We start from the raw sequence: 83,933 nt of genomic DNA on the forward strand, positions 1-83,933 counted from the left end.
CTGCCCCGGGACAGAAAAGGACAGGCCGGCCATCCACCGGGCCCCACTCCGCCCACGCCGATCGCCGACCATCCCGCAACACCGTCTCCCCCACCCGTGCGGGATCTTCCACAGTCGGCATTTCCATGCCCGCAATGATCACCCCGGCCCCGGCGAGCCGCGCAAGCTGTTTTCCGTCCTGCTGCCGTGCACCCCGCTCGCGACCGGGGAGACAGCCCGTTCGGGACGTGCCCACGCGTCCGGCCGGCCTACTACCGGCTACTTCTCCTGACGCCGCACCATTTCGGCGATCCAGACGGGCGCGAACGGGGAGGTGCAGCCCGGCGAAGTCGGGTAGTCCTCGAGCACCTGCAACCGTTGACCGATCTCGATCGCCCGAGCACGGTACTCGGGATACGTGATGCCGATCTGCGCCAAGCAGGTGTTCATCGCCCATTGCAGCCTGTCCGGGGCGTCCTTCATCTCCGACTCGACAGTGTCGAGCAGGCCGGTGAGGTCCAGGCCCCCGGACTGCTTCGTCACCCGTTCAGCGGTCAACTCCCATCCCGCGCTCGCCACCACGGGATCCGGATCGGCGAACCAGGCCGCGCGCAGTTCCTCGGCGTGCGGGTTCTTCCGCACCACATTGTTCAAGAGCCAGTCGTGCACCTTGGGCGTCCGGGCATCACGGAGCATGGCGTCCAACTCGTCATATGCGAACGCTTTCGGGCGGCAGACCAGCAGCGCCAGCAGTCGCGCCGCCGTATCGCCGGTCTCCCACAACCCGAGCGCGAGATCCTGCTGTGTCTTCAGCCGTTTCGCGACCGCGCGCAGTTTCGTGAGGTTCACGGCGTGGTCGTCGCCGCGTCGCTCGTTCACCGCACGGATCTTCGGATCCGCGAGGTCGGCCAGTTCGGCCATCACCTCGGCCACGGTCGTCGTATCGGTCACTTCGACCTCCTACCTGTTCGGGTCCGGAACTCCGGTCAGCGGACTACATTCTTGCGCAGACGCGGTGCGGGAAACCACACTCCGGCAATCGGCCCGGCGCGGCGACGGCGATCCCCCGGGGAAATTCCGGATTCCCGCGATCTCGACCGCGCGGCGACCGCAGAGCCGATATACGAAGTGCCGGTCGACCGAAAAATCTGTGGTCCGGGAGTTGATCGCTGCGGCACGCTCTCGGGGTGGCCGTATCGGAGAAGGTCGTCCGGACCTCGAACCGGGCCCGGGCGACCGGGCTGAGTCTGGGCTCGTGGGTGTTGTTCGCGAGTTCGGGCTCGCTGGCCACGGCGGTGATGGCGGCGGGCTGGTCACCGACCGCGGTGACCTCGGCGCGGATCGCACTGGCCGCGCTCCTGCTGGTGCCGGTAGTCGCGGTGCTGCGGCCGCGAGCACTGCGGTTCGGACGTTCCGATCTCGGGTTGCTGCTCGGCTACGGCCTGCTCGGGGTCGGCGGAGTGCAGTTGTTGTTCTTCGTGGCCGTGGCCCGGATCCCGGTCGGAGTGGCGATGGTGCTGGTCAATGTGGCTCCCGTGGTGGTCGCGCTGTGGGTTCGAGTGGTGCGGGGTGCCCGGCTGCCCGGGCTGGTGTGGGTGGGTATCGGGCTGGCCCTGACGGGACTGCTTCTGGTCGCGGAGATCTGGCGGGGTGGCGGACCGGACCTGTTCGGTGTCGCCGCCGGGCTGGGCGCGGCGATCTGCTCGGCCGGGTATTTCCTGCTCGGAGAGCACGGGGCGAACAGGCACGATTCGTTCGGGCTGACCGCCGTCGGACTGGCGATCGGCGCGGTACTGGTATCGGTGCTCGCCCCACCCTGGTCACTGCCTGCGGACCTGCTCACTACTGCTGCGGACTTGGGAGGGCTGCGAGTTCCGGTGTGGCTGGTGCTGCTGATGCTGGCCGTGGCCGGTACCGTACTGCCCTACCTGGCGGGACTACATGCGTTGCGCGACCTGTCAGCGGCTCCGGCCAGTGTGCTGGCTCTGGTGGAACCGGTGGCCGCCGCCCTGCTGGCCTGGCTGTTGCTCGGCCAGTCGCTCGGGCCGATACAACTGGCCGGAGCGGCGATACTGCTCGGCGGTGCGCTGCTCGTGCAGCAGGCCGGACCCGAAACCTTTGCGGCACGGACCAGACACTCGCTCGTCGCCCGAGCGAGGCGCACGCGATAAACGAGCAGCGCATATCAGCAGGCGCAGGATCTCGACGTAGAGCCGGACCAGGTGACCGTGAGGCCCAGGGCCACACCCCAAGCCGCCTTCGGCGGGGCCCGAGCGCGGATGAGCTGGTCGGCGGCGTCGAAGTCCAGCAGGAAGCTGAACGCGGCGATGGCGATGACCACCAGGCTGAAGATGATCGCGATCGGGCCGCCGTCGCGCAGGCCGAAGCCGCCGTCGTGCCACCGGGTTGCCCCCGCTGCTCAAGGCGGCACCAGGTCAGCGCAATAGGACCGCAAGGACTTCGAGCGCGGCGAAGCGGCGCCCGTAGGAACTCTCCCCCCGCTGGTGCAGGATGCCGATATCGGCGAGTTGCCCGACGATCTTGTTTGCTCCGTTGTAGGTCACACCCAAGTGCCGCTGCACATTACGGACAGTGAAAATCGGCTGTTCGAGTGCATAGTCGATCAGCCGCGAGGCGTTCGCCGCCCGGAGACCGGCCGCACGCACCCGATTCTTCAACTCATACTGCACACGGATCAGATCAGTGAGCTGGGCAGCCGTGGTGGCCGCGGCCGCAGCGACCCCTTCGGCGAAAAAACGGATCCATCCGTCCCAGTCGCCCGCCGCACTGACCGCGAGAAGTGCGTCGTAGTACTCCGCCCGTCTGGCTTCGAACCACGGCGACACCGTCAGCGTCGGCTCCGAGAGAATGCCGGACCGGTGCAGTTGAAGCACGATGAGCAGACGGCCGATTCGGCCATTACCGTCGTTGAACGGGTGCAGCGTTTCGAACTGATAGTGCGCCATGCCGGCCATGACGAGCGGATCGATGTCGTCGTTGGGGCGCATGATCCAATCGGTCAGATCGCGGACCTGCGCTTCGAGATCGATTCCGGGCGGCGGCGGAATGAAGCGCGCATCGGGCACCCGGGCACCACGGTGGCTACCGATGACCACCTGAGCGGTCCGGATCCGACCGGCCTGATCGGTATCGGCGGATGTACCACCGACCAAGATCCCCTGCAGAGATTCGAGCATCCCCACTGTCAGTGCCCGGCCGTCCGCTACCCACTGAAAGGCATGGTCGGCGGCGACGACATAGTTGAATACTTCGCGCATGGTCTCGTTCACGGGCTGCTCATCGGCGTCTACTCCGAGAACATCTTCCAGCGGCGCGTAGGTGCCTTCCAGCGCGGAGGTGCTCTGCGCCTCTTGGCGCAGTGTCGGCTGTCGCAGGAGAGCCGGATTCGGGAGTTGGCGCGCCGATGCGTCGAGCGCGGCGAGCGCGGCCCGGGCCTTGGCGACCATATTGAATGTCCGGACGCCGAGCGGGGGCGTTTCATCCGGAAGCGGGTTCGGCACGTAGGCAACATGGGACCACTCACCCCATCGCCGGTCTGTGCCACCGATAGGAACAAGCACACCAGTTGGGCTGTTCGAGAACATTTCGATGCGCACAATCTAACTGTATAGGCACTTCAGTTGGATTGTTTCCGGATTTCGGCGTCGAAATACAACTGATCGGCACCGCACGCGAAAGGCGGCCCCCACCGAAGTGAGGGCCGCCTTCATGCAGTCGCGGTCGCTACTAGTCGCTCTGGAAGTAGCTCAGCAGGCGGAGGATCTCCACGTAGAGCCAGACCAGGGTGACCGTGAGACCCAGGGCCACACCCCAGGCCGCCTTCGGCGGAGCCTGAGCGCGGATGAGCTGGTCGGCGGCGTCGAAGTCCAGCAGGAAGCTGAACGCGGCGATGGCGATGACCACCAGGCTGAAGATGATCGCGATCGGGCCGCCGTCGCGCAGGCCGAAGCCGCCGTCGGTGAAGAAGCTCGCGACCAGGTTGCCCACGATCAGGACCATGATACCGATCATGGCGCCGATGAGCATACGGGTGAACCGCGGCGTGACCCGGATGGCGCCGGTCTTGTAGACGACCAGCATGCCGGCGAACACACCGAAGGTGCCCAGGACGGCCTGGCCGATCATGCCCGCGCCGCCCGCGCCACCGAAACTGATATCGGTGAACATGAACGACAGGGCACCGACGAAGACACCCTCGGCGACCGCGTAGGAGAGCACGAGGGCCGGGTTGTCGGCCTTGTTTCCGAAGGTGGCGACCAGTACGAGAACCAGTCCGATGAGGCCACCGCCGATGACGAACAGCGGCGCCAGACCGTTGTTCGCGCTGGTCAGAATGTAGGTGACCAGCGCGGACAGCGCGAGGACACCCAGGGTGATACCGGTCTTGGTGACCACATCGTCGATGGTCAGCGACCGGGTCGGCGCTTGTGTATAGGGCTGCTGATATTGCTGCGGGTACTGCTGCTGGTTGCCGTACTGGTAGCCCAGCTGACCCGCGCCGGCGGCGGCCGAGCCGAAGCTCGCGTAGCCGGTTTCCTGCTTCGGCAGATTCTTGAATACCGGATTGCTTGTGGCGCGCACCGCAAATCCCTTTCTCGGAGTTCGTTGGCCATACCGGGGCACGACCGTCGGCTCGAGCTGTTACTCGATATCCAACTGTCCGTCCAACGATCACGGACCCCGGGGAAGTTCCCGGGCGAGACGACAAGACAGACAAACCGGACCTTACCGCCGGTCGGGCCGGTATGTGCCACGGACCGGCAGATATGCCACGCACGACCTCGCCGGATACGGATATCACCTGCTCCCGGGGTGTCCTATCCAATTACGCAAGTAGCTTGCCTATAATCGGCGTGCCGCATCGGCGGCGGTCATTTCCGGACACCGGCCGAACACGAAACGAGGGCGATATGACCCCGGCGACTCGCGGGTATCGACACCGCACCCTGGCCCTGGCCGTCGCGGCCGGTTGCGCCGCGGCGTTCCCGGCACTGACCACACCGGTCCCCGCCACCGCGGCACCACCGGAGATCACCTGCGGATGGAGCCCGCGGATCGGGGCGAGCACATTCAACGTCGCCTTCCCCGACACCTTCGCCGACTACTGGATGACCCTGGTACCCGCCGCCCCGGGAACGGACGTGACCCTGCGCGGGCAGTTCCCGCACGCGCGATATATGTCTTTCGTCTCGTATTCGTCCGGGGTGGCCACCGGCGTACTGACCGATACGGCGATCGTTCCGGACGCCGGCTCGGGGAACCCCTTCCCCGCGGGCGCCGAGCGGCAGAACGAGAACCGGTCCTATACCGTCCGGGTGGTCGCCGGCGACCGGCCGGCGGACCCCGAACCCAATACGCTCTACGCCCGGGCGGTAGACGGTGTGATCCCGGTGATCTACCGGGTCTATCGTCCCGATGCCGGACGCGATGCGATGGGCGGTACCGGTCTGCCGCGAACCACGGTGCGCACCCCGGGTGGCGCTGTCGAACTCGCCGACTGCGGCAGCAGCACCAGCGATTCCGACCCGCACGGCGTGTTCCCGGAGAGCCGCGTCCGGCCGGGTGGGCGAGCCACTCCGCCGCCGCGCGCACCACAGTGGGCCGGAAGCGAAGGCGGCGGCCTGTTCCCCAACCCGGACAACAAGTACCTGGCCACCCTGGTGGATTCCGGCCGCACGGCGATCGTCCGCGGTCGCCTCCCCGAAACTCCGGATACCTTTCCCGGCACCCCGCGGATGGCGCCCGCGCAGCTGCGGTACTGGTCGATGTGCAGCGGTGACGGGCCCTCCACCAGCACCCTGGGCTGTCTGGTCGACGACCAGATCCCGGTGGACGAGGACGGTGAATTCACGATCGTGATCTCCGCGCCGGAGCACCGGCCGGACCCGCGCTGCGGTGCCGCCTGGCTACCCGCGAATTCCGGCGAAACCCTGCTGATCATGCGAAATATGCTGCCTGCCGACGACTTTCCCGATTCTGTGCAGAACGCCGATCCGGAGAACCCGGCACCGGTACTGGGCTCCTATTACCCGGAGGTCACCTATCCGGGTGGTACGGCCGGACTCTGCTGACCACCCGCCCCACGCCGTCGCCACCGGGGACACCGGCGCGCGGCGGGCTCGGCGAGAATCGGTCGTCATGAGCGAATCCACCGCGGCGGGCTCGTCACCGGCCGTACTGCTGTACCGGCTGACCCGCGCGACCAGTGTCCGGCTGGCCGAAGCGTTCGCCGCGGCGGGGATGCCCGACCTCCATCCACGCCATGCCCTGCAACTCTTTCCGCCGTTGCTCGCGGGCGGGCAGCGGATCTCGGAGCTGGCACCGCTGACCGGGGTGACCCGGCAGGCCACCGCGCAGGTGGTGGGCACGCTGGAACGCGGCGGCTATCTCGTCCGCGCCGCCGACCCCACCGACCGGCGGGCCAAACTGGTCTGCCTCACCGACCGCGGCCGCGCGGCGGTCGGTGTACTACGCGACAGCATGATCGCGGTGGAACAGGACTGGGCGCGCATCCTGGGCGCCGGGCACGCTACCGAATTCCGGGAGATGCTGGCACTACTACTCGACGAATCCGGTAGCGGCGGACCGCTACCGGGCTGATTCCGGCGCCGCGCTACATCACCATGACGAGGATCACGATGATGATGAGCAGCCCGATCAGCAGGCCGACGGTGACGGCGACGGTCGGACTGAGCTGGTTCGAACCGTTGCGCGCGGCGGGAACCGCGACCGCGGCGGGCCGGGGCGGCTGCGGCTGCGCACGCCGGGGCAACGGCCCGGAACGGGGGCTGCGCAGTCCGGCGGCGGAGTTGCGGGCGGCCCAGGCGGGGATCGTGCCGTCCTCGGTACGCACCGGCGCGCCGAGAATATTGCCGGCGGCGCCCGGGCCGAAAGCACTGGCCAGGATCTCGTCCCGCGCCTCGGCCATCGTCGGGCGACGCTGCGGGGCCGGTTCCATCATGTGCAGCAGCGCCCGGGTGAGCACCCCGCTGCGGGCGGGCGGAATGATCTGCGCCATGGCGGCACGCTCCACGATGGCGCCGGTATCGTCGTCCATTCCGAACGGCGGCTGACCCTCGATGGCGGTGTAGAGGGTGGCGCCGAGCGAGAACACATCACTGGCCGCGGTCGGCTGGGCGCCACGCGCGACCTCCGGTGGCAGATAGGCGGGCGTACCGGTGATCATCCCGTCCGGTTCGTCGGCGGCCTCGGCGATATTGCGGGAGATACCGAAATCGCTCAGTTTCGCCATCCCGACCCCGGGGCCACGGTCGGCGACGAGGATATTGCCCGGTTTGATATCGCGGTGCACGATTCCGACATGATGCGCGGCGGCCAGCGCGTCGGCGACCTGGGCGCCGATCTGGGCCACCTCGATCACCGAGAGGGTGTTCACCAGTGAGAGCGCGCGGGCCACACTGCGTGAGGGCAGATGCTCCATCACCAGCCAGGGCTCGCCGGCCTCGAGGACCACGTCGTAGACCGCGATGGCGTGTTCGTGGGACAGTTTCGCCGCGACCCGGCCCTCGTGCACGATCTGGTCGCGGACCCGCCGGGCCTGGGCCTCGTCCATACCGGCGGTGGACAACACCTGTTTGATGGCGACCTCGCGGTCGAGCAGCCGATCCTTGGCCTCCCAGACCGCTCCCATACCGCCACCACCCAGCTTCGACTGCAGGCGGTATCGGCCGGCGACCAGATAGTCCGGGCCGACGATGGGGCGGGGGCGATCGATCATGGGAGTGAGACTAGCCGAATTCGATGGTAGCTGGCCGGATTCGGAGCTGGACCACACAACACGTGACTGCGTTCACTACAGCGGGTCGTAGCTATGCCGGGCGGTGCTTCCGGAGGCGGGTTCCAGCCGATAGGCTGTCGAATGTATGTTCGAATCAGGAGGTAGCTGGGGCGGTGCCGGCCACTTCGGTGCGACCGGCCGGCTGTCCGGCATCCGTCGCGGAAGTGGGTGAGAGTATGACGGCACGACCCCCGAAAGCCAGCGGCGCGCAATTGCGCGAACTGGCGCAGTTGCGGCGGGCACGGGCGGCGAGCGGCGGATGCGTACCCGGTCCCACCGCGGCGCCGCGCGGCGAGAACGGCCTGTCCGCGCCGGTGGTCCCGGCGGCGGTGCTGCGCCGGGAGATCCTGCCCGTCCCCTCGGCCCTGGCTCCCCTGCTACCCGAAGGCGGCCTGGTCAAAGGCACAGTGGTGGGCTATACCGGCGCCGGGTCGTTACTGGCCGGGCTCCTCGCCGCGGTCACCGGACCGGGTGGGCACGCGGCCGCGGTGGGGCTGCCCGGGCTGGGCCTGCTCGCGGCCGCGGAGATGGGCGCCCGGCTGGACCGGCTCGCCGTGGTCGCCGACGCCGGCCGGGATCCGGTGGAGGTGGCCGCGGTGTTGCTCGACGGTATGGAGCTGGTGGTACTCGGCCTCGACGGCGCCACGGTGGCCCCCGCGCGCGCCCGGGTGCTCGCGGCGAAGGCCCGCGGAAAAGGCGCCACACTGATCGTCACCGACGGTATCTGGCCGGCCCCGGATCTGCGGCTGGAAGCGAAGGTATCCGGCTACACCGGGCTCGGCACGGGCAGCGGCCGTATCCGTTCGATCGGCCTCGATGTCGAGGTCCGCGCGGAAACCGGTGTGCCGCGGCGCGGCCGGCTGGTCGCCCGGCCGCTGGCCGGCCGGGTGGAATGGACGGCACCGGACAGCGCGACCGCCGACGGCGGGCTCACCCCGGAACGGCGGGAGCGTTCAGTTGCCTCCTGACCCCTCCGCGCCCACAGCGCGCGGCGGCCCCCGGGTGCTGGCGGTGTGGTGCCCGGACTGGCCCGCGGTCGCGGCGGCGGCGAGTGCGGGTCTACCGCCGGAACAACCGCTTGCGGTCCTGCACGCGAACCGGGTCGTCACCTGTTCGGCCGCCGCCCGCGAAGCGGGGGTGCGCCGCGGAATGCGTAAACGCGAAGCCCAGGGCCGCTGCCCGGAACTGGTTGTGGCACAACAGGACCCAGACCGCGACGCCCGGCTGTTCGAACCGGTCGCCGCGACCGTCGATACGCTCGCCTCCGGCGTGGAAGTTCTGCGGCCCGGCCTGCTGGCACTGTCCGCGCGCGGCGTCATCCGCTATTTCGGTTCCGCCGAGGCCGCGGCCCGCCGTTTGCTCGCCGCGCTGGCCACCGCCGGAGTGGAGGCCCGGGTGGGTATCGCCGACGAACTGTCCACCGCGATCATCGCCGCCCGGCACGGGACCCTGGTGGCGCCGGGACAGGACGCACAGTTCCTGGCACCGCTGCCGATCGGGGAACTGGCGGCCGAACCCGGCCCGGCCGCCGCGGAACGAGCCGCACTCCTGGACCTGCTGCACCGGCTGGGCCTGCGCCGTATCGCCGATTTCGCCGAACTGACCCCCACCCAGGTCACCTCCCGGTTCGGCACGGACGCGATCCACGCGCACCGGGTGGCCCGCGCACTACCGGAACGCCCGCCGGCACCCCGCCGGCCGGCACCGGAGCTGGAGATCCGGCTGCCCTGCGATCCGCCGATCGACCGGGTAGACCGGGCCGCGTTCGCCGGTCGGCTACTGGCCACCCGGTTGACCGCGACCCTGGCCGCGGCCACCCTGGCCTGCACCCGGCTGGAAATCCGCGCCGAAACCGAAACGGGCGAGCACCTGTCACGGGTCTGGCGCTGCGCCGAACCGCTGACCGCCGACGGTGTCGCCGACCGGGTGCGCTGGCAACTCGACGGCTGGCTGACCCGCCCCCCGGCCGGCCGGCCCACCGGCCCGATCATCCTGCTGCACCTGATACCGGTGGAGCTGGTCCCGGCCGCCGCCCTGCAACTGGGTCTGTGGGGTGATACCGGGTCGGGTGACGAACGCGCGTTGCGCGCGCTGATCCGGGTCCAGGGCCTGCTCGGCGGAGACGCGGTGCAGGTGGGGGTGCTCAGTGGCGGGCGCGGACCGGCCGAACGGGTCACCATGGTCACGTTCGGCGACGAACCGGCCCCGCATACCGATCCGGTACCGCCCTGGCCGGGCCGGATCCCCGAACCCGCGCCCGCCGTGATCATGCTCCGCCGCCCACCGGTCACCCTGGAATCCGCCGACGGCACACCCGTGCGGATCACCGAGCGCGGCCGCTTCAGCGGGCCTCCGGCCCGGTTGCGCTGGGGACGATCCAGCTGGCGGCTCACCGCATGGGCCGGCCCCTGGCTGCTGGACGAACTGTGGTGGTCGTCCGGCGCCGCGCCCGCCGCCCGCGCGCAGGTGGAACTACCCGGCCCGCACAGCCTGCTGCTGCTCGTCCAGGACGACCGGTGGTGCGTGGAAGGGCTCTACGAATGAGCGGCGGGCTCAGTACCCGTCGCAGGAGTCGAACGCGGCGTCCTTGTCCTTGTTGAAGGTATCGATCTGACCGTTCACCTCTTCGACCGAGGCATTACGTTCCAGCAGGTCGGCCAGTGATTTCAGGTTTTCCCGGTAGGTGCGCATCGGGGTGGAGACATCGTTGGGCACATCCGGGTTCAGGTTCTCGTCGATCTTGCCTGCGGTATTGCGCAGCGCGGTGATCGCGGCCTGCTTCTTCGGCTCGAGATCGGGGGCTTTGGCGTCACTGGCGTCGATATAGGCGTTGAAAGCGTCCACCGCGGGGTTGTTGTTGTCGCGCAGTGCGTCGCACACCTCGGTGGCGGCGGAGGCCGCCGCGGCGGCCCGGGAGGAGGAGGCCGCGGCCGACGACGATTTCACCTCGGAGGTGTACAGCTGCAACTCGGACTGGTTCACCTGGGCGGTACCGGTCACGGTGTTCGAGCAGGCAACGAGGAAACTGCCCGCGACCAGCGCGGTCACGGCAGCGGCGAGGCCGGCTCGTTCGAATCGTCGCATAGGTGTTGCACTCCCCTCGGATGCCCACGACCCCGTATTTTCGCACCGGCGCGCCGGACATCTGAGCCGCCGGTGCTGTCAACCGTACTGTGTCGGGTCGTATTTCGACTGCCCAGCCTGTCCATTGATGATCAACCGATACCGGTGGGCGCCCGCGCTAGCCCGTCGCGATATCGATGACCAGGCGATTCGGCATCGAGGCGGCCCATACCGTGAACCCGGGCTCCTCGGCGGCGACTCCGATGAACGACTGCGTGACCCCTTCGAAAACGGTGGTCCGATACACCCCGGCGATCCCGGGTACCGCCGGATCGGTGGCGGGATCCGGGCCGGCGTAGGGAGCCACCTGGCTGTCGAAGGGATAGGCCGATCCGGTGATCCGCACCTCGAGCACCGAATCGCCCGCCACCTCGAGTTCCCGTCCGCTGCCGTCCTGCAGAGCCCGCCCCGTGTACCACACGCTCCAGCCCGGAGTACCTTCCCCGCCGAGCTCGTACTCCACGCGGTCGAACCCGGGATGCCGGCTCAGCCGGATATCGGTCACGGTCAGCAACGCGCCCGGGGAGGCCCCGGCCTGTTTGGGCACCGTATCGTCCGGCGCCGGGGCCACCTCGCCCGGAATCGGAATCGGAATCGGCGGCACCGGCAACGCCGGGGTGTCCACCTCCGATGTCGGCACCGCCGGCACCAGCTCCGGGGAGCTGACCGGTGGTGTGGACCCGGAGTCGGCACATCCCGCCAGGCAACCCAGCATCGCCGCCACTACCAGAACCCGCCCGGTACGCATGGGGCCGATGCTAACCGCCGTGGCCGCTGTCCTGCGGGAACATGCTCGCACCGGTGTGCCATCGGCGGTACGCGCCCTGGTCCCGGGGTGGTCACGGACCCGGCGACCGTGCGATCGGACGACTGGCCGGGGCCGCGGCGGGTCCGGCGTACCGGGGCCGCCACCCGGTCTCCGCCGATCAGGCGGGGCGGCCGACGGGCCGCGGCAACGATCTAGCACACTTGTTACGTGCGAGATGTGGAGGACCTACTGGGAAGGTTGCGCCGCTATCCGGATGTGGAGGCCGCCAACCTGTACGCCGTCGATGCCGCCGACCGCCTGATTCTCGACGTAGCGGCGGAAGCACTCACCGAGGCCGCCGCCGCCCGGGAAACGGTCGCCGTGATCGGCGACGGCTACGGAGCTCTCACCCTCGGTGCCGCGGCCGCCCACGATCTGCACGGGATACGGGTCCATCAGGACCTGCTCACCGGTGAACTGGCCCTGGCCGCCAACGCCCGCGGCCTCGGGCTGGCCGACCGCTACACCCCGCACGCACTGGACGAGAATCTGCTCGGCGGCGCGACCGTCGTGCTGCTGCGCCTGCCGCGCGTGCTGGCCGGGCTGGCCGAAATCGCCGAAGCTGTCGCCCGTTACGCCCATCCCGCGGTCCAGGTCTTCGCCGGTGGCCGCGACAAATACCTCACCAAGGCCATGAACGATGTCCTGGCCGAATCGTTCGCCGAGGTGCGGGCCAGCCGCGGTCGGCAGAAATCACGCACCCTGCTGGTCCGCGGCCCGAAACCGGTGGGCGTTCCCCGGTTTCCGTTACACGAGCACATCGGCGAATTCGATCTCGATGTGATCGCCCACGGCGCCGCGTTCTCCGGGACCCGCGTCGATATCGGCACCCGGTTCCTGCTGGAACATCTGCGCGCCATGAAACCCGACGCCCGCGACGCCGTCGACCTGGGCTGCGGCACCGGGATACTGGCCGTGGCCCTCGCCCGGTCCCGGCCCGGCCTCACCGTGGTCGGCACCGATCAATCCGCTGCCGCCGTAGCCTCGGCCACCGCCACCGCGGCCGCCAACCAGGTGACCGACCGTGTCCGGGTGGTCCGCGACGATGCCATGTCCGGGGCTCCCGACAACAGCGCCGACCTGGTCGTATGCAATCCACCGTTCCATATCGGCGCCGCTGTGCACACCGGATCGGCCATCAAGATGTTCGCCCAGACGGGCCGGGTCCTACGTCCCGGCGGCGAGCTGTGGACCGTGTACAACAATCATCTCAACCATCGCACCGTGGTCGAGCGGATGGTCGGTCGCACCGAGGTGATGGGCCGCAACCGGAAATTCACCGTCACGCGATCGGTGCGCGGATTGCACGATCCCGTCCGCACCTGATACCCGGCGGCCTCAGTCGATCCGCCGCCGATGTGCCCAGCGGGTGAGCGCGTTCCGGTTGGACTGCTGGGTCTTGCGCAGCACATTCGACGCGTGCGTCTCCACCGTCTTCACCGAGATGAACAGTTTCTCGGCGATCTCGCGATAGGTGTAACCGCGGGCCAGCAACCGCAACACCTCCAGCTCGCGCGGTGTCAACGAATCCAGTTCCGGGTCCAGCGGCGGTTCGGGAACCGGCGAGCGCCCGGTGAACGAATCCAGCACGAAACCGGCGAGCCGCGGACTGAACACCGCGTCACCACCGGCCACCCGGCGGATCCCGTCGGCCAGTTCGGCGCCGGAGATGGTCTTGGTGACATAGCCGCGGGCTCCGGCACGGATCACCGCGATCACATCCTCGGCGGCATCGGACACGCTCAGCGCCAGACATACCGGCCCACTGTCGATACCGTGCAACACGGCCACTCCGCCACCGTCGGGCATATGCACATCGAGCAGCACCACATCGGGTTTCGCACTGTTGATCCCCGCCACGGCCTCGGCCACACCACCGGCCTCGCCGACCACCTCCATATCCGTCTCCCGGCTCAGCTCGGCCCGTACCCCGGACCGGAAGACGGCGTGATCGTCGACCAGAAAAACCCGCACACCCAACCTCGCTGTGTTCATGGCGCGCCGCCGCGTGGGGTCGAGGCCCCCGACGTCCCGCCACCGCTCCTCGGCACTCGTACCCGGCCCGGGAAGGCTCGCCGCGGCCGGAAGTGCTCAATGGTCGCATACTCCGAACGGCCGACCACTTTTCGCTTCCGCCACGCCGACCGAACAGCGCGACGGCACCCGGTCTCGGTGCGCTGCGCCGGACGAGCGGCCGCGATCATCGTGCACCCCACGGCCCCGGATGTGGTGTGACGGAGAACCGGACGCACGGTGGGCGATCGGCGCCACCTGCCGCTCGTCGGCGCGGCGGCCACCACGGAGGGCGTCCTACGAGGTGATCGAAATCGGCTGGGCCCCAGCGGATCCATCAGCGGTGGCCGTTCGGGTGCACCGGGTCCGCGGCGGACCGATGCGTCCCGGCGAGACCGGCCGTGACGCTCCGGCCGGAACCGGTGCGTTCGCGGGCAGGTCCGGAAGCCGCCGCGGGATCCGGGGCGGCGGAACTCGCGGTTCCGTCCTCGGCGGCATTCGCCGAATCCGCTGTTCCGGAAGTTCCGGAATCCTCGCGCGGCATGATGATGCGCACCTCGGTGCCGCGCCCCGGCTCGGAGAGGATCTCCACCGTCCCGCCGCGCCGTTCCACCCGGGCGCGAATGGAACGCGCCAATCCGTGCCGGTCCTCCGGGACCGAATCGGGATCGAACCCGGTGCCGCGGTCGCGGACGAACACGCTGACCTGATGCGGTTCGGCTTCGGCGAACAGATCGATATCGGAGACTCCGGCGTGTTTGGCGGCATTCACCAACGCTTCCCGCGTGGCGCCCAGGACCGCGGTGAAATGTTCCTTCGGCAGGCCGGCACCGCGATCGGCTCCGTCCATCGCCACATCGCCCACCGTCACCGGGGTGACCTTCACCCCGTGCTGGTCCTCGACTTCACCGGCGATGGTGCGCAGCGCGGCGGCCAGACTGGATTCGGCCGGACCCGAATCGGCGAACAGCCAGCGGCGCAGTTCGCGTTCCTGACTACGCGCCAGCCGCAGCACCTCCTGCGGGTCACCGGCCTGGCGCTGGATGAGCGCCAGCGTTTGCAGTACCGAATCGTGCAGGTGGGAAGCTATCTCCTCGCGTTCCTCGTTACGGATCCGGGCGGCCCGTTCGGCATTGAGCGAATGCATCAACCGCAGGCCCAGCGGAACGGTCAGCAGACCCACCCCGATCAGCGTGGCGGCCACCGCCAGCAGCGCCGAGCCCAGTGAACCCCAGTCCACCTGCGAGAGCACCACCACCGCCAGACCGGTGACCACCAGCGTCACCCCGGCGATGATCCGCGACCAGGTCACCACCGACGGTTTCGCCGGCATCCCCACCAGCGACCGCGGGCCGTCGGCATCGTATTCCCGCCACACCAGCGCCGCGCCCACCGCGATCACCACGATCGGTGCGATCACCCGGGCCGCCGCGCCACTGAACGCCCACGACACCGCAACCGACAGCCCCAGACCGAGCAGGGCCAGGCCGATCGCCTGCCGGCGCTCGGTACCCGACGGACGACCCGAATCCGCCCCGTCGGGGGTGAAGATCCAGAGCAGGCCGTAGGCGACTATCCCGGCCCCGGCCAAGGCGGACAGCAGCACGAAGACCATCCGCACCTTGAGCACGTCGATACCGAGATGGTCGGCGATACCGCCGGCGACCCCGCCCACGATCCGGCCGCCGGAACGGCGCACCAGCTGAGGGCTGTCGCTACCGGGAACCGCCCCGGACCCGGCAGCGGCCCCCCGCGTGTAGAAGGCAGGTCCGAACGGGCACATACCCTCGATACTGGCACGGGAGCGTCCCCGGCAGCCATGGGGAAACACCCTGATATCCGCATCGGCCGCCCCCATCGCCGGTGCTCAGGAGGTTTTCCGGAGCAACTTCAGGGTTCCCCCCGATGTGCGCTCGGGCATCCCGGGCGGACCATGGGGTCCATGACGAAAACGAGCTTCGGCGATCAGCTCCAGCAGATGTGGCAGACACGGCCGGTTCGGCTGCCCCGGCGGGGCCCGATCGCCGGAGTCGCGGCCGGGTTCGGCCACCGCTACGGGATCGATCCGGTGCTGGTACGGGTGGCATTCGTGGTATCGACCATTTTCGGTGGCGCCGGAATCGTGCTCTACCTCGCCGGATGGCTGCTGTTCCCGGAGCCCGGGAGCCGTGGATCGATGGCCGAATCGCTCACCCGCAAAGATCAGCCATCGCAGAATCAGACCAAGACCATCGTGCTGATCGTGGCCCTCGCGATCGCGGTGAGCACGATGGGCCCGGTGGGTATCGGACTCGGCGGATCCGGTGTCATCGCGCTCGCGCTCATGCTCGCCGCCTGGTGGATGTTGCATATGCGGTCTCCCGAACCCCCACCGCTGCCGCCCGGCACCAGCGAACCGGAACCACTGGGCACCCCGGGGACCACCGGATATCCGGGCGCCATGTTCCCGCAGGGCGGAGTCGACCCCTACGCTTCGGCTTCCGATGTCTACACGCCGTACACGAAGCTGCCGGACCGCTATATCCCGGACCCGCCCGCCGCCGAGTCGCAGCCCCCCGAGCACTCCGCCGACAGTCCTGTGGATTCCGCCGGTGCGCGTCCGCAGCACACTCCCCCGCAGCCGACCGGTACCGCGGCCCCCGGACACTCTCCGGACGCCGGGCCCGCGCTGCGCGCCGGCGACACCACCCCTCCCGCGAGCCGTCCCGAGAACTCTCCCGGCGCACCCACCGGCCCGCATACCGCCGTTTCTCCCGGAGACCGGCCCACCGGCGGTACCGGCCCCGACGCGCCCCGTGCCGCCACCACCAGGATCGATATGAACAAACCCGGTACCGGCCGATTCGAACAACGCACCCCACCGTCGTGGGATCCGCTGGGCGTCGCTCCGCTGGCCTGGGATCTCCCCGAACCCGGCCCCGGCCGCACGATGGTCGCACCGGCGGACGAGCCGCGCGCACGTTCCCGATTCACCCCGGTAGTCCTCGGACTCGCGGTCCTCGCCGCCGCGGGCGCCGGCGCGGCCGCCGTGGCCGGGGCCGAATGGATGACCCCGGGCCGGATCGGCGCGATCGCGCTGGCGGTGGTCGGACTGGGCCTGGTACTCGGTTCGTTCCGGCGCCGTGGACACGGCCTGCTGCTGGTGACCGCACCCCTGGCGGCCTTCGTGCTGCTGGCCGCGGTGATCGGACCGGTGGACCTGAGCAATTCGACCATGGGTGACCGCACCTGGGCACCGGCCTCGGCCACCGAGATGCGACCGGAGTACAAGGTCACCATGGGGTCGGGCACACTCGACCTGCGCGGTCTCGACCTGACTGCGGACAGAACCGTCGACGTGGATGTACGGATGGGTCAGGCGATGGTCCTGCTGCCCGAGAACATGAACGTACGCACCGACTGCAGCGTCCGGATGGGTGAGGCGAACTGCCCCGACGGGCTGACCGGTCCGGGCGGTGACGCCCCGGTCCTGAACCTGAATGTGAATGTACGAATGGGCGATGCGGAGGTGCGCCGTGGCTGATCAGCAGCAGCAGACGACCGAACGATCCGGACGGCGCGGAACGTGCGGCCGCGTCCGGCGCGGCGGTTTCTCTCCCGGACTGTTCTTCGCCGGAGTACTCGCGATCGTGCTCAGCGCCTGGGCGCTGGCCGGCCCGGGCCGATGGGATCCCACCACGATGATTCCGATCGGGTGGATCATCGTCGCGGTCGCGATCGTGGTCGGCCTGGTACTGGTCGTCTCCCCCCGGAGACGCCGCTAGCGACCGGCTCGACGACCCCACGAGAGAACCGGCCGGACCTGCAGTGGTCCGGCCGGTTCCCTCGTCACTCCCATTCGATGGTGCCCGGCGGTTTGCTCGTCACGTCCAGCACCACTCGATTGACCTCGGCGACCTCGTTGGTGATCCGGGTGGAGATCCGCTCGAGCACCTCGTAGGGCAACCGGGTCCAGTCCGCGGTCATCGCGTCCTCGCTGGATACCGGCCGCAGGACGATCGGATGCCCGTAGGTGCGGCCGTCACCCTGGACCCCGACACTGCGCACATCCGCGAGCAGGACCACCGGGCACTGCCAGATCTGCGCGTCCAGTCCGGCCGCGGTCAGTTCCTCACGCGCGATGGCATCGGCCTGTCGCAGCGTACGCAACCGGTCCTCGGTGACCTCGCCGATGATCCGGATCGCCAGCCCGGGACCGGGGAAGGGCTGGCGGGCCACGATCTCCTCCGGCAGTCCGAGCTCCCGGCCGACCGCCCGGACCTCGTCCTTGAACAGCAGCCGTAGTGGTTCGACGAGTTCGAACTCCAGATCTTCGGGCAGCCCACCCACATTGTGATGCGATTTGATGTTCGCGGTACCGGTACCGCCGCCGGACTCCACCACATCCGGGTACAGCGTCCCCTGGACGAGGAACTCGACCGTCGGCGCGGATTCGGCCGCCGCCTGCTCACCGACGACCTCGCCCACCGCGTCCTCGAAGGACCGGATGAACTCACGCCCGATGATCTTGCGCTTCTCCTCCGGGTCGGTGACACCCTTCAGTTCGCCCAGGAACTTGTCCACCGCGTCCACCGTGACCAGCCGGGCACCCGTGGCGGCCACGAAATCCCGCTGCACCTGCTCCCGCTCTCCCGCACGCAACAGCCCGTGGTCGACGAAAACACAGGTCAGCTTGTCGCCGATGGCACGCTGCACCAGAGCGCCCGCCACCGCGCTGTCCACCCCACCGGACAGAGCGCAGATCGCGTGCTTGTCACCGATCTGCGCGCGTACCTGTTCGACCATGACCTCGGCGATATTGGCCGCGGTCCAGGTCGGCGCGATTCCGGCCATATCGTGCAGGAACCGGCTCAGCACCTGCTGCCCGTGCGGCGAATGCAGCACCTCCGGGTGGTACTGCACCCCAGCCAGCTTCCGCGCACGATTCTCGAACGCCGCGACCGGCGCGCCCACCGTGGTACCGGTGACCGCGAACCCCTCCGGCGCGTCGGTGACCGCGTCCCCGTGGCTCATCCACACCGGCTGCACCCCGGGCAGCCCCTCGTGCAGCAGACCTCCGTCGATATCGAGTTCGGTACGCCCGTATTCGCGAGTCCCGGTATTGGTGACCGTCCCGCCCAACGCCTGCGCCATGGCCTGGAACCCGTAACAGATCCCGAACACCGGCACATCCAGGTCGAACAGGCGCGGATCGAGCGAAGGCGCCCCCTCGGCGTACACACTGGCCGGACCACCCGACAGGATCACCGCGAGCGGCTGCTTCTCCGCGATCTCGGCGACGGTGGCGGTATGCGGCACCACCTCGGAATAGACCTTCGCCTCCCGGACCCGGCGGGCGATCAACTGCGCGTACTGCGCACCGAAGTCGACAACAAGAACGGGTCTCTGGGAATGCGTCACCCGCATGATTCTAGTGATGCCCGGGAGGCCCTCACGTCGAGGTGCTCGATGCCCCGCGACCCCCTGAGTCGAGTCGTACGAGACATCCCGAAGGGTGGAGGCCCGGCCTCGCCTGCACGAGCAAGCCCCCACCTCACCTCAGCCGGCAACCGAAAGCCGACTACCGCACGCTCAAGCCGACCTTCTGGAACTCCTTGAGGTCGGAGTACCCGGCCTTGGCCATCGAACGGCGGAGGCCCCCGACCAGATTCAGCGATCCGAACGGATCGTCGGAGGGCCCGGTGAGGACCTGCTCGAGACTCGGTCGCACCGTCGCCGGCCGGGCGGCGTGGCCCGAGAGGAGTTCGTCCGCGAAATCCCAGGGTTCGTCGAGCGAGAGCAGCGAGCCGCGCGGTACCGAGGGATGAGCGGCCGCCGAAGGCCAGTACCAGCCGCGGCCCGGGGATTCGGCGGCCAGCGCAAGTGGCGCGCCGAGCATGGCGGCGTCCGCTCCGCAGGCGATGGCTTTGGCCAGCTGGCCGGAGGTGTTGATATCGCCGTCGGCGATGACGTGCACGTAACGGCCGCCGGTTTCGTCGAGGTAGTCGCGGCGGGCGGCGGCCGCGTCGGCGATGGCGGTGGCCATCGGTACCCCGATACCGAGGACCTCGCCCGTCGTCGTGGCGCCCTCCTGCGATCCGTAGCCGACGATCACACCCGCGGCGCCGGTCCGCATGAGGTGCAGCGCGGTCCGGTGATCACTCACCCCGCCGGCGACCACCGGGACATCGAGTTCGGCGATGAAGGTCTTCAAGTTCAGCGGTTCACCCGCGCCGACGTGTTCGGCCGAGATGATGGTGCCCTGGACCACCAGCAGATCGATACCCGCCTGGAGGAGGCCCGGGGTGAGATTACGGGCGTTCTGCGGGCTCACCCGCACCGCGACGGTGCCCCCGGCCGCGCGGACCTGCGCGACGGCCGCGGCGAGCAGCTCGGGTTGCATCGGGGCCGCGTGCAGTTCCTGGAGGAAGGCGACCGCCCGCTGATAGCTGCCCTTGTCGGCGAGTTCGACGAGCTGTTCGATCTTGTCGGCGACATCGGCGTGCCGCGCCCACAGACCTTCACCGTTGATAACACCCAATCCGCCGCGGCGGCCCATCTCGATGGCGAATTCCGGGGAGACCAGAGCGTCGGTGGGATGGGTGAGGAACGGAATATCGAATCGGTAGGCGTCGAGCTGCCAGGCCAGCGACACCTGGCTCGCCGAGCGGGTCCGGCGCGACGGAACGATATCGACATCGTCCAGTCCATAGGTTCGGCGAGCCGTCCGGCCCATTCCGATCTCGACCATATCGCGCACGAAATAACTCCTGTGTTGGTGGCGCGCTACCGCGCGCGAGTCCGGGCCCCCTCGGCCCCACGTTCTCCGTCCGCGATACCGCGCATACGTTTCGAGGACAGAACCGCAGAACTGGCCGCGATCCCTTTCCGGCTCGCGGAACGAGGCACCGATGTCATCGGTTTCACCAGGTGAACCGCGTAATTACACGTAAACCTTACACAGCGTTTCGGGCGCGTCGCCGCCCGCGGGTCGCGGCCTCCGGGGTTTCGCTGTTCAACCCTCGGGACCCGCGCCCGCGGCAGATCCGCTTCGCGGGCCGAACATCGCGACGGACCTCGGACTTTCCGCAGACCTCGTCGCATCCGGCACAGTGCCGTACGGCGGCCCGCAGAAATCGTCCGGTTCCGGCGTGGCGCCTCGGGGACCGGGCGCGGCCGCACGGCCTCCGTGCTCCCCACCCCGCGAGCGATACGGCCGAGCGGCAGCGCCGCCCGGCCGCCTACCTTCCGGTGTAGTTGGGGGCCTCGACGGTCATGGTGATGTCGTGCGGATGGCTCTCTTTCAGCCCCGCCGCGGTGATCTGGACGAACTGCGCTTCCTGCAGGCCGGGGATCGACTGGGCGCCGGTGTAACCCATGGCCGCGCGCAGTCCGCCGACCAACTGGTGGATCACCTGGTTGACCGGCCCACGGAACGGCACCCGGCCCTCGATACCCTCCGGTACGAGCTTGTCCTCGGCCAGCACATCGTCCTGGAAGTAGCGATCCTTGGAGAAGGATTTCGCCTGACCACGACCCTGCATGGCGCCCAGCGATCCCATCCCGCGGTAACTCTTGAACTGCTTACCGCCGACGAGGATCAGTTCACCCGGGGATTCGGCCGTGCCCGCGAGCAGCGAGCCGAGCATCACGGTGGAGGCACCCGCGGCGATGGCCTTGGCGATATCGCCGGAGAACTGGATACCGCCGTCGGCGATGACCGGGACTCCGGCCGGCTTACAGGCCGATACCGCTTCCAGGATGGCGGTGATCTGCGGAGCGCCGACACCGGCGACCACGCGGGTGGTGCAGATGGAGCCGGGTCCCACGCCGACCTTCACCGCGTCCGCGCCCGCTTCGACGAGCGCGGCGGCACCGGCGCGGGTGGCGATATTGCCGCCGATGACCTGGATCCGGTCGCCGACCTCGGCCTTGACCTTGCTGACCATGCTGAGTACCTGGCGCTGGTGTCCGTGCGCGGTATCGACCACGAGGATATCGGCGCCGGCGTCGGCCAGGGTCATGGCGCGCGACCACGCGTCGTCACCGACACCGACCGCGGCGCCCACCAGCAACCGGCCGTCCCGGTCCTTCGTGGCGTCGGGGAACTGATCGGTCTTGACGAAGTCCTTGACGGTGATGAGCCCGCGCAGCCGGCCCTCGCCGTCGACGATCGGTAGTTTCTCCACCTTGTGCCGGCGCAACAGTCCGAGCGCGGCCTCGGCGGTGACGCCCTCCTGGGCGGTGATGAGCGGCACCTTGGTCATCACATCGGCGACGCGCCGGTTCTGATCGACCTCGAAGCGCATATCGCGGTTGGTGATGATGCCGACCAGCGCGCCGGTCTCGTCGACCACCGGCAGCCCCGAGATCCGGAAGCGGGCGCACATGGCGTCCACTTCGGCGAGGGTGTCGGTGGGACGGCAGGTCACCGGATCGGTGACCATTCCGGCTTCGGACCGCTTGACGGTCTCCACCTGGCTCGCCTGATCGGCTACCGACAGGTTGCGGTGCAGCACACCCATACCGCCGGCCCGGGCCATGGCGATCGCCATCCGGGCTTCGGTGACGGTATCCATGGCGGAACTGACGAGCGGGGTCCGCAACGAGACCTCACGGGTCAGCTGACTCGATGTCTCGACCGAACTGGGGATCAGGTCCGAGGCGGCGGGGAGCAGCAGCACATCGTCGAAGGTGAGGCCGAGCATGGCGATCTTGTTCGGATCGTCACCACCCGTATGAGGGCGGACTACGGTGCGCTCGCCCGGTACGGGATTACTCATTCGGATCGACCCCTCCTGGACGTCGGCAGCACTACCGGGGTACGGCGACCCGATAGCGAACTGTTACTGGGATTGGACTACGGCACCGGTTCTGTTCTCCACCGGTGGTGGCCGGGTGATCGGTACTCGTCGGCGCCGTGACACCATGGTATCGGTCCGCTCGGACCGTGGATCAACTGAGGGCTGTACCCATCGATCGACGGGCGACGCCGAAACTGACGGCGCGGACGGCTGGCGCAGACCACCCTGTTCTGCGTACCGTGGGGATGTGCGTGACCATCTACCACCTGGCTTGCCGCCGGATCCGTTCGCCGGAGACCCCGCCGACCCGTCCGCCGCGCTCGATGCCATCGAGCCGGGGGAACCGCTGGATCCTCACGAGCGCCTTGCGGTCGAGGAGGATCTCGCCGATCTCGCAGTCTACGAGGCACTACTGGCCCACCGCGGAATCCGCGGGCTCGTGGTGAGCTGCGAGGATTGTCGGCAGGATCACTATCACGACTGGGATATGCTGCGCGCCAATCTATTACAGCTCCTCGTCGACGGCACGGTCCGCCCGCACGAGCCCGCCTACGACCCGACTCCGGAAGCCTACGTCACCTGGGATTACTGTCGCGGATACGCCGATGCCTCGATGAACGAGGCGTTCCACGGCGACGGGTTCGACGCCTTCGACAGCTGAGTCCCGGGGGCCGGCCCGTCCGGCGTGATCGGCTCGCACGACGAGGCCGATCGATCTTTCACGGCTACGACCGGTTCCACCGGCACACACACCGACTGTGGCCGAACACACGAATGGCCATCCATACGCGTATGGATGGCCATTCGTGTGTCACCGTTCAGTTGGTGGCGCCTCCCGGCGGGGTGGTCGGGATCTGCTGCGGGATCGACGGCTGCGGGGCAGTGGTCGTCGGCGGTACCTGCGGTACGGACGGCTGGGACGACCCGGGCGAACTGATCGTGGACTGGGTCGGCGGCTCCACCGAATCCGCTCCCGGCCCGCCGGGGGTGGACGGGCTCGGAAGCTGCGTGATCGTAGTCACCGGCGGCGGTACCACCGGAGCATTGGTGTCCGGCGCATTCGTATCCGGCGTATGACTGTCCGGGGCGTGCGTATCACCGGGACCCGGCCGATCGGGCGACGGGACCTCCGGCGCGATCGGCTTGTCCCCGCTACCGGGAACACCGGGGCGCTCGGGCTGGTTTCCCGGTCCCGGAGTCGTCGACACGGTGCTGCTGGGACGTTCGGTACTCCCACCGGGCGTCGACGGCGGCACCGGAGCGCCCGGATCAGGCGACGGAGCGGATTGCTCCAGCTGGGCGGCGATTTCCGGCGGGATCACCTTACGAACTTCTTGGAACAGCTGATTCCAGCGCTCGACCAGTTCGTTGCGTTTGGCCGGATCGTTCACCTGGGTGGTATTGGTCGAAGCCTGCTCCAACCGCTCCCGGGCTTCATCCGGCTTGCCCTGTTCGAGAAGAGTCTGCGCGGCGGCCAGATCGTCGCCCGCGTACTGCACGACCGTGCTCTGGGCCTGTTCGCTGAATACGACCTCTTTGACCCGCCAGAGCGCATCGCCGGGTTCGGCCTGATACGAGAACGCGGAGAGCCCGCCGAACACCAGCGCCAGCGCGGCGGCGGTCGTCGCGATCGGCCGCAGCAGCCGCAGGCGACCGCCCGATTGCGCGCTTATCCGCGCCTGCCGGGCACCGATCTCCTGGTTGACCGACGCGACCACCGTATCGAGATCGGGCGCGTCCGGTAGCGGCGGCGCCACGATCTCGGCCCGCCAATCCGCCAGCAGTGTCGCCAGCTGGAGTTCCTCGGTGCTCTCGGTAGGAATGGGTCCGCCACGGGCGATAGCGTCGATCAGTTCGTCGTCATGACGAACCGCGACGATATCCACCGGTTCGGATCCGGTACCGGAGCCCTCGGCGTAGGGATCGGTGTTCCGCGATGCACGCCGCGCCCATTTGTCGCCCCGACCGCGCCCGCCATCCCTAGCCATACATTTCACCTGCCCTCGCCACTTGTGCCTTCAATTTTGCGAGCGCCCGGTGCTGGGCCACTCGTATCGCGCCCGCCGTACTGCCCACGGCGGTTGCGGTTTCTTCTGCTGACAGACCCATGACCAGGCGCAGGATCAAGATCTCTCGATGTTTCTCCGGAAGCGTGGCCAGCAGGGTGTTCATCTGCCGGCTGGTTTCCGATTCGAGAGCTCGTTGCTCCGGGCCGTGGTCGGTGGATATGACATCTGGTACTTCGGCCATCGCCTCCGCCTTGTTACGGGAGGCGTTGCGATGGGCGTCGGCAACCTTGTGCGAAGCGATTCCATACACGAAGGCCATGAACGGCCTACCCTGGTCCTGATACCTGGGTAGCGCGGTCATGACCGCTAGACAGACCTCCTGCGCGACATCGTCCGCGGAGAGTTGTCCACGCTCCGCGGCACCGATCCGCGCGCGGCAATAACGCATCACCAGCGGGCGGACCATTTCCAGTACCTGAGCTAGAGCAGACCGATCGCCTTGCGCAGCAGCGGCGACGGCGCGGTCCAACTCTTCGCCCGTATGCGTCATCGTCAGCGGAATTCCTGGCGTTACAAAGTGGCACGGTCTGTGCTGACCGGTGCTTCCGCCGGTCCAGCGGAACGGGTCCACAATAGGACACCGGCGGCGGTACGGGTCGAGACGGTAGAACTCGGGTTACCAACCGGCATCGCGAAATAGCCCGCCACGCCGGGAGATGACCGCGCGACACGCGGCCGCGTCGCCGGTCGCCGTGTCGCGCTCATCCGATCCGGCGGCCAGACCGCCACGCAACATGGCGCAGGCCCAGCGCAACGGAACGAGCCCGGCGGCCCGGCATTCCTCGTCGATACGCTGTGCCAGTGCGCGCGCCCGGTCCGGCTGTCCGGCGGCGCTCGACGCGGCGGCCACCAGTAGCCGCGATTTGATGTGATGCCGGACCGAGGGTCCCCGTTCGGCCAGCGTCAGCGCGGCTTCGGCGTCGATCAGCGCCGGCTCCCCGCGACCGTCGGCCAGCGCGGTTTCGGCACGCACCCAGTGCCACCGCACCCGGGCCCGCGGCCGCTCGGGTCCACCGGAACCGGATCCGGCGGGTACCGGGCGGTCCAGCAGGGCGGTACAGCGGTCGAGCAGCCGGGTGGACAGGGCGGTCCGGCCCACGCCCAGCGCGTCCGCCGCCAAGCCGATCAGCGCGTCCGCCGCGGCATCGACCGCATCGGGCCGGCGGGCGTACCCACCGGAATCGGCGGCCGCCGTCTCCAGCGCCGGGGAGCCGGGCCGCAGCGACCCGGCTCGGGCGGCCGATACCGCCGGGAGTACGAGCGCGGCGGCCCGCCCGTCCCAGCCCGCGGCCCGTTCGTGCCAGCCCAGCTGACGCAGTAGTGACCCCTGTGCCGACGCGGCGAGTGAGAGCAGCACCGGATCGGTGGTCGCCCCGGACAGGCGGCGCAGCGCGGAGCGCGCGGCAGCGTAGTGACCCGCGCCACCCAGGGCGACCGCTCGCCACCACATTTCGAGGGGCTCGGACGGCTCCGGCAACCCGGCAGCGGTTCGATCCGGTCGCGGGCCGAACGCGGCGTCGGCGAACAGTGGGAAAACGGATTCGGGGCGGGTGCCGGGGGCGATCACCGGTGCACTGTACCGATCACCGAATCCGCCGACGGCCGTATCGGACAGGCCACCACGAACCGACAACCGGCCAGCTATTTCTCAGCATAAATCGAATCGACCGTGTTTCGATCAGGTTAATCTCCGCCGATCAATCCATGAGCAACCGTGCATCGAATTCGGGGACGTTTCACTTAATTAACCCAAAGGCCCCTCGGCGGCCATCTGTGATCGTATCGAGATCGGGACACCTTAACCCACCGATGCGGCACCCGGTGCGGAATTCGGTCCGGACCGTTCGAAAATACCCGAAGAGGTCTCGCTCACCTGCGAATTCGTCGACCAGCAGGTACACGTCGGCAGCCCCGCGAACAGGGCAACCTCATAGTATCGCCGGGCGATTAGCGAAAGTAAACAGTCAACGAGGTTAAATTCAGTGCGCAAAACATCCGATAAATCAGAGCGTCAAACTGTTGACGGAATTTCCTCGGTACCCCTAACGTAACTCATCGCCACGGACGGCGCCGGACGAAAACATTGCCGGGCGTCGACGGCAGCGGTGCACGACGGCCGACGCATGTGGCCCCGCGCGCTCGTACGAACGCCGGGCACCGCCGAGAGAAGCCGTACCCATCACTCGCTCGACAATGCCGACGAGCTCGCGTCAACGAGGAGTTCCCCCATGCCCATGCCCACCCACCTCCCCGGGCCGAACGCCGACGTCTGGGACTGGCAGATGCGCGGTTCCTGCCGGGGTGTGGATTCGGCGGTGTTCTTCCATCCCGACGGGGAGCGCGGAAGAGCCCGGGCTGCGCGCGAACTGCGCGCCAAGGAGATCTGCAGGTCGTGCCCCGTGCTGATGCAGTGCCGCTCGCATGCTCTGAAGGTCAGTGAGCCCTATGGCATCTGGGGCGGAATGTCGGAAACCGAACGGGAGATGCACGCGCGCCGTAACCGTCGCCGGATGGCGGTGTAGGCGCGCGGGACCCGCGCCACGCCCGACCGGCGCGACACCACGTGTTCTCCGGGGCCGCATACGCTCTCGGTCATAGCTTGCGGTTATTGTTATGACCGATGACACAGGAGAGTATCGAGCTCTCAGCGCTCTTGCAGCGCTGCGGCCACTCGGATGCCGAGGCTTTCGCCGAACTCTACGACCGGACCCGCACCCGGGTCTTCGGTCTGGTGTTGCGTGTCCTACAGGATTCCGGGTTCGCCGAGGAGACCACCCAAGAGGTCTACCTGCAGACTTGGCGCACAGCGGCAAGTTTCGATCCGGCGCGCGGATCGGCGGTGACCTGGCTGATGACCCTCGCCCATCGCCGCGCGGTCGACCGGGTGCGTGCCGAACAGGCGCATACCCAGCGTGAGATCGCCTACGGTGCCCGGATACTCGGGCACGAATACGACGAGGTCATCGAGGAGGTCGAGCGCAAACTCGACCATCAGGCAGTGGTCGTCGGTCTGCGCACCCTGACCGAGACCCAGCGCGAGGCGATATCGCTCGCCTATTACGACGGCCGGACCTATGCCGAGGTGGCCCGCCATCTCGATATCGGCCTGCCCACCGTCAAATCCCGTATCAGAGACGGGCTGACCAGGCTGAAGAAGAGTATGGGAGCCCCGGCATCGCTCGGCGAACGACTACCCATACGAGAACGGGCCGTTCACATTCCACAGCGGATGTGAACGGCCCGTTCCAGTACGGCGGCCGGTTCCCGCCGGGTGGCGGGAACCGATGAACCGGACTGCGATCAGTGGGCGTGACCGTGCCCGTGGTCGTCTTCCTCTTCGGCGGGCTTGTCCACCACGGCACTTTCGGTGGTGAGCACCATCCGCGCCACCGAGGCCGCGTTGATCACGGCCGACCGGGTCACCTTGACCGGGTCCACCACACCGTCGGCGAGCAGATCACCGTAGGTGAGAGTGGCGGCGTTGAAGCCGTCCTTGCCGTCGCCGACCTTGCTGACGACGACGGCACCGTCGACACCGGCGTTGGTGGCGATCCAGTACAGCGGCGCCCGCAGCGCGCCGCGCAGCACCTCGGCGCCGATGGCCTCGTCACCGGACAGCCCCGCGATCAGGCCGTCGAGCTTGGTGCCCGCCTGGACCAGCGCGGTACCGCCACCCGGGACGATGCCCTCCTCGACAGCTGCCTTGGCCGCGCTGACCGCGTCCTCGACGCGGTACTTGCGCTCCTTGAGTGCGGTCTCGGTGGCCGCGCCGACCTGGATCACGGCGACACCGCCGGCCAGTTTGGCCAGCCGCTCTTCCAGCTTCTCCCGGTCCCAGTCGGAATCGGTGGCCTCGATCTCGCGGCGCAGCTGGGCGCTACGGGCGGCGATATCGTCGCCGCTGCCCGCGCCGTCGATGATCGTGGTGGTGTCCTTGGTGACCACCACGCGCCGCGCCGAACCCAGCACCTCCAGGCCCGAATCGCGCAGGTTGATGCCGAGGTCCGGGTTGACGACCGTACCCGCCGTCACGACGGCCAGATCGTCGAGGAACGCCTTGCGGCGGTCACCGAAGAACGGCGCCTTGACCGCGACGGCCTTGAGGGTCTTGCGGATCGAGTTGACGACCAGGGTGGACAGCGCCTCGCCCTCGACGTCCTCGGCGATGATCAGTACCGGCTTACCGGATTCGGCGATCTTCTCCAGCAGTGGCAGCAGGTCCGGCAGGGAGCTGATCTTCTCGCGGTGCAGCAGGATCTGGGTGTCCTCCAGCACGGCTTCCTGGCTGTCGCCGTCGGTGATGAAGTACGGCGACAGGTAGCCCTTGTCGAACTGCACACCTTCGGTGACGACGAGTTCGGTCTGCAGGGTCGAGGATTCCTCGACCGTGACCACGCCGTCCTTGCCGACCGTGGTCAGCGCCTTGCCGACCATTTCGCCGATGACCTCGTCCCGCGAGGAAACGGTGGCGACCTGGGCGATGGCCTGTTCGCCGCTGACCGGGGTGGCCGCGGCCAGCAGGGCCTCGGATACCGCGTCGGCGGCCTTGGCCAGGCCGACGCCGATCGCGATCGGATTGGCGCCCGCGGCGATGTTCTTGAGTCCGCCGCGCACCAGCGCCTGGGCCAGCACGGTGGCGGTGGTGGTGCCGTCACCGGCGACATCGTTTGTCTTGGTGGCGACACTCTTGACCAGCTGGGCGCCGAGGTTCTCGAACGGGTCCTCGAGATCGATATCACGCGCGATGGTGACACCGTCGTTGGTGACGGTGGGGCCGCCGAACGATTTGGCCAGCACTACATGCCGGCCACGCGGACCGAGAGTGACCTTGACCGCATCGGCGAGCTTGTCGACACCGCGCTCCAGCGCCCGGCGAGCCTGCTCGTCGAACTGGATCTGCTTTGCCATATGTCTTCGCTCCTGTATCTGGTGCGCTTCGAATGTGTGGCACAACGCACTCCGCCCCGGGTCGGATGTTCGACACCGGGGCGGAACGCATGCGCGGCAGTCGAATTACTTGCCGACGACAGCCAGCACGTCGCGCGCGGACAGGATCAGGTATTCCTCACCCTGGTACTTGATCTCGGTACCGCCGTACTTGCTGTAGATGACGGTGTCGCCCTCCTGGACATCCAGCGGGATGCGCTTCTCACCTTCGTCGTCCCACCGGCCGGGGCCGACGGCGACAACGGTGCCCTCCTGCGGCTTCTCCTTGGCCGTATCGGGGATGACCAGGCCGGAGGCGGTCGTCGTCTCGGCCTCGTTGGCCTGGACGAGGATCTTGTCCTCGAGCGGCTTGATGTTCACGCTCGCCACGTTGAGCCCTCCACTTTCAGGGGATAACGGTCGTCCGGAACTGTTGTCCCGGACCATCGATTCGGTCACGATGCTGACCCTGCGCAAAGCCCCGTCGTCGCGGGTGCCGGGACCGCCTGCTCAGTAGTCAAGCCTGGCACCGGGCAACAATCGGTGCCGACTAGCACTCTATACATGAGAGTGCCAGCACTCAAGGGCGGGCGCTGCCGACAGCGTGCCGATTCCGATGGAATCGATCGCGCTGTCACCAAGACGCCACGGCCGGGGCCGCTGGTCGCCGGTTGGAAGCGCGCCTACCGGGTAGCCCCGAGAGAAGAGGGCTTCCCAATAATTCTCCGACTCTGTAACGTTCGGATAACAGATCGTGACACCATGTGTGATGGTTGTTCGCGAAACCACCGTTCACCGCAGACAACGGCGGTTTCGCGAACGCCTTCAGGCATGTCCGGACATCGCCGTCCGCCATGACCGCCGCATCCACTCGAAGGGAGGTGAAGTGAGTATGCGCACATCGCTCGGCATCTCGGCCGGGAACGAAGTGGTGTGCTCCGCACTGGTCACCACCGCCGTCAACGGCGCGCGAACCTTCGACTACCGGGTGGTTTCCGCGGACGCGCATTCCGATCTCGGTGATCTCGTCGCCTCCTCCATCGAGTTGATGACCACCCAGCTGCCCGCGAGCCACCCGCACGAGGCGATTTTCGGCAGCCAGATCCCCGCCGCCAAGACCTCGGGTCTCGATGTGATCGCCGACCGTCCGCCCACCGGTGTCGCGATCGCCTACCGCAGCCAGGAACAGGCGCACGCGATCCGGCTCGCGACCGGCAAACATCGCGACCCGCAACTGGTTCCGGAGACCACCGCGGCGCTCACCTTCCTGCGCGATACGGGATTACTGGATCGCTACGGCACGGTGGCCGTGGTCGATCTGGGCGCCTCCGGCTGTACCGTCACGGTGGCCGATCCGGCCGACGGCACCGTCGCACACACCGCGCGTTCCACTACGGTCAGCGGCCGCGCGATCGACGATCTGCTGTACCGGCACCTGGTCGATCAGCACTACGCCCGCCGCGGCACCCGGCCGAACCGCAGTGTGCTGGTGAACCGGGCCCGCACCGCCAAGGAACACCTGTCGGTGACCCAGGCCGTCACCATCGACCACATCGCGGGCCGGCCGCTGAAACTCACCCGTACGGATTTCGAATCACTCACCGCCGGCCTGATGCGCGAACTCGCGCGCTTCTCCTCGATGACCTTCGGCATGGCCGACCGCGCTCCCGAAGCGGTGGTGGTGATCGGCGGCGGCGCGAATATCCCGGCGGTACTGGAGACACTGCGCACCGAACTGGATCTCCCGGTACTCACCGTGCCGGATCCGGACGCGGTGATCGCCAAAGGAGCGGCCCTGCTGGCCGATACCGCGCGATCCACCGCGCCGATCGGAGCGCTGACACCGGATAAATCAGGGAACACCCTGCTCAAAGCGTTCGGTACGGTCGCCGGCGCGATCGTGGTGGTGGGATTGATCGTCGGGTACGGGGTGAACACCATGGCCCCGAGTTCCGACGAGGAGGTCTCCCCCGCCGGTACCACCAGCAGCGCGCAGCTGCCGACCACCACGACGATCGCCCCGACCACCACGAGCGTGGTGCCCAGCACCACCGAGGAGGTCCCCCAGCAGCCCGTGGAGGAACCCGCGGACGCCGGTGAGGGTGCGCCCACCTATATCGAGCCACCGATGACGGCAGACCCCACCACGGGCGAATATCCGTCCACCGGCGAAGCACCCACGACATCGGGGGAACCCCCGTCGCCGACCACGAGCACCACCACATCGCCGGAGAGCGAACCACCCACGCTACGACCGGATCCGAATCTGCCGCATATCCCCTTCCCGGAGGGCATCGGGCCGGGCGGGTCCGCCCCGGTACCGCCTTCCTCGGATCAGCTGCCGACCGACGAACCGTCCACCTCCGACGTCCCGCCGCCGACCGGGTCACAGCGCACCCAGACGACGCTGGAGCTTCCGCCGCCCCCACCACGTCCGCAGTTGCCCGGGTCCGGCTCGGCGGGATAGGCCGTCCCGAGATCCGTTCACGCGGGGGCGCTGTCGCGGCCACGGCGAGCTGCACGGAAAGTACTCGCGATCGTCGCCGGCCGGACTATCCGAGGGCCGTCGTGAAACGGGCGGGGATCGCCGGTACCGGCGATCCGGATCAGCCCACCTGGCTGACCGAGACCGGCAGACCGGGATCGGAGGCCACCGACAGCGGTGAAGGTGCGGCACCGCCGCCGATCACATGCGCGCCCAGCGCCGCGATCATCACCCCGTTATCGGTGCACAGCCTGGGTTTCGGGATCCGCAGCGTCAAACCGGCGGCGGCGCACCGCTCTCGCGCCAGCGAGCGGATCCGGGTGTTCGCCGTCGCGCCGCCACCCAGCACCAGGGTGTCCACACCGACATCCTGTGCCGCACGCACGGCTTTCATGGTGAGCACATCGGCGACCGCCTCCTGGAAGGAGGCCGCGATATCGGGAATCGGCAACTGTTCCGGCTCGACTCCCCGCCTGGTCTGCCCTTCCACATAACGCGCCACCGCGGTCTTCAGACCGGAGAAGGAGAAGTCGTAGCGCGGATCCCGTGGGCCGGTCATCCCGCGCGGGAAGGCGATGGCCGCGGGGTCGCCGGTGACCGCGGCCGCGTCCAGGGCGGGGCCCCCCGGGTAGCCGAGACCCAGCAGCCGGGCGACCTTGTCGAACGCCTCCCCGGCGGCATCGTCGACGGTACTGCCCAACTCGATCAGCGGTTCCGACAGATCCTTCACGTGCAGCAGATGGGTATGCCCACCGGAGACCAGCAGCGCCACACAGGGTGGCATCGGCCCGTGCTCGAGCGTATCCACCGCGACATGGCCGCCGAGATGGTTGAGCGCGTAGAACGGGATATCCCACGCCGCCGCATAGGCTTTCGCGGCCGCGACGCCGACCAGCAGGGCACCCGCCAGCCCGGGGCCGATCGTCACCGCGAGCGCGTCGGGCGCGGTGATCCCCGCGGCCGCCAGGGCACGCCGCATGGCCGGCACGATCGCCTCGAGATGGGCCCGGGAGGCGATTTCGGGCACCACACCGCCGAAGCGGGCATGTTCGGCCACACTGGAAGCGACCTCGTCGGCCAGGAGTTCACAGCTGCCGTCGGGATGGCGGCGGACGATTCCCACACCGGTTTCGTCGCAGGAACTCTCGATACCCATGACGATCACGACAACACCCCGTCCGGGGTCCGGGTGCCGAAGACCACCGGTACGTCTTCCAGTGCCGGGCGGCGCATCGTGTAGGCGTCGGCACCGCTGGGGTGGTAGTAGTTCTTGCGCAGGCCGATGATATGGAAGCCGTGTTTGGCATACATCGCTATCGCGGCGGCGTTATCGGTACGCACCTCGAGGAAAACCGGTCCGCCACGGCGCCCGGCCTCGGTCAGCAGCGCCTCCAGCAGCAGTGTTCCGATACCGGCGCGATGGCAGGTCGGATCGACGCCGATGGTGTGCACCTCGGCCTCGGGGTGCTCGGCATCACCCAGTAGGGCGATACCCGCATAGCCCACCATGTTCCCGTCGTCGTCACGAGCGGTGATGTAGCGGTTGTACCGGGCGGCCAGTTCGGAGCGGAACGATACGGCCTGCCACGGATCATCCTCCGGGAACAGCAGTTGCTCCAGTTCCACACAACCCGCGATATCGGTCGGCTCCATGGGTTCGATACGAATTCCCGTGGTACGAATTGCCATTGTCACGCTCCCATCCGGTCGAGAGTGCGGTAGCTGCGTTCGACCGCGTCGGGGCGGCGCAAATACAGCGGGACCAGCGGTTCGGGGGCCGCGCCGGAGAGCAGCGCGGGTGCCGCCACCCGCACCAGGCCGGCGGGCGAGGGCGTCTGCACGGCCAGCGCGGGAAGATCGAACAGTGCGGTGTGCGCGGGCGATCCCGCGATCACGGTCGCGCCGGCCACCGGTACCTCGTCGGGCTTCAGCACTTCGGGTCCGGCGATCCGGGTGCGCCCGCCGTCGCGGTATCGCGCGGTGTACACCTCACGGCGCCGCGCATCGGTGACCACCAGCAGTTCGTCGCCGGATCCGAGTTCCGGTGCGCATTCGGCCGCGATCGCGTCCAGACTGCAGACACCGTGCACCGGGATACCCAGCGCGTCACCGAATGCGGCGGCCGTGGCCATCCCGACCCGCAGACCGGTGAACGGCCCCGGTCCGATACCGGCGACGACCGCCGCGATATCGGTACGCGACACCCCGGCCTCGGCCAGACATTCCAGGATCTGTGGCGTGAGTGCCTCGGCGTGCGCGCGGGCATCGACGAGCACCCGGACGGCCAGAGTGCGCGGGAGAGCGGCGTCCGAGGTGTTCGTACCGGCGGCCGCCTGCTCCAGTTCGACGAGTCCCGCCGTGACGGCAGGCGTCGCGGTGTCGACAGCAAGTGCAAGCATGGTCTGGTCAACGATACCGGGTGACCCGCTTCACACGGCGGTGGCGCACGGCGCCCCAGCTGCCCGGTTACCGAATTCGTACGACCTATCGCGCTTCCGCGATATGCACCCACTCCCAAGATGCCGTGCGGACTTCGGATTCCGGCGCACGCGACATTCGCACCAGCAGATGCCGGCCGGTGAGGCGTTCCGCCATACCGCTGCCCCATTCGACCACCACGACCGCGTCGTCGAGTTCGGTGTCCAGATCGAGTGCGTCGAGTTCGTCGAGGCTGCCGCCGAGCCGATAGGCGTCGACATGGACCAGGGGTACGGGTGGGCCGTCGGTCCGTTCGCCCGCCGGATGCCGGCGCGCGATGACGAAGGTCGGCGAACTCACCCGGCCCCCGACGCCCAGTCCGGCCGCGATCCCGCGGGTCAGGGCCGTCTTACCGGCCCCCAGCGGCCCGTCGAGCACCACCAGATCGCCGGCCCGCAGCCCCGCGGCCAGCTCCCGGCCGAGGGCCTCGGTATCGGCGACCTCCGGCAACCGGCGTTCGCCACGGTCAGCCACCGGCGGCCTCCCAGCGATCGTCCTCGCCGACCACTTCGGCGCGGATCAGCAACCGGTCCAGCGCGGCATTGGTTTCGTCCGGGTACTGCAGCTGCGGCATATGCGCCGCATCGGGCAACCGGACCAGTTCGCAATCGGCCAATTCGCGTGCCAGTACACGGGAATTGCGGAACGGGATCACCAGATCCCGGGTACCGCCGAGGACCAGCGCCGGAATATCGCGCAGCACCGGCAAAGCGGCCGCCTCGTCGTGCAATTCGATGGCCTTCAGGAATTTCACGACCGTTTCCACGGGCGTGCGGTCGATCATCATGGTGGCGAATCGCGACAGCGTCGGGCTCACCGGTCCGTGAAAAGAACTCACATGCAGAATCGGCGTGATCACATGCCGGGCGGTGACCCGGCCCGCCTGCACCAGCGCCGGGGCGGTGTGCACGGCCAGACGGAATCCGTCGATGGCGGGATTACGCAGCAACTGTCCGACACCCGCGGAGGTCACCTCCGCCGCCGCGGTGGACAGCAGCGCGACACCGCGCACCCGCTGGGCGAACAGTCCACCGGCATGTGCGGCCGCGGCGAGTACCGCCATCCCGCCCAGCGAATGCCCGACCAGGATCAACGGTCCGCGCGGTGCCCTGGCATCGATCACGGTGAGCAGATCCCGGCCGAGTTGGGACACGGTACAGCTGTCGGTTTCCGGTGTTCCCGAGCGACCGTGGCCGCGCAGATCGAACAGCACCAGCCGCAATCGCGAACCCCAGCGCTGCGCGAGGTGGCGACGCTGGAAATGGAACGACTCCATGCTGTTGCAGAAGCCGTGTACGAAAACCACTGTGGCGTCGGCGTCGCCGGACCCCCATTCGCGGGTGGCCAGGCAGACCCCGTCGTCGGCGATCACCTCACCGGCGCGGTCCAGATCGATCAGAGCGAAATTCTCGTCCCGATATTCGTCGCGCACCGGGGGCCACAGCACCTTCGCACCGGCGCGACGCAAGGCGTGCACACCCGCCATGGCGCCGACCACTCCGGCGGTCGCCAGCCCACCGCGCAACAGGGTTGTCCGTCGTGTCATCGTGTACCCCCTCGATACCGCCGGTGTACCCGGCCGCGGGGCGCGCACACCACTTCGTAGTGGATGGTGCCGAGCAGATCGGCCCAATCCTGGGCCCGCGGCTCGCCGCGGGTGCCCGATCCGAACAGGATCGCCGTATCACCTTCGACGACGCCCGCGGCGTTGTCACCGAGATCCACCACCAGCTGATCCATACACACCCGGCCGCGGTTCGGGCGGCGCGCACCGCCGACCCACACCTCCATCCGATTGCCCAGCGGACGGAAGACACCGTCGGCGTAACCGGCCGGGATCAGCGCGACGGTGGTATCGGCCGGGGCGATCCACTCGTGCCCGTAGGACACACCTTCACCCTTCGGAACGTGTTTGACCAGCGCTACCTCGGCCTGGAAGGTCATCGCGGGCCGGAGATCGAATTCGCCGATATCGGGCACCGGGGTGAGTCCGTACACCGCGATACCCGGGCGGACCATATCGAAAGCCAGGTCCGGGCGGGTGAGCGTGGCCGCGGAATTGGCCAGATGCACCAGTTCCGGTTCCAGACCGTATTCCTTCGCCACGGCTATGGCCTCCAGAAACCGGTCGCGCTGCATATCGATGGTCGGGTGGTAGGGCTCGTCCGCGTGCGCGAGATGGGAGAAGATCGCCCGGAATCGCACGACCTCCTCGTCCACGAGTTTCCGCAGGGCCGCCAGCACCCCGGGGTAGACCGATTGCTCGAGCCCGTTCCGGTTGAGCCCGGTATCGACCTTCAAGCTCACGATGGCCTGTTCGCCCGTTTGCCGGGCGGCCGCGGCGACCGCGTCCAATTGCTCCGCGGAGGAGATCCCGATCTCGATACCGGCGGTGACCGCCGCCGCGTAATCGGCATCACAGGTATTGAGCCAGCACAGGATCGGCGCATCGATACCGGCCGCCCGCAGCGTGACCGCCTCGGCCACCGTGGTGACTCCCAGCTCGGCCGCCCCCGCGCCCAGCGCGGTCCGGGCGACCTCGACGGCGCCGTGGTTGTAGCCGTCCGCCTTGACGACCACCATCACCGCGGCGTCGCCCGCGTGCGCCCGCAGCACGCCGACGTTGTGCGCGATGGCGTCCAGATCGACGACTGCCTCCACTTGACCGTTCACACCTGCCGATACTGCCATCTCCTCGACCGGACCCTACGGCGGCCACCCGTGGGACCCGGCGGTACGGATCTCGGGCGGGGCGGGGTACGCGGTGTCGGCACCGGGCCGGCGCCCACGGCGTCCTCCTACCGACAGCGCACGCTCATCCCGACAGCGCACGCAATGTCGCGATGGCCGCGGGCAGATGGCGCAGCAGCGGTGATGCCGAAATCGGAGCGGCGGTACCGCCCGGGTTGTCGTGGGCCGCCAGCCCCGCCGCCAGCGCGTGTGCCCGCGCCGCGGCGGCCGCGGCGAGCACCGGGTCCCGGCCCGCGGCGAGGAGCGCACCGATCACTCCGGAGAGCACATCGCCGGCCCCGGCGGTAGCGGCCCACGAGCCACCCGCCTCGTTGACCAGCACTCCGCGGCCCGGCGCGGTGACCAGGGTCGCCCGGCCCTTGAGCAGCACAGTCACCTGCCAGGAGTCGGCGAATTCCCGGACCGCGGCGACCCGGTCCGGCCCCGGCTCCGCACCGGTGAGCCGGCGGAACTCCCCCGCGTGCGGGGTGAGCACAGTGGGTGCCGGGCGACCCCGGACCAGGTCCGGTTCGCTCGCCAGCAACGTCAGGCCGTCGGCGTCGACGATCACCGGGAGATCGGTGGCCAGGATCGCGGCCAGCTGATCGCGGGCGGTGCGGTCGGTCCCGGAACCCGGCCCGAAGACCCAGGACTGCACCCGGCCGGCCGCCGCGGGATCCGATACCGCGATCACCTCCGGATACCGCGCGAGCACCGCCGACGCGGCGGTACCCACATAGCGCACCATCCCGGACGTGGCGGCGACCGCGGCGCCGGAGCACAACACGGCCGCACCCGGATAGGTCGCGCTACCGGCGTGCACACCGGTGACACCCTGGGTGTACTTATCGTCCTCGGCCCCCGGAACGGGCCAGCTCGCCCCCACCGCCGCGGGAGCCGGCGCGGCCAGCCCCGGCTCGGGCAACCGTAAACCGATGGGTATCAGCTCTATCCGGCCGCAGCGGGACGCGGCCAGCGCGTGCACCGGTTTGAGCGCACCGAACGAAACGGTCACCGCCGCCCGGACGGCGGGCCCGGATACCGCGCCGGTATCGGGATCGACACCGCTCGGCAGATCGGCCGCGACGATCGGCACATCCAGTTCCGCAACGATTCGCGCCGCCTCCGGGCGCAACGGGCCGCGACCGGATATACCGACGATGCCGTCCACGACCAGATCGGCGCGAGCCGATTCCGCCGCCGCCGCAGCCGGATCGGTGCACACCCGCCCGCCTGTCCGCCGCAACGCGGCCAACCCGGCCGCATGCGCCCGTGCCGGATTGAGCAGCACCGCCGTCACGGCGACACCTCGCCGCCGCAGCATCGACCCCGCCCACAACGCATCGCCACCGTTGTCCCCCGAACCCACCAGTAGCACCACCGACCGGCCCACGACTCCGCCACTGCGCGCGCGGAGTTCGGCCGCCACCACCGTCGCCAGTCCGTGGGCGGCACGGCGCATCGGCACTCCGTCGGGAACTCTGGTGAACAGCTCGGCCTCGGCCGAACGCACTTCGTCGGCGGTGTAGTAGCCACGCGGCTGGATCACCTGACACACCTCCGCAGTGGGACGGGCAGCGATGCCAGCAGACTACGCTTGGCCTCCATGCCCAGAGCTCACCGCGCCGTACTCGTCCCGGCCGCCGGATTCGCCCTCGTCGCGGCCCTGTTGTCCGGCTGCGATTCCGGCTCTCCGGCGGGCGATACGACGAAACCCGATACCCGCGGCACACATTCGCAGGACGATCGGGAGGCCACCGTCACGGTGGAGGTCGAGGAGGATCGCTTCTCACCGGCCGATATCACCATCTCCGCCGGCGATACGGTCGCCTGGCATTTCGACGGCGATCTGCCGCACGGGGTACAGGGCATCGGCGACAAAGCGATGGGAATCAACAGCCCGCTGTACGAAGTGGGCGATTGGAGTTACACCTTCACCGCGCCCGGCGAATACCGCTACCTGTGCCCGATCCACCCGGATATGCGCGGAACGATCACGGTCGAGAAATAGGAGGTGTAACCGGCGAACCGGTTACACCTCCGGTTATTCCACGGTGACAGATTTGGCGAGGTTGCGCGGTTTGTCCACATCGTAGCCGCGGGCCTGCGCCACCTCGGCGGCGAAGATCTGCAGCGGGACCGTCGACAGCAGCGGCTGGTACAGGGTCGGCGCCGAGGGGATCTCGATCAGATCGTCGGCGAACGGGCGCACCAGATCGTCGCCCTCCTCGGCGATCACGATGGTGCGCGCCCCACGGGCCTGGATCTCGCGGATATTGCTCAGCAGCTTGGAGTGCAGCACCCCACGGCCCTTCGGCGACGGCATCACCACGATCACCGGCAGTCCGCCCTCGATCAGCGCGATCGGACCGTGTTTGAGCTCGCCCGCGGCAAACCCCTCCGCGTGCATATACGCCAGTTCTTTGAGCTTGAGCGCACCCTCGAGCGCCACCGGATACCCGACGTGCCGGCCCAGGAACAGGATGGTGCGCTCGCGCGCCAGCTCCCGGGCGATGGCCCGCACCTGCGGCGCGGTCTCCAGCACCTGCTCCACCAGCTTCGGCATGGCCTCCAACTCGGCGAACTCGCGGGCCACCTCATCGGGATACTTGGTACCGCGCGCCTGCGCCAGCGCCAGCCCGACCAGCAGGTTCGCCGTCACCTGGGCCAGGAACGCCTTGGTGGAGGCGACCCCGATCTCCGGCCCGGCCCGGGTGTAGAGCACCGCGTCGGATTCCCGCGGGATCTGCGCGCCGTTGGTATTACAGACCGCCAGCACCCGAGCCTTCTGACTCTTGGCATGCCGGACGGCCTCGAGCGTATCGGCCGTCTCACCCGACTGGGAAACCGCCACCACCAGGGTCGAACGGTCCAGTACCGGGTCCCGGTAGCGGAACTCGCTGGCCAGCTCCACCTCGACCGGCAGCCGGGTCCAGTGTTCGATGGCGTACTTGGCGACCAGCCCGGAGTGGTAGGCACTGCCGCAGGCCACCACGAAAACCTTCTCCACATCACGCAACTCCTGATCGGAGAGGCGCTGCTCGTCCAGCACGATCCGGCCGGCCCGGCTCGGGGTCTGGTCGAAGTGGCCGATGAGAGTATCGGCGACCGCACCGGGCTGCTCGTCGATCTCCTTGAGCATGAAGTAGTCGTGGCCGCCCTTTTCCGCGGCGGCCAGATCCCAGTCGATGGTGAACGGCCGAGTGTTCACGCCGTCGGTGGAACCGTCGAAATCGGTGACGCGGTAGCCGTCGGCGGTGATCACCACTGCCTGGCCCTCGCCCAGCTCGACCGCTTCCCGGGTGTGCTCGATGAACGCGGTGACATCGGAGGCGATGAACATCTCGTTCTCGCCGACACCCACCACCAGCGGGGTCGAATGACGCGCCGCGATGATCTTTCCCGGATGGTCGGCATGCGTGAAGACCAGCGTGAACGCACCTTCGAGCCGCCGGAGTACCGATAGCGTGCTGGCCTCGAAATCCCCCGCGGTCGGCCCCTGGGCGTAGGCCCGGGCGACCAGATGCACGGCGACCTCGGTATCGGTCTCACTGCGCAGTTCGACCCCGGCGTCCTCGAGTTCCCGCCGCAGCGGGACGAAGTTCTCGATGATGCCGTTGTGTACGACCGCGACCTTGCCGCTCACATCCTGGTGCGGATGGGCGTTGCGATCGGTCGGCGCGCCGTGGGTGGCCCACCGCGTATGTCCCATTCCGGTACTGCCCGCGAACTCGCGCGGATGCGCGCCGTCCAGGGCCGCTTCCAGATTGCTCAGCCGGCCGGCGCGCCGCTCGACCGCCACACCACCGTCGCCGTCGAGAATCGCCACCCCGGAGGAGTCGTAACCGCGGTACTCCATGCGGCGCAAGGCAGCGACGACGACGCCCAACGCGTCCCGGTACCCGACGTACCCCACGATTCCGCACATGGCTCCCCAGCCTACTTATCGGCTAACGTTCTCGTCGTGTCGGCGTCTGTGAAATCACTTCTGAGCACTCTGACCAGCCGCGGCCCGCATCGGGTGCTCCGCGGCAATCTTGCCATCGCGGGTCAGCCCGGGGTGGTGTACACGCCGGAATCCGGCCGGGACCTACCGGCCGTCGCGTTCGGCCACGGCTGGTTGAACGGCGCCGGTAACTACCGCACGCTGCTCGAACATCTCGCATCCTGGGGAATCGTGGCCGCAGCGCCCAACACCGAACGCGGCCCGGTGCCCTCTCATCTGAACCTCGCCACCGATCTGCTCACCACCCTCGATATCTGCACCGGGGTCCGGCTGGGCGACGGCACACTCACCGTGCACCCCGAACGTCTCGCTCTGGCCGGGCATGGGATGGGAGCGGGCGCGGCGGTACTCGCCGCCGCCCAGCGCCGGGTGGCCGCGGTCGCTCCGCTGTTCCCCGCGCCCACCTCCCCCGCCGCCACCTCGGTGGCCGGGGATCTCTCGGTCCCGGCCCTGATCCTGGCCGGGGTGAGCGATATCGACTCACCGGGTTCGGACGCGGTCCCCCTCGCCGCCGGCTGGGGTGGTCCGGTGATCCTGCGCACGCTCGACGGCGCGGGTCACAACGGACTCGCCGAGGGCCGCCGCCTGCTGGCCGCGCTCGGCGGCGGTAAACACGAGGAGAAGACCTCCCGCGCCACCCGCGCCCTGCTCACCGGTTTCCTGCTGTCCGCCTTGCTCGGCGACAAGACCTACCAGCCGTTCGCGGACCCGGAGACCTCGATCAAGCACACGCATGTGATCGACCCCGCCGCCGCCCTGCTGGACCAGGAGGCGAGCCGGCAGGCCGCGGCGACGCCGGACCCGGCGACGGTGGGCAAGCTGGTCCGCACACTCCGCAAATAACGCCTGTACAGAACAGCCCTTCTCCGCCGACCCGATCACGCCCGGCGACCCGACCTGCTCGAGCAGCATGCCGGAACCGCCGAAACCACGGTTCGGTGGTTCATCGCTGCGCGATCGCCGACAGCCCCGCGGCCGGCGGGTCGCATTCCGGCTCGGCGTCGCGATCCCGGGCAGTTCGGTCACAAAGCCGTAACGCAACCCGAACAGTCGCGACATTGCACCACGCCAGACTTCCCAGAGTGTGATCACGCCGGGCAGTGAAGGTGAGGTGATATCACATGACCGTCGGATCGACCGAGCGGACCATGGCGGAATCGGTATACCAGCAGGTCCGCCGAAAGATTCTCGAAGGGCGCATCAAGCCCGGAACACGTATATCGATCCGGTCGCTGGCCCAGTCGGCCGGAGTCTCGACCATGCCGACCCGGGAAGCGCTGAAGCGCCTGCAATTCGAAGGGCTGGTCGCGTTCGACCGGCGGGCGGTCACGGTGACGGCGCTGGACGCGGACGAGATCCGCCAGCTGTTCGCCATCCGGCTGACCCTGGAACTACTCGCCACCGAATGGGCGCTGGCGCGACTCGACGACGTCGGTATCGCCGCGATGCGAACAGTTCTCGACGAGATGAGCGACCCCGCCACCACGCCGGATACCTGGCGTGAACTCAATCGCAAGTTCCATCAGACCCTGTACGACCAGGCCCAGAGCCGCTACCTCATCGAACTCATCCACAACATCTGGGACCGTATCCAGCCGTATATGGCGATCTACGCCTCGGCACCGCACAACCTGGACGACGCGCGGCGCGACCACGAACACATGTACCGGCTGATGATCGACCGGAAGCTCGACGAACTCCTCGACGCCACCCGGCATCACATCGAGACAACCGCGGAGGCCATCGTCGGCGCGCTCGGCACACCCCGCCGAACAGATACCGAAGCGGCCGCGAATTACGAAGAGCTGTCGGTCGAATCGTTGCACCGCATGCTCGAGCGCGGCGAGACGACCAGCGCGAAGCTCACCGCCTGGTACCTCGCGCGAATCGGCGATATCGACTCGACCGGCAACCCGGACGGCCTCCAGCTCAACTCCGTGGTGACGGTCAACCCGGCGGCCCTGCGCGAGGCCGAACGACTGGACGACCAGTACGCGCGAACGGGCGAGTTCGCCGGACCGCTCCACGGCGTGCCGGTCCTGATCAAGGATCAGGGCGAAACCCGCGATATTCCCACATCGTTCGGATCCGAAGTGTTCGCCGAATACGTACCCGAAGCCGATGCCACGGTCGTACGGCATCTCCGGGAGGCGGGCGCGGTGATCCTGGGCAAAACCGCCCTGTGCGATTTCGCCGCGGGTTGGTTCTCCTTCTCGTCGCGAACCGGCCACACCAAGAACCCGTACGACACCGACCGGGAGACAGGTGGTTCGAGCGCCGGTACCGCAGCGGCCGTGACCGCGAACCTGTGCCTCGTCGGCATCGGTGAGGACACCGGTGGATCGATCCGGCTGCCGGCTTCCTTCACCAATCTCTTCGGCCTGCGGGTCACCACCGGACTCATCTCCCGCACCGGCTTTTCGCCGCTACTGCACTTCCAGGACACACCGGGGCCGATGGCACGTACGGTCACCGATCTGGCGGCGGTCCTCGACGTCATCGCCGGGTACGACGCCACCGACTCGTACACGGGTATCGCGACAACGAACCCCGATATCGGGAACTATGCCGCCGGGGTCGGCGAGGTGGATGCGCGAACACTGCGCACCTTCCGGATCGGCGTGCTGTCGGACGCATTCGGTGCCGGTCCCGAACAGGAGATGACCAACGCCGTCGTCCGGTCGGCACTCGACCGCCTGGACGGGCTGGGCACGGAAGTGGTGGAAGGACTGCGCCTCGGGGACCTGGAATCGTGGATAGCGGAAACCTCCCTCTACACACGCTGTTCCAAGAAGGACATCGACGAGTTCCTGGCTCAGCGCCCCGGCGCGCCGGCCGGCTCGGTGGCGGAGATCGTGACCGCCGGGCGTTTCCATCCGCTCACAGATCTGTTCGGCGAACTCGTCTCCGGCCCGGACGAACCCGGCGACGACCCGGCCTACCTCCGGGGGCGGCTGCGCCAGGAGGAATGGCGACGCACCCTCGTCGCCATGATGGCGCAGGCCGACGTCGACTTCCTGGTCTATCCCACGGTTCAGGTCCCGGCCCCGACCCGCGCCGAGCTCGAGGCGAAACGCTGGACCGCCCTGGACTTTCCGACGAACACCGTGATCGCCTCCCAGACCTCGCTACCGGCGATGAGCATCCCCGCCGGGTTCACCGATTCCGGTCTCCCGATCGGTCTGGAGGTGCTGGGCCGGCCGATGTCGGAACTCGCGTTGCTGCGCTTCGCGCGGGCGTGGGAGCTGGCCGCGAGCCCGCGGCGGCCGGCGGCACCGACCACCCGAACGGCCGGTTGACCACAGATTCTCCACGTCAACGGTGACCTGGGCGAGCGCTTCGGCGCACAACTCTTTTCGATCGAGGATGGACCCGCATGACAACGCGTACCGAATTACCCCCTGCCGTGGAACCCGGCAAACACGGCGGTCTCGAGGAGGAGTTCGAGAACGAACCCGTCCCCGGATCGCATCGCCGATCGGTGCTCTCCGTATCGGCGGTGTGGTTCGGATTCCCGATGGTCCTCACCTCCGCCATCTTCGGCGGAACGATCGCCTACGGCCTGGGCTTCTGGAAGGGAGTCCTGTCCATCCTGATCGGCAACCTCGTCCTGTTCGCCTACGTCGGCGCGCTGTCCTATCTGGCGGGTAGGACCGGGAAGAACTTCGCGCTCAGCGCGGCCGAAACGTTCGGGCGCACCGGGGCGAAGATCGTGGCGGGGTTCCTGTCGACCGTCGTCATCGGCTGGTTCGCCTTCCAGACCGGATTGACCGGAGCGACCCTGGAGACATCGCTCGGCTGGAATGCCACCCTGCTCGCCCTGGTCGCCGGGATCCTGTACATCGGCATCACCTTCATCGGGATCCGCGCATTGACCGTCATCGGCCTCGTCGCGGCACCGTTGTTCATCGCCCTCGGGATCGTCGCGGTCGTGATCGCGACGCGCACCGACGGTATCGGGTCGATCACCTCGTATCAGGGCGCCGGTAACGCGACGGTCCTCTCGATCGGCGCGGCGGTCACGATCGTCGTCGCCGGATTCGTCGACTCGGGAACGATGACCGCCGATTTCACCCGCTGGTCCCGGAGCGGTAAAGAGGCGGTGGTCGCCACCTTCAGCGCCTTCCCCGTCGCGAATGCCATCGCGATGATCGTCGGTGCGATCATCGTGGCCGCGGGCGCCGCGGTCGATCCGGCCGCGAACGGCGGTGACTTCCTGCCGATTCTGACCGGACACGGTGCGGTACTGACGGTCCTCGCGGTCGTCTTCGTCTTCGTCAATCTGGGATCGGTGTGCGCGCACTGCCTCTACAACGGCGCCGTCGGCTGGAGCCAGCTCACCGGATCGAAGATGCGGCTGCTGACCATCGTGCTGGGTGCCATCGGTGTGGTGATCGCACTCGCCGGAGTATGGAGCCATTTCAGCACCTGGCTGAACCTGCTCGGCATCTTCGTACCCTCGATCGGCGCCGTGCTCATCGTCGATCAGTTGATCACTCGTCGGGCCGCGACGCGAACACTCACCGGTTTCCGGGTCGAACCCTTCGCGGCCTGGGTCATCGGCGCGGCCTGTGCCTACGCGGTGCACCACTGGGCACCACAGCTCAGCGAAGCCATTGTCGGAATGGTGTGCGCGGCCGTCGCCTACCTGGTCGTCGAGGCAGTCGTACCGGACCGGATCAGCAGCACCACCGCCGACAGCACGACCGAAACCGAGGTGGCACGATGACGATCACCTCCGAAACCGATCTGGCGGGCGCATCCGCGGTCGAGATCGCCGCGTTGATCCGGAACGGGGCGGTCACCGCGTCCGAGGTCGTCGAAAGCGCGCTCACCTCGGTCGACGCCTTCGACGACACCCTGCACGCGTTCGTCGAACGTACCGACGGGCCGGCGCGGGCGAAGGCCGCCGAGGTGGACGCCGCCTTCGCCCGCGGCGACGATCCGGGACCACTCGCCGGTGTTCCGATCGCCGTCAAAGATCTGATAGCCACCGCGGGGATACCCACCCGGAACGGGTCGGTCGTCTACGGGGACTGGATTCCCGACGAAGACGATATCGTCGTGGAACGTATCAAGAACGCCGGCGCGGTGATCCTGGGCAAGACGACGGTTCCGGAATTCGGTTACAGCGCGGCCGGCCACAGTCCGGTATCACCGCCGGCCCGTAATCCGTGGAACCCGGAACTGACGCCCGGTGGATCGTCGGCGGGCTCCGCGGTGGCGGTCGCCACCGGTATGGCGCCACTCGCGCTGGGCAGCGACGGCGGTGGGTCCGTCCGGATACCCGCATCCCTGTGCGGCCTGGTCGGATTCAAGGCATCGATGGGCCGGGTCCCGCTCTACCCCGGGTGCCGCGACGAGCGATTCCCCGGTATGTCGAGCTGGGAGACGATCGAACACATCGGCCCGATCACGCGCTCGGTCGCGGACGCGGCCCTCCTCATGTCGGTGATCGCGGGCCCGGATCCACGCGACAGACATTCGCTACCCGCCGGTGACGTCGATTGGCGCGGAGCGGTTTCCGCCGACCCCGCCCAGGACCTGACCGGTAAGAGAATCGCCTATTCGGCGGACCTCGGCTATCTCCCGGTCGATCCCCGCGTCCGATCGGTCGTCGGCGCGGCGGTCGAGACGTTCGCGAAACTGGGCGCGACGGTGGTCGAGGCCGATCCCGGAATCGACGACCCCCGGTCCTACATCTGGTCGATCGTGATGGCCGACAGTGATCTGGTCGGGATGCGCGAGCTCGTGGCACAGCATCGCGACCGGATGTCACCCCACCTCGTCGAACTGATCGAACGCCGTTGGACGGCAGAGGAATTCACCACCGCGCAGATGATGCGCAAACGGGTGGTCAATCAGCTGTGGCGGTTCATGCAGAACTACGACCTCCTCATCACACCGACCCTGGCCGTACCCGCGTTCCCGATCGGCATCCAGGGGCCCGAACTGATCGACGGCCGGATGGTGGATTCCGGCAGCTGGCTGGGATTCCTGAATATCTTCAACTGGTCCGGGCAACCCGCCCTCTCGGTCCCCGCGGGATTCACCGCCGACGGATTACCCGTCGGATTGCAGATCGTCGGACCCCATCTGGGCGACGCCGCGGTGCTCGCGGCGGGCGCCCTCTTCGAGCGGGAACGGCCGTGGCACCACCGGTGGCCCGGCGCATCGGCAACCGGCACGACACCAGAGGAGAACCTCCTACGATGACCGGACTCGACGGACTCAACCCGACACCGGGCGCACTGGTCCTGGGCTTGGTTCAGGCCCAGGTCCCCACGATTCACGAACCCGGCGATCTGCTGGCGACCGCCGAGCGGCTGGCGGGCATCGTGCGACGCGCCAAGATCGGGATGCCCACAATCGATCTGGTGGTCGTACCGGAGTACAGCATCAACGGGCTGAATCCGCAGACCTGGCTCGACAACGCCATGCTGTGCGACCGGGACGGACCCGAGATGGCGGTACTGGCCGCTGCCTGCCGCGAAGCCGGGGTGTGGGGCTGCTTCTCGATCATGGAGCGAAACCCGGACGGTGCGCCCTGGAACAGCGGAATCATCATCGACGACACGGGCCGGGAACGTCTCTACTACCGCAAGATGCATCCCTGGGTACCCGCCGAACCGTGGGCACCGGGTGACCTCGGTATCCCGGTATGCGATGGGCCGGCGGGGTCCAAGCTGGCGCTGATCATCTGTCACGACGGGATGTTGCCCGAGATGGCGCGCGAGGCCGCCTACCAGGGCGCGAACGTCATTCTGCGGACGGCGGGATACACCTATCCGATCCGGCAGGCGTGGCAGATCACCAATCAGGCGAACGCCTTCCAGAATCTGGCGTACACCGTCTCGGTGGCGCTGGCCGGCCCGGACCAGAACAATATCTGGTCCCACGGCGAGGCGATGGTGTGCGATATCGACGGCACCGTTCTGGTGCGGGGAGACGGGACGCCCGATCGGGTGGTCACAGCGGAGGTCGTCCCGGCACGTGCGGATCAGGCCCGGCAGACCTGGGGTGTGGAGAACAATATCTACCAACTCGGTCACCGGGGATACTCGGCTGTCGAGGGCGGAGCCCGGGACTGCCCGTACACATTCATGCGGGATCTGGTGTCCGGCACGTACGCGGTGCCGTGGGAATCCGAGATCCGGCATGTGGACGGGACAGGCGCGGGCTGGGGTGTTCCGGCCGAGGTGCGTGCGCGCTGAGTCCAGCGCCGGTGTCACGCGAGCGGCCGCCCTCGACGACCCCACAGTCCACGACCGCGGGATGAACCGCAGACCAACCGAGTAGTGATCCACATCACATACTGTCAGGATTCTCGAAGCCACGTTGTCTTGTATTCGAACCCTCGAAGAAGGAGACACCGTGAACAAGAACATCGACGTAGTGGTGATCGGCGGCGGATACGCCGGAGTGATGGCGGCCAATCGCCTGACGCAGCGGGACGACGTGACGGTGACCGTGATCAATCCGCGCGAGGTCTTCGTCCCGCGACTGCGGCTGCACCAGCTGGTGGGCGGAACTCACGACGCGGTCGTCGATTATCAGGAAATCCTCGCCGACGGTATCCACCGGGTAGTCGACAGTGTCACGCGGATCGACGCGACCGGGCGCAACGTAACCCTCGCCGGCGGCGGCACCATCGACTACGACTATCTGATCTACGCGGTGGGCAGCACCGGCGCGGTGGCACGGGTGCCGGGCGCGGCCGAGTTCGCTCACCCGGTCGCCACTCTGGAGGCAGCGCAGCAACTGCGGTCGATACTCTTCGACAAGCCCATGACGGCGGCGGTAACGGTGATCGGGGCCGGCCCCACCGGTATCGAGACCGCCGCGGAGCTGGCCGGACAGGGACGCACAGTCACCTTGGTCTCCGGCGGCGTTCTCGGCCCGTACCTGCACCCGAAGGCCCGGCGCACGGCCCGCAAGTACATGGCCCGGCTGGGAGTAACCGTGATCGAAGGGGCCGACGCGAAGGTCACGGCGGTCACCCGGGATTCCGTCGAGCTCGGCGACGGCCGGAGCCTGGCGAGTGAAGTCACGATCTGGACGGCGGGCTTCGATGTGCCCGACCTGGCCGCCGGCAGTGGACTGAGCACCGATGCCGCCGGGCGCCTGCTCACCGACGAGACTCTGACCAGCGTCGACGACGAACGCATTGTGGCAGCGGGTGACTCGTCGGCCCCCTCGGACCTGCCGTTCCGGATGAGCGCCTACACCGCGTACTGCCTGGGCGCACACGCCGCCGACACCCTGCTGCACCGTATCGCGGGTGAACAGCCTTCGCCGATCGACATGTCGTTCCCCGCCATGTGCCTCAGCTTCGGGCGGGATGCCGGGATCTACCAGCTCGGCCACAAGGACGAGACCGCCATGCGCCTGTACTTCAGCGGGCTCATGGGCAAGAAGCTCAAGGAATTCGCCTGCAAGGCAGGTATCCAGCATCTGGCGACCGAGGCGCGCAAGCCGGGCTCACATCACTGGTTCAAGGACGGCAAACACCGGCCGCAGCTGCTGCAGGCCCAGCGCGACAACGCGGCGGCGCCGGTCGCCTAGCACTCGTCGCCACACCGGCTTGTCATCTCGGCAGCACCCGCTATGCGGCGGTGCCCGCCCCGCGGACACCGCCGCTGTACGAACAGCGCTGGAGAACTGGTGATCCTGCACCGCACTGTGGATCGTCGGCGTCCCGCAGTGGAATACCCTCTGCACTGTCGCGCAGATCATCGCCTCCGACGACCGGGTCGAGGCTCACACGCGAGCTGTCCGTACGTCGCCTCATCAGTCCGATCCACGGGCGCGACGAACATCGCAGCGGCGGACTCGCACGATATTGGGCACGCCCTCGCGATCTCGCTTCTCTCCCCACAAGATATCGCGCCAACCGGGCCATCCACCGTCGCTACCGCGTATCTCCACCAGCCCGAAGACCAGTTTTCCGACACTCGCGTGCACCCATTTACGCAACAGGAACATATTGCCGACGATGACGAAGACCGGTATCAGCATCAGCACCGAGCCGAATGCCCGCGGAATTTCGATATCCGTCTTCGCCTGCAGCGCCATCACCGTGAGGATCGGGACGAGGGCCGAGCCGATCATCAGGACCAGGTCGATCGATATGGCGCCCAGCGACCGCAGGCCGCGCGGCGACGGATACCGCGTATCACCTTCGTCCCCATGATATTTCGGCAAAAAATTGGGCGCGGTCGTCAACCCGAGGACATCCCCCAGACTCATCGGGCAATCATGACACAACGCCCCGGCCGAGCACGTCGTCGCCACCACCGAGCCCACAAGCGCTCCCGCGCCGGCGGCTCCGGCGGCAAGCGGGTAGCCCGGTCGATCCGGGACTCCGCCTGATGGCACACTAATCGCTGGATCGAGGCAGACCTGGAACGCCGCATTCGACGGGACAACCGGTCCCACCGGAATTGATCGGCTCCGATCCGAGACGTAGGATCCCGAATCGATTCGCGCTCAACTTTTTTCGTCGCTGGGTCGAGCGAGCTGAAACGTTCCGTCAGGGGGAAGGTGTCGATGGCCGCCGAGCTGGATCTGGACGGCGCGATAGCGGGGTTCGCGCAGATGGCCGCCGATGCGGAGCGGAGAGCTCAGCGGTTCGCCGAACTACAGGAGCGGATGACGGCCCTGACTGCGACAGATACGGGCGCCGGTGGACGAGTCAGCGTAACCGTGGACAGCAGTGGGGTCCCGACGGCGATCGATCTCGCACCGGGTGTGCGGGAGATGGATTCGCGTGTGCTCTCCGCCGAGATCCTGTCGTGTATGCGGCGGGCGCAGGGAAAACTCGGGCCGGGCGTGGCCGGAATGGTGCAGGATATCGTCGGCGAGGATCCGGCCGGTGCCGCCCTCATCGACGGGTTCAACCGGCGTTTCCCGGAGCCGGAACCGGGCGCGACGACGTCGCCGGATTCCGGTCCGCCACCGACCGACCCGTATTCCCCTCAGCACCGACCGGCGACACCCACATGGGACTCCACACCGACCCCGCAGACCGCTGACCCGCACCCCCCTCAGGATCGTCGGCCGTCACCCGTATGGGGCTCCGCGCCTTCCCAGCCGACCGCGGATCCGTATTCCGCCCAGCATCGTCCGATGCCATCCACATGGGATTCCACATCGCCTCCGGCACACCGCAAACCCGGCCGCGACCAGGTCGTCACTCCGGAGGAACCCGACGAAGAGGATGAGTACTACCGGCGGAAATCATGGTTGGAGTGAGCGATGACCGACAATCCTGACAGCGTCTCGGTCGATCCCGGCGAAGTACGAAATCACGCGGACCGAGTCGAAGCGCTCATGGGCAGCCTCGACCAATGTCTCGAAGCCGCGAACTATCTCGCCTCGGCGGACGACGGATACGGCGCCTTGCTACGGCCACTGATGACCTGGCTCTTCGAGGACAACCATCGATCGAATATCGAGTTGATCCGCGCAGTTGCCGAACGTGCCGCCCAGGTACCGGAGAAGCTGAAGGCGACGGCGACATCCTTCGAAGACGCGGACGGCTCGTTCGCCACGACTCTGCAGGGACTACAGGCGACGATCGGAGAATCCCGATGAGCTTCGACGACGCAGCGCCGCCCGCGAACGAAATCATCGACAAGGATTCCCACCACACCAATGCCTACTTCCAGGAGGATGTCTCCTGGCTGTCCAATGTCGGGCTCGAAGGCGACCAGAACACGGGCGGTCTGGGCGTACTCAAAGGTACCGCCGCGGGCGACGCGTGGGATGTCTACGGAAACCTGCGAAACGCCTCCTACGGTGAGGCGGTCGGCGGTGCGATCGGTACCGCGTTTTCCGTTGCCGACGCGATCAAAGATCCGTTCGGTTTCGCGGGAACCCAGGTCGCCAAATGGATGCTGGAGCATATCGAGCCGCTGAGACAGTCCTACGAGGAGCTCTCCGGCAACCCCGTGATCGTGGAAGGGTATATGAAATCGTGGCAGGCGATTTCGGACGAACTCTCCACTATGAAGACCAGCTGGCAGACCACCATCGAGCAGGACATCAGCACGTGGTCCGGTAGTGCCGGCGAGGCGTACCGCACCCATGCCGCCGAGGTCCTCACCGCGATCGACTCCGCCGCGGCCGTCGCCGCCTCGCTCGGCAAACAGATGGAGATCGCTGCGAAAGTCATTGCCATCGTTCGGGATCTGGTACGCGATATCATCGCGGCACTGCTCGGCGCGGCCATCGGATACACGATCGAGCTGGCGGTCACCGCAGGCGCCGCGGCGGGGCATGTGATCGCCTCGTTCCTGGCGAAGCTCGCCAAGAGCAGCCTGGACACCATGACCTACCTGCAGAAGCTCAAAGATGTGATCTACAGCTTCGACACGTATCGCGAGCCACTCGCCAAGGTCCTCCAGAATCTGGCACCCCTCGTTACCAGCTGGTGGAACTCCGTGAACATTGCCGACACGTGGAACTCCCTGATCGGCGACGGCGAGGAGCCCGCGGCGGCAACGTAGCCGGTCCGCGCCCCGGAATCACCGGTGCGGCAACGGCCGCCGCCGGTGATCCCGATATCCACCGCCGCGCGAACATCACCGGGCGCGCCACGACGGCCCCCGGAACCCGGGTACGGGCGGGCGGCTCAGACCAGCCAGCTGTTGCGCCGGTAGTACTCGGCTTCGTCATCACCGTCGTCGTCGATCGGTGCGACGACACTGTTTCTACGGCGAGCGGCAGCCGAGCGTGCGATCGCTTCGCGTCGATCGAATTCATCCGAGGTTGCCCCCGTTCTGTGGTCGCCCTCGTAACTCGATTGCACCGGTACACCCGCGTCCCCAACCGGCCGTACCATCGCCTGCCGCCTCCGCAGCTGCTCCTCGTCCGGGCCTTTACTCTCGGCGTCCAGCAGCTGAAGCGACTCGACGTCGGGCCGGCGGCCCACTGCGTGCGACTGCTCATTGCCCTTGTCGCCTTGCCCATCCGGACCGGCCGACCGATCCCCCTGCTGTTTTTCGGCCATCTCCTGCCAGAACTCACGCATGGCGGAAGCAGAATCCTCCGCGAGTTCGCGGCTCTTGGCCGCAGTACGTTCGTTGAGTTCGTCCAGTCGGTGAACAATCTCGGCAGCCCGCAGGCGGCAGTCCTCGGCGATACGTTCGAGTTCACTCGCCATCACTGAACCCCCACGGTAGAGATGTCAGAGAACGGTTTTCCATCACTGCTCGACGGCTCACAGTGGCCCTGCCTCGGCCAGCTGGGCACCGGTGTCGACCGGCGGCGCAGGGGGTGGATCACTCGCAGGCTGCCCCGTTTCCTCTTGTTGATCGTTCTCTTCCTCGGGCTCGGCCGGGTACGGCTGCGGATAATGTTCGCCGTCCTCTTCTTTGTTCCCGGCCGGCATACCGGGAGGTACGGTCGGCTGCCCTGCGGGTGGCTCCTGTGCCGATTCGTTCTCCCCTTGCCTCTCGGGCTCCTCCGGGGATGCCTCTTCATCGGTAACAACGACCGGCTTGCCGTCTGGGCCTATTCGGACCTGATAGGTCTGCGGCTCGCCCTCCGCGCCGGAAACCACCAGCTGCAACCGGCCGTCCGGTCCGAGTTCGAGCTTGTACTCTTTACCATCCAGCTCGACCCCTTTGCCTTCCTCCGCCGCAGGCTCGCCCGGCTCGTCGGGCCGACCGTCACCGTCGGTATCCAGATCGGGCCGGCCGTCACCGTCGGCATCCAGGTCCGGCTGGCCGTCACCATCCAGATCCACCTGTTGTTCGGCATCTTCCCGGAGTTGTTCCAGTGTATTGGTGACCTGCTCGGTCGCCGCACTCACCAATTGGCCGAGACCCTCGGAAATCTGAGTACCCAGGCCCGACGACGCCAGTTGTGTACCCAACTCGGAAAGAGCCGACAGAGGGTTGTCCGTGTCGGTGGTAGAAGGCGTCGTGGTAGTGGAGGGCGTCGTGGTAGTGGAAGGCGTCGTGGTAGTGGAAGGAGTCCCCGTGCCGGTAGGCGCACCCGGAGTAGTGGTTGTCGGCGTTCCCGGATCTTCGGATGTTTGCTGTACACCCTCAGGGCAGGGGTAAGGGGCTTCTCCCAGTTCGTCGAATGCCGGGATGATCGCCGCGAATGCGCTCTCGACGGCAGAGTTCGCCATTTCACAGGCTGTGCGAAAATCTCTTGCCTTACCTTCGTACTGTGGCCTGAATATTCCATCCAGCCATTTACGGCAGGTTTCTTTGACTTTATCGTTATAGCCGCCCGGTCCACCCAGAACGAGACCGGCCGCAATATTTTCCCCTAGACCGGTCGGCTCCAATTCGGGGAATATTCTAGCGAGCTTCGAAATTGCGCTACCGCCGTTGAGAGTGGTCGATACACCTATGCCCTCGTAACCCTGGATGATCGTGTCGACCTCATCCTTGTTCTTCCCATCGACCCTGAGCTGCCCACCCTGCCACAGCACAGCATCGGCAGCCACGGCCGCGATCCTGACCGCCGAGCTCAATGCCTTGGGCGCATCGTTGAGCAGCCCTTGAATCTTTCGAATGGCCGTAAGATCTTCCGCTGCCAGCGTGAGCTGGGAACTGATCATATCCACGGCATTGGCTGCCGCCGGACCCGACCACACCGAGGGAAGGCCCTGAAGAAGACCTTCTTGCGCAACCCGTTCGGGTTCCGCGGAGTCGATGATGTTCTGCAGGGCGGTCGCCGCGTCCTGAAAGGGCTGTTCCTTCAATCCATTGGTCTGATAAAACTTCTCGTGCAGATCTTTGTACCTGGGGAGATCAACGGACGGGGTGTTCACATAACGAAGATACGAAGATTCGAACTCCTCGAAAAATGTAAGACCTTTCGACCCCTCCACGAGCAGCTGATCGACCGTCATACCTTCGGTAACAGTCATGAGGGTCAGCTCGCCGCCTTTTCGGTTTCGTTGGAATTCTCCCGATCCGTATTCGAATACTCGGCCGAACCCCGAGCTATCCCGTCTCCGGTCAGTTGGCCTGCTTCCGACCAATTACTCAACCGCGATTTCACTTTCTCCAGACCGCGGTGAATATCCTCCCCCTGTTTCTTGAAGCCGTACCCGGCATCCCCCACCTCGATCATGTTCTCGTCTACCTTGGCAGGCTGCTTACCGACTACCGTCGCGCTTGCCCTGAACTTGTTGGCCAGCTGCCCCATTCCGTCGGGGTCCGCCCCTACTGTCGATTGCGGATTGGTACTCACGGATCGCTCCCCTCCGTCATGGCCCGTCCCCAACCGGGACCACCCCGTTCGGCCGAGCTGCACTGTTACTGATTCGACGCGCCCGCTCGAGATCCGGTTCCCAACCCCCGAGCGTTCGATACCTGCCTACTCCCCCATTTTCCTTGTCCGTCTGCCGCCGATCCCCGGACCCGTCCAGGTTGCGATGGTACTCCCGGGCAGAGTAGCCGCCGTCGTTCTCCACCACGCTCGACCGGTCGTAACCGTCGAGATCCGTATCGGTCCGGACACTCATGGAGTCCGAGCTGTCGGTGATGAAGGTATCGAGGACGGCCGTCGCCGTCGAGGTCCCGGTCGCTGTTTCCAGCTCCACCGGACCCGGAATGTCCGGCGACGAGGACGCCTCGGAACTCGGCCTACCGATGCCGGGGAACTCTCCTGGTGCAGGCACGGATTCTCCTGAGCTCCACGGGTCGAGCACGGGAACAACTTTTCCCGTTCATCTTTCCATCCTCGACGGTACAGCGCAGCCCCGCTCCTGGACAGGAACGGGGCTGGTGGCGGCTATGGGGCACAGAGGGTTACGGCCGATACGAACCAGGCCCGGCCCGGCCGCGGTGATCAGCGTTTGGGCATGAAGATCCACAGCGCCAGATAGATCAGGAACTGCGGGCCGGGCAGCACACAGGAGACCACGAACAGCAGCCGGACGATACCGGAGCTCCAGCCGAAGTACTCGGCGATGCCGCCGCAGACTCCGCCGATCCACTTATCGGCGGTGGAACGGGTGAAACGGCGTGCGGGGGCGGTCATGGCGGTCCTTTCGATCGCGGTTGCTACACCTTCCACTATCCGCACCGCCACCGGGTGCCCGCATCGGTAGCGCTACCGACCCGCACCCTGATTTCCGGGGTTCGCGGCTCAGGGTGGATCCCTGAGCCGCGTACCGGTTCAGACCGCCGCGACCAGCTTCGCGAGATCGTCGGCGAGTTGGACGGCCCGTTCGTGATCCTCGGCTTCCACCATCACCCGGACCAGCTGTTCGGTTCCGCTCGGGCGCAACAGGATCCGCCCGGATTCGCCGAGCAGGTCCTCGGCGGCGCGCACGGCTTCGCGGACCCCGGGGTCGGCGGTGACCGCGGCCTTGTCCGCGACGGGGACATTCACCAGTACCTGCGGCACCTTGTGGATCACCCCCGCCAGCTCGGCCAGCGGTGCACCGGTCCGCGCCATGCGGGCCATCAGCTGCAGGCCGGTGAGGACACCGTCGCCGGTGGTGCCGTGCCGCGGAAAGACGACATGGCCGGATTGTTCGCCGCCCAGGGTATAATCACCGGTGCGCAGCTCCTCCAGCACGTAACGGTCACCGACGCCGGTGGTGCGCACGGTGATTCCGGCGGCGCGCATCGCGAGATGGAGTCCCAGATTGCTCATGACGGTCGCCACCAGGGTGTCGTCCACGAGGGTCCCGGCTTCTCGCATCCCGATGGCCAGAATCGCCATGATCGCGTCACCGTCCACGACATCGCCCGCCGCGTCGACCGCCAGACAGCGGTCGGCATCACCGTCGTGGGCCAGACCGAGATCGGCTCCGTGTTCCCGGACCGCCTGCTGCACCTGCTCGATATGGGTCGAACCGCATCCGGCGTTGATGTTCAGACCGTCGGGGTCGGCGTTGATCGCGACGACGCGGGCTCCGGCCTCCCGGTAGGCGGCGGGCCCGACTTCGGACGCGGCACCGTGCGCGCAGTCCACGACCACGGTGAGCCCGCTCAGATCCTGACCGGTGGCCTCCACCAGATGCTCGATATAGCGCTCGTGGGTACCACCGACGCTGAACTGGTCGGGCAGATCCGAACCGGGCTGACGCGTTCCGGCGGCACCGAGCACCCGGCCGATCTTTGCCCCGGTCGGACGGTCGAACTCCCCGGCGGCGACCCGCGCCTCGATCCGTTCCTCGACGGCGTCCTCGAGCTTGTGCCCACCGGCCGCGAAGATCTTGATTCCGTTGTCCGGCATGGGATTGTGCGAGGCGGAGATCATCACACCCAGACTCGCGTCGTACAGGCCGGTCAGATAGGCGACAGCCGGTGTCGGTAACACACCGACCGGTAGGACATCCATTCCCGCGGCGGTCAGGCCCGCGGTCACCGCGGCCTCCAGCATCTCCCCGCTGGCGCGCGGATCGCGCCCGAGAACCGCGATCCTGCGGTGGCCGGTGCGGACGTCCCCGCCCAGTACCTGCGCCGCCGCCCCGGCAACCCGTAACGCCAGCTCCGGGCTCAACGAATCGTTGGCGAGCCCGCGTACGCCGTCGGTGCCGAACAGATGTCCCATACCTTGCCCCTCGTCAGTGAGTCCACAGCGCGCGACGATCCCTGCCGTAACTGCCCTCGGAACGGCCGGCCGGCGAACACCGCGGTAGATATAGCACGAGAGCAGGCGACCGGACTCCGGCCGGTCGCCTGCTCTCGGAACCGACACCGGCTCGTCCACCCGCACACGACGGACGGACAGCCGGCATCGGCGATATCAGCGCTTCGAGTACTGCGGCGCTTTACGGGCCTTCTTGAGGCCGTACTTCTTGCGCTCGGTGGCACGCGGGTCACGGGTCAGGAACCCGGCGCGCTTGAGCGCCGGACGGTCGTCCGCGTTCACCACGATCAGCGCCCGGGCGATGGCCAGGCGCAGCGCGCCGGCCTGACCCGAGGGGCCGCCGCCGTGCAGGCGGGCGTACACATCGAAACCTTCGACGCGCTCGACGGTGACCAGCGGCGACTTCACCAGCTGCTGGTGCACCTTGTTCGGGAAGTAGTCCTCGATCGAGCGGCCGTTCAGCACGAAATTGCCGGTACCCGGCACCAGGCGCACGCGGACGACGGCTTCCTTACGGCGGCCGACGGTCTGCACGGGACGATCCAGCGGAGCCGCGTACTCGACGAACTCGGCATCGTCGTCGTAGACCACGCCTTCGTCCAGTACCTCGGCAGCGGCGTCTTCGACGACCGCTTCGTCGTATTCGGTGAATTCCTCGGGAGCGGTCACTGGGCCACCTGCTTGATCTCGAACGGAACGGGCTGCTGAGCGGCGTGCGGATGGGTCGGGCCCGCGTACACCTTCAGCTTGCCGGCGATCGCGTTGCCGAGTTTGTTCTTGGGGATCATGCCCTTGACGGCCTTCTCCACCAGCCGGTCGGGACGCGCTTCCAGCACCTGACCGACAGTGCGGGACTTCAGGCCACCGGGATGCCCGGAGTGGTGGTGGATGAGCTTGTTCTGCCGCTTGTTGCCGCTGATGGCGACCTTGTCGGCGTTGATGATGATGACGAAATCGCCACCGTCCATATGCGGTGCGTAGGTCGGCTTGTGCTTACCGCGCAGCAGATTCGCTGCCTGCACGGCAAGACGGCCGAGCACTACGTCAGTGGCGTCGATGACGTACCACTGCCGGGTCACGTCACCCGCCTTCGGGCTGTACGTAGGCACAGTGCTTCCCTGTCTGTCGTCGATGCTGCCGGCCCAGTGCGTGGTCGAGGACTTCCCGGCGGCCGGTTGAGACCCGGGCCTCGGCGTTCCACACACCAGCGGGTCACGATACCAGCCGGGTATGGACACCCGGAAACCGACCGGACGCTGCTCAGATATCGATCGGCGGGCCCGGGTCGGTGATACCCGGTACACCGGGCACCAGATAGCGCAGGGTGTCGATACCGGGTTCCGCGCATTCGGCACGGTCCCGTGTCTCGGCCGCCCCCGGCTCCGGTGCCGCGCCGCGTACGGAATCCCCCGGGCCGGGCGCCGCGGGAACCCGGGCGTAGCGCGGATGACCGGTTTCGCCCGGCGCCTCGCCGGCGGTGCCGGTGCGGCCGTGCGGTTCGATGGTGACCCGGGGCATGGGCACGCACCCGGACGTCGCGGTCGATACCGGGGCATCCGTGGCGGCCGCGCCGGCCACCGTGATCTCGGTTCCGGGGTATGCCTGCGCGGTTCCCGCGCCGTCCGCACCCCAGGCCGTCGCGGCGAGCGCGGCCACCCCGATGACAGCGTGCGCGCCGAACAGGTTGTCCTTCATCTTGTTCCAGAGTTTGCCCTTGCCCCGGTCGCCGTCCGGTTCCGCACCGGGGCGCGATTCACCGCCGCCGGGCCCGTTCCGGCCGGGCTCGGGCCATCCCGGTCCGGGCGGTACCGCCGATTGATTCCCGGTCGCCGGATCCGGGGCCCGGGTGAACCGGCTCGGGGGCCCCGCTATGGGCGGCGGCAACCCCCCGCGCTCGACCTTCACCGTGGCTTCCTGGTCGGCGGAGCCGTACGGGGAGGGCGCCGGTGGGACCGGTGGTGACGCCGCGGCCGGCCCGCCCTGGGCCTGCCCCGGTACCGGACCGCTGGCCCCCGGCGGTCGCGGTCCGGGCTGCGGCGCGTACGGGCCCGCCTCCGGGATATTTCGGTTCGGCTGCCCCGGGGGCGCGGTGTTCGGGCCCGGTACCGGGGGATGTGGTCCCGGCGCGGGCCGATAAGAATCCGGCGGCGGGGTCTGGCCGGGAGCGGGACCGCTGGGTCCGGGACCACCCGCGGACCGCCCGGGAATCGCCTGGTTCGCCGCGGACCCACCCTGTTCCGACTGCGGCACCGGCGCGCCCTGCGGGTAGGGCCCCGGATCCTCCTCGGCGTCCTCGTTTTCGCTGATCAGCAGATGTGTGGCACCGAGAACCAGCGCGTGCATGGGATGTTCGGCCTTCTTCAGCCGCTGCCCCAGATGGTTGCGGAACGCGAACCGCAGGGTTTCGTTGAACACCACCTGCCCGGCCAGCAGCACGGTCGAATTGTCCGCGCCGATCGAGCGCGCGGCGGCCATCACTTCGATCACGGTATCGTCGGCGACCCGGGGATCGCGGGTCGATTCGGGATCGATCGGCACGTACACCGATTCGGTGGGCCGTTCGTCGTCCCCGTGCACAGCGACCACCAGCACACTGGCGCGGCCGTCCACGACCTGTCCGTCGAAATGGACCGCGGTCGCCCCGATGCCCCCGGGCAACACATGGTCGGGTGGCCGGACCAGGCCGAGCGCGCGTACATAACCGGACAGCGCGATGGATTCCGGAATCGGCTCGACCTCGACATCGAGCTGTTCGACCAGCTGCGCGTACGCGTCGATCTTGGCATCCGGCCAATCGTCGGGATACGGCAGCGCGACCACATCGGGCTTACCCCGCAGATAGGTCCCCACCGCCGCCAGCGGGTTGTAGAGGCGCGCCCGGAACACCAGCTCGGCCGGCCAGGTCGCCCCGGCTATGACGATCTGGGGATGGCCGAGAATATCGCGTACATCCGGGATCGCCATCCCGAGATCGGGCCGCTGCCGGTCCGCGCCGGCGGTATAGAGCCGGCCGGAGGCGTCGGCCAGTAGATAGGCGGGCGGGTTGTAGCTTCCCTCGACCTGCACGGGGCGGATGGGCACGCCGGATCCGCCCGCGGCGAGGGACACCACATCCCACCCGAGATGTACCGCACCGACTCGCACCATCACAGGCATCAGTGTGCCTGGTGTGTGGTCGTCGCGCTCGCCGCCCCCACCCACCAGCGGCGGGGGCAGCGGATCGGCCCGGTCAACGGTCTCATCTCGCGGACTTCTTCAGCCGCAGGCGGCTCCAGGTGATGAGTCCGAGTACCACTGTGATGGCCACCACCAGGCCGATATCCAGGAACCATGCGTTTCGCGTATGTTCCCAGAACCCGTCCTGTTGCGATTGGACGAACAGTGAGCGAATATCCACCGTCGAGGCCGCGGCGGCGTATCCCCACCGTGAGGGGAACAGCCACGAGACCTGTTCCAGCACCACGCGATCGGTCACCGGGATCAGGCCCCCGGCCATCACCAGCAGACCCATGATCGCCACCACCAGCAGCGGCATGACCTGTTCACTGGATTTGGCCAGACTCGACAGCAGCAGTCCGAACACGACGCAGGCGACGGCCGTCGCGGCGATATCTATATAGAGTTCGGCGCCGCCGACGGCCAGCACCGATCCTTCCTCCGGCCGCTTCTTACCCAGCAGCACGAAACCGATCATCACACCCGACTGCAGCAGCGCGGCCGCGCTGAAGACGACGATCTTCGCCGTCAGATACGCCCCCGACCGCAATCCGACCGCGCGCTCCCGCAGGAAGATGGTCCGCTCGCCGACCAGATCACGCACAGTGAGGGTGGATCCCATGAAACAGGCGCCGAGGATGAGCACCACCAGCAACTGTTGCGGTTCGGAACTACCGACCCGGATGAAGCTGCCGTCGTCGGTCTGGCTCAGCGGCGGCGGCGAGAACCCGTACTGCCCCGGCACCACCAGCGACAAGCCGCCGAGTACGAACGGCAGCAGCACCAGGAAGGAGAGATAGCCGCGGTCGGCCAGGATCAGGCGCAACTGGCGCCGGGCCAGAGTGGAGAACTGTTTCCAGGCGCCCGATTGCGGGGGTGAACCACCGCCGCCCTGCCGCGCCGCGGGTGGCGGTGGCGGCGGTAGCGCGGCCTGCCGGGATCGATAGTGCGCGAACGCGGCATCCGGGTTGGCCGCCACCTCGGCGAAGATCTTGGCCCAATCGCTGGTCCCCAGCGCGGCTTCCACACCCGCCGGGTTTCCGGCGTAGGCGGTCTTGCCGCCGGGGGCCAGCAGTACCACCTGATCGCACATGTCCAGGCAGGCCACCGAGTGGGTGACCACGATGACCACGCGACCGGCATCGGCCAGCTCCCGCAACATCATCATGACCTGCCGGTCCAGTGCGGGATCCAGCCCGGAAGTCGGTTCGTCCAGGATCAGCAGGGAGGGGCCGGTGAGCAGTTCCAGCGCCACCGAGGCCCGTTTGCGCTGTCCACCGGAGAGCCGGTCGACCCGGGTATCGGCGTGTTCGGTGAGCGAGAGTTCGCGCAGGACACCGTCGATGACCTGCTGCCGGTCCGCCTTGGAGGAGTCGGGTGGCAGCCGCAGCTCCGCGGCGAAGCCGAGCGCCTGCCGGACGGTCAGCTGCCGATGCAGCACATCGTCCTGCGGGACCATCCCGATACGGGAACGCAGCGCCTCGTATTCGCCGTGCAGATCACGGCCCTCGAAGGTCACCGCGCCGCCGGAGGGCTGGGTACTACCCGCGATCAACCTCGACAGCGTCGATTTACCGGCGCCGGAGGGTCCGATCAACGCGGTCAGCGTGCCACGCGCGGCCTGCATGTTCACATCGACGAGCAGCTGTTTGTTGCCCTCGACGGTGAACCCGACCCCGTGCACGGTCAACCCCTGTTCGGCGACCGGGCGTTGCCGGTGTACCAGGGTGCCCTGCTGTACCTCGAAGTCGATATTGCCGATCGTGATGATGTCACGCTCGCGCAGTACCGTGTGCTGCTGGCGGACACCGTTGACGAAGGTTCCGTTGGCCGAACCCAGATCCTCGAGGGCGAGGCCCTCGGGGCCGGCGACCAGGCGCGCGTGCTTACGCGAGGCCAGTGGATCGTTGACGACGATCTGGTTGTCCGAGGTACGCCCGATCGCCAGACCCCCCGGCGGGATCCGGTCGGCCCGGGCGATCGGCCCTTCGGTGGCGCGGTGGCGTACCGGCGGTACCGCCGCCACGCTCGCTTTGGCGGTCATGTTCACATTGGCGGGCTGCGGCGGCACGACCGGCGGCCGGCCGCCCGTGGCGACCTGCGGCGCCCGGGCCGGTTGCCCGCCGTGCGGCGGCCACTGCTGCGGCGCCGATTGCTGGGCGGGTAGCGGCTGACCCGGCGTCTGTCCGAGCTGCCCGTGCTGCCCGCGCGGCGGGACCTGCGGTTGCGAACCGGACTGCGGCCGCGGCGGCGCGGGCCACTGCGGCGGGGGCTGCGGCGGCGGGGATTGCGGCGGCGGGGATTGCTGGAGTGGCCGCGCCGGTGCCTGCGGGGCCTGCGGGCGTGGCTGTTGCTGTTGCTGTTGCTGTTGCGGGACTCCGGAGGGAACCAGCCAGAGCAGCGGGCCGCTGATCGCGTCACCGAGCCGGACCTGGGTGGGCCGGTCGATGGGGACGGGCCCACCCACTCGGCGCGCGTCGACGAACACCCCGTTGGTACTGCCGTTGTCGGAAAGTACCCAGGCTCCCGACTGCCAGGCCAGTATCGCGTGTACCCGCGATACGAGCGGACTGTCGACGAACAGCGTCACCTCCGGCGCGCGGCCGAGCGTGATCTGCTGATTCGAATCGAAGACTCGTTCGGTTCCTTCATGGCGCACCGTGATGGTGCGCACCCCCGGTGCAGACATGCAGCGGATACTATTCCATTACCCGGGCATCGGAGGTGCCCCCGAGCGGGGGCGATCTCCCCGCTCCGGAGGCAACGTCGCGCACTCGAACCGGCCGAAATGGGGGAGGATCCATGCCGAAACTCACGACTTCCGCTGTCGTCGTCTCGGCTCTGTGCGCACTGTTGCTGGTCACCGGGTGTACCCGATCCGTGGACGGCCGCGCGGTATCGATCTACGACAATCCCTTCCAGGTGGCCGGTCTGCCGACCACGAGCGGCCCCAGCGGTCCGCGGGAGGATGCCCCGGCCTCCGACCTGGTCGCCGAGCACGGCGACGGCGGCGAGGTCGATACGCTCGCGCTGAACGCCGTCACCGATGTGCAGGCGTACTGGGAGGAGCACTACGGCGCCGAGTTCGAGGGCGAGTTCGAACCGGTCGACAAACTGATCTCCTGGAGCGCTCGGGATTCGCGGCGCGAATCGGTGGAGTTCTGCACCGAATCGACCTATCGCATGGTGAACGCGGCCTACTGCCGGCTGGACAACTCCATCGGCTGGGACCGGGCGCTGCTGTTGCCCACCATGACCGAGACGTTCGGGCAGATGTCGGTGGTGATGGTGATCGCCCACGAGTACGGGCACGCGATCCAGAACAACGCGAACATCGTCGACCGCGACGATCCGGTGATCGTCAAGGAACAGCAGGCCGACTGTTTCGCGGGCGCGTACATGCGCTGGGTGGCCGAGGGGAAATCGGACTACTTCACCATCAACACCTCCGACGGCCTGAACTCGGTACTGGCCGCCACCGTGGCGATCCGTGATTCCGACCCCGACGACCCCGAAAGTGTGCACGGTTCGGCCTTCGAACGGGTTTCGGCCGTCCAGATCGGTTTCACCGACGGCGCCAAGGGGTGCAAGGGGATCGATATGGACGAGATCGAACAGCGCCGGGGTGATCTGCCGCAGAGTTTCGAGGGGGCGTCCGGCGAGTTCGAGATCACCGAGCAGAGTCTGGTCGAGCTGAGCAAGGCGCTGTCGGTGATCCTGCCGACCCCGAAGGAACCGACCTACCGCTACGACGGCGCCGAGATAACCTGCAGCGACGGCGTCGCCACCGAACCCGTCACCTATTGCCCGGCGAGCAATACGATCGCCACCAATATCGACGGCCTCGCCGAGCGCGGCACGGCCACCGATGATTCGGAAGTCCCACTACCGGTGAAGGTCACCGGTGATTTCAACGGCTACGTGGTGTTCATCTCGCGCTACACCCTGGCGGTACAGCGGAGCCGGGACCAGGATCTGGTCGGCGCGAAAACCGGACTGCGGGCGGCCTGCCTGTCCGGGGTGGCCACCGGGAAACTGGCGGAATCCGGGCGCGCGCAGGGCGATATCACGCTGGCGGCCGGCGATCTGGACGAGGCGGTGTCGGGTCTGCTCGCCGACGGTCTGGCCGCCAGCGATGTCGAGGGCAAAACGGTACCGAGCGGATTCTCCCGGGTGGACGCCTTCCGCGCCGGAGTTCTCGGCGGTGAGGAAACCTGTAGCGCACGCTACGAATAAGCGGTGCTCCGCCGTCGCACCGGGCCGTCTCACAGGCCGAACGGTGGCGGCGCGGCCGATTCGTATCGCAGCGTCCGGTGCCCGATCAGGATCTCGGTACCCGGGATCAGCACCACGGGTTGATGTGGTGGGATCCGGACCCAGTCGCGGTAGCCCGCGGCCCGGGTGCGGGTGCCGTTGGTGGACCCGCGGTCGACCAGCGTCACATCCCAGTTCGCCAGCCGCAGTTCCGCGTGCGCGCGTGACATCCCCCCGGAATTGTCGACCACCTGCAGCGGGGTGAGCCCGCGGCGGGCCGGCTCGGAATTATCCGGGTCGCGGCCCAGCACGGAATCACCCTCCAGCAGGTAGGTCGCACCGTCGTCGAGGACCAGGATGCCCAGCGGCGGCCGCACCACTTCGATCAGCGGCTGGGTCTGATCCACCGGCATACCGCAGACGCTGCAGAAGGCCGCGCGCGGATCGGTGGGGTGGGCGCGCGCACATTTGAATCCCATGACCTTGACCGTGCGCGCATTGCCTTTGGCCGTAGCCTCGGTCCGGCGGCGCAGTTCGGCGTCCAGTGGCGGCGTCTCGCGCTGGTCCGCGTACGGCAGGTCCTGGCGCGGAGTGGGGTGCGCGGGGGCCCGCTGGAGCGGATCGGAATCTCCCGGCGAGGAAACGGCAGCATCTTCCGGTCCGGCGCCGTCGCGCGGTGGCTGCCGTCCGCTGATCTCGGTCTGTGCCCGGTGCGGATCGGTCGCGGTGCCGCTCCACGACCCGTCGGCCGACGCGGGCCCGCCTCTCGCGGTATCGGACCCGCTGCCCCGCTCGGAGAGTTCGACCGTATCCATCAGCGGTGTGGATACCGCCGTGGCCACAGCGTCCGGATCCGCGGCGGGGAACGGCTGCCGATCGGAACCACGCGATGGGAGGACGGTATCCGCGATCTCCCCGTGTTCCGGGACCGGCTCCTGGATCGTCCCGCTCCCGGCCGGGGTGCCGGGCGAGGCGACAACCGGGTCACCGGGCGACCAGACGATCACCCCAGCGGCCTCGGCGATACCCTCCACCAATCGGCCGATACCGCGGACCGGCGGTAGCGCGGGCCGGAAATCCTCCTCCGGGTCGGCAGCGCCGTCGTCGACGAACAGCGCGACCGCGCGGGCCGGCGTCGCCGCCGCGCGATCGACGGTGAACACCGCGTCGCGGCCGTGGAAGTACTCGCTGCCAGCACCGTCGAGTACCGCGGTGACGGCCCCGTGCAGGAATATCGCCACACGTCCGGGTCCCGCGGCGGAGAGGATGCCGAAATCCGTGGAGCGACCGGTCCGGTCCGACTGTGCCGTGAGCCATCTGGTCGCTTCCCGGGCGATGAGCGCGCCCGGACCGTCGGGTCGCCGCGCGGCGGCCTCGTGCACCAGTTCGGCCAGGGCCACCAGAGTGCGCATCGCGGGGGCGTCGGCGGTGGGCGGGCCCGCACCACGATGGGCGACCAGTACCACCGCCCCGGCGACCCGGGCCGCCGCGTGCGGTCCGGGGACGACCTCGACCTGCTGATCCCGCACCGGGTCAGCCTGCGTCGGAGTCGCGCTGCGGTTCGCCTGCCACGGTTCCAGGGTATGGCACGTGGTCCCGGCACCCTTCCCCGAGATCGTCCTCGGTCGGGTAACTTCGACACCGCAGTTTCGATCGGAACGAGGGGCCGGCCCATGGTTCGGATATCGCGTGTCAGCACCGTCACCGCGGTCGTCGCTCTCGTAGCGGCCGTACTGTCCGGCTGCGGTGCGCTGGCGGGGACAGCGGTCCCGGGGGAAATCGACGTACGCACGTTGGCCGTCGGTGACTTCCCGGTCGACAAGTTCAGCTATCCGAGCGACGCCGACGACAACGGTCGGCTGCTGGAGGGTATCCGCATGTCGGAGGCCGTCGTGACCAGCAGCCAGGTCGACCCCTCGCTGAAATACGGGCGCGGTTCCAAGGTGCTGCCCGATCCGGCGACCGCGATCGACTTCTTGGCCAATGTGTCCGAGCCGGTGCTGAAGAACCGCAAACTGGTGGTCGGTTACGCGGCCAGTGGGGCCGACCGCGACGATCCGGAGGGCCAGACCCGCCCCGAATCCGATGCCACCGCGATCACTGTGGTGGCGCTGCGGTTCCCCGACACCACAGCCGCAGGTAAGGCCGCCGAGGAGCTGGAGGCCGCCGATATCGGCGTCTCGCGGGACAACCGGCGGCTGAAATCGGAGGAACACCCCGACGCACTGGTGCACTGGCGGCCCGGTATCGCCAATATCGGCGCCTTCATGGCCCACGACGAGTTCGTGATCTCACTGTTCGTCCAGCGTCCGAAGGCCGATAGCGCGGATCTGGTGTCCTGGGTGGACAAAACGCTCACCGCCCAGATCGCTCAGCTCGACCGGTTCCGGCCGACCCCCAGCGCGGATATCGCGGATCTCCAGGTCGATCCCGAGAACATGCTGTCCCGGGTGGTCGTCGCCGACCGGAAAGGGCAGGTGCCCGATCCCGACACATTCGCCGTCTACGGTCGCAACTATCTGATCGACTCGGCCGACGACCAGCCGGCCCGCGCCCGCCTGCTGGACGAATCCGGTTTCGAGAGCGCCGCCTACGCCGACGGCAGTTCGGTGGCCCGGGTGCGCGATCCGGCGGGTGCGCCGATCCTGGTGGACGGTTTCATCGAATCGACGGGCGCGGCCTACGATCCGCATCCCGCTGTAGCCGGTGTCCCCGGCGCGAAATGCCTGCAGCTCAACGCCGATGGCGATCCGCAGCACCAGTACCGGTTCCGCTGCTTCGTCCCGTACAAGCGGTATGTCGGTGTCGTGTCGAGCGATAACGAAACCGAGGTCGAGCAGAAGACCGCGGCTCAGTACGCATTGCTCGCCAACAGTCTCTGACCCCGGGCCGACCGGTCGGCGACCGGTACGGAATTCGTTGCGGCGCGGACACTCTCGCCGACCGGCGCGCCACGCCGATTTTGCCCCAAGGGCAGGCTAGCCTTACCGTGTTCTGCGTCTCATCACGGCGCGAACGCCCGGCGCCCGCACACCCGCCCACCTGTAGTTTGACCGTGCCATACGTAATAGCTATCACATAGCTGTAGTTAGGTAACCCTTGCCATGGCTGCGCGAACGCACTAATTTCGCACATCGACCCCGCACTCCGGTACTCCGAGCAACGATTCCGAGAAGGGAAGTATTGGTGAAAAGCGTTCTCTCCGAACGTAAGACGCTTCACCCACCTAGCATCGAAGATATCGAGCACCGTGAGTTACCCGAAGCCGCCGGACGGGCGGTGCGTGAACTGGCCGCTGAGATCGCGTTCACACTGGAGTCCGCGCCGGGCGCTGCCGCACGCATCCTCGCCGAGCCTGCGCTGATCGAGCTGGTCCGCGCGCGCTGTGGCGAACTGCCCGCGGCCGTCCGCCTGGCGATGCGTCCACCGGCGGCCCCGGCCGGGGCCTGTGTACTGCGCCGGCTGCCGTTGCGCGACGACGAGATCGGCCCCACCCCGCCGGATTGGCAGACCGCGACCGCGTGGGCCGCCGAACCGGATCGCCCCGGTCGCTCGTTCGAACTCGATATCGCCATGCTGCTACTCGCCGCGGCGGCCGGTGAGCCCTTCGGCTGGGCCGGTCAGCAGGACGGACGCCTGGTCAACAACATCGTGCCCGCCGTGGGCCACGAACTCGAGCAGTCCGGAGCCAGCAGCACCATCCTGCTCAGCCCGCACACCGAGGACGCCTTCCATCCGCTGCGCGCGAATCTGCTGCTGCTGGGCTGTCTACGCAACCCCGACCGGGTCGGCACCACGGTCTCGTCGGTGCGCCGAGTGGAGCTGACGGCCGCGCAGCAGGACATCTTGCGCACACCGACGCTGCCGATCCTGCCCGATGTCTCCTACGGCTCAGGATTCGACCGCGCCGCCGCCGTGCCCGTGCCCACACTGTGGTGCGAGCCCGGGCACGAAGGCGTATCCGAATCGCTGACAATGCGGTTCGATCCCGCCTACACCCCACTCGACGAAGCCGACGCCGACTACCACACGGCGTACCGGCGGTTGGCGAACGAACTCGAACGGGTCTGTGTACTGGCCTGTCTCGAACCCGGCGAGCTGCTCCTGGTCGATAACGACGTCGCAGTTCACGGCCGGGTTCCGTTCACCGCGCGCTACGACGGCACCGACCGCTGGCTCAAACGAGTGAATATCCGGCTACCCGAACGCCCGCGCCGCACGGCCGAATCCAGGGAGAATGGATACGGTCAGCAGATCATCGCGCCCTTCGCGCCGCCACCGGCGCAACGGGCGCGGGCAGAGCGGAACGGTGCAGTAGATGATCGAGGATCCGTTGAGCACACGTGACCGAGCGACACCCCTTCGTGTCCTGAGCCGCGGCGATCTCGCCGATGTGCCGGTGGCCCCGGCCGAGGTGGTCCGCGCGGTAGAGGAAGCGTACATCGCATTGGCCGCAGGGGATTCCGATAATCCACGCAAGCTCAGTGTCGCCAATCCGGACGGCTGGTCGGTCGCCTACGCGATGCTCGGCCGCGACGGTCGGCGCCGGGTGGTCGCCATGAAGACCTCGTACAAGTTCGATCCGGGACACGATCGCACCACCAAGCGCTACTACACGACCATCACGCTCTACGACGACACGACGGGCGCGCCCATCGCCATGATGGACTGCTCCCGGGTGGGCGCGTTGCGGACCCCGGCGGTCTCGGCACTGCTGGTACGCGAGACGCTGCACCGGGACGCGGATACCGTGCTGCTCATCGGTACCGGCACCCAGGGCCGCAACGCCCTGCCGCATCTTTTGGCCGCCAATCCGCAACTGCGCAAACTGATGCTCTACGGCACTCACCCCGAGGGCATCGAAGCGGTACACCGGCAGCTGACCGACTACGCACCCCATGCGCTGCTGGAGAACGTGGACGATCCGTACGCCGCGGCCCGGACGGCCGATGTGGTGCTGGCGACCGCCGGGCCGGGCACCGAGGTGGCCATCGAATCCGAACACCTGAAACAGGGTTCGGTGGTCGTACTGGTGGGCTATGGGCTGGCCCCCTCCACCCTGCGCGACGCCGACCGGGTCGTCGCCACCAGCGCCGAGCAGATGGCACTGACCGGTACCGATATGGCCGACGACAACGGCGAACTGCGGCGGGTGGACGCGGAACTGCCACAGATCCTGAGCCGGCGCGCCGTGGGCCGGCGGCGCGCGGAGGACAAGATCTTCGTCTACAACAGCGGGCTGGTGCTCACCGATGTCGCGGTGGCGCATGCCCTGGCCGAACGCGCGATCGCCGAGGGCCGCGGCACCGAGGTACCGCTATGGGACTGACCGGAGCCGACGCCCCCGCCGACGCCGAACCCGGTCCCTCCGGCCTGTCCGAAGGGACCGTGGCGGCCCCGGTACCCGCCCACCGCGACGTCTGGGAACAGGAGATCCTCACCGATCCACAACTTCTCGGGGATATCGCTTTCGCGGTCGGTGGTCCTTTCCATCTGATGTATCCGGCGCGGGTGATCGACAATATCCGCGCGTTCCAGCGAGTTTTCACCGAATCCCGGGTCTCCGGAGCCGTTTACTACGGCAAGAAGGCGAACAAGGCGGCCTGTGTGGCACGGGCCTGCGCCACCGCCGGAGCCGGTATCGATATCGCGAGCACCGGTGAGCTCACCGCCGCACTCGGGCAGGGAATCCGCGGCACGGAGCTGATGGTCACCGGCCCCGAGAAATCCGACGAACTGCACTGGCTGGCCGCCCGGCACGACTGCCTGATCGCCGTGGACAGTATCGGCGAGCTGAAACGTCTGGCCGCACTGGATATCCCGGTGCGGGTGTTGTTCCGGGCCCTTCCGGCGGCCTCGGCCAGCCGATTCGGGATGTCCGGCGAGGAACTCGACCACGCGGTGGCCGAGGCGGTCGAGTATCCCTCGATCTCGCTGCAGGGCTTCAGTTTCCATCTCTCCGGCTACGACCCGATCCCACGCGCCGAAATGGCCGGGCGGCTTCTGGACCGTTGCCGCGCCGCGCGGTCGCTGGGACATCCGGCCGGCACCGTGTCCATCGGCGGCGGTTTCGGGGTCGACTATGTGCCCGCCGCCGAATGGTCGGTATTCCAGCAGCAGGTGACTCGCCGCTGGTTCCATTCCGGCAGAGCGTTCGAGTCGTACTACCCGTATTCCTTCCCCGAACCCGGCCCCGCCATGCTCGCCGCCGTTCTCGAACGCGACGATCTCGCCGGCCGCCTGCGTCGCACGGATACGACCCTCGCGGTCGAACCCGGCCGCGCCCTGCTGGACCGGGCGGGCAGCACGGTCTTCCGGGTCCAGGGCGGGAAGACCCGCCACGAACACGGGCAGCCCTACCGGATCCTGACCGTGGACGGGTCCAGCCTGAGCCTTTCCGAACAGTGGTTCGACAGCGAATATCTCCCCGACCCGGTGCTCTGGCCGGAGGAACCCGGGACCCCGACGGCCACCGTCGTCGGCGCCGCCACCTGCCTCGAATCGGACATGCTGAGCTGGCGTCGTATTCCGCTGCCCCGCGCCGCCGTTTCCGGCGATCTGCTGATCTACCCGAATACCGCCGGATATCAGATGGATTCCAACGAATCGCCCTTTCACGAATTGCCCCTTCCGCCGAAAGTGGTGCTCTCCGAAGCACCGGGCGGCCGGTATCGCTGGGCCCTCGATCAATCCTGTCAGTGAGACCGTCAGCTCCGGTCTCGTCGCACTGCCCACTATCGACGCCCAGGAGATCCGCCATGTCCCTCGTCACCCGTGTCACGGACCTGATCGGCCGCACCCCGCTCTTCGAGTTGGCCGTGACACCGTCCGGCACCCGATTACTTCTCAAGCTCGAACAGTTCAACCCGACAGGCGCCGCCAAGATCCGGATGGCGCGGGAAATGGTTCTCGACGCGGAGCGTCGGGGTCTACTGCGCGACGGCGGACATATCATCGAATCCACATCCGGAAATACCGGGCTCGGCCTCGCGGTCGTCGCCGCCGAACGCGGCTATCGTTTCACCGCGGTGGTAGATCATCACGCGAGTAAGGACAAACTGCGGGCGATGCGGGCAATGGGCGCGGAGCTGGTATTCGTCGCCGACGACGGTGACGACAATCTGGCGACCTCGGCGCGGGAAGACCACGCGGCCGCGATGGCGGCCGGCGAACCCGACGCGTATTTCACCGAACAGCACAACAACGACGCCAATGCCGTGGGCTATTACGCGGTGGCCGAAGAATTACTGGCCGAAGTGGACCGTGTCGATATCCTGCTGTCCGCGGTCGGCACGGGCGGTTCCCTGTTCGGTACCGCGACCCGGCTGCGGCAGCTGGGGTGTGTACCGCGGGTGATCGGGGTGGAACCGGTCGGGTCCATCGCCTTCGGCGGGCCCGGCGGACCGTACTGGCAGTCCGGCACCGGCACCCCACCCGGGGCCACCATCGGCACCGCCGTGGACTACGAACTGCTCGACGAGGGAGTGAAAGTGACGGATCGGGACGCTTTCGCCACCTGCCGCGCGATATCGCGGCAGCTGGGCCTGATGCTCGGTGGTTCGGCCGGCGGTTCGGTGCACGCCGCGCTGACCCGGCTCGAGGAGTTCCCGGCCGGTTCCACCGTGGTCACCATCGTCTGCGACGGCGGCGAGAAATACCTCGACACCGTCTTCGACGACGACTGGATGGCGGCCCGCGAGCTCCTCGATACCGAGGCCGAGCGTGAAGTCCATACAATGCTGGCGGACTACGCCCCGGGGGGCCGGGGCAATCATCCGGTGGGGGCGGCCGTTTTGAACGATGCCGGTGCCGGGAATACCCACGCCGTCCGCGTCACCCGACCGGACGATCACGACCATACGGAGGAATCGGACACTATGGTGCGGGCGCGGTGATCGGCACACCTCTTTCGCGATATCGTCCCGACGGCCGGCGACTGGCCGCCCTGGCCGCCCCCATTGCGCTGACCCAGCTCGCGCAGGTCGCCGTCTCCACCACCAATATCGCCCTGATGGGCAGTCTCGGCGTGCGCGCGGTCGCCGCCGGCGGTCTGGCGCTGGTGCTGTTCAACCAGATCCGCACCATGTGCGTCGGACTGATCACGGGTAGCGGTAACCAGATCGCCGCCGCGGTCGGCGCCGCCGGAAAACGCGGCGACGATCCCGCTCCCGAGGTCCGCGATGTAGTGCGATCGAGTTTCCTGATCGCCACCGTCGCCGGTCTGCTCGGCGGCGCGGTCCTGATCGGACTGGGCTGGTCACTGCAGTGGCTGGGCCAGGACGCCGGTGTACTGGCCGACGCGCGGCCGCTGATGGTGGCGCTGGCTCCCGGCCTGCTGCCCTGCCTCTGGTTCCAGGTCCTGCGCCAGTACACCGTCGGGATGCAGCGGCCACAGGCCCTGCTGGCGGTGACCCTGGGTTCGATCGCGGTGAACCTCGTACTCGCGATGGCCCTGATCCACGGCTGGGCCTGGCTGCCCGCACTCGGGCTGACCGGTGTCGGAGTGGCGACCTCGCTGGTGTTCCTGCTCATGTTCGCCGTGTTCTGGACCATGGTGCGCCGGGACCCGGAACTGGGCCGGACCCTGCCGGTCCGCCCGTGGCCGGTGCGGATGGCGACCGTCCGCGGCGAGTTGCGGCTGGGGACACCCATCGCCCTCACCTACGGTTCCGAAGCCGGGATGTTCTCGGTACTCGCGCTGGTCATGGGCGCACTCGGGCCGGCCGCGCTGGCCGCCCACAATGTGGTGTACCAGGTGATCTACATCGTTTTCCAGATCGCGATCGGTATCTCGCACGGTGCGTCGATCCTGGTCAGCCACACGGTCGCCCGGGAGGAGACCGGGCACGCGCGGGGCCTGGCCTGGCTCGCACTGCAGTTCGCCGGAGTGGTCGCGCTGGTCACCGGGCTGGCCTACGCCTTCGTCCCCGACCTGGTGCTGCGCCCGTTCCTCGATCCCACCGACTCGGCGACCGTGGAGGTGGCCCGGTCGCTGCTGCTGATCGGTATCGTGCTGCAGTTCTTCGACGCGGCCCAGAACATCGGCACCGGCCTGCTGCGCGGGTTACAGGCCACCAATGCGGGCTTCCGGCTGTCCGTGGTCGGTTACTGGATCGTCGGGCTGCCGACGGCGCTGGTACTGGCGTATCCGGCAGGTCTGGGTGCGACCGGGGTCTGGTGGGGGCTGACGGCGGGCCTGGCCGCCACCGCCACGCTGATGCTGCGCAAATACTTCAGTCTGCTGGATCAGCGGGACACTCTGGTCGCACCCCGCCAACGGGAGGCAGTAAGTTAGGATTGCCTTTCCAAACTTTGCGGCGGAAGGAGAGGCGCGGTGCGTATCGTCGTCCTGTTCGGTTCGGAAATGGGCACAGCGGAGAAAGTGGCCGAGGGAATCGTCGAGGAACTGACCGAACATCAGGTCACCGTCTCCGATATGAGCGAGTTCGATATCGCCGGACTCGACCCGGAGATCTTCCACATCGTCGTATGTTCCACCTACGGCGAGGGCGATCTACCCACCGGCGCCGAACCCTTCTTCGAAGCGCTGGAGGCATACCGCCCGGATCTGACCGGCCTGCGCTTCGCGGTATTCGGCCTGGGCGATTCGGTCTACGACAACACTTTCAACCGAGGTGGCGAGATAGCCGCCGAGAAACTCGTCGTGCTCGGCGCTGCGCAGATCGGCGACCACGCCCGCCACGATGCCTCCACCGAAATCAGGCCGGCCACCATGGGCCGCGAATGGGTCCGCACCCTCCCCCTGGAATCCACCGTCGCGGCCACCGCATGAACCCTGGACGGCTCGGGTCGCGCGCCGAACCGCGGCTCACACCGCGCCACCCCCGCCAACGGATCACCGACCACCCCGTGACCCGCGTGGATTTGTGCAACATGCACCGAGCACTGCCCGAATTTTGGCTCCCCGATACATTTTCTGTACTCACACCAACGATTAGCCTCGAAATAGCTGATCTACAGCTGGTCATCCGGCGGCGCTACCGTTCAGCGCGCGACTCTCGAGCCGGTGTTACGGATTTCGAGGTTCGATGGATGGAATTTCGCGTCTGGTGCGCGGCGGAGCCGAAATCACAATTCGCACATTGACTCGGTTCGCGGACCACAGCAAGGGATCGCTGAACCGACGCGCCGAAACACTCCGCCATTTCGCCGACCGAGCCGAGCTATCCGCTCAGCGAGGCGAGAATCAGATCGCCGCCGCACGCTTACCCGACGGCGATTCCACACGTGGGGACAGCCACCTTCCGGCACTTCCTGTGCGTCGGCGGCCCGGCCCGGCCGAGCTTCGAACCAAGCAGATCGGTGCGGAGCTCACCGAACGCCACGGATTCCCGGTGTACGGCTTCGAGAGGCAGGGGGTCGACAGGGGAACAGCACGGGACATCGTCTCCGCAATGAACGATATGCTCGCGAAGTATCCACTCACCAGAGTGATGGCAGTGGAGATCAGTTCCTTGGCGAACGACCGGGACATCGCTCAGGCGGCATCCGGATACAGGTCGGACAGTAGAGAGGACCGGGCAACTACCATCTTCTTCTCGACCAGGCACGCTACGAACCCGGCCCTACTGCTGGAAACAGTATCGGAGGCTGTCGGCCGCAAACATTTCAAGAAAAGTCCGGCTCCTCCCGCATATGCGATGGTCGTTCACGAGTTCGGTCACGCACTCACCTTCGAGGGGCATTCGCGGGCCGTCGAGAAAGCGGATTCACATCTGCGTGATCACTTCCTCCGAAAGCACGGGGACGAACTCTCGGATATCGAAAGCGAAGGCGCCTACCTCGCGTGGCGTGATCAGCTGAGCGGATACAGCTTCTCGAGGGGTAGGTTCCATCCGATGGAGGCGCTGGCCGAGGCGTTCGCCGATGTCGAGCTCAATGGAAGTGCTGCCAGCGAACCCGCGAAAGTCCTCCACGAGTTACTCGTGAGCACGGCACAGGAACAGTGGCGGAAAGAAGGTCTTTTGTGAGAGGCAGCGGATTACCTGTGGATCGGATGCGACAGAATTTCGAGACGAGCCTGGCCCGCGCGCTGGAAGGTCTACCTCCCGCGTCCCATACCGGTCTCGGGCCCGATATCGAGAGCGCCTTGATCGCCGTCTCCCTGGCTTGCCCCGCGGCCGACGCGCAACTCGTCGCGGCGGCCCGGGATGCGCTCGCGCGAGAGCTGACCTATCTCGATCAGCAAGAGGGGTGAGCCGCACCGGCTGCCCGGGCGGCGGCCGGACCTCTCGGACACTCTCACCCATCACGATGCCGGGGACTGAACGGATGGACACGCTCGGGCCGGATACAACTCCAACCTCAGGTTCTGAGGTTTCCCTTGCGCCACGACTCACCGATTCCGGTCGGTACCAGTGCGTTCCACAGCAGGTCGCGACCGGTACTTCCCCCGCGCGTGTCCGGGCCGACCTCTAGACTGGTGCGTGGTACGGCATACCCCCGCCGCACCACGTCGATCCAGGAGGGGACGATATGGCAGCCGGAATCAGTTCCGCGGAGAATCCCGCAACCGACCATCCCGAGCTGGAAGCGCTGCCGGTGTGGCCGCAGGAGACGATCGCGGTTCTGGTCACCACCGATCCCGCGCCGCATGCCATTCCGGTCTCGTGGCCCGTGCGCGCGGGTGACCGGCGGATCCTGCTGAGCCTCAAATTCGATCGCGGTTCGCTGGCCCGGCTCCGCGAGCGGCCGCAGGTGGCCCTGCTCATCCTGGGCGGCGGGAATGTGGCGCTGTGCGCGCGTGGCTCGGCCAAGGTCATCGCCGAGGAGATGCCCGGCGCCGACGACTATGTGGCGGTCCGGCTCGATGTGGATGTCATCGACGACCACCGGCAGTCGGCTTTCGCCGTCGCCCAGGGTATTCAGCGCACCGTGCTCGACGACAGCGAACTGCGCGCTCTGGAGCACCGGGTGGCGACGCTGAAGTCCTGGGCCGAGAACGAAGAGAAGATCTGAGTCCGGCCCCCGGCCGCGGGACTCATCCGACGAGGCGGTGCCTCGTCCCTGAAATTGCCGGGCGCTCCGGCGCCGTCGGCCATCGGGCGCTTTCGGCGCCGTGGGAGGAGAACATGAGCGTCACACTGGCAAAGGGCGGCAATGTCTCGCTGTCCAAACAGGCCCCCGATCTGACCAAGATCGCTGTCGGACTCGGCTGGGATGTGCGCACCACCGTGGGCGCCGACTACGACCTCGACGCCAGCGCCCTGGCCACCGGGCCGAGCCTGAAGGTCCTGTCGGATCAGCATTTCGTGTTCTACAACAACCTCCGGTCACCGGAGGGGACCATCGAGCACACCGGCGATAATCTGACCGGTGAGGGCGACGGTGACGACGAGGTGATCAATGTCGATCTGGCGAATACGCCGGAGACGATCACCAATATCTTCTTCCCGGTCTCCATTCACGATGCCGATCAGCGCGGTCAGTCGTTCGGCCAGATCCGCAATGCCTATATCCGGGTGGTCGATTTGAACACCGGCGCCGAACTGGCCCGCTACGACCTGTCCGAGGACGCGTCCTCCGAAACGGCCATGGTGTTCGGGGAGCTCTATCGCCGGCAGGGCGAATGGAAGTTCCGCGCGATCGGCCAGGGGTACGCCTCGGGCCTGGCGGGAATCGCGCGCGATTACGGAGTGAATGTCTAGGACCTGCACCGCAGTGGGATGCCCGTTGCGTACTGTCCGCGCGGCTCTTCGAGGAGATCACCGGCCGGGTGGTGCGGCGCTCAGGCCGGGGCCGGCGCCGCGCCACCCGGCCGCGTCTCGGCATCTCGGGCCAGCCAGAAGTACACCGGCGGCAGGACCAGTTCGAGGACGGTCAGCGCGATGACGAATCCGTGTGGCCAGCCGTGCGCGGCCACCGAGAAGAAACGGGCGAGGCCGCCGGCGAACATGATTCCGGCCAGGCCCCGGATGGTATTCCGGTGCAGCGGCGACTGTCGCACCGCCCGGATCCAAGCGAGTCCGTAACCCGCGAATATCGCACCGAAGAAACGGTTCTGATTATCGTCGGTAGCCGTGAGGGCCCCCGTATCCGGGACGGCATCCGGGCCGATGACGATATGCGCGATTCCGATCAGGACGCAGACGACGCCCATTGTCCAGCACAGCCACCGCAACGTCTTTTCCATACGGGCACTCCCCATCGAATCCCATGCGCAACGCATGAATTGCGCGACTCCCAGTTAGTAGACGAGTGTCTACTAAGACCATACGGCGGCCGGTAGACACGCGTCAACTAACCTGGGCGAAATGAGCACCCGTCGTCGGCTCGCCCCGGAAGAGCGCCGAGAACTACTGCTGGACGCCGGAGAGCGCCTCTTCGCCGAACGCGCCTACGACGACGTTCTGATGGAGGACGTGGCGGCCACCGCCGGAGTCTCGCGCGCGCTGCTGTACCGCCACTTCCCCAACAAGCGCGAACTCTTCGCCGAGATATACCGCCGCGCGACGGCACAGCTGCTCGCGGATACCGTTCTCGACCCGCAACGGCCGCTGAACGACCAGCTGGCCGCCGCCCTGGACACCCATTTCGACTACTTCGAGGCGAACGCGCACTCGGTGATCGCCGCCAACCGGCAGCTCGCGGGCGATCCCACCGTCCAGGCGATCATCTGGGGCGAGCTCGGCGAACTACGTCACCGCATGGTCGATGTCACCGGCCTCACCGGCCGCGACCGCGAACTGGCGTCCGCGGTGCTCATGAGCTGGCTGACCTTCGTGCGGGTACTCACCGTCGACTGGCTGGAACAACGCTCCTGCACCCGTGACCGGCTCCGGGATATCTGCATCGGCGCCCTCGCCGGGGCCTTGGGCCCGATCCTCGCACCGGACGAATCCTGAGTGCTCCGGAACCTCCGCGGCCCGCGGATCCCACCGCGACTTCGGTTACCCGGCAGGTGGTCCGGTCAGTGATCCGGACAGGTATCGGCCGGCCAGTACTCGAGCCAATCCGCGGCGGACAGCGGAAGACGAGCACCCCGAGCGGTTTCGGCGGCGTCCTCCGCCTGCCGAACGGCGGCGGCGAAGGCGAGGGCGGCTTTGCGCACCCGCTCCTCGGCGCTCTCCGGGCCGCCCAGGTGGACGATACGCAGATCGTCCGGGATCACATCCTCCGGCAGACCGGCGCGCGCGCTACGGGAGCAGATCTTCTCGGCCAGGGCCAGCGCCGGTTGCGCCATGGCGATCCCGTCCAGACAGGAACGCCGCGTCTTCTCCGCGGATTTCTTCTCTTCCCAGGCTCTTTCCTGTACCGCGACCTTCTCTTCGACCGTGGTCGCCGTTGCGAAACCGTACTCGTCGGGTCCGGCGGCCAGATGCGGGCTGCGATTCACCAATTTGGCGACCAGCGCGGCCGCCACATCGTCGATGGTGAATTCGCCCGCCGCTTCGGCGATCCGTGAATGGAACAGCACCTGCAGCAGCAGATCGCCCAGTTCCTCACGGATGGTGCCGGTGTCCTCCTGCTGGATCGCGTCGAGCAGCTCGTAGGTCTCCTCCAGCAGATACGGCCGTAGCGAATCGTGGGTCTGGGTGACTTCCCAGCCGCCGAACCGCCACAGCCGATCCATCACCTCCACCGCATCGGTCAGACCGGCGGCGACAGTGGCCGTTTCCGATTCGAGCACACCGGGTTCGGGCCGGCCGGCCGCCGCGGCACCGGGACGGTCGGAGGTCATCGCGCCGGACTCACCTCGGTCGCGACCGTGAGGTCGACCGCGCCCGCGGCTTTACCGTCGAGCGCGAGCAGCAGATCGGCGAGATACTGCAGCAGCGCCACATCACGCAGCCGGTCGGCTCCGACACTGTCCTGGACCCGGGGCAGCGGCAACTGCACCACCGAACTCGCCGCCCGATAGGTAGCGCTCGGGTAGATCCGCTTGAGCCGCATCTGTTTCGAATCGGGCAGCGACAGCGGCGAGATCTTCACCGTCGTCCCGGTCACCGCGATCTCGGTGACCTCGTACTCACGCGCCAGCAACCGCAGTTCGGCCACCGACACCAGCCGGCCGACCTCGACCGGTAGCGGACCGTAGCGGTCGACGAGTTCCTCGACCACCGCGGCCAGCGCCGGATCGTCGTGCGCGGCGGCGAGTTTACGGTAGGCCTCCAGCCGCAGCCGGTCGCTGGCGATATAATCGGGCGGTATATGCGCGTCCACCGGGAGGTCGATACGGACCTCCTTGGTCTCCTCGGTGGTGATCGGTTTCCCGTCCGCGGCCGCCCGGTAGGCCTCCACCGCCTCGCCGACGAGACGTACGTAGAGGTCGAAACCCACCCCCGCGACATGCCCGGACTGTTCGGCGCCCAGCACGTTTCCGGCGCCGCGGATCTCGAGATCCTTCATCGCCACCGCCATACCCGCGCCGAGATCGGAGTTCTGCGCGATGGTGGCGAGCCGGTCGTACGCGGTTTCGGTGAGCGGCTTCTCCGCCGGATACAGGAAATAGGCGTATCCGCGTTCCCGGCTGCGCCCGACCCGGCCGCGCAACTGATGCAGCTGGGAAAGCCCCAGGGTATCGGCCCGCTCCACGATCAGGGTGTTGGCGTTGGAGATGTCCAGGCCGGTCTCGATGATGGTGGTGCACACCAGGACATCGAATTCGCGCTGCCAGAAACCCTGCACGGTACGTTCCAGAGTGTCCTCGTTCATCTGCCCGTGCGCGACCACGACGCGGGCCTCCGGGACCAGATCCCGGATCCGCTTGGCCGCCTTCTCGATCGAGGACACCCGGTTGTGCACATAGAACACCTGGCCGTCACGCAGCAACTCGCGCCGGATCGCCGCGGTGACCTGCTTGTCGTTGTACCCACCCACATAGGTGAGCACCGGATGCCGCTCCTCGGGCGGGGTCAGGATGGTCGACATCTCCCGGATACCGGCCAGGCTCATCTCCAGCGTGCGCGGAATCGGCGTCGCGGACATGGTCAACACGTCCACATGGGTCCGCAATGCCTTGATGTGCTCCTTGTGCTCGACCCCGAAGCGCTGCTCCTCGTCCACGACCACCAGGCCGAGATTCTTCCAGCGCACCGCGGTCTGCAGCAGGCGATGGGTGCCGACCACGATATCGACCTCCCCCTCCGCCATCCCGGCGAGCACCTCACGCGATTCCGCGGGATCGGTGAAACGGGACAAGCCCTTCACGGTGACCGGGAACCCGGCCAGCCGTTCGGAGAAGGTCTGGAGATGCTGCTGGGCCAGCAGCGTCGTCGGCACCAGGACCACCACCTGCTTACCGTCCTGGACGGCCTTGAACGCCGCCCGCACCGCGATCTCGGTCTTGCCGTAGCCGACGTCACCACAGACCACGCGGTCCATCGGCACGGCCTTCTCCATATCCGCCTTCACATCGGAGATGGCGGTGAGCTGATCGACGGTCTCGGTGAACGCGAAAGCGTCCTCCATCTCCCGCTGCCACGGGGTATCCGGACCGAAGGCATGACCGGGCGCCGCCTGCCGGGCGGCGTAGAGCTGCACCAGTTCACCGGCGATCTCGCGGACCGCCTTACGTGCCCTGCGTTTGGTGTTCGCCCAGTCCGCGCCACCCAGCTTCGACAGGCTGGGCAGCTCCCCACCCACATAGCGGGACAACTGATCCAGCGATTCCATCGGCACGAACAGCCGGTCGCCGGGCTGACCGCGCTTACCGGGCGCGTATTCGATCACCAGGTATTCGCGCCGCGCGCCACCGACCGTGCGCTCGATCATCTCCACGAACCGGCCGATCCCGTGCTGGTCGTGCACGACCATATCCCCGGCGTTCAACGCCAGCGGATCCACCTGGTTACGGCGTTTGGCGGGCAGTCGTTTCCCGTCGCCCGGCGCCGTGACCCGGTTACCGGTGAGATCGGATTCCGCGACCACCACCAGGCCGGCATCGGCGAAGATCACTCCGTCGTGCAGCGACCCGCACAGCACCCCGACCACCCCGGGTACCGGCTCCGCCCCGGCCGCCAATTCCGCGGCCGGAACCTCCGCGTCCCCGAGCCGCTCCAGGGTGCGCTGAGCCGTACCGTGGCCGGCCAGCACCACCACCGCGCGGCCACCGGTCGTCACATGCGCCCGCAACGAGGCGAAAATCGTCGCCACCAGCTCGTCGGAGCCCCGCGCAGCGGGGCCGGACTGCACCGGCAACTCCACTTCCGCCGGATCACCGGAAGCCAGCGGACTCAGCGTCCACCAGGGCAGTTCCCGCTGCCCGGCGCTCGCCTGGATATCGGCGAGCGGACGATAAGCGGACGCCGCCAGATCCAGTCCGTGCGCGCCCAGCGGCGCATCACTTCCGAAGGAGGCCGCGGTCCACGAAGCCTCCAGGAACTCCTCCCCGGTCCGCATGAGATCGGCCGCCCGGGTACGTACCTTCTCCGGATCGCACACCAGCAGATGGGTATCCGCGGGCAACTGCTCGGTCAGCAGCCGCAGTTCACCGGGCTGCAACACCGGCAGCAGCGCCTCCATGCCCTCGACCGCGATACCCTCGGCCAGTTTCGCCAGCATCTCCACCAGCGCGGCATCCGCCGGATTCGCCGCCGCCACCGCCGCGGCCCGCTCCCGCACCGCCGCGGTGAGCAGCAGTTCCCGGCACGGCTGCGCGACCACGGCGTCCTGGGCGGTATCCCCCAGCGAACGCTGATCGGCCACCGAGAACGGCCGCAGCTCGGTGATCTCGTCCCCCCAGAACTCCACCCGGACCGGATGATCCGCGGTGGGCGGGAAGAGATCCAGAATGCCGCCGCGAACCGCGAACTCACCGCGTTTCCCGACCATATCCACTCGCGTGTACGCGAATTCGACCAGCCGCTCGACCAATTCGTCGAAATCGGCTTCCCCGCCGATCCGCAGCACAATCGGTTCGATATCGCCCAGACCGCCCGCCATCGGCTGCATCAGCGACCGCACCGTGGTCACCACGACCCGCAACGGCTCGGCGAACACCGGATCCTCGGGATGGGCCAGCCGCCGCAACACCTCGAGCCGACGCCCGACGGTATCCGCGCCCGGCGACAACCGCTCGTGCGGCAGGGTCTCCCAGGACGGGAACTGCGCGACCGCGGACCCCAGCATCTCGCCCAGTTCCAGGGTCAGATCATCGGCCTCCCGGCCGGTCGCGGTCACCACCACCACGGGCCGCTCGGCCGCCATCGTCGCCGCGACGAACGAACGCGCCGCCGCCGGCGCCACCAACTCCACCGGCGATCGCCCGAGCAACCCGGAAACGGTCCGCAACGCGGTATCGGCACCGGCCGCGGCGGCCAATCCCGCCAGTGGTGGACGTGGGGCAGACATTTTCTCTCCTGAACGCCGAACGAAAGCGATTCCACCGGGCCAGGCGAGTCTATCGACGAGCGTCCAGCGATTTACCGGCGGTCCGGGAAGACGGCTGTACGGTCCCCCGAGGTCAGGCGGTCGGGGGAGGGAGGGCGGGGAGAAACGGGTATCCGGGATCGGCTGCCTGCCGGCGACGGTGGGGGGCACACGCGGGCCGGGGTGGGCTCACACGCGATCGCGGGACGCGGACCCACACGCGACAACAGCACGCCGACCCACACGCGAAGGTGCTGTGTTTTTGGCGCCGCCTTCGGCGTCGCGGGGTTGAGGCCCCCTGGTGTCTCGCCGTTCAGGCCTCGAGACTCGCGCCTTCGGCGC

General features: G+C 67.9%; 74 protein-coding genes and 1 pseudogene. 35 read left to right on the forward strand and 40 right to left on the reverse strand.

The window, feature by feature from the left end:
* Positions 1 to 258: 258 nt before the first annotated feature.
* Positions 259 to 900: a DNA alkylation repair protein gene (locus ACWEWT_RS19215; protein ID WP_452560759.1), complete on the reverse strand. Its 642-nt coding sequence runs from the start codon at positions 898 to 900 to the stop codon at positions 259 to 261.
* 266 nt (positions 901 to 1,166) lie between these two features.
* Here ACWEWT_RS19215 and ACWEWT_RS19220 point away from each other — a divergent pair, with 266 nt between their 5' ends.
* Positions 1,167 to 2,150, forward strand: a complete 984-nt coding sequence (locus ACWEWT_RS19220; protein WP_452560649.1) for an EamA family transporter — start codon at positions 1,167 to 1,169, stop codon at positions 2,148 to 2,150.
* A gap of 15 nt (positions 2,151 to 2,165) precedes the next feature.
* On the opposite strand, the pseudogene ACWEWT_RS19225 reads toward ACWEWT_RS19220, so the two are convergent.
* The 3 genes and pseudogenes from ACWEWT_RS19225 to ACWEWT_RS19235 all read right to left on the reverse strand — a co-directional run.
* Positions 2,166 to 2,374: pseudogene (locus tag ACWEWT_RS19225) on the reverse strand (Bax inhibitor-1/YccA family membrane protein); the annotation flags it as partial.
* 40 nt (positions 2,375 to 2,414) lie between these two features.
* Complete coding sequence (locus ACWEWT_RS19230; RefSeq protein ID WP_452560651.1) at positions 2,415 to 3,596, reverse strand: Fic family protein; 1,182 nt, start codon at positions 3,594 to 3,596, stop codon at positions 2,415 to 2,417.
* A gap of 130 nt (positions 3,597 to 3,726) precedes the next feature.
* Positions 3,727 to 4,581 carry a Bax inhibitor-1/YccA family protein gene (locus ACWEWT_RS19235; RefSeq protein ID WP_452560652.1) on the reverse strand — a complete coding sequence of 285 codons (855 nt, stop codon included), beginning with the start codon at positions 4,579 to 4,581 and terminating at the stop codon, positions 3,727 to 3,729.
* Positions 4,582 to 4,910: 329 nt separating this feature from the next.
* Between ACWEWT_RS19235 and ACWEWT_RS19240 the strand changes: the two genes are divergently transcribed.
* Both ACWEWT_RS19240 and ACWEWT_RS19245 read left to right on the forward strand, forming a co-directional pair.
* The gene (locus tag ACWEWT_RS19240; protein ID WP_452560653.1) at positions 4,911 to 6,071 is read left to right on the forward strand and encodes a hypothetical protein; all 1,161 of its coding nucleotides are present in this window, start codon (positions 4,911 to 4,913) and stop codon (positions 6,069 to 6,071) included.
* Between the two features lie 67 nt (positions 6,072 to 6,138).
* Complete coding sequence (locus ACWEWT_RS19245) at positions 6,139 to 6,600, forward strand: MarR family winged helix-turn-helix transcriptional regulator (protein ID WP_452560655.1); 462 nt, start codon at positions 6,139 to 6,141, stop codon at positions 6,598 to 6,600.
* A gap of 13 nt (positions 6,601 to 6,613) precedes the next feature.
* Here the strand turns inward: ACWEWT_RS19245 and ACWEWT_RS19250 are convergent, their stop codons facing one another.
* The gene (locus ACWEWT_RS19250) at positions 6,614 to 7,738 is read right to left on the reverse strand and encodes a serine/threonine-protein kinase (RefSeq protein ID WP_452560656.1); all 1,125 of its coding nucleotides are present in this window, start codon (positions 7,736 to 7,738) and stop codon (positions 6,614 to 6,616) included.
* Between the two features lie 236 nt (positions 7,739 to 7,974).
* Here ACWEWT_RS19250 and ACWEWT_RS19255 point away from each other — a divergent pair, with 236 nt between their 5' ends.
* Positions 7,975 to 8,766 carry a hypothetical protein gene (locus ACWEWT_RS19255; protein ID WP_452560657.1) on the forward strand — a complete coding sequence of 264 codons (792 nt, stop codon included), beginning with the start codon at positions 7,975 to 7,977 and terminating at the stop codon, positions 8,764 to 8,766.
* Positions 8,756 to 10,342 (forward strand): Y-family DNA polymerase, encoded by a 1,587-nt coding sequence (locus ACWEWT_RS19260; protein ID WP_452560658.1) that lies wholly within the window; start codon positions 8,756 to 8,758, stop codon positions 10,340 to 10,342. Before ACWEWT_RS19255 ends, ACWEWT_RS19260 begins: the two co-directional genes overlap by 11 nt.
* Before the next feature lie 9 nt (positions 10,343 to 10,351).
* Here ACWEWT_RS19260 and ACWEWT_RS19265 read toward each other — a convergent pair whose 3' ends face one another.
* Both ACWEWT_RS19265 and ACWEWT_RS19270 read right to left on the reverse strand, forming a co-directional pair.
* Positions 10,352 to 10,882, reverse strand: coding sequence for a hypothetical protein (locus ACWEWT_RS19265; protein ID WP_452560659.1), 531 nt, complete (start codon positions 10,880 to 10,882; stop codon positions 10,352 to 10,354).
* Between the two features lie 157 nt (positions 10,883 to 11,039).
* The gene (locus ACWEWT_RS19270) at positions 11,040 to 11,669 is read right to left on the reverse strand and encodes an AMIN-like domain-containing (lipo)protein (RefSeq protein ID WP_452560660.1); all 630 of its coding nucleotides are present in this window, start codon (positions 11,667 to 11,669) and stop codon (positions 11,040 to 11,042) included.
* 228 nt (positions 11,670 to 11,897) lie between these two features.
* Here ACWEWT_RS19270 and ACWEWT_RS19275 point away from each other — a divergent pair, with 228 nt between their 5' ends.
* A complete protein-coding gene (locus ACWEWT_RS19275; protein ID WP_452560661.1) occupies positions 11,898 to 13,055 on the forward strand; it encodes a class I SAM-dependent methyltransferase in 1,158 nt (385 codons plus the stop codon).
* A 12-nt stretch (positions 13,056 to 13,067) separates the two neighbouring features.
* Here ACWEWT_RS19275 and ACWEWT_RS19280 read toward each other — a convergent pair whose 3' ends face one another.
* Together ACWEWT_RS19280 and ACWEWT_RS19285 are read right to left on the reverse strand one after the other, a co-directional pair.
* Entirely contained in the window at positions 13,068 to 13,724 is a 657-nt protein-coding gene (locus tag ACWEWT_RS19280) for a response regulator (RefSeq protein WP_452560663.1), read from the reverse strand.
* A gap of 355 nt (positions 13,725 to 14,079) precedes the next feature.
* Positions 14,080 to 15,525, reverse strand: a complete 1,446-nt coding sequence (locus tag ACWEWT_RS19285) for an ATP-binding protein (RefSeq protein ID WP_452560665.1) — start codon at positions 15,523 to 15,525, stop codon at positions 14,080 to 14,082.
* 159 nt (positions 15,526 to 15,684) lie between these two features.
* On the opposite strand from ACWEWT_RS19285, the gene ACWEWT_RS19290 reads away from it, so the two are divergent.
* Both ACWEWT_RS19290 and ACWEWT_RS19295 read left to right on the forward strand, forming a co-directional pair.
* A complete protein-coding gene (locus ACWEWT_RS19290) occupies positions 15,685 to 17,265 on the forward strand; it encodes a PspC domain-containing protein (RefSeq protein ID WP_452560667.1) in 1,581 nt (526 codons plus the stop codon).
* Positions 17,258 to 17,506 (forward strand): hypothetical protein, encoded by a 249-nt coding sequence (locus ACWEWT_RS19295; protein ID WP_452560669.1) that lies wholly within the window; start codon positions 17,258 to 17,260, stop codon positions 17,504 to 17,506. The genes ACWEWT_RS19290 and ACWEWT_RS19295 overlap by 8 nt, the downstream gene beginning before the upstream one ends.
* Before the next feature lie 64 nt (positions 17,507 to 17,570).
* On the opposite strand, the gene guaA is transcribed toward ACWEWT_RS19295, so the two are convergent.
* The 3 genes from guaA to guaB form a co-directional block, all read right to left on the reverse strand.
* Positions 17,571 to 19,148 carry a glutamine-hydrolyzing GMP synthase gene (guaA, locus tag ACWEWT_RS19300; RefSeq protein WP_452560670.1) on the reverse strand — a complete coding sequence of 526 codons (1,578 nt, stop codon included), beginning with the start codon at positions 19,146 to 19,148 and terminating at the stop codon, positions 17,571 to 17,573.
* Between the two features lie 154 nt (positions 19,149 to 19,302).
* Positions 19,303 to 20,481 (reverse strand): GuaB3 family IMP dehydrogenase-related protein, encoded by a 1,179-nt coding sequence (locus ACWEWT_RS19305; protein ID WP_452560672.1) that lies wholly within the window; start codon positions 20,479 to 20,481, stop codon positions 19,303 to 19,305.
* A gap of 481 nt (positions 20,482 to 20,962) precedes the next feature.
* Positions 20,963 to 22,504: an IMP dehydrogenase gene (guaB, locus tag ACWEWT_RS19310; RefSeq protein ID WP_452560674.1), complete on the reverse strand. Its 1,542-nt coding sequence runs from the start codon at positions 22,502 to 22,504 to the stop codon at positions 20,963 to 20,965.
* Positions 22,505 to 22,772: 268 nt separating this feature from the next.
* Between guaB and ACWEWT_RS19315 the strand changes: the two genes are divergently transcribed.
* Complete coding sequence (locus ACWEWT_RS19315; RefSeq protein ID WP_030522220.1) at positions 22,773 to 23,186, forward strand: DUF5319 domain-containing protein; 414 nt, start codon at positions 22,773 to 22,775, stop codon at positions 23,184 to 23,186.
* A 157-nt stretch (positions 23,187 to 23,343) separates the two neighbouring features.
* On the opposite strand, the gene ACWEWT_RS19320 is transcribed toward ACWEWT_RS19315, so the two are convergent.
* From ACWEWT_RS19320 to ACWEWT_RS19330, 3 genes are all read right to left on the reverse strand, one after another.
* Positions 23,344 to 24,513: an anti-sigma-D factor RsdA gene (locus ACWEWT_RS19320; RefSeq protein WP_452560676.1), complete on the reverse strand. Its 1,170-nt coding sequence runs from the start codon at positions 24,511 to 24,513 to the stop codon at positions 23,344 to 23,346.
* Positions 24,506 to 25,084, reverse strand: coding sequence for a sigma-70 family RNA polymerase sigma factor (locus tag ACWEWT_RS19325; RefSeq protein ID WP_449903245.1), 579 nt, complete (start codon positions 25,082 to 25,084; stop codon positions 24,506 to 24,508). The genes ACWEWT_RS19320 and ACWEWT_RS19325 overlap by 8 nt, the downstream gene beginning before the upstream one ends.
* Positions 25,085 to 25,210: 126 nt before the next feature.
* Positions 25,211 to 26,161, reverse strand: a complete 951-nt coding sequence (locus ACWEWT_RS19330; RefSeq protein WP_452560678.1) for a hypothetical protein — start codon at positions 26,159 to 26,161, stop codon at positions 25,211 to 25,213.
* A gap of 661 nt (positions 26,162 to 26,822) precedes the next feature.
* On the opposite strand from ACWEWT_RS19330, the gene ACWEWT_RS19335 reads away from it, so the two are divergent.
* Both ACWEWT_RS19335 and sigK read left to right on the forward strand, forming a co-directional pair.
* Positions 26,823 to 27,116 carry a WhiB family transcriptional regulator gene (locus ACWEWT_RS19335; RefSeq protein WP_030522224.1) on the forward strand — a complete coding sequence of 98 codons (294 nt, stop codon included), beginning with the start codon at positions 26,823 to 26,825 and terminating at the stop codon, positions 27,114 to 27,116.
* Positions 27,117 to 27,214: 98 nt separating this feature from the next.
* Positions 27,215 to 27,829: an ECF RNA polymerase sigma factor SigK gene (gene sigK, locus ACWEWT_RS19340; RefSeq protein ID WP_452560680.1), complete on the forward strand. Its 615-nt coding sequence runs from the start codon at positions 27,215 to 27,217 to the stop codon at positions 27,827 to 27,829.
* 65 nt (positions 27,830 to 27,894) lie between these two features.
* Here the strand turns inward: sigK and groL are convergent, their stop codons facing one another.
* Together groL and groES are read right to left on the reverse strand one after the other, a co-directional pair.
* Positions 27,895 to 29,502 (reverse strand): chaperonin GroEL, encoded by a 1,608-nt coding sequence (gene groL / locus ACWEWT_RS19345; RefSeq protein WP_452560681.1) that lies wholly within the window; start codon positions 29,500 to 29,502, stop codon positions 27,895 to 27,897.
* A 105-nt stretch (positions 29,503 to 29,607) separates the two neighbouring features.
* Positions 29,608 to 29,910 carry a co-chaperone GroES gene (groES, locus tag ACWEWT_RS19350; RefSeq protein ID WP_030522227.1) on the reverse strand — a complete coding sequence of 101 codons (303 nt, stop codon included), beginning with the start codon at positions 29,908 to 29,910 and terminating at the stop codon, positions 29,608 to 29,610.
* 502 nt (positions 29,911 to 30,412) lie between these two features.
* Here groES and ACWEWT_RS19355 point away from each other — a divergent pair.
* On the forward strand, positions 30,413 to 31,987 hold the full coding sequence (locus ACWEWT_RS19355; protein WP_452560761.1) for an Hsp70 family protein: 1,575 nt from the start codon (positions 30,413 to 30,415) through the stop codon (positions 31,985 to 31,987).
* A 139-nt stretch (positions 31,988 to 32,126) separates the two neighbouring features.
* Here the strand turns inward: ACWEWT_RS19355 and tsaD are convergent, their stop codons facing one another.
* The 7 genes from tsaD to ACWEWT_RS19390 form a co-directional block, all read right to left on the reverse strand.
* Positions 32,127 to 33,170 (reverse strand): tRNA (adenosine(37)-N6)-threonylcarbamoyltransferase complex transferase subunit TsaD, encoded by a 1,044-nt coding sequence (gene tsaD / locus ACWEWT_RS19360; RefSeq protein ID WP_452560683.1) that lies wholly within the window; start codon positions 33,168 to 33,170, stop codon positions 32,127 to 32,129.
* The gene (rimI, locus tag ACWEWT_RS19365; RefSeq protein ID WP_452560685.1) at positions 33,167 to 33,694 is read right to left on the reverse strand and encodes a ribosomal protein S18-alanine N-acetyltransferase; all 528 of its coding nucleotides are present in this window, start codon (positions 33,692 to 33,694) and stop codon (positions 33,167 to 33,169) included. The genes tsaD and rimI overlap by 4 nt, the downstream gene beginning before the upstream one ends.
* Positions 33,695 to 33,696: 2 nt before the next feature.
* The gene (gene tsaB / locus ACWEWT_RS19370) at positions 33,697 to 34,404 is read right to left on the reverse strand and encodes a tRNA (adenosine(37)-N6)-threonylcarbamoyltransferase complex dimerization subunit type 1 TsaB (protein WP_452560686.1); all 708 of its coding nucleotides are present in this window, start codon (positions 34,402 to 34,404) and stop codon (positions 33,697 to 33,699) included.
* An 85-nt stretch (positions 34,405 to 34,489) separates the two neighbouring features.
* Positions 34,490 to 34,957, reverse strand: a complete 468-nt coding sequence (gene tsaE, locus ACWEWT_RS19375) for a tRNA (adenosine(37)-N6)-threonylcarbamoyltransferase complex ATPase subunit type 1 TsaE (RefSeq protein WP_452560688.1) — start codon at positions 34,955 to 34,957, stop codon at positions 34,490 to 34,492.
* A complete protein-coding gene (locus tag ACWEWT_RS19380; RefSeq protein WP_452560690.1) occupies positions 34,950 to 36,029 on the reverse strand; it encodes an alpha/beta fold hydrolase in 1,080 nt (359 codons plus the stop codon). Before ACWEWT_RS19380 ends, tsaE begins: the two co-directional genes overlap by 8 nt.
* Positions 36,026 to 37,174, reverse strand: a complete 1,149-nt coding sequence (gene alr / locus ACWEWT_RS19385) for an alanine racemase (protein WP_452560692.1) — start codon at positions 37,172 to 37,174, stop codon at positions 36,026 to 36,028. The genes ACWEWT_RS19380 and alr overlap by 4 nt, the downstream gene beginning before the upstream one ends.
* Positions 37,175 to 37,298: 124 nt before the next feature.
* Positions 37,299 to 38,762: an NAD(P)H-hydrate dehydratase gene (locus ACWEWT_RS19390; protein ID WP_452560693.1), complete on the reverse strand. Its 1,464-nt coding sequence runs from the start codon at positions 38,760 to 38,762 to the stop codon at positions 37,299 to 37,301.
* A gap of 57 nt (positions 38,763 to 38,819) precedes the next feature.
* On the opposite strand from ACWEWT_RS19390, the gene ACWEWT_RS19395 reads away from it, so the two are divergent.
* On the forward strand, positions 38,820 to 39,224 hold the full coding sequence (locus ACWEWT_RS19395) for a cupredoxin domain-containing protein (RefSeq protein ID WP_452560695.1): 405 nt from the start codon (positions 38,820 to 38,822) through the stop codon (positions 39,222 to 39,224).
* A 33-nt stretch (positions 39,225 to 39,257) separates the two neighbouring features.
* Here the strand turns inward: ACWEWT_RS19395 and glmS are convergent, their stop codons facing one another.
* The gene (glmS, locus tag ACWEWT_RS19400) at positions 39,258 to 41,141 is read right to left on the reverse strand and encodes a glutamine--fructose-6-phosphate transaminase (isomerizing) (RefSeq protein ID WP_452560697.1); all 1,884 of its coding nucleotides are present in this window, start codon (positions 41,139 to 41,141) and stop codon (positions 39,258 to 39,260) included.
* A gap of 36 nt (positions 41,142 to 41,177) precedes the next feature.
* Here glmS and ACWEWT_RS19405 point away from each other — a divergent pair, with 36 nt between their 5' ends.
* The 6 genes from ACWEWT_RS19405 (at position 41,178) to ACWEWT_RS19430 (ending at position 49,784) form a co-directional block, all read left to right on the forward strand.
* Positions 41,178 to 42,062, forward strand: coding sequence for a poly(ethylene terephthalate) hydrolase family protein (locus ACWEWT_RS19405; RefSeq protein ID WP_452560698.1), 885 nt, complete (start codon positions 41,178 to 41,180; stop codon positions 42,060 to 42,062).
* Positions 42,063 to 42,340: 278 nt separating this feature from the next.
* On the forward strand, positions 42,341 to 44,518 hold the full coding sequence (locus tag ACWEWT_RS19410; RefSeq protein WP_452560700.1) for an amidase family protein: 2,178 nt from the start codon (positions 42,341 to 42,343) through the stop codon (positions 44,516 to 44,518).
* A gap of 77 nt (positions 44,519 to 44,595) precedes the next feature.
* On the forward strand, positions 44,596 to 45,948 hold the full coding sequence (locus tag ACWEWT_RS19415) for a cytosine permease (RefSeq protein WP_452560702.1): 1,353 nt from the start codon (positions 44,596 to 44,598) through the stop codon (positions 45,946 to 45,948).
* Positions 45,945 to 47,435 (forward strand): amidase, encoded by a 1,491-nt coding sequence (locus ACWEWT_RS19420; protein WP_452560703.1) that lies wholly within the window; start codon positions 45,945 to 45,947, stop codon positions 47,433 to 47,435. The genes ACWEWT_RS19415 and ACWEWT_RS19420 overlap by 4 nt, the downstream gene beginning before the upstream one ends.
* Positions 47,432 to 48,433 (forward strand): formamidase, encoded by a 1,002-nt coding sequence (locus ACWEWT_RS19425; protein ID WP_452560704.1) that lies wholly within the window; start codon positions 47,432 to 47,434, stop codon positions 48,431 to 48,433. Before ACWEWT_RS19420 ends, ACWEWT_RS19425 begins: the two co-directional genes overlap by 4 nt.
* A gap of 160 nt (positions 48,434 to 48,593) precedes the next feature.
* On the forward strand, positions 48,594 to 49,784 hold the full coding sequence (locus ACWEWT_RS19430; RefSeq protein ID WP_452560705.1) for an NAD(P)/FAD-dependent oxidoreductase: 1,191 nt from the start codon (positions 48,594 to 48,596) through the stop codon (positions 49,782 to 49,784).
* A gap of 225 nt (positions 49,785 to 50,009) precedes the next feature.
* On the opposite strand, the gene ACWEWT_RS19435 is transcribed toward ACWEWT_RS19430, so the two are convergent.
* Complete coding sequence (locus ACWEWT_RS19435) at positions 50,010 to 50,468, reverse strand: hypothetical protein (RefSeq protein ID WP_452560707.1); 459 nt, start codon at positions 50,466 to 50,468, stop codon at positions 50,010 to 50,012.
* A gap of 300 nt (positions 50,469 to 50,768) precedes the next feature.
* On the opposite strand from ACWEWT_RS19435, the gene ACWEWT_RS19440 reads away from it, so the two are divergent.
* Genes ACWEWT_RS19440 through ACWEWT_RS19450 form a run of 3 tightly spaced genes read left to right on the forward strand, consistent with a single transcriptional unit; the run spans position 50,769 to position 52,729 of the window.
* Positions 50,769 to 51,473 (forward strand): YbaB/EbfC family nucleoid-associated protein, encoded by a 705-nt coding sequence (locus ACWEWT_RS19440; RefSeq protein ID WP_452560708.1) that lies wholly within the window; start codon positions 50,769 to 50,771, stop codon positions 51,471 to 51,473.
* Between the two features lie 3 nt (positions 51,474 to 51,476).
* Positions 51,477 to 51,815 (forward strand): type VII secretion target, encoded by a 339-nt coding sequence (locus ACWEWT_RS19445; protein ID WP_452560710.1) that lies wholly within the window; start codon positions 51,477 to 51,479, stop codon positions 51,813 to 51,815.
* A complete protein-coding gene (locus ACWEWT_RS19450) occupies positions 51,812 to 52,729 on the forward strand; it encodes a hypothetical protein (protein WP_452560712.1) in 918 nt (305 codons plus the stop codon). Before ACWEWT_RS19445 ends, ACWEWT_RS19450 begins: the two co-directional genes overlap by 4 nt.
* Before the next feature lie 125 nt (positions 52,730 to 52,854).
* Here ACWEWT_RS19450 and ACWEWT_RS19455 read toward each other — a convergent pair whose 3' ends face one another.
* The 10 genes from ACWEWT_RS19455 to ACWEWT_RS19500 form a co-directional block, all read right to left on the reverse strand.
* Positions 52,855 to 53,385: a hypothetical protein gene (locus ACWEWT_RS19455; RefSeq protein WP_452560714.1), complete on the reverse strand. Its 531-nt coding sequence runs from the start codon at positions 53,383 to 53,385 to the stop codon at positions 52,855 to 52,857.
* Between the two features lie 57 nt (positions 53,386 to 53,442).
* Positions 53,443 to 55,110, reverse strand: a complete 1,668-nt coding sequence (locus tag ACWEWT_RS19460) for a hypothetical protein (protein ID WP_452560716.1) — start codon at positions 55,108 to 55,110, stop codon at positions 53,443 to 53,445.
* Positions 55,111 to 55,115: 5 nt separating this feature from the next.
* Entirely contained in the window at positions 55,116 to 55,436 is a 321-nt protein-coding gene (locus ACWEWT_RS19465; protein WP_452560718.1) for a hypothetical protein, read from the reverse strand.
* A 16-nt stretch (positions 55,437 to 55,452) separates the two neighbouring features.
* Positions 55,453 to 55,896: a DUF6802 family protein gene (locus ACWEWT_RS19470; protein ID WP_452560719.1), complete on the reverse strand. Its 444-nt coding sequence runs from the start codon at positions 55,894 to 55,896 to the stop codon at positions 55,453 to 55,455.
* 140 nt (positions 55,897 to 56,036) lie between these two features.
* The gene (locus ACWEWT_RS19475) at positions 56,037 to 56,228 is read right to left on the reverse strand and encodes a PspC domain-containing protein (RefSeq protein WP_063129220.1); all 192 of its coding nucleotides are present in this window, start codon (positions 56,226 to 56,228) and stop codon (positions 56,037 to 56,039) included.
* Between the two features lie 138 nt (positions 56,229 to 56,366).
* A complete protein-coding gene (glmM, locus tag ACWEWT_RS19480) occupies positions 56,367 to 57,752 on the reverse strand; it encodes a phosphoglucosamine mutase (protein ID WP_452560720.1) in 1,386 nt (461 codons plus the stop codon).
* Between the two features lie 195 nt (positions 57,753 to 57,947).
* Entirely contained in the window at positions 57,948 to 58,460 is a 513-nt protein-coding gene (gene rpsI, locus ACWEWT_RS19485; RefSeq protein ID WP_442941570.1) for a 30S ribosomal protein S9, read from the reverse strand.
* Positions 58,457 to 58,900 carry a 50S ribosomal protein L13 gene (gene rplM, locus ACWEWT_RS19490; protein ID WP_452560722.1) on the reverse strand — a complete coding sequence of 148 codons (444 nt, stop codon included), beginning with the start codon at positions 58,898 to 58,900 and terminating at the stop codon, positions 58,457 to 58,459. Before rplM ends, rpsI begins: the two co-directional genes overlap by 4 nt.
* 151 nt (positions 58,901 to 59,051) lie before the next feature.
* On the reverse strand, positions 59,052 to 60,941 hold the full coding sequence (locus tag ACWEWT_RS19495; RefSeq protein WP_452560723.1) for a hypothetical protein: 1,890 nt from the start codon (positions 60,939 to 60,941) through the stop codon (positions 59,052 to 59,054).
* Positions 60,942 to 61,029: 88 nt separating this feature from the next.
* Positions 61,030 to 63,696, reverse strand: a complete 2,667-nt coding sequence (locus ACWEWT_RS19500; RefSeq protein ID WP_452560724.1) for an ATP-binding cassette domain-containing protein — start codon at positions 63,694 to 63,696, stop codon at positions 61,030 to 61,032.
* A gap of 113 nt (positions 63,697 to 63,809) precedes the next feature.
* Between ACWEWT_RS19500 and ACWEWT_RS19505 the strand changes: the two genes are divergently transcribed.
* Positions 63,810 to 65,243, forward strand: coding sequence for a metallopeptidase (locus tag ACWEWT_RS19505; protein WP_452560726.1), 1,434 nt, complete (start codon positions 63,810 to 63,812; stop codon positions 65,241 to 65,243).
* Between the two features lie 29 nt (positions 65,244 to 65,272).
* Here the strand turns inward: ACWEWT_RS19505 and ACWEWT_RS19510 are convergent, their stop codons facing one another.
* Positions 65,273 to 66,790: an FHA domain-containing protein gene (locus ACWEWT_RS19510; RefSeq protein WP_452560727.1), complete on the reverse strand. Its 1,518-nt coding sequence runs from the start codon at positions 66,788 to 66,790 to the stop codon at positions 65,273 to 65,275.
* A gap of 144 nt (positions 66,791 to 66,934) precedes the next feature.
* Between ACWEWT_RS19510 and ACWEWT_RS19515 the strand changes: the two genes are divergently transcribed.
* From ACWEWT_RS19515 to ACWEWT_RS19565, 11 genes are all read left to right on the forward strand, one after another.
* Complete coding sequence (locus ACWEWT_RS19515; RefSeq protein WP_452560729.1) at positions 66,935 to 68,143, forward strand: DUF7373 family lipoprotein; 1,209 nt, start codon at positions 66,935 to 66,937, stop codon at positions 68,141 to 68,143.
* Between the two features lie 304 nt (positions 68,144 to 68,447).
* A complete protein-coding gene (locus ACWEWT_RS19520; protein ID WP_452560731.1) occupies positions 68,448 to 69,608 on the forward strand; it encodes a TauD/TfdA family dioxygenase in 1,161 nt (386 codons plus the stop codon).
* Entirely contained in the window at positions 69,580 to 70,590 is a 1,011-nt protein-coding gene (locus ACWEWT_RS19525) for an ornithine cyclodeaminase family protein (protein WP_452560732.1), read from the forward strand. Before ACWEWT_RS19520 ends, ACWEWT_RS19525 begins: the two co-directional genes overlap by 29 nt.
* A complete protein-coding gene (locus ACWEWT_RS19530) occupies positions 70,581 to 71,963 on the forward strand; it encodes a Y4yA family PLP-dependent enzyme (RefSeq protein ID WP_452560733.1) in 1,383 nt (460 codons plus the stop codon). The genes ACWEWT_RS19525 and ACWEWT_RS19530 overlap by 10 nt, the downstream gene beginning before the upstream one ends.
* A gap of 56 nt (positions 71,964 to 72,019) precedes the next feature.
* Positions 72,020 to 73,156, forward strand: coding sequence for a PLP-dependent cysteine synthase family protein (locus tag ACWEWT_RS19535; protein WP_452560735.1), 1,137 nt, complete (start codon positions 72,020 to 72,022; stop codon positions 73,154 to 73,156).
* The gene (locus tag ACWEWT_RS19540) at positions 73,153 to 74,556 is read left to right on the forward strand and encodes an MATE family efflux transporter (protein WP_452560736.1); all 1,404 of its coding nucleotides are present in this window, start codon (positions 73,153 to 73,155) and stop codon (positions 74,554 to 74,556) included. The genes ACWEWT_RS19535 and ACWEWT_RS19540 overlap by 4 nt, the downstream gene beginning before the upstream one ends.
* A gap of 39 nt (positions 74,557 to 74,595) precedes the next feature.
* Positions 74,596 to 75,054: a flavodoxin domain-containing protein gene (locus ACWEWT_RS19545; protein WP_452560738.1), complete on the forward strand. Its 459-nt coding sequence runs from the start codon at positions 74,596 to 74,598 to the stop codon at positions 75,052 to 75,054.
* Positions 75,055 to 75,676: 622 nt separating this feature from the next.
* A complete protein-coding gene (locus ACWEWT_RS19550) occupies positions 75,677 to 76,252 on the forward strand; it encodes a hypothetical protein (protein WP_452560739.1) in 576 nt (191 codons plus the stop codon).
* Positions 76,253 to 76,278: 26 nt separating this feature from the next.
* A complete protein-coding gene (locus ACWEWT_RS19555) occupies positions 76,279 to 76,479 on the forward strand; it encodes a hypothetical protein (RefSeq protein ID WP_452560740.1) in 201 nt (66 codons plus the stop codon).
* 278 nt (positions 76,480 to 76,757) lie between these two features.
* Positions 76,758 to 77,240: a pyridoxamine 5'-phosphate oxidase family protein gene (locus ACWEWT_RS19560; RefSeq protein ID WP_452560742.1), complete on the forward strand. Its 483-nt coding sequence runs from the start codon at positions 76,758 to 76,760 to the stop codon at positions 77,238 to 77,240.
* Positions 77,241 to 77,353: 113 nt separating this feature from the next.
* A complete protein-coding gene (locus ACWEWT_RS19565) occupies positions 77,354 to 77,929 on the forward strand; it encodes a TerD family protein (RefSeq protein WP_452560744.1) in 576 nt (191 codons plus the stop codon).
* An 80-nt stretch (positions 77,930 to 78,009) separates the two neighbouring features.
* On the opposite strand, the gene ACWEWT_RS19570 is transcribed toward ACWEWT_RS19565, so the two are convergent.
* The gene (locus ACWEWT_RS19570; RefSeq protein ID WP_452560746.1) at positions 78,010 to 78,414 is read right to left on the reverse strand and encodes a DUF4345 domain-containing protein; all 405 of its coding nucleotides are present in this window, start codon (positions 78,412 to 78,414) and stop codon (positions 78,010 to 78,012) included.
* A 121-nt stretch (positions 78,415 to 78,535) separates the two neighbouring features.
* Between ACWEWT_RS19570 and ACWEWT_RS19575 the strand changes: the two genes are divergently transcribed.
* The gene (locus ACWEWT_RS19575) at positions 78,536 to 79,126 is read left to right on the forward strand and encodes a TetR/AcrR family transcriptional regulator (protein WP_452560748.1); all 591 of its coding nucleotides are present in this window, start codon (positions 78,536 to 78,538) and stop codon (positions 79,124 to 79,126) included.
* Positions 79,127 to 79,191: 65 nt separating this feature from the next.
* Here ACWEWT_RS19575 and ACWEWT_RS19580 read toward each other — a convergent pair whose 3' ends face one another.
* Together ACWEWT_RS19580 and mfd are read right to left on the reverse strand one after the other, a co-directional pair.
* Positions 79,192 to 79,854 carry a MazG family protein gene (locus ACWEWT_RS19580; RefSeq protein ID WP_452560762.1) on the reverse strand — a complete coding sequence of 221 codons (663 nt, stop codon included), beginning with the start codon at positions 79,852 to 79,854 and terminating at the stop codon, positions 79,192 to 79,194.
* A 104-nt stretch (positions 79,855 to 79,958) separates the two neighbouring features.
* Positions 79,959 to 83,573: a transcription-repair coupling factor gene (mfd, locus tag ACWEWT_RS19585; RefSeq protein WP_452560749.1), complete on the reverse strand. Its 3,615-nt coding sequence runs from the start codon at positions 83,571 to 83,573 to the stop codon at positions 79,959 to 79,961.
* Positions 83,574 to 83,933: the final 360 nt, after the last annotated feature.

The organism is Nocardia sp. NPDC003963 (genome assembly GCF_053605105.1).

Excerpts from the sequence above, each read along its gene's own strand:
- ACWEWT_RS19255 (WP_452560657.1), top strand. The coding sequence starts at position 7,975 with ATGACGGCACGACCCCCGAAAGCCAGCGGCGCGCAATTGCGCGAACTG.
- ACWEWT_RS19355 (WP_452560761.1), top strand. The coding sequence starts at position 30,413 with ATGCGCACATCGCTCGGCATCTCGGCCGGGAACGAAGTGGTGTGCTCC.
- ACWEWT_RS19560 (WP_452560742.1), top strand. The coding sequence starts at position 76,758 with ATGGCAGCCGGAATCAGTTCCGCGGAGAATCCCGCAACCGACCATCCC.
- ACWEWT_RS19550 (WP_452560739.1), top strand. The coding sequence starts at position 75,677 with ATGAACGATATGCTCGCGAAGTATCCACTCACCAGAGTGATGGCAGTG.
- ACWEWT_RS19450 (WP_452560712.1), top strand. The coding sequence starts at position 51,812 with ATGAGCTTCGACGACGCAGCGCCGCCCGCGAACGAAATCATCGACAAG.
- mfd (WP_452560749.1), bottom strand. The coding sequence starts at position 83,573 with ATGTCTGCCCCACGTCCACCACTGGCGGGATTGGCCGCCGCGGCCGGT.
- tsaB (WP_452560686.1), bottom strand. The coding sequence starts at position 34,404 with ATGCTTGCACTTGCTGTCGACACCGCGACGCCTGCCGTCACGGCGGGA.
- ACWEWT_RS19290 (WP_452560667.1), top strand. The coding sequence starts at position 15,685 with ATGACGAAAACGAGCTTCGGCGATCAGCTCCAGCAGATGTGGCAGACA.
- ACWEWT_RS19380 (WP_452560690.1), bottom strand. The coding sequence starts at position 36,029 with ATGACACGACGGACAACCCTGTTGCGCGGTGGGCTGGCGACCGCCGGA.
- ACWEWT_RS19500 (WP_452560724.1), bottom strand. The coding sequence starts at position 63,696 with ATGTCTGCACCGGGGGTGCGCACCATCACGGTGCGCCATGAAGGAACC.
- ACWEWT_RS19410 (WP_452560700.1), top strand. The coding sequence starts at position 42,341 with ATGACCGTCGGATCGACCGAGCGGACCATGGCGGAATCGGTATACCAG.
- ACWEWT_RS19475 (WP_063129220.1), bottom strand. The coding sequence starts at position 56,228 with ATGACCGCCCCCGCACGCCGTTTCACCCGTTCCACCGCCGATAAGTGG.
- rimI (WP_452560685.1), bottom strand. The coding sequence starts at position 33,694 with ATGGCAATTCGTACCACGGGAATTCGTATCGAACCCATGGAGCCGACC.
- ACWEWT_RS19280 (WP_452560663.1), bottom strand. The coding sequence starts at position 13,724 with ATGAACACAGCGAGGTTGGGTGTGCGGGTTTTTCTGGTCGACGATCAC.
- ACWEWT_RS19285 (WP_452560665.1), bottom strand. The coding sequence starts at position 15,525 with ATGTGCCCGTTCGGACCTGCCTTCTACACGCGGGGGGCCGCTGCCGGG.
- ACWEWT_RS19455 (WP_452560714.1), bottom strand. The coding sequence starts at position 53,385 with ATGGCGAGTGAACTCGAACGTATCGCCGAGGACTGCCGCCTGCGGGCT.
- alr (WP_452560692.1), bottom strand. The coding sequence starts at position 37,174 with ATGGCAGTATCGGCAGGTGTGAACGGTCAAGTGGAGGCAGTCGTCGAT.
- ACWEWT_RS19580 (WP_452560762.1), bottom strand. The coding sequence starts at position 79,854 with ATGGATCGGCTGTGGCGGTTCGGCGGCTGGGAAGTCACCCAGACCCAC.
- guaB (WP_452560674.1), bottom strand. The coding sequence starts at position 22,504 with ATGAGTAATCCCGTACCGGGCGAGCGCACCGTAGTCCGCCCTCATACG.
- ACWEWT_RS19515 (WP_452560729.1), top strand. The coding sequence starts at position 66,935 with ATGGTTCGGATATCGCGTGTCAGCACCGTCACCGCGGTCGTCGCTCTC.
- glmS (WP_452560697.1), bottom strand. The coding sequence starts at position 41,141 with ATGTGCGGAATCGTGGGGTACGTCGGGTACCGGGACGCGTTGGGCGTC.
- ACWEWT_RS19320 (WP_452560676.1), bottom strand. The coding sequence starts at position 24,513 with ATGGCTAGGGATGGCGGGCGCGGTCGGGGCGACAAATGGGCGCGGCGT.
- ACWEWT_RS19570 (WP_452560746.1), bottom strand. The coding sequence starts at position 78,414 with ATGGAAAAGACGTTGCGGTGGCTGTGCTGGACAATGGGCGTCGTCTGC.
- glmM (WP_452560720.1), bottom strand. The coding sequence starts at position 57,752 with ATGGGACATCTGTTCGGCACCGACGGCGTACGCGGGCTCGCCAACGAT.
- ACWEWT_RS19535 (WP_452560735.1), top strand. The coding sequence starts at position 72,020 with ATGTCCCTCGTCACCCGTGTCACGGACCTGATCGGCCGCACCCCGCTC.
- ACWEWT_RS19505 (WP_452560726.1), top strand. The coding sequence starts at position 63,810 with ATGCCGAAACTCACGACTTCCGCTGTCGTCGTCTCGGCTCTGTGCGCA.
- ACWEWT_RS19240 (WP_452560653.1), top strand. The coding sequence starts at position 4,911 with ATGACCCCGGCGACTCGCGGGTATCGACACCGCACCCTGGCCCTGGCC.
- ACWEWT_RS19425 (WP_452560704.1), top strand. The coding sequence starts at position 47,432 with ATGACCGGACTCGACGGACTCAACCCGACACCGGGCGCACTGGTCCTG.
- ACWEWT_RS19215 (WP_452560759.1), bottom strand. The coding sequence starts at position 900 with ATGGCCGAACTGGCCGACCTCGCGGATCCGAAGATCCGTGCGGTGAAC.
- ACWEWT_RS19325 (WP_449903245.1), bottom strand. The coding sequence starts at position 25,084 with ATGACGCATACGGGCGAAGAGTTGGACCGCGCCGTCGCCGCTGCTGCG.
- groL (WP_452560681.1), bottom strand. The coding sequence starts at position 29,502 with ATGGCAAAGCAGATCCAGTTCGACGAGCAGGCTCGCCGGGCGCTGGAG.
- sigK (WP_452560680.1), top strand. The coding sequence starts at position 27,215 with ATGACACAGGAGAGTATCGAGCTCTCAGCGCTCTTGCAGCGCTGCGGC.
- ACWEWT_RS19420 (WP_452560703.1), top strand. The coding sequence starts at position 45,945 with ATGACGATCACCTCCGAAACCGATCTGGCGGGCGCATCCGCGGTCGAG.
- ACWEWT_RS19525 (WP_452560732.1), top strand. The coding sequence starts at position 69,580 with ATGATCGAGGATCCGTTGAGCACACGTGACCGAGCGACACCCCTTCGT.
- guaA (WP_452560670.1), bottom strand. The coding sequence starts at position 19,148 with ATGCGGGTGACGCATTCCCAGAGACCCGTTCTTGTTGTCGACTTCGGT.
- ACWEWT_RS19575 (WP_452560748.1), top strand. The coding sequence starts at position 78,536 with ATGAGCACCCGTCGTCGGCTCGCCCCGGAAGAGCGCCGAGAACTACTG.
- ACWEWT_RS19335 (WP_030522224.1), top strand. The coding sequence starts at position 26,823 with ATGCCCATGCCCACCCACCTCCCCGGGCCGAACGCCGACGTCTGGGAC.
- ACWEWT_RS19435 (WP_452560707.1), bottom strand. The coding sequence starts at position 50,468 with ATGAGTCTGGGGGATGTCCTCGGGTTGACGACCGCGCCCAATTTTTTG.
- ACWEWT_RS19530 (WP_452560733.1), top strand. The coding sequence starts at position 70,581 with ATGGGACTGACCGGAGCCGACGCCCCCGCCGACGCCGAACCCGGTCCC.
- ACWEWT_RS19415 (WP_452560702.1), top strand. The coding sequence starts at position 44,596 with ATGACAACGCGTACCGAATTACCCCCTGCCGTGGAACCCGGCAAACAC.
- ACWEWT_RS19460 (WP_452560716.1), bottom strand. The coding sequence starts at position 55,110 with ATGACTGTTACCGAAGGTATGACGGTCGATCAGCTGCTCGTGGAGGGG.
- ACWEWT_RS19265 (WP_452560659.1), bottom strand. The coding sequence starts at position 10,882 with ATGCGACGATTCGAACGAGCCGGCCTCGCCGCTGCCGTGACCGCGCTG.
- ACWEWT_RS19445 (WP_452560710.1), top strand. The coding sequence starts at position 51,477 with ATGACCGACAATCCTGACAGCGTCTCGGTCGATCCCGGCGAAGTACGA.
- ACWEWT_RS19395 (WP_452560695.1), top strand. The coding sequence starts at position 38,820 with ATGCCCAGAGCTCACCGCGCCGTACTCGTCCCGGCCGCCGGATTCGCC.
- ACWEWT_RS19565 (WP_452560744.1), top strand. The coding sequence starts at position 77,354 with ATGAGCGTCACACTGGCAAAGGGCGGCAATGTCTCGCTGTCCAAACAG.
- ACWEWT_RS19440 (WP_452560708.1), top strand. The coding sequence starts at position 50,769 with ATGGCCGCCGAGCTGGATCTGGACGGCGCGATAGCGGGGTTCGCGCAG.
- ACWEWT_RS19555 (WP_452560740.1), top strand. The coding sequence starts at position 76,279 with ATGCGACAGAATTTCGAGACGAGCCTGGCCCGCGCGCTGGAAGGTCTA.
- ACWEWT_RS19245 (WP_452560655.1), top strand. The coding sequence starts at position 6,139 with ATGAGCGAATCCACCGCGGCGGGCTCGTCACCGGCCGTACTGCTGTAC.
- ACWEWT_RS19270 (WP_452560660.1), bottom strand. The coding sequence starts at position 11,669 with ATGCGTACCGGGCGGGTTCTGGTAGTGGCGGCGATGCTGGGTTGCCTG.
- ACWEWT_RS19250 (WP_452560656.1), bottom strand. The coding sequence starts at position 7,738 with ATGATCGATCGCCCCCGCCCCATCGTCGGCCCGGACTATCTGGTCGCC.